113 protein-coding genes, 4 pseudogenes and 2 riboswitches (1 of these 119 only partly in view) are annotated in these 113,970 nt (G+C 56.4%); of the genes and pseudogenes, 35 read left to right on the forward strand and 82 right to left on the reverse strand.

The genetic code is table 11. The features are described from left to right. A protein-coding gene (locus tag F6Y09_RS04660; protein WP_218944091.1) for a C45 family autoproteolytic acyltransferase/hydrolase crosses the window boundary here: on the forward strand, positions 1-162 show its end. 861 nt of this gene lie to the left of the window's left edge; only the last 162 of its 1,023 coding nucleotides appear in the window; its start codon lies off the left edge, out of view; the stop codon is at positions 160-162. Next, a complete protein-coding gene (locus F6Y09_RS04665) occupies positions 159-2,948 on the forward strand; it encodes an aminotransferase class I/II-fold pyridoxal phosphate-dependent enzyme (protein ID WP_152205722.1) in 2,790 nt (929 codons plus the stop codon). The genes F6Y09_RS04660 and F6Y09_RS04665 overlap by 4 nt, the downstream gene beginning before the upstream one ends. Positions 2,949-3,005: 57 nt before the next feature. Here F6Y09_RS04665 and F6Y09_RS04670 read toward each other — a convergent pair whose 3' ends face one another. The 3 genes from F6Y09_RS04670 to F6Y09_RS04680 form a co-directional block, all read right to left on the reverse strand. After that, positions 3,006-3,644: an SDR family oxidoreductase gene (locus F6Y09_RS04670; RefSeq protein ID WP_152205723.1), complete on the reverse strand. Its 639-nt coding sequence runs from the start codon at positions 3,642-3,644 to the stop codon at positions 3,006-3,008. Positions 3,645-3,856: 212 nt separating this feature from the next. Beyond that, complete coding sequence (locus F6Y09_RS04675; protein ID WP_152205724.1) at positions 3,857-4,036, reverse strand: hypothetical protein; 180 nt, start codon at positions 4,034-4,036, stop codon at positions 3,857-3,859. Between the two features lie 27 nt (positions 4,037-4,063). Further along, positions 4,064-4,831: an ADP-ribosylglycohydrolase family protein gene (locus F6Y09_RS04680; RefSeq protein ID WP_152205725.1), complete on the reverse strand. Its 768-nt coding sequence runs from the start codon at positions 4,829-4,831 to the stop codon at positions 4,064-4,066. Positions 4,832-5,559: 728 nt separating this feature from the next. Here F6Y09_RS04680 and F6Y09_RS04685 point away from each other — a divergent pair. Further along, positions 5,560-7,029, forward strand: a complete 1,470-nt coding sequence (locus F6Y09_RS04685; protein WP_152205726.1) for an ice-binding family protein — start codon at positions 5,560-5,562, stop codon at positions 7,027-7,029. 59 nt (positions 7,030-7,088) lie between these two features. On the opposite strand, the gene F6Y09_RS04690 is transcribed toward F6Y09_RS04685, so the two are convergent. After that, the gene (locus F6Y09_RS04690; RefSeq protein WP_152205727.1) at positions 7,089-8,453 is read right to left on the reverse strand and encodes a GGDEF domain-containing protein; all 1,365 of its coding nucleotides are present in this window, start codon (positions 8,451-8,453) and stop codon (positions 7,089-7,091) included. 127 nt (positions 8,454-8,580) lie between these two features. Continuing rightward, positions 8,581-9,546, reverse strand: coding sequence for a zinc-binding metallopeptidase family protein (locus F6Y09_RS04695; RefSeq protein WP_152205728.1), 966 nt, complete (start codon positions 9,544-9,546; stop codon positions 8,581-8,583). 156 nt (positions 9,547-9,702) lie between these two features. On the opposite strand from F6Y09_RS04695, the gene F6Y09_RS04700 reads away from it, so the two are divergent. Continuing rightward, positions 9,703-10,521: a DUF1206 domain-containing protein gene (locus F6Y09_RS04700; protein ID WP_152205729.1), complete on the forward strand. Its 819-nt coding sequence runs from the start codon at positions 9,703-9,705 to the stop codon at positions 10,519-10,521. A gap of 89 nt (positions 10,522-10,610) precedes the next feature. On the opposite strand, the gene F6Y09_RS20285 is transcribed toward F6Y09_RS04700, so the two are convergent. The 6 genes from F6Y09_RS20285 to F6Y09_RS04730 all read right to left on the reverse strand — a co-directional run bounded on the left by F6Y09_RS20285 (position 10,611) and on the right by F6Y09_RS04730 (position 14,267). Then, positions 10,611-10,754 (reverse strand): hypothetical protein, encoded by a 144-nt coding sequence (locus F6Y09_RS20285; RefSeq protein WP_218944092.1) that lies wholly within the window; start codon positions 10,752-10,754, stop codon positions 10,611-10,613. 107 nt (positions 10,755-10,861) lie between these two features. Beyond that, a complete protein-coding gene (locus F6Y09_RS04710) occupies positions 10,862-11,050 on the reverse strand; it encodes a hypothetical protein (protein ID WP_152205730.1) in 189 nt (62 codons plus the stop codon). Between the two features lie 497 nt (positions 11,051-11,547). Next, on the reverse strand, positions 11,548-11,709 hold the full coding sequence (locus F6Y09_RS20080; protein ID WP_179959335.1) for a hypothetical protein: 162 nt from the start codon (positions 11,707-11,709) through the stop codon (positions 11,548-11,550). A 283-nt stretch (positions 11,710-11,992) separates the two neighbouring features. Next, complete coding sequence (locus tag F6Y09_RS04715; RefSeq protein WP_152205731.1) at positions 11,993-12,181, reverse strand: hypothetical protein; 189 nt, start codon at positions 12,179-12,181, stop codon at positions 11,993-11,995. 201 nt (positions 12,182-12,382) lie between these two features. Next, positions 12,383-13,186 (reverse strand): alpha/beta fold hydrolase, encoded by an 804-nt coding sequence (locus F6Y09_RS04725; protein ID WP_152205732.1) that lies wholly within the window; start codon positions 13,184-13,186, stop codon positions 12,383-12,385. Between the two features lie 127 nt (positions 13,187-13,313). Next, positions 13,314-14,267, reverse strand: a complete 954-nt coding sequence (locus tag F6Y09_RS04730) for a homocysteine S-methyltransferase family protein (protein WP_246180300.1) — start codon at positions 14,265-14,267, stop codon at positions 13,314-13,316. A gap of 185 nt (positions 14,268-14,452) precedes the next feature. Here F6Y09_RS04730 and F6Y09_RS04735 point away from each other — a divergent pair, with 185 nt between their 5' ends. Continuing rightward, a complete protein-coding gene (locus F6Y09_RS04735) occupies positions 14,453-16,285 on the forward strand; it encodes a tetratricopeptide repeat protein (RefSeq protein WP_152205733.1) in 1,833 nt (610 codons plus the stop codon). A gap of 11 nt (positions 16,286-16,296) precedes the next feature. On the opposite strand, the gene F6Y09_RS04740 is transcribed toward F6Y09_RS04735, so the two are convergent. The 6 genes from F6Y09_RS04740 to F6Y09_RS04765 all read right to left on the reverse strand — a co-directional run bounded on the left by F6Y09_RS04740 (position 16,297) and on the right by F6Y09_RS04765 (position 19,954). Further along, positions 16,297-16,662, reverse strand: coding sequence for a YgjV family protein (locus tag F6Y09_RS04740; RefSeq protein ID WP_152205734.1), 366 nt, complete (start codon positions 16,660-16,662; stop codon positions 16,297-16,299). Between the two features lie 45 nt (positions 16,663-16,707). After that, complete coding sequence (locus tag F6Y09_RS04745) at positions 16,708-16,917, reverse strand: acetyltransferase (protein ID WP_152205735.1); 210 nt, start codon at positions 16,915-16,917, stop codon at positions 16,708-16,710. Between the two features lie 106 nt (positions 16,918-17,023). Continuing rightward, positions 17,024-17,320: a DUF2254 family protein gene (locus F6Y09_RS04750; RefSeq protein WP_152205736.1), complete on the reverse strand. Its 297-nt coding sequence runs from the start codon at positions 17,318-17,320 to the stop codon at positions 17,024-17,026. Positions 17,321-17,391: 71 nt separating this feature from the next. Next, positions 17,392-18,414, reverse strand: coding sequence for a 1-phosphofructokinase family hexose kinase (locus F6Y09_RS04755; protein WP_152205737.1), 1,023 nt, complete (start codon positions 18,412-18,414; stop codon positions 17,392-17,394). Continuing rightward, positions 18,371-19,387, reverse strand: coding sequence for a hypothetical protein (locus F6Y09_RS04760; RefSeq protein WP_152205738.1), 1,017 nt, complete (start codon positions 19,385-19,387; stop codon positions 18,371-18,373). The genes F6Y09_RS04755 and F6Y09_RS04760 overlap by 44 nt, the downstream gene beginning before the upstream one ends. A 189-nt stretch (positions 19,388-19,576) precedes the next feature. Next, a complete protein-coding gene (locus F6Y09_RS04765; RefSeq protein WP_152205739.1) occupies positions 19,577-19,954 on the reverse strand; it encodes a nuclear transport factor 2 family protein in 378 nt (125 codons plus the stop codon). Between the two features lie 338 nt (positions 19,955-20,292). Between F6Y09_RS04765 and F6Y09_RS04770 the strand changes: the two genes are divergently transcribed. Beyond that, positions 20,293-21,081, forward strand: coding sequence for a pentapeptide repeat-containing protein (locus F6Y09_RS04770; RefSeq protein ID WP_179959337.1), 789 nt, complete (start codon positions 20,293-20,295; stop codon positions 21,079-21,081). 566 nt (positions 21,082-21,647) lie between these two features. On the opposite strand, the gene F6Y09_RS04775 is transcribed toward F6Y09_RS04770, so the two are convergent. The 5 genes and pseudogenes from F6Y09_RS04775 to F6Y09_RS20810 all read right to left on the reverse strand — a co-directional run. Next, entirely contained in the window at positions 21,648-21,956 is a 309-nt protein-coding gene (locus tag F6Y09_RS04775; protein WP_152205741.1) for a YybH family protein, read from the reverse strand. A 218-nt stretch (positions 21,957-22,174) separates the two neighbouring features. Then, complete coding sequence (locus F6Y09_RS04780) at positions 22,175-22,894, reverse strand: glutathione S-transferase family protein (protein ID WP_179959338.1); 720 nt, start codon at positions 22,892-22,894, stop codon at positions 22,175-22,177. A 147-nt stretch (positions 22,895-23,041) separates the two neighbouring features. Further along, positions 23,042-23,827, reverse strand: a complete 786-nt coding sequence (locus F6Y09_RS04785) for a Stf0 family sulfotransferase (protein WP_343031069.1) — start codon at positions 23,825-23,827, stop codon at positions 23,042-23,044. Positions 23,828-23,890: 63 nt separating this feature from the next. Continuing rightward, complete coding sequence (gene brnA / locus F6Y09_RS04790) at positions 23,891-24,160, reverse strand: type II toxin-antitoxin system BrnA family antitoxin (RefSeq protein ID WP_152205743.1); 270 nt, start codon at positions 24,158-24,160, stop codon at positions 23,891-23,893. Further along, positions 24,150-24,317, reverse strand: a pseudogene (locus tag F6Y09_RS20810) (BrnT family toxin); the annotation flags it as partial. The gene brnA and the pseudogene F6Y09_RS20810, both read right to left, overlap by 11 nt. Positions 24,318-24,638: 321 nt before the next feature. On the opposite strand from F6Y09_RS20810, the gene F6Y09_RS04800 reads away from it, so the two are divergent. Next, complete coding sequence (locus F6Y09_RS04800) at positions 24,639-25,139, forward strand: phage integrase N-terminal SAM-like domain-containing protein (RefSeq protein ID WP_152205744.1); 501 nt, start codon at positions 24,639-24,641, stop codon at positions 25,137-25,139. Positions 25,140-25,336: 197 nt separating this feature from the next. On the opposite strand, the gene F6Y09_RS04805 is transcribed toward F6Y09_RS04800, so the two are convergent. The 3 genes from F6Y09_RS04805 to F6Y09_RS04815 form a co-directional block, all read right to left on the reverse strand. Beyond that, positions 25,337-25,699 carry a DUF7352 domain-containing protein gene (locus F6Y09_RS04805; RefSeq protein ID WP_246180304.1) on the reverse strand — a complete coding sequence of 121 codons (363 nt, stop codon included), beginning with the start codon at positions 25,697-25,699 and terminating at the stop codon, positions 25,337-25,339. Positions 25,700-25,775: 76 nt separating this feature from the next. Next, complete coding sequence (locus F6Y09_RS04810) at positions 25,776-26,693, reverse strand: LysR family transcriptional regulator (protein ID WP_152205745.1); 918 nt, start codon at positions 26,691-26,693, stop codon at positions 25,776-25,778. Continuing rightward, a complete protein-coding gene (locus F6Y09_RS04815) occupies positions 26,690-28,591 on the reverse strand; it encodes a monovalent cation:proton antiporter-2 (CPA2) family protein (protein WP_152205746.1) in 1,902 nt (633 codons plus the stop codon). The genes F6Y09_RS04810 and F6Y09_RS04815 overlap by 4 nt, the downstream gene beginning before the upstream one ends. A 330-nt stretch (positions 28,592-28,921) precedes the next feature. Between F6Y09_RS04815 and F6Y09_RS04820 the strand changes: the two genes are divergently transcribed. The 3 genes from F6Y09_RS04820 to F6Y09_RS04830 all read left to right on the forward strand — a co-directional run bounded on the left by F6Y09_RS04820 (position 28,922) and on the right by F6Y09_RS04830 (position 30,914). After that, positions 28,922-29,638, forward strand: coding sequence for a DUF3047 domain-containing protein (locus F6Y09_RS04820; protein ID WP_152205747.1), 717 nt, complete (start codon positions 28,922-28,924; stop codon positions 29,636-29,638). A 65-nt stretch (positions 29,639-29,703) separates the two neighbouring features. Then, entirely contained in the window at positions 29,704-30,612 is a 909-nt protein-coding gene (locus F6Y09_RS04825) for an esterase/lipase family protein (RefSeq protein WP_152205748.1), read from the forward strand. Beyond that, the gene (locus F6Y09_RS04830) at positions 30,609-30,914 is read left to right on the forward strand and encodes a hypothetical protein (RefSeq protein WP_152205749.1); all 306 of its coding nucleotides are present in this window, start codon (positions 30,609-30,611) and stop codon (positions 30,912-30,914) included. Before F6Y09_RS04825 ends, F6Y09_RS04830 begins: the two co-directional genes overlap by 4 nt. Here the strand turns inward: F6Y09_RS04830 and F6Y09_RS04835 are convergent. The 4 genes from F6Y09_RS04835 to F6Y09_RS04850 all read right to left on the reverse strand — a co-directional run bounded on the left by F6Y09_RS04835 (position 30,889) and on the right by F6Y09_RS04850 (position 36,506). Beyond that, positions 30,889-31,740, reverse strand: coding sequence for a universal stress protein (locus F6Y09_RS04835; protein WP_152205750.1), 852 nt, complete (start codon positions 31,738-31,740; stop codon positions 30,889-30,891). The genes F6Y09_RS04830 and F6Y09_RS04835 overlap by 26 nt on opposite strands. 89 nt (positions 31,741-31,829) lie before the next feature. Further along, complete coding sequence (locus F6Y09_RS04840; protein WP_152205751.1) at positions 31,830-33,320, reverse strand: SulP family inorganic anion transporter; 1,491 nt, start codon at positions 33,318-33,320, stop codon at positions 31,830-31,832. A 91-nt stretch (positions 33,321-33,411) separates the two neighbouring features. Further along, positions 33,412-34,917 (reverse strand): sodium/proton antiporter NhaB, encoded by a 1,506-nt coding sequence (nhaB, locus tag F6Y09_RS04845; RefSeq protein WP_152205752.1) that lies wholly within the window; start codon positions 34,915-34,917, stop codon positions 33,412-33,414. Between the two features lie 347 nt (positions 34,918-35,264). Then, positions 35,265-36,506 carry a Glu/Leu/Phe/Val family dehydrogenase gene (locus tag F6Y09_RS04850; protein WP_152205753.1) on the reverse strand — a complete coding sequence of 414 codons (1,242 nt, stop codon included), beginning with the start codon at positions 36,504-36,506 and terminating at the stop codon, positions 35,265-35,267. Between the two features lie 460 nt (positions 36,507-36,966). Here F6Y09_RS04850 and F6Y09_RS04855 point away from each other — a divergent pair, with 460 nt between their 5' ends. Both F6Y09_RS04855 and F6Y09_RS04860 read left to right on the forward strand, forming a co-directional pair. After that, complete coding sequence (locus F6Y09_RS04855) at positions 36,967-37,242, forward strand: hypothetical protein (protein WP_152205754.1); 276 nt, start codon at positions 36,967-36,969, stop codon at positions 37,240-37,242. Positions 37,243-37,453: 211 nt separating this feature from the next. Further along, entirely contained in the window at positions 37,454-38,530 is a 1,077-nt protein-coding gene (locus F6Y09_RS04860) for a TauD/TfdA dioxygenase family protein (protein ID WP_152205755.1), read from the forward strand. A 38-nt stretch (positions 38,531-38,568) separates the two neighbouring features. On the opposite strand, the gene F6Y09_RS04865 is transcribed toward F6Y09_RS04860, so the two are convergent. After that, a complete protein-coding gene (locus F6Y09_RS04865) occupies positions 38,569-39,723 on the reverse strand; it encodes an alcohol dehydrogenase family protein (RefSeq protein ID WP_246180305.1) in 1,155 nt (384 codons plus the stop codon). Positions 39,724-39,913: 190 nt separating this feature from the next. Further along, entirely contained in the window at positions 39,914-40,465 is a 552-nt protein-coding gene (locus F6Y09_RS04870; protein WP_152205756.1) for a hypothetical protein, read from the reverse strand. Between the two features lie 159 nt (positions 40,466-40,624). On the opposite strand from F6Y09_RS04870, the gene F6Y09_RS04875 reads away from it, so the two are divergent. Next, entirely contained in the window at positions 40,625-41,305 is a 681-nt protein-coding gene (locus tag F6Y09_RS04875; protein WP_218944093.1) for an esterase/lipase family protein, read from the forward strand. 399 nt (positions 41,306-41,704) lie between these two features. Here F6Y09_RS04875 and F6Y09_RS04880 read toward each other — a convergent pair whose 3' ends face one another. Next, positions 41,705-42,022 carry a hypothetical protein gene (locus tag F6Y09_RS04880; protein ID WP_152205758.1) on the reverse strand — a complete coding sequence of 106 codons (318 nt, stop codon included), beginning with the start codon at positions 42,020-42,022 and terminating at the stop codon, positions 41,705-41,707. A 254-nt stretch (positions 42,023-42,276) separates the two neighbouring features. On the opposite strand from F6Y09_RS04880, the pseudogene F6Y09_RS04885 reads away from it, so the two are divergent. Further along, positions 42,277-42,615: pseudogene (locus F6Y09_RS04885) on the forward strand (DNA polymerase ligase N-terminal domain-containing protein); the annotation flags it as partial. A gap of 296 nt (positions 42,616-42,911) precedes the next feature. Here the strand turns inward: F6Y09_RS04885 and F6Y09_RS04890 are convergent. After that, entirely contained in the window at positions 42,912-43,463 is a 552-nt protein-coding gene (locus tag F6Y09_RS04890) for a hypothetical protein (RefSeq protein ID WP_152205760.1), read from the reverse strand. 231 nt (positions 43,464-43,694) lie between these two features. Further along, entirely contained in the window at positions 43,695-44,348 is a 654-nt protein-coding gene (locus tag F6Y09_RS04895; RefSeq protein WP_152205761.1) for a DUF998 domain-containing protein, read from the reverse strand. Positions 44,349-44,521: 173 nt separating this feature from the next. On the opposite strand from F6Y09_RS04895, the gene F6Y09_RS20685 reads away from it, so the two are divergent. Beyond that, positions 44,522-44,656: a hypothetical protein gene (locus F6Y09_RS20685; protein ID WP_281347695.1), complete on the forward strand. Its 135-nt coding sequence runs from the start codon at positions 44,522-44,524 to the stop codon at positions 44,654-44,656. On the opposite strand, the gene F6Y09_RS04900 is transcribed toward F6Y09_RS20685, so the two are convergent. Further along, positions 44,653-45,693 carry an AraC family transcriptional regulator gene (locus tag F6Y09_RS04900; RefSeq protein ID WP_179959339.1) on the reverse strand — a complete coding sequence of 347 codons (1,041 nt, stop codon included), beginning with the start codon at positions 45,691-45,693 and terminating at the stop codon, positions 44,653-44,655. The two genes, F6Y09_RS20685 and F6Y09_RS04900, sit on opposite strands and share 4 nt — an antisense overlap. A gap of 70 nt (positions 45,694-45,763) precedes the next feature. Here F6Y09_RS04900 and F6Y09_RS04905 point away from each other — a divergent pair, with 70 nt between their 5' ends. From F6Y09_RS04905 to F6Y09_RS04925, 5 genes and pseudogenes are all read left to right on the forward strand, one after another. Then, positions 45,764-46,573, forward strand: coding sequence for a class I SAM-dependent methyltransferase (locus F6Y09_RS04905; RefSeq protein WP_152205763.1), 810 nt, complete (start codon positions 45,764-45,766; stop codon positions 46,571-46,573). Positions 46,574-46,804: 231 nt separating this feature from the next. Beyond that, a complete protein-coding gene (locus F6Y09_RS04910; RefSeq protein WP_246180307.1) occupies positions 46,805-48,823 on the forward strand; it encodes a PA domain-containing protein in 2,019 nt (672 codons plus the stop codon). Positions 48,824-49,011: 188 nt separating this feature from the next. Beyond that, positions 49,012-49,611, forward strand: coding sequence for an NUDIX hydrolase (locus tag F6Y09_RS04915; protein ID WP_152205765.1), 600 nt, complete (start codon positions 49,012-49,014; stop codon positions 49,609-49,611). A 30-nt stretch (positions 49,612-49,641) separates the two neighbouring features. Beyond that, a complete protein-coding gene (locus tag F6Y09_RS20465; RefSeq protein ID WP_246180309.1) occupies positions 49,642-49,896 on the forward strand; it encodes a DUF938 domain-containing protein in 255 nt (84 codons plus the stop codon). A 104-nt stretch (positions 49,897-50,000) separates the two neighbouring features. Then, a pseudogene (locus F6Y09_RS04925) lies at positions 50,001-50,356 on the forward strand (transposase); the annotation flags it as partial. Between the two features lie 581 nt (positions 50,357-50,937). On the opposite strand, the gene F6Y09_RS04930 reads toward F6Y09_RS04925, so the two are convergent. Both F6Y09_RS04930 and F6Y09_RS04935 read right to left on the reverse strand, forming a co-directional pair. Beyond that, positions 50,938-52,341 (reverse strand): sensor histidine kinase, encoded by a 1,404-nt coding sequence (locus F6Y09_RS04930; RefSeq protein WP_152205766.1) that lies wholly within the window; start codon positions 52,339-52,341, stop codon positions 50,938-50,940. Continuing rightward, positions 52,338-53,063, reverse strand: coding sequence for a response regulator (locus F6Y09_RS04935; RefSeq protein WP_152205767.1), 726 nt, complete (start codon positions 53,061-53,063; stop codon positions 52,338-52,340). Before F6Y09_RS04935 ends, F6Y09_RS04930 begins: the two co-directional genes overlap by 4 nt. Positions 53,064-53,281: 218 nt before the next feature. On the opposite strand from F6Y09_RS04935, the gene F6Y09_RS04940 reads away from it, so the two are divergent. After that, positions 53,282-53,635 (forward strand): hypothetical protein, encoded by a 354-nt coding sequence (locus F6Y09_RS04940; protein WP_152205768.1) that lies wholly within the window; start codon positions 53,282-53,284, stop codon positions 53,633-53,635. Positions 53,636-53,698: 63 nt separating this feature from the next. Then, the gene (locus F6Y09_RS04945; RefSeq protein ID WP_152205769.1) at positions 53,699-54,223 is read left to right on the forward strand and encodes a cytochrome b; all 525 of its coding nucleotides are present in this window, start codon (positions 53,699-53,701) and stop codon (positions 54,221-54,223) included. A gap of 37 nt (positions 54,224-54,260) precedes the next feature. Here F6Y09_RS04945 and F6Y09_RS04950 read toward each other — a convergent pair whose 3' ends face one another. From F6Y09_RS04950 to F6Y09_RS04960, 3 genes are all read right to left on the reverse strand, one after another. Further along, on the reverse strand, positions 54,261-55,109 hold the full coding sequence (locus F6Y09_RS04950; protein WP_152205770.1) for a sulfurtransferase: 849 nt from the start codon (positions 55,107-55,109) through the stop codon (positions 54,261-54,263). Positions 55,110-55,185: 76 nt separating this feature from the next. After that, complete coding sequence (locus F6Y09_RS04955) at positions 55,186-55,536, reverse strand: RidA family protein (RefSeq protein ID WP_152205771.1); 351 nt, start codon at positions 55,534-55,536, stop codon at positions 55,186-55,188. A 131-nt stretch (positions 55,537-55,667) separates the two neighbouring features. After that, a complete protein-coding gene (locus tag F6Y09_RS04960; protein ID WP_152205772.1) occupies positions 55,668-56,090 on the reverse strand; it encodes an MAPEG family protein in 423 nt (140 codons plus the stop codon). Positions 56,091-56,249: 159 nt separating this feature from the next. On the opposite strand from F6Y09_RS04960, the gene F6Y09_RS20470 reads away from it, so the two are divergent. Further along, entirely contained in the window at positions 56,250-56,396 is a 147-nt protein-coding gene (locus F6Y09_RS20470) for a CcdB family protein (protein ID WP_281347754.1), read from the forward strand. Between the two features lie 237 nt (positions 56,397-56,633). Here F6Y09_RS20470 and F6Y09_RS20690 read toward each other — a convergent pair whose 3' ends face one another. Both F6Y09_RS20690 and F6Y09_RS04970 read right to left on the reverse strand, forming a co-directional pair. Further along, entirely contained in the window at positions 56,634-56,834 is a 201-nt protein-coding gene (locus F6Y09_RS20690) for a GDCCVxC domain-containing (seleno)protein (protein WP_343031066.1), read from the reverse strand. Between the two features lie 214 nt (positions 56,835-57,048). Beyond that, the gene (locus F6Y09_RS04970; RefSeq protein WP_152205773.1) at positions 57,049-57,828 is read right to left on the reverse strand and encodes a substrate-binding periplasmic protein; all 780 of its coding nucleotides are present in this window, start codon (positions 57,826-57,828) and stop codon (positions 57,049-57,051) included. A gap of 596 nt (positions 57,829-58,424) precedes the next feature. Between F6Y09_RS04970 and F6Y09_RS04975 the strand changes: the two genes are divergently transcribed. Next, the gene (locus F6Y09_RS04975) at positions 58,425-61,379 is read left to right on the forward strand and encodes a S8 family serine peptidase (protein WP_179959340.1); all 2,955 of its coding nucleotides are present in this window, start codon (positions 58,425-58,427) and stop codon (positions 61,377-61,379) included. Positions 61,380-61,405: 26 nt separating this feature from the next. Here F6Y09_RS04975 and F6Y09_RS04980 read toward each other — a convergent pair whose 3' ends face one another. The 4 genes from F6Y09_RS04980 to F6Y09_RS04995 form a co-directional block, all read right to left on the reverse strand. Next, positions 61,406-61,714: a hypothetical protein gene (locus tag F6Y09_RS04980; protein ID WP_152205775.1), complete on the reverse strand. Its 309-nt coding sequence runs from the start codon at positions 61,712-61,714 to the stop codon at positions 61,406-61,408. A 97-nt stretch (positions 61,715-61,811) separates the two neighbouring features. Beyond that, a complete protein-coding gene (locus F6Y09_RS04985; protein ID WP_152205776.1) occupies positions 61,812-62,195 on the reverse strand; it encodes a 1-pyrroline-5-carboxylate dehydrogenase in 384 nt (127 codons plus the stop codon). Between the two features lie 208 nt (positions 62,196-62,403). Continuing rightward, entirely contained in the window at positions 62,404-63,453 is a 1,050-nt protein-coding gene (locus F6Y09_RS04990) for an NAD(P)H-dependent flavin oxidoreductase (protein ID WP_152205777.1), read from the reverse strand. A gap of 109 nt (positions 63,454-63,562) precedes the next feature. Beyond that, complete coding sequence (locus F6Y09_RS04995) at positions 63,563-64,009, reverse strand: hypothetical protein (protein ID WP_152205778.1); 447 nt, start codon at positions 64,007-64,009, stop codon at positions 63,563-63,565. A 43-nt stretch (positions 64,010-64,052) separates the two neighbouring features. Between F6Y09_RS04995 and F6Y09_RS05000 the strand changes: the two genes are divergently transcribed. After that, complete coding sequence (locus F6Y09_RS05000; protein WP_152205779.1) at positions 64,053-65,078, forward strand: IS110 family RNA-guided transposase; 1,026 nt, start codon at positions 64,053-64,055, stop codon at positions 65,076-65,078. A 335-nt stretch (positions 65,079-65,413) separates the two neighbouring features. Here the strand turns inward: F6Y09_RS05000 and F6Y09_RS05005 are convergent, their stop codons facing one another. Together F6Y09_RS05005 and F6Y09_RS05010 are read right to left on the reverse strand one after the other, a co-directional pair. Continuing rightward, complete coding sequence (locus tag F6Y09_RS05005) at positions 65,414-65,965, reverse strand: hypothetical protein (RefSeq protein ID WP_152205780.1); 552 nt, start codon at positions 65,963-65,965, stop codon at positions 65,414-65,416. 100 nt (positions 65,966-66,065) lie between these two features. Then, on the reverse strand, positions 66,066-66,464 hold the full coding sequence (locus F6Y09_RS05010) for a hypothetical protein (RefSeq protein WP_152205781.1): 399 nt from the start codon (positions 66,462-66,464) through the stop codon (positions 66,066-66,068). 234 nt (positions 66,465-66,698) lie between these two features. Here F6Y09_RS05010 and F6Y09_RS05015 point away from each other — a divergent pair, with 234 nt between their 5' ends. Then, positions 66,699-67,409, forward strand: a complete 711-nt coding sequence (locus F6Y09_RS05015) for a phage integrase N-terminal SAM-like domain-containing protein (RefSeq protein WP_152205782.1) — start codon at positions 66,699-66,701, stop codon at positions 67,407-67,409. 23 nt (positions 67,410-67,432) lie between these two features. Here F6Y09_RS05015 and F6Y09_RS05020 read toward each other — a convergent pair whose 3' ends face one another. After that, positions 67,433-68,491, reverse strand: a complete 1,059-nt coding sequence (locus F6Y09_RS05020) for a ribonucleotide-diphosphate reductase subunit beta (RefSeq protein WP_152205783.1) — start codon at positions 68,489-68,491, stop codon at positions 67,433-67,435. A 30-nt stretch (positions 68,492-68,521) separates the two neighbouring features. After that, positions 68,522-71,335 carry a ribonucleoside-diphosphate reductase subunit alpha gene (locus F6Y09_RS05025; RefSeq protein WP_152205784.1) on the reverse strand — a complete coding sequence of 938 codons (2,814 nt, stop codon included), beginning with the start codon at positions 71,333-71,335 and terminating at the stop codon, positions 68,522-68,524. Positions 71,336-71,516: 181 nt separating this feature from the next. Continuing rightward, positions 71,517-71,810, reverse strand: a riboswitch (cobalamin riboswitch). An 81-nt stretch (positions 71,811-71,891) separates the two neighbouring features. Between F6Y09_RS05025 and F6Y09_RS20085 the strand changes: the two genes are divergently transcribed. Further along, positions 71,892-72,029 carry a hypothetical protein gene (locus tag F6Y09_RS20085; RefSeq protein ID WP_179959341.1) on the forward strand — a complete coding sequence of 46 codons (138 nt, stop codon included), beginning with the start codon at positions 71,892-71,894 and terminating at the stop codon, positions 72,027-72,029. 29 nt (positions 72,030-72,058) lie between these two features. Here F6Y09_RS20085 and F6Y09_RS05030 read toward each other — a convergent pair whose 3' ends face one another. The 6 genes from F6Y09_RS05030 to F6Y09_RS05055 form a co-directional block, all read right to left on the reverse strand. Beyond that, positions 72,059-73,450: an esterase gene (locus F6Y09_RS05030; RefSeq protein WP_152205785.1), complete on the reverse strand. Its 1,392-nt coding sequence runs from the start codon at positions 73,448-73,450 to the stop codon at positions 72,059-72,061. A gap of 250 nt (positions 73,451-73,700) precedes the next feature. Then, positions 73,701-74,393 (reverse strand): glutathione binding-like protein, encoded by a 693-nt coding sequence (locus F6Y09_RS05035; protein WP_152205786.1) that lies wholly within the window; start codon positions 74,391-74,393, stop codon positions 73,701-73,703. Next, positions 74,390-75,595 (reverse strand): CaiB/BaiF CoA transferase family protein, encoded by a 1,206-nt coding sequence (locus F6Y09_RS05040; protein ID WP_152205787.1) that lies wholly within the window; start codon positions 75,593-75,595, stop codon positions 74,390-74,392. The genes F6Y09_RS05035 and F6Y09_RS05040 overlap by 4 nt, the downstream gene beginning before the upstream one ends. A 133-nt stretch (positions 75,596-75,728) precedes the next feature. Continuing rightward, complete coding sequence (locus F6Y09_RS05045; RefSeq protein WP_152205788.1) at positions 75,729-75,971, reverse strand: type II toxin-antitoxin system Phd/YefM family antitoxin; 243 nt, start codon at positions 75,969-75,971, stop codon at positions 75,729-75,731. Between the two features lie 144 nt (positions 75,972-76,115). Beyond that, positions 76,116-76,415 carry a type II toxin-antitoxin system RelE/ParE family toxin gene (locus tag F6Y09_RS05050; protein WP_152205789.1) on the reverse strand — a complete coding sequence of 100 codons (300 nt, stop codon included), beginning with the start codon at positions 76,413-76,415 and terminating at the stop codon, positions 76,116-76,118. Further along, the gene (locus F6Y09_RS05055) at positions 76,416-76,685 is read right to left on the reverse strand and encodes a type II toxin-antitoxin system Phd/YefM family antitoxin (protein WP_152205790.1); all 270 of its coding nucleotides are present in this window, start codon (positions 76,683-76,685) and stop codon (positions 76,416-76,418) included. Positions 76,686-77,055: 370 nt separating this feature from the next. On the opposite strand from F6Y09_RS05055, the gene F6Y09_RS20815 reads away from it, so the two are divergent. The 3 genes from F6Y09_RS20815 (at position 77,056) to F6Y09_RS05070 (ending at position 79,105) form a co-directional block, all read left to right on the forward strand. Next, positions 77,056-77,331, forward strand: coding sequence for a hypothetical protein (locus F6Y09_RS20815; RefSeq protein WP_425481811.1), 276 nt, complete (start codon positions 77,056-77,058; stop codon positions 77,329-77,331). Positions 77,332-77,368: 37 nt separating this feature from the next. Continuing rightward, a complete protein-coding gene (locus tag F6Y09_RS20820) occupies positions 77,369-77,539 on the forward strand; it encodes a hypothetical protein (RefSeq protein WP_179959343.1) in 171 nt (56 codons plus the stop codon). A gap of 78 nt (positions 77,540-77,617) precedes the next feature. Then, positions 77,618-79,105 carry a pyridoxal-phosphate dependent enzyme gene (locus F6Y09_RS05070; RefSeq protein WP_152205792.1) on the forward strand — a complete coding sequence of 496 codons (1,488 nt, stop codon included), beginning with the start codon at positions 77,618-77,620 and terminating at the stop codon, positions 79,103-79,105. 142 nt (positions 79,106-79,247) lie between these two features. Here F6Y09_RS05070 and F6Y09_RS05075 read toward each other — a convergent pair whose 3' ends face one another. Continuing rightward, entirely contained in the window at positions 79,248-80,480 is a 1,233-nt protein-coding gene (locus F6Y09_RS05075) for a D-amino acid dehydrogenase (RefSeq protein WP_152205793.1), read from the reverse strand. 164 nt (positions 80,481-80,644) lie between these two features. Continuing rightward, positions 80,645-80,743, reverse strand: a riboswitch (glycine riboswitch). Between the two features lie 441 nt (positions 80,744-81,184). On the opposite strand from F6Y09_RS05075, the gene F6Y09_RS05080 reads away from it, so the two are divergent. From F6Y09_RS05080 to F6Y09_RS05100, 5 genes and pseudogenes are all read left to right on the forward strand, one after another. After that, on the forward strand, positions 81,185-82,210 hold the full coding sequence (locus F6Y09_RS05080) for a TRAP transporter substrate-binding protein (RefSeq protein ID WP_246180312.1): 1,026 nt from the start codon (positions 81,185-81,187) through the stop codon (positions 82,208-82,210). Positions 82,211-82,317: 107 nt separating this feature from the next. Next, positions 82,318-82,866, forward strand: a complete 549-nt coding sequence (locus F6Y09_RS05085) for a TRAP transporter small permease subunit (protein WP_152205794.1) — start codon at positions 82,318-82,320, stop codon at positions 82,864-82,866. Then, positions 82,856-84,178 carry a TRAP transporter large permease gene (locus F6Y09_RS05090; RefSeq protein WP_152205795.1) on the forward strand — a complete coding sequence of 441 codons (1,323 nt, stop codon included), beginning with the start codon at positions 82,856-82,858 and terminating at the stop codon, positions 84,176-84,178. The genes F6Y09_RS05085 and F6Y09_RS05090 overlap by 11 nt, the downstream gene beginning before the upstream one ends. A gap of 9 nt (positions 84,179-84,187) precedes the next feature. Further along, positions 84,188-84,613, forward strand: a complete 426-nt coding sequence (locus tag F6Y09_RS05095) for a universal stress protein (RefSeq protein WP_152205796.1) — start codon at positions 84,188-84,190, stop codon at positions 84,611-84,613. 42 nt (positions 84,614-84,655) lie between these two features. Beyond that, a pseudogene (locus F6Y09_RS05100) lies at positions 84,656-86,108 on the forward strand (NAD-dependent succinate-semialdehyde dehydrogenase). A 143-nt stretch (positions 86,109-86,251) separates the two neighbouring features. On the opposite strand, the gene glmS reads toward F6Y09_RS05100, so the two are convergent. The 25 genes from glmS to rpmH form a co-directional block, all read right to left on the reverse strand. Further along, on the reverse strand, positions 86,252-88,084 hold the full coding sequence (gene glmS, locus F6Y09_RS05105; RefSeq protein WP_152205797.1) for a glutamine--fructose-6-phosphate transaminase (isomerizing): 1,833 nt from the start codon (positions 88,082-88,084) through the stop codon (positions 86,252-86,254). Between the two features lie 28 nt (positions 88,085-88,112). Continuing rightward, positions 88,113-89,480, reverse strand: coding sequence for a bifunctional UDP-N-acetylglucosamine diphosphorylase/glucosamine-1-phosphate N-acetyltransferase GlmU (gene glmU / locus F6Y09_RS05110; RefSeq protein ID WP_152205798.1), 1,368 nt, complete (start codon positions 89,478-89,480; stop codon positions 88,113-88,115). A 171-nt stretch (positions 89,481-89,651) separates the two neighbouring features. Further along, positions 89,652-90,074 (reverse strand): F0F1 ATP synthase subunit epsilon, encoded by a 423-nt coding sequence (locus F6Y09_RS05115; protein WP_152205799.1) that lies wholly within the window; start codon positions 90,072-90,074, stop codon positions 89,652-89,654. Positions 90,075-90,110: 36 nt separating this feature from the next. Further along, positions 90,111-91,505: a F0F1 ATP synthase subunit beta gene (gene atpD, locus F6Y09_RS05120; RefSeq protein WP_152205800.1), complete on the reverse strand. Its 1,395-nt coding sequence runs from the start codon at positions 91,503-91,505 to the stop codon at positions 90,111-90,113. A 55-nt stretch (positions 91,506-91,560) separates the two neighbouring features. After that, positions 91,561-92,421, reverse strand: a complete 861-nt coding sequence (atpG, locus tag F6Y09_RS05125) for a F0F1 ATP synthase subunit gamma (RefSeq protein ID WP_152205801.1) — start codon at positions 92,419-92,421, stop codon at positions 91,561-91,563. A 70-nt stretch (positions 92,422-92,491) separates the two neighbouring features. Further along, positions 92,492-94,036: a F0F1 ATP synthase subunit alpha gene (gene atpA / locus F6Y09_RS05130; protein ID WP_152205802.1), complete on the reverse strand. Its 1,545-nt coding sequence runs from the start codon at positions 94,034-94,036 to the stop codon at positions 92,492-92,494. Positions 94,037-94,064: 28 nt separating this feature from the next. Beyond that, positions 94,065-94,601, reverse strand: coding sequence for a F0F1 ATP synthase subunit delta (locus F6Y09_RS05135; RefSeq protein ID WP_152205803.1), 537 nt, complete (start codon positions 94,599-94,601; stop codon positions 94,065-94,067). Between the two features lie 12 nt (positions 94,602-94,613). Then, positions 94,614-95,084: a F0F1 ATP synthase subunit B gene (locus F6Y09_RS05140; protein WP_152205804.1), complete on the reverse strand. Its 471-nt coding sequence runs from the start codon at positions 95,082-95,084 to the stop codon at positions 94,614-94,616. Positions 95,085-95,177: 93 nt separating this feature from the next. Beyond that, entirely contained in the window at positions 95,178-95,405 is a 228-nt protein-coding gene (gene atpE, locus F6Y09_RS05145) for a F0F1 ATP synthase subunit C (protein WP_152205805.1), read from the reverse strand. A gap of 61 nt (positions 95,406-95,466) precedes the next feature. Continuing rightward, complete coding sequence (gene atpB, locus F6Y09_RS05150) at positions 95,467-96,321, reverse strand: F0F1 ATP synthase subunit A (protein ID WP_152205806.1); 855 nt, start codon at positions 96,319-96,321, stop codon at positions 95,467-95,469. A gap of 15 nt (positions 96,322-96,336) precedes the next feature. Beyond that, complete coding sequence (locus tag F6Y09_RS05155; protein WP_152205807.1) at positions 96,337-96,729, reverse strand: ATP synthase subunit I; 393 nt, start codon at positions 96,727-96,729, stop codon at positions 96,337-96,339. Between the two features lie 250 nt (positions 96,730-96,979). Beyond that, positions 96,980-97,855 (reverse strand): ParB/RepB/Spo0J family partition protein, encoded by an 876-nt coding sequence (locus tag F6Y09_RS05160; RefSeq protein ID WP_152205808.1) that lies wholly within the window; start codon positions 97,853-97,855, stop codon positions 96,980-96,982. A 53-nt stretch (positions 97,856-97,908) separates the two neighbouring features. Continuing rightward, on the reverse strand, positions 97,909-98,703 hold the full coding sequence (locus F6Y09_RS05165; RefSeq protein ID WP_152205809.1) for a ParA family protein: 795 nt from the start codon (positions 98,701-98,703) through the stop codon (positions 97,909-97,911). A gap of 2 nt (positions 98,704-98,705) precedes the next feature. After that, positions 98,706-99,353: a 16S rRNA (guanine(527)-N(7))-methyltransferase RsmG gene (rsmG, locus tag F6Y09_RS05170; protein WP_152205810.1), complete on the reverse strand. Its 648-nt coding sequence runs from the start codon at positions 99,351-99,353 to the stop codon at positions 98,706-98,708. Positions 99,354-99,362: 9 nt separating this feature from the next. Beyond that, positions 99,363-101,249 carry a tRNA uridine-5-carboxymethylaminomethyl(34) synthesis enzyme MnmG gene (mnmG, locus tag F6Y09_RS05175; protein ID WP_152205811.1) on the reverse strand — a complete coding sequence of 629 codons (1,887 nt, stop codon included), beginning with the start codon at positions 101,247-101,249 and terminating at the stop codon, positions 99,363-99,365. A gap of 333 nt (positions 101,250-101,582) precedes the next feature. Continuing rightward, positions 101,583-103,463, reverse strand: coding sequence for an MFS transporter (locus tag F6Y09_RS05180; RefSeq protein ID WP_152205812.1), 1,881 nt, complete (start codon positions 103,461-103,463; stop codon positions 101,583-101,585). 94 nt (positions 103,464-103,557) lie between these two features. Then, on the reverse strand, positions 103,558-106,701 hold the full coding sequence (locus F6Y09_RS05185) for an efflux RND transporter permease subunit (protein WP_152205813.1): 3,144 nt from the start codon (positions 106,699-106,701) through the stop codon (positions 103,558-103,560). Between the two features lie 3 nt (positions 106,702-106,704). Further along, the gene (locus F6Y09_RS05190; RefSeq protein WP_152205814.1) at positions 106,705-107,802 is read right to left on the reverse strand and encodes an efflux RND transporter periplasmic adaptor subunit; all 1,098 of its coding nucleotides are present in this window, start codon (positions 107,800-107,802) and stop codon (positions 106,705-106,707) included. Positions 107,803-107,884: 82 nt separating this feature from the next. Then, positions 107,885-108,382 carry a DUF3833 domain-containing protein gene (locus tag F6Y09_RS05195; RefSeq protein ID WP_425481812.1) on the reverse strand — a complete coding sequence of 166 codons (498 nt, stop codon included), beginning with the start codon at positions 108,380-108,382 and terminating at the stop codon, positions 107,885-107,887. A 158-nt stretch (positions 108,383-108,540) separates the two neighbouring features. Then, complete coding sequence (locus F6Y09_RS05200) at positions 108,541-109,287, reverse strand: substrate-binding periplasmic protein (protein WP_152205816.1); 747 nt, start codon at positions 109,285-109,287, stop codon at positions 108,541-108,543. 198 nt (positions 109,288-109,485) lie between these two features. Further along, the gene (gene mnmE, locus F6Y09_RS05205) at positions 109,486-110,856 is read right to left on the reverse strand and encodes a tRNA uridine-5-carboxymethylaminomethyl(34) synthesis GTPase MnmE (protein ID WP_152205817.1); all 1,371 of its coding nucleotides are present in this window, start codon (positions 110,854-110,856) and stop codon (positions 109,486-109,488) included. 79 nt (positions 110,857-110,935) lie between these two features. Further along, positions 110,936-112,636, reverse strand: coding sequence for a membrane protein insertase YidC (gene yidC / locus F6Y09_RS05210; RefSeq protein WP_152205818.1), 1,701 nt, complete (start codon positions 112,634-112,636; stop codon positions 110,936-110,938). Positions 112,637-112,640: 4 nt separating this feature from the next. Further along, complete coding sequence (gene yidD, locus F6Y09_RS05215) at positions 112,641-112,934, reverse strand: membrane protein insertion efficiency factor YidD (RefSeq protein WP_152205819.1); 294 nt, start codon at positions 112,932-112,934, stop codon at positions 112,641-112,643. Next, complete coding sequence (gene rnpA / locus F6Y09_RS05220; protein ID WP_152205820.1) at positions 112,934-113,338, reverse strand: ribonuclease P protein component; 405 nt, start codon at positions 113,336-113,338, stop codon at positions 112,934-112,936. The genes yidD and rnpA overlap by 1 nt, the downstream gene beginning before the upstream one ends. A gap of 15 nt (positions 113,339-113,353) precedes the next feature. After that, a complete protein-coding gene (gene rpmH / locus F6Y09_RS05225) occupies positions 113,354-113,488 on the reverse strand; it encodes a 50S ribosomal protein L34 (protein ID WP_152205821.1) in 135 nt (44 codons plus the stop codon). Between the last annotated feature and the right edge of the window lie 482 nt (positions 113,489-113,970).

The following is a 113,970-nucleotide window of genomic DNA, read 5'->3' on the forward strand; positions in this document are numbered from 1 at the left end:
ACTATCTACACGGCGGTCTACCACCCAGCGGAGGGTCGTGCGCAATATTGCTGGCCGGGCCACTCGCTGGAGCTCTCGTTTGATCATTTTGTAGAGGGCAGCGTGGACATCCGTTACACCAGTCATCCGGACGTCTTGGGACAAGGGGTAGATAAAACATGAGTGAAACAACCGAATCGGAAGCCGCCTACAGTGCCCTGGGGTTTTATCACAAGATTTCCCAGTTACGGGCTGACACCTGGAACGCGCTGAAGCGGGACCTGGGGAGCCTGGTGAAAGCCAAGGGCGAAAGTGAGGTCCGGAACCTGGTCAAATCGGTGGACGTAAAGCTGACCCGGCTGGAAATCATCGAGGATTATCATGCCTTCCCCTCAAAAGAGGATTTCCACCATATCTGGTCTCTGTTCGATGCCGGGGAATATGCCGCCCTTGAAAAAGTTGTACGGCGTCTGGTACGTGCCCTGATCAGTGAATCCTACCGCCGCCGTCACGTGGATCTCAGTGGCGGTGATGCCGAGTCTGAGGACCTCGAAGCCCTTGATGCCCTGAACCAGTTACGAAGGGGGCATCCGGCCTCAAACAGCGCGGCACAGCCGTATTTCGAACTCCTGATTGTTGACGCCATGTCACGTCAGGAGGAGGAAGTGGTACGGGAAGCTTTCCACAGTCTGCGCCGGCCGGAAGATAAGTTCATTTATGACGTGGTCACGGTCAGAAGCTTTGAAGACGCTCTCATTGCGATTCTGGTCAACCCCAATATTCAGGCCTGTCTGATACGATATGAGTTCCCGTACAAATCGAAATACAATCTCAGCGTCCTGAGGAACTATCTGGAGGGACTGTCAGAGGTGGAGCTGGGCGCCAAGACCGAGGCAGAACGAAGTCTTCTTCTGGGCTCGATGATCAGCGAGATTCGCCCGGAAATCGACCAGTTCCTGGTGACAAGCGGCGATGTAGAGATGACCGCCAGTCGCGACATCCGACATTTCAACCGGATCTTTTACCGGGAGACTGATTATATCGAGCAGCATCACACGATTCTCCGGGCCGTAGACAACCGTTACCGGACCCCGTTCTTCGATGCCCTCAGAGAATACAGCCGCAAGCCCACCGGCGTTTTTCATGCCATGCCCATTTCCAGAGGCAAGTCGGTGACCCGCTCCCACTGGGCCGGTCAAATGATCGACTTTTACGGCATCAACATATTTCTTGCCGAAACCTCCGCCACATCCGGTGGTCTGGACTCCCTTCTTCAGCCCTACGGCCCGATAAAGAAAGCTCAGGAGTATGCAGCGCGGGCTTTTGGTTCACGCCAGAGCTTTTTCGTGACAAACGGCACCTCGACGGCGAACAAGATCGTGGTCCAGTCGCTGATTAAGCCTGGGGACATCGTGCTGGTTGACCGGGACTGCCACAAGTCCCATCACTATGGCATGGTCCTGTCTGGCGCTCACGTGGTCTATCTCGACTCCTATCCCCTGAATGACTATTCCATGTACGGGGCGGTTCCCCTGAAAGAAATAAAAAAGGCCCTGCTTGAACTCAAGCGCAACGGCCAGCTTCACAGAGTGAAGATGCTGCTGCTCACCAACTGCACTTTCGATGGCATTGTGTACAACGTCCGCCGGGTCATGGAAGAGTGCCTTGCCATCAAACCGGACCTGGTATTCCTCTGGGACGAGGCCTGGTTTGCCTTTGCCACTTTCAATCCGACCTACCGTCCGCGTACTGCAATGCATGCGGCCCGCACGCTGCGGGACCGTTATTACAGCGAGGCCTATCGGGAAGAATATGCACAGTGGAAAGTGAATTTCGATCAGCTTGACCCGGAGGATGACGCCACCTGGCTCGATCATCCGCTGTTGCCGGATCCTGATCAGGTACGGGTGCGGACCTATGCCACGCATTCCACACACAAGACCCTGACCTCCCTGCGCCAGGGGTCCATGATTCATGTCTACGATCAAGAATTCCGGCAGAAGAATGAAGCGGCTTTTCACGAAGCCTATATGACCCACACCTCCACATCACCCAATTACCAGATTCTGGCGTCCCTGGACGTTGGACGGATGCAAGCCGAGATGGAAGGGTTTGAACTGGTCCATGCCCAGGTGGAGGCGGCGCTCTCAGTCCGTGAACATCTCTACACCAATCCCCTGCTGCAGAAATATTTCCAGGTCCTGACTAACCGGGACATGATTCCCGCGGAGTACCGCCAGTCCGGAATAGAAACCTTTTACGATCCGGTCACTGGCTGGAACAAAATGGAGGAAGCCTGGGCCCACGACGAATTCGTGGTCGACCCAAGTCGGATCACCATGGCCATCGGCCGCACCGGGATTGACGGAGACACCTTCAAGAACGAATACCTGATGAACCAGTATGGCATCCAGATCAACAAAACCTCCCGTAACACGGTGCTGTTTATGACCAATATCGGGACCAGCCGGGGCTCGATTGCCTATCTGCTGGATGTTCTGATCAAGCTCGCCAAGAGTTTCAACCGGCGTTGGGATGAAAGCAGTCGCCCCGAGCGCAAGATAATTGAGCACCATGTCCACTCCCTGACGAAAGAGCTGCCGCCACTTCCTGATTTCAGCCGTTTTCATGACGCATTCAGGCCCCGAAAAGATTCCAGGGAAGGGGATATCCGGCGGGCCTTCTTCCTGTGCTACGACGAGGAGAACACCGAATATCTGAGGTTCGATAACAGGTCCCTCCAGAAAATCATGGCGCAAGGCAGGGACGTTGTGTCTGCCAGTTTCGTGATTCCCTATCCTCCGGGCTTTCCGGTGCTGGTGCCCGGGCAGGTCATCAGTGAGGGGATACTCGATTTCCTGATGGCGCTGGATGTTACCGAGATTCACGGCTATCGCCCCGAGCTCGGTTTGGCGGTGTTTACGGAAGCGGCTCTTGAGGAGACGGACCAGTCCGGATCCACCAACTGAACGCAATGAGTGCGCTGGCCTCCCCCCTGCCTGGGCAGCTTGCGGACCTGGTGGAGGTTACAGTTTTGCCAGCGCCTCAGGCACCGGCGTGTCACCGGATACCACATCAAACACGCGGTTAGTGGTGGTATCCGACTCCAGCACTGCCAGCAGCACGCGGGCAACGTCCTGCCGGGGGATCTTGCCGAAGCCCTCCAGCCTCGCGTTCACCGCAACCTTGCCCGAGCCTTCATCATTGGTCAGCTGGCCCGGGCGAACAATGGTGTAATTCAGGCCGCTGTTTTTCAGGTGCTCATCGGCGTTGTGCTTGGCCTGAAGGTAATGTCGGAGTTTTTCCGGCCCCTTTTCAGGCTCCTCGGCATGCATACTGCTCACCATGATAAAACGCTTGATGCCCATGGCCCTGGCGGTATCTATTAATCGGATAGCCCCGTCCTGATCCACATCGATGGTTTTATCCGGCCCGGTATGAGGGCCTGAGCCAGCGGCAAAAATGACCGCATCGCAGCCTTTCATCGCTTCACTACAGTCCTGCTCCAAATCGCCCAGCACGGTTTCCGTAGCGCCCATCTGCTGCAATTCCGGACCCTGATCCAGGTGCCGGATCATGGCTCGTGCCTCATGATCGCTGTCTGCCATCTCCCGCAACAGGTGTTGCCCGATTTGCCCGTTGGCTCCCGCAATGAACACATGCATGATCGATCTCCTGCTTAGTTATTTGGCGTAACCATCTACAAAAACCCCACCCTGTAGGAGCGGTTTCAACCGCGATCCCAACCATCGGCGACCGCCTCATTCGCGACTGAAGTCGCTGCTTGCATAGCTGAGTGCACTGTACGCACCATTCAAGTCACCGGAGACACGCTTTAACCTTTAGCACGTCTTAACTTGGAGCGCGCCCAGCGGCCTCATATAAAGTAATGCCGAAGCAGTTGCAGCACAACAACCAGCGCCATCAGCGGTATGATCCAGCGCGTAATATTGCCGTAGTCCCGGGCTTCTCCTTTGGGGGCATATTTTTCGACCAACGGAATAATGATGATCAAAGCCAGAAAAAGCACAGCGAGAATCGTCAGCAGGGTGCCCATGGTCAAAATCTCCGAATAGTTGGATGCCTAACCGAATCGCTGGCAGAAATCTTCCGTGATTTTCCGGAGATCCGGTGTTAGCCGCTCCATTACCTCGGTCCTGATGGCCTCCGGTACCCCGCCGTAGAAAGCTTCGGCAATCCCGCCGGCAATGCAGGCCTGGGTATCGGCGTCACCGCCCAGGGACACTGCGTTCCGTATCGCATCTTCATAACTGTCGGAATCCAGAAATGCGATCAGCGCTTCGGGAACCGACCCCTGACACGACACATCAAAGGAATAATCCGGACGGATATCCTCTACGCTTCGGGCCAGATCATAGCCAAACATCTGGCTGATCCGTGACCGGATCTGTTCCTTGTCCGCTCCGACCCGAGCCAGGAAGATAGCCAGCGCAGTGGCCTGGGCGCCCTTGATGCCTTCCAGGTGGTTATGTGAAATTTCCGCGCTCTCGCGGGCTTCCCGCAGCACATCAGCTTCCAGGTCAAACGCAAAACCGACCGGGCTCACACGCATCGCAGAACCATTACCCCAACTATTGTAGGGTTGTGGCTCAGCCGAGCGCAGCCAGCTGATGAATGTTCCACCGTAGCCCGCCCCGGGGTAGCGCCGGCCAAATTCCCAAATCGCCTCCCGATAAGGTCGCCCGGTAACAACTGCATCTGCAACCGCCACAGTCAGCACCGAGTCGTCCGTAAAGGTAGAACGCGGACTGAAGAGCGGAAAGTTCTTACTTTTTGTAGGGTTAGCCTCGTAAACCGAACCTATGATGTCGCCCGCAATGGCACCGATCATGACAAGCCTCCTCATTGTCAGCGCCACTACCCGTTTTCCGGGCACTGGGCTGATCTGAAATTGCTGTACTCTAAGGTTACCGATTCAGGGGTGTTATTGGGAATAGGCACTTTCAAAACCACTTTTATACTTATTAATGCGTATTATCGTTTTCAATTCGCAATAAAATAAAACAATAAACAAGTAAAACCATAAGACGCGCCATCAACTGACATGAGCATTTATACTACATGACTACTTACGCTGATTTATCAGACCAAACAGTTCCCATCAGACAGGCTTTTGTAAAATGCTGTCAAATAATAAGCATCAATACATGACTTCACACTGTTCAGGCTTGCTGATTCGAAACTAAAGCAGGATTCTCGGTTTTTCTTTTCTGGATATATATCTTTACGAAGATCTTCCTTCTTAAAACTGAACTTTAACTACATCACAATGAAAACGTTGGAAATTATAATCTCCACCGCCTGATAACCTTAATTTAATATATTTATTTATGTATATTTAATAGATATAAATAGCTAATAAAAAATATTAAGAATATAACTGCTCGTGACTGAACACACCCTCAGCCGCTCCAAATTTAATAAAAGCACACTCAGGAAAAATTCCTTTTTATAAAAGGAATTTGCGCAAGCGCATGAGCGCCCCGGAGGGGGTGTACCTAACCCCTTCCCTATCCAGCTACATAAAATATGGCTGGAACCAAGAAGTAGGAAACAATCATGAATTCGATTCAAAAACATACAAAATCGTTGATAGCGATTTTTATTATGGTGCTAGTAGCATCTATCTCTGCCTGTGGCGGTGGGAATAGCAGCAATAGCAGTGACAACAGCTCAACTACTTCGACTGATAGTGGGTTAAGCGTCACGGCTACCGGCCCAGCTTCTGATGCTGTCGGCGTAGGCACCAACAGTGCCGTCACCGCTACCTTCAGTGAAGCGATGAACGCTGATACGTTCAATACCACCAGCTTTACCGTAGGTGCAGACGGCGAAATGCCGATGCCGGGTACCGTTAAACTGGATGCTGCAACCAACACTGGCATCTTCCAGACCAGCGGCGGCGATTTCACAGCCAGCACCGAATATACAGCTACCATCACCACTGCGGTGAAATCTGTGAATGGCAAGGCATTGGCCAGCAACTATGAATGGAGCTTTACTACCGGCGCTGGTGCCGATATCGATCCACCTACGGTTACCTCCCGCGATCCGGCTCCCACGGACTCCGGCGTTGCGATCAACCGGAATATTTCCGCCAGCTTCAGCGAAGCGATGCATGTGCCGAGCATTAACAGCTCAACCTTTAAGGTGACGGATGCCAATGACAAGCTGGTCACAGGCACGGTAGAAGTTGTTGGCACCACCGCCATATTCGATCCTGCGAATGACCTTACCGTCAACGCCACATATACCGCCACCCTCACTACCGGCGTTACGGATCTTGCCGGAAATGCCCTGGCTGAAAGCAGTTGGAAATTCACAACCGGCACCAGTACAGCCCAAGGCCCGGCTCCGGTTACACTTGGTACCGCAGGTAATTACGTGATTCTGGCGAAAACCGCCATTTCCACCACTGGCGTCACTGACATTACTGGCGACATTGCACTCAGCCCCGCTGCAGAAAGCTTCATCACTGGCTTCTCCCTGGTGCGTGACGCAACCGGTACCTTCGCTAAATCGAGCATTGTGACCGGCGAAATCTTCGCGGCCGACATGACAGCACCGACACCGTCAAAGCTCACCACTGCCATCAGTGATATGGAAACCGCCTACACTGACGCCGCCGGACGCTCAAATCCTGACACCACGGAACTCGGTGCCGGCAACATCAGTGGGCTGACGCTCGAGCCGGGCCTTTACAAATGGAGCAGCGATCTGCTGATTGCAACGGACGTAGTTCTGGAAGGTAGCGCAGATGATGTGTGGATTCTGCAAATCGCCGGTAAGCTTACCGTGAGCAACGACGTTACAGTCAACCTCGTTGGCGGCGCAATGGCGAAGAATGTGTTCTGGCAGGTGGCGGGTAACACCACCTTCGGTACTACTAGCAACGTCAGTGGTGTATTCCTCAGCAAAACCCTGATCGACATCCAGACCGGAGCCACTCTCAACGGCCAGGCTCTCGCTCAGACGGCGGTCACCCTGGACGCGAATGCGGTTACGGAACCGGCCGAACCGGTCCAGTAAAACCATCAGCACGTAAGCCTTTAAAAAAAGAAAGGACCCTTCGGGGTCCTTTATTGGTTTCAGGCGCTGGTCACAGGTTCAGCCAGATCCGGCTTTTGCTGGTCAGGCTGAATCCGGGAAAAGCTGTGAACCTGATTCCGCCCGTTTTTCTTTGCCCGGTACATGGCCTGATCGGCGTGCATCAGTAGCTGATCGGGTGTCTTTCCATCCTGAGGATAACGCGCGATACCGATGCTGCCCGACACTCGGGAAGCGCCACCGCCAAAATCAAAGGGTTTCGCCAGTTCACTGATAATTCCGCGGGCAAGCTGCTCTATCTGCGCGAGGTCGCCTATATCCAGCAGGATGACGGTGAACTCGTCACCACTGAGCCGGGCAACCGTGTCTTCCTCACGCACACTGCCAAGAAGGCGTTTGGAGGCCTGCTTCAAGAGCTGGTCGCCGGCTTCATGGCCCAGTGTGTCATTGACCTCCTTAAAGTTATCGAGGTCAACGAACAGCAGCGCGAAAGGTGCGCCGGTGCGTTCAGAATGCCGGGTTTGCTGGTCCAGCCGGTCCCGGAACAGTCTCCTGTTGGGCAGATCGGTGAGCAGGTCATAGTTGGCATGTCGCCAGATCTCCGCCTCGGCCTTGCGTCGCTCGGTAATATCCCGGGCCGCTCCGGCAATGGCTTCAACCAAGCCGCTGGCATCCATTACGGGTGAATAGATATATTCATACCAGCGTTTTTCTGATCCGGTCCCTGCCGTGACTTCCCCACGAAGAGTTTTCTTCATTTCTATGACGGTTTCGAACTGGCTGGGCAGGTCGTTATCCTGCTCGGGCCACATGTCAGCCACGGCAACGCCCGCGAGTTGATTCACAGGCCTGCCCAGCAGCACGGCGGTGGCGATGTTTGCGAACACAACGCGGCCGCTGAGGTCGACAAGGTAAGCGGGATCGGGAGACCCCGACAGCATGGAAAGGAAACTCCGCTCCTGCTTTTCCTTCTCTTCGGTAAAGCTCTCAATCGATCCAAGAAGCGCCTGATCAATGGCCCGGTCAAACAGCACCAATTCTCCTAAACTCGAAGGTCTTAGATCGAAAGCATCCTGGGTCCACAGTTCAACTACGCTGCTGCGCAAAGCAAAGAATTCGCCCGCAAGTTCGACAATATCGAGGCCTAACTGGCGGCGTTCCTGCCCGTGATAGCGGGAAGATATGCTGGCTTCGTCAAGGTTCGGGGTTTTTGCTCCCCGGTCATCACGTTGGCGCTCTGACTGGTACTGGTCCATTTCATGAACGATTGAGAGCAACATGGCTTTGGCGTGATCGCGGCGCTCAACTTTTGAAGCGGATTTGTCATGTAAGAGGTCTTTGGCATTATCTTCCCAAACCTGAAGAACTGCCTCCATATTGACCGAGATCCATTCTGATAAGCGCATGCATTCATACTCTATTAATTAAGGAACCGACGGATCAGATGAGACCAGCCCACACCGACCAAGAACAATTAAATTTACGTGGTGGCAGAAATCGCAAAATCCGGCGCTCGAAAACGCCTGCGGGTCATTAAAGTCCCTGCGAGCCCCGACGCAGCCAGTCATGGACGAAGGCAAGCTTACGCCGCGCCGTGTCTGACAGGGCGAACGGATAAAGATCCGACAACCCCATAGAGCGGTTGATGTGGTTCACCCCGACTGCGAGAGACGCCGCGATATGAATCAGGCGGTGGGCGTCTGGCTCCGAGTAAGGGTCCCAACCCGGGCCCGGCATATCTGGTGACGACAACCCTGCCGCCACGAAGCTGTCCGTGATATCTGTCAGATGCAGCAGGTGGGCGGCGGTTTCGGCCCAGTCTTCATGGGGGTGCGCAGACGCATAGGTGGTCAGGTAATACTGGCGCCAATCAGCCCCGGGGCCTTGCTTGTAGTGGCGCTGGAGTGCAGCGGCGTAATCCGCACGCTCATCGCCGAACATCGCCCGGAAGGTATCCAGAAAATCCTGGCGCAGACTCAACCGCCACCAGAGCATATGGGAGATTTCGTGTCGCATGTGGCCGATCATGGTGCGGTAAGGCTCATCCAGCGCCTGACGACGGGTTATGCTCAGTACCGGGTCCGCCTCCGCTACGCTGATGGTCACTACGCCCGCGGCGTGCCCCATGAAAACTGGCGTCGGGCCCTCGGCGAGCATATGGAAAACCGGCCGCGCGCCGGGGTCCTCTGGCCGAAACCAGTGCCAGCGCCCAAGATTGTCGATCGCCCAGCGTTTGGCAGCCTCGGTCTTGGCCCAGTTCGGGAAAGCTCCGGGTATGGACGGGTCCGGGGCCAGCGCGGTCATGGCGCAGGATCGGCAGAAGGCACCCTGCTCAGGCGCAATCCAGTTACACCCGATCACCTCACGGTTGGCGCAAAAAGGTGGCATCGGCAGAAAAGCACGGGCCTGGGGGTCATAGGCGACGGGGGTTCCATCGGCGGTAGCGAGGTTATCGAACCAGAGTGAACCTGAACCGACAGGATTGGCAAATACACGCATAGAACAGCCCTCCAGAAGAGCAACGAGCAAAGGGCAGTTAAAGTGCACACGAGATTGTGCTCATGCCTGGACTTTGTCAAGTTTTGTAACTACCGTCCCCAGCCACACAAAGCGTTATTATATTGATAAAGCGCAATGATTAATCAGGAGAAAGCTATGGCTAAGGACACACCAGCGACTGATCAGTACGAAGCGCTCTCACTGTTTGCGCGAGCCGGCTACGCGGCGCGAGGTATTGTGTATCTGTTAATCGGGGGCCTGGCCGCGTTAGCTGCGTTTGGTCAAGGTGGACAGACCGAGGGCAGCCAGGGCGCACTGGAACGGTTGTTGATTGCACCGGGGGGCACTGTGTTGCTGGGTGCCATGGCTTTTGGCCTGCTAGGCTACGCCACCTGGCGCACTATCCAGGCTGTGAAAGATACCGACCACCACGGCTTGGGCGCCAAGGGCATTGCCATCCGGACTGGTTTGCTGGTGAGTGCGGTCATCCATGTTTTACTGGCCGTTTTTGCGGTCAATCTGATTTTCCATTTTGCCGCATCCTCCGGAAGCTCCGGTGGCGGATCGCAAGGCATGGCCACCTGGCTGATGAAGCTGCCCTACGGGCCGTGGATAGTCGGTGCCGTCGGCCTGACCTTCATAGGTGCCGGCATCGCCCACGCCGTCAAAGGCTGGAAGTCACAATTTGATCGTCACTTCAACATGCCCACCAAAACCCAGCAATGGGCCTACCCTATTTGCCGCTTTGGCCTCGCGACCCGTGGCCTGGTCTTTGTGCTTGTCGGTAGCTTCTTTATTATCGCCGCCTACCAGTTCAACCCCGACGAAGCAGGCGGCCTTGCCGAAGTTTTCAGCACCCTTCGCAGCCAGATGTTCGGCAAATGGTTGCTGGCCTTCGTTGCGACAGGTTTGTTCGCATTCGGGCTCTATAGCCTGCTGGAAGCGCTTTATCGCCGGGTTAACCCGGCGTCATGACCGGGTTTTATTAGCACCGAGCCTCATGCAAGTGCCCCTCCACGTACTTGTGGAGAATACCCTGATGTTGATACGGACATCTTTCTTGATCAAGGCTTCCGCACGTTGCTGATGCCGTGCTTTTCGCTGTTCAAAATCCGGTGCTCGCTGGCATTCACCCGCATCGAACGGAGACGTGAAACGGTTTCAATGTCCCGAAGTTTCACCGTCACCATCACTGAGCCTCCATTCATGGAGAAGACCACTTAAACATTAACCGGGAACCCGTTCTTTCAAAAACCGCACTACCCCTTCCCCCAGGGCTTCACCCTGGTCTTCCTGTAAGACATGGGCACCAGTTTTAATAGTGACGTGCTCCAGTTCCCGGGGCACCGGGGGTGAATTTCTGGAAGTACTTGTCCGCACCTCTGGTGACGAGGTGTGAGTCGTTGGAGGCGGTCAGGAAAGGGTTTTGCCATTGGCCCAGGACTTTCCAGGCTTTGCGGTTGGGCTCAGCGGTGACGTCCAGTTCCTGGAGGGCTGGCTTCATCCAGATTACTCCAGCCATTTACTCATTTTCGCCCTGGCCTCAGAGATAGTGACACTATAGTGTTACTTTTCGGGTGAAGTTTAGCCCCGAACACGGCTCCCGTGCGGTGGCACTTTGAAGTCGGCCTGCGCCGTCATTCCAATCCGGTCAATGAAGGAACCCAGTTGGCTACCGTGCTGATGACCACAGCTCCGGTAGCGTTGGCGACGCCGGACTTCAAACTGTTTCGCGGAATGAGGACACCCCTGAAGACGGCTTCTTCGAGTAGCGAGGCGAGGCGCCGCCGCGCTGATCCCTCATCTTTATAAGGCCTGCCATCACCGGTGACAAAATCGCAGCGAAGCGAAGAGTTTGTCACCCGGTGCATGGCCTGACTGGTTAACGATCCTCATGCAGGCAACCTTCGACATCGGCACCGATCCGGATCAGGCCAGGACAGCCCTGGAGGAAGGGTCTGCCACTCGCCCCCTGGGCGCGCGGCTTGGGTACCAAACTCATCAGCTACCTTTCAGGTTAATCTGCTTCGAACCTGCAGAGGTAATTTGCCCACTTTTACCTTTGACTACGTATTCAACAGCCCCGCCAGACTTTAAAAAAGCAGCAGTTTGCTCCTCAATTGTGGCGGTAGTGACTGCATCTTTTTCGGGTTTCTTGCTCATTATATTCTCCCAGTTAAATGTTGGCTTATCGCCAACTTCTGTGATCCATAATATCTGAAATAGGAAAATATTGTTGGAGTGAATAATGAAGTTAGATTTTCACTATCACCATCACGAAAATAATTCTCTGCAAAGACTCCGTCACTAAAGCGCTGCAAGATCAGTGTGTGTAACGTGTGCTGCCTGAGCCAGAGATTTTCTGACAGCATTGTTTCTACTACTCGCCCTTACACTCCCTGTTTTAACGCCCGGCTCATGCGGCGGGTTTTGTCAGGCATGCCGCTCAGATAACGGATTCCGAAAATTGCGTAAACACCTCCTCCCCGGTCATGGTCGGCGTATCATTTACGAACGCATAGCAGTCCGGCTTCTGATCGATAAATATCTGGCTGTTCATTATGAAGCCAGCGTCATTCTCGAATAGCCCGGGTGTAAGAACGTATTCATCGGTGGGGAGCAGGCGATAGAACAAGTGTGTTCCGCAGGTTGAGCAGAACCCAACACTCAGTGAACCATCTGTCTCCAGGACAAAGGGTCCGATTGCCGGAGATGCACAGGAAAACCACCAGCACCACGTAAGTCAGCACACCCACAATCAGCGTGCGAACCAGGCTTGACCACCCGCCGAAAAAGATCTGTTCCACGTTGCTCTCCCTTTGCAGAACAAGGATTATCAGGCTTCGACCTCCGCCAGGAACCTTGCAATCTCCGAATTCACGACCTCCGGATGGGTGATCGGCCCCATATGGCCAAGGCCGGGAAATTCCGCCACGCGAACCAACGGGAGCACGGGGATCAGGATACGGGCGACGGCATGGGCAGACTCCGGCGACTGCTCGCCCAACATGTACAGAATGGGGATGTTGAGCGCTGCAAACGCTTCCACGGGCGTGGCTTCGGTGATCAACGCATGTGCCCAGCGGCGGACGTTGACGGTCGAACCGGCGATGGCGGGTTTTCGCTGAGAGGGGGTGGCCTGCCAGCTTCCTTTTCCCATCCAGTAATCGATGAAATGTTCAGCCGCACTATCGCGGTCGCCTGCGTCAAGAGCAGCGCTGGACGCCGCTACCGCGCCGCGAATGCCGTCTGCGCCATTAGGTGGTGGAGTATGGGCATCAACGACAGCGAAAAGTGTGGGCTCGTAGAGCGCAAGCGCTCGGATCCGATCTGGATCGGCAAGCGCTGCCATCAGGGCAACCGCAGCGCCGTAGGAGTGCCCGATCAGGGTAAGAGGTGAGCCCGCTTGCGCCATCACGGGCTCAATGAATTCAACCTCATTCTGTAAGGTGATTTCCCGGTCCGAGGTCCAGTCCACGCTTCTTCCGGAGCCGTAAGAGTCCGGCGCAAAAACGTGATGGGTGGCCTCCAACACCTCCATGAGGTCACGCCACTGGGAGGAACTGGCGGCGTTGGAATGAATGCAGACCACACCGGGTCCGGATCCGGCTTCACGTACGAAAGGTTGCAGGGTGGGCATATGGCACCTCGAACAACGAAAAAATCGTTAGCACTCTTCAACTAAATCTGCTCAGCGTAAATCTGCATATCAGCGCAACTCAGCGAAGACGGCCGCCGGAGCGGCCGCGCTTCAGGTGCTAGTAACCTCAAGCTTCGATCACACAGTGCTCACAGACCTGTTCAATGTGGCGGTGGTCCGTGCCGCAGCAGCCGCCCAGAACCGTGAGCCACGGCAGCAACGCGCGCAGCTCCGCGTATTCCCGCCCCAGTTCGACCGGATCACCGGCGTCCAGATTTTCAGCGTTATCGAGTTCGGCGTGGCTGCGCCTGGAGGCATTGGCACGTACTGCAAGGATGCGCCGCAGCCAAGGCTCACCACTGGCCAATGCCTTGGTGAAGTGGGTAGGGTGGGCACAATTGATCATATAATAAGCTGGCCCGTTACCGGTAGCCTTATCCACGGCCTCGATGGCTGTGCGCAGGGATACTCCGGTAGGCAGGCGGCCATCAGTCTCCACAGTGAACGAGAGGCATAAGGGTATGCCAGCCGCGTTGGCGGCCCGGGAAATGCCAATGGCTTCGGGCACGTTAGTGATGGTCATGGCCGTGATCATGTCGGCCGCGCTGTTGGCAAAGGTGTTCACCTGCAGGCTGTGGTAAGTCTGGGCTTCTTCTTCGCTCATGATCTCTGCCGGGTTGTAGCCGTCGCCCCGGGGGCCGATGCAACCGCTGATGACAACGGGCATCTCCGCGCTCTGGCAGACGGCACGCACCTCTTCGAGCAACCAGATTGCGTCGGCATTGGCTTTGGTGAGAGCCTCGGTGGAGTAGCCCAGCTTCGCGCCCCAGTCCGGGCTTGCCCGCCAGGTGGGCGCTTCCAGTATAAAGCCGGTCTGGCCGGCACGGGCAATGCTGGCGTAGCGCAGGAAATACCGGCGCAGGTGGTCGCGGCCTGCTTTGTCCGCCAGCAGCGTGAACGCTGCAAAATGGGGGATATCAATGCCATCGTGGAAGATCAGTGTAGTTTCCAGGCCGCCGTCAGTCAGGAAAAGCTGGCCCTGCGTTTGGGGCAGTTTGCTGCGGTACTTGGTCATCATCATGTCCCTTCTTGTTTAAAGTGAGCGAGAAGTTGCCCGGAGCAAACGGGTTGCTCGACCGGTTCCTCACTACTGAAGGCGTGAGAGATGCACTTACATCGTGAGACGAGTAAAATTGATCAACAGGCACACGGTTCTCAGACATGGGACTGAGCCGTTGGGTGCCTCTGGCCAGGTAGGGCACGCACATGGCTGCAAGAAACCCGACGCTTATCCTCATGCCCTGCACCACCAGCGGGTTAGCTGAGGAGCAGATCTTCGCCCAAGGCTTTAACGATGACCTGCAGGTCGAGCTTGCGCGCTTCGGCTCGCTGGATCTGGTGTGTTGGCAGGCGACGGCAAAGCAGGAATCGCCTCCGGTGGAACGCCCTGAGGCTGATCAGAATGGCAGGGCCTTCGTGCTGCGGACCGCATTGCGGCGAACAGACGCCAGCTTGCGCATCACCGCTGGTCTCACCGACGCCCAGAGCGACCGCCACGTTTGGAGCCACCGCTATGAAGCACCCACGGCCAAGCTCTATGCCATTGAGGACAGCATCGTCGCGCAGACTGCCGTGGCCCTCGCCGCCCGTCTCGAGGACGCGGTGCTGCTGGAATCCCGCAGCAAAGCCATTGAAAATCTTGAGGCCTACGAGCTCTGGATACGCGGCAAATCCCTGCTGCTGAAGGGCACCGCCGAGGACGACGCTGAGGCCCGCATCCTGCTTGAACGGGCGGTGGCGCTCGACCCCCACTTCGCCAGAGCCTATGGCGGCCTGTCGCTGTCCTGGTTCAATGAGTGGACCTGTCAGTTCTGGCACGCCTTTGACGCCAATGGCGAGAAAGCCTACAAATTCGCCCACCAAGCCCTTGACCTGGACGACACCGACCCGCTCCTGCACGTGGTGATTGGTCGGATACTGCTCCACCGCCGCGACTTCGACCAGGCTGCCTGGTACGTGGACCGGGCGTTGGCGCTCTCGCCCAACCACCCCGATTGCCTGATTCAGCTGGCGCTTTGCCACGCCTTATTGGGCAACCACGAAAGCAGCATTCAATGCGCAGAAAGAGCATTCCGGTTGCATCCTTTCCATCCCCAATGGTATTCCGCCTACGCCTGCGTGCCGTACCTGCTCGCCCGGCGTATCGATGAAGCTATCGAGTTTGCCAGGAACGGCATCGACGTGCCCGTGGTGGACCTTCCAGCCGGGCTCGCCGCCTGTTACGCCCTGAAAGGACAAATGCAAGAGGCGAGGGTCTGGTACGACAAGTTCGAGGTACTGTTTCGTGCCAAGATCACCGGTGGTCGGGAAGCGCGTCCGGGGGAAGCGATTGACTGGCTGCTGGCGGTTAACCCGTTACGCCAGCCCGAAGACATCACCTTCATTCGTGAGGCATTGGGCCGTGTTGACACCCACCCGGCTTCGACCCTGCCCGCCGCTGATCTGGCAAGCCCGGCAACCCCGCCACCCGCCAAGGAGTCTGCCATCCTTCGCCAGGGGTCAGGATGGCTGCTGCGATTCAATGGCCAGACCGTGCTACTCCCAGACATGAAAGGCCTGCAGGACATCGTGGTATTGATCGGAAACGCGGGTACCAGCATTCACTGTTTCGACCTCTCGGGCCACGTCAGAAATGAGAACCGGGATGACGGGGTACTGGACGACAAAGCCCGGGAGGCCTACAAGGCCCGCATCCGCGAATTGCAGGAAGAACTGGCCGGCGCCGAAGATGATAATGACCTCGGCCGCGTCGAGCAGATACAGACGGAACTCGATACCCTGCTTGAGGCGCTCTCCGACGCATTGGGGCTCGGCGGCCGCAGCCGTCGCCTCGGCAGCATGGCGGAGCGGGCCCGGACCACCGTCACCTGGCGAATCCGCTACGCCATCCGTAAAGTCGAGGCTGTACACGCCCCGCTAGGACGCCACCTGCGAAAGGCCATCCGCACCGGCCTGTACTGCACCTATGAACCCGAGACTCCGGTGAAATGGCGGCTGTTCCGCAAAATTGGCTCATCCGAGACGGCTTTGAGCGAGTGAAAAACACCCGACTATGAGCCGGGCTCCTTCAGATTTTCAAAGGCTTCCGGGTAGCGGCGCTTCATCCGGGTGAGCCGGTAGATAGTGATGAAGCTGGTGACCACCACCAGGTTCACAGCCAGTACCGCCAGCATCACCAGCCAATTGCCAAGGTAGCGACGGGCCAGAATGATACGGCCAATCACCAGCAGGCTCAGGACGGCCGCCGTCCAGCTGCCGAACAGGGCAAACTGCAGCGCAAAGGCCACGTTTGCAGAAATCAGCAGCCCCATCAGGCGGTCATCCCGCTTGCTGGCAAAGCCGACAAGGCAGAACCCCAGTGCAATCAGGCTGACGAGCTGGCCCGCCATGTCGGTATAGCTCATCCCCTCAAGCATGACGAACCATCAGGGACAGCAGAGAATGGTTGCGAAAAGCCCGGATCACCGTCTGCGATAATCCGGATCGGTCCAGCAAAGCGGCAGGGATTCCCCTGACGGGAAGTTCAGACCGGCTTTTTCGAAAGCCTCCGGATCCTGGGCCTCCTCACCGAAGTGCAGGCTGCCTTTGACCGTGGATTTATTGGGATCAAACAGCGCCTTGATGTCCAACACCTCGATCATATGACCGGTCGATTTTTCGGCGAGAAACATATATCCCTCCCGGATTTCCCTGATGGTAAATGAAACGATCCAACTCGCGAACCCAAGCTTCCTCAAGTTGAGTGTATTCACTTGGGACGAAGCTGTAATCCGGCGACTAGCTCAACAATTGCTTCGCTGATTGAAAGCGCTCTTCCACCACTTGGGGTCGGTCTTGAGCCAAGCGGCACAGGGCCGACCCCAAGTGGTCCAGACAGGTCAGTGCCGTGAATGGATCATTGAGCCCTGGGGAGAGGGCTCGTATTGCAATTTCGATCAGCTGGTTGACCGCAAACTCGATGTCCTGGCCGGGCGCACGCTGGTTGCCCAAGGCGAACGCGGCATTGATGCGATCCATCAGCTGCCCGGTTACCCTGTTTGCTGGCCACACCAGCGCCAGCGGGCGCGTGGCCACGACATAGGAAGTCTGCGTCGGGAGGCTCCGTCAGAACCCGAGGTGCTCCCCCTCCACTCGTATATCCTACGTCATGGGCTTCGTCTGACTTGGACGAAAAGCTCATCAATACGAGTCTGGGCGGGAATCCGGCTCCCCGGCGTGCTGATTGCCGCCGCTGCGCCGGCAACACCGTAGGCCAGTGCGTCTGCTTCAGAGCGGCCCTGATTCAGGCTGTGCACCATCAGCGATACGAAACTGTCACCAGCGCCAACATGGCTCACCACCTCAACCGGAGGGGGGATGGCTTGCAATTGCTGTCCGTCAGCCGTCGCCATGAGGGCCCCCTTGTCGCCCTGGGTGACAACCAACAGTTCCGCAGCGCCTTTTCGCACCAGTTCCGACATCAAAGCCAACTGGCTTTCAGGCTGCCAGTCCCCGGAATATCCCAGCTGGGCCAGTTCCTTGCGGTTGAGCTTTGCCAGGTAGACGCCCGCGCAGAGCGTCGGCCCCAGGGCCCGACCGGATGTATCCAGAATAACCCGGATGGATCGCGTCGAAGCTTCACTGGCAAGCCGGGCATGGAAGTCGTCCGGTGCGCCGGAAGGCAGGCTGCCGCTGAGAACCAGGTAGCGCGTCTTGTTACTGACATGGCGGATGGCGGACTGGCAGGCGCGCCATTCCCGTTCGCTGATCTCCTCACCCGGGAACACAAAATGAAACATGCGACCGGTCGAAGTCTCGGTCAGCGCCAGATTCTGGCGTGTTGGATTATTGACGGGAATGCGCTCATAGGAAATCGATTCGCTGCGCAGCATCGATTCGATCATGTCGCCGCAGGAGCCGCCGCCGGGGAAGACGGCATGAACACGATCGCCCAGGACATGCAGATTACGGGCAACATTGATGCCACCCCCGCCGGGCTCTCGGCCGACTTCGCGACAGCGAGTCTTGGCATCTTCGACCAGGTGGTCGGTGGTGCCGTATAGATCCAACGATGGATTCATCGTCAGGGTCGTGATGATGGTATTGATAACGCCACCTGTCTCAGTGCGCCTGTACGTTCCCCTTCTACTCCCGTGACATGCGCTCAGTGAAGTTATAACTCCGGGCATTGTGCGCAATCAGATCCTGAAGCAGGGCCAGAACAAGGGCCGTTCCGGATTCCACAGCGGTGTTGTGCTGCCCGATCTGTTCGCGTAGCGCTTTGGCGGTGTTGTGGCAGATCAGCGGTGGGCGGTGCACCGGCTGGCTCGCCAGGAAGAGACCGTTACGGACGTCGTAGAGCTCCTTGAAACAGTCTGCCGCCTCAGGAATGGCGCCAAGAACCAACTGACCGCGATTGCGCAGTTGTTCCAGACTCCGGGTTTCACGGCAGTCCAGCAGCACCTCGAGCTGGTACATGACCAGAAGCACGGTTCTGGCGCTGTATTCCTGGCGTTGTTCGGCAACTTTCAAAAGCGTGAAGAGTACCCGATTGATATCCTTGATGGCCGTATCAGCCCTGGCGACACCAGTATGCTCGAGCCAGGTCCAGACCGTCTCCAGTCCGGGGCTACCGAGTTTAGGCCATTCGTTTGACGTGGCAGTTTTTAACGCCCCACGAAAGATCTGGGCATCGAACTGCTGTGCCTCAAATCGGTGTGCACCCTCGCCAGTGAAGCGTGCATCAAGAACCTGGAAGGCACCGGGGTGGATGATATTGGTGGCCATCACCAATTGATGAAGAAAAACCGTAGCAACCTGGTAGCTTTCCAATTCCTCCAGAGCATGCTCCTGGCCGGTTACAGTGATGGCAAGCTCGGCGTCGATGCGGTTACCCGGGTTGTCGATATACGCCCGACGCTGTTCACTGAAACTCTGTGACTGGTCTCTGGCGCTCTCCATGGCGTGCAGCAGGGAGCTGCTGTCCAGGGAAATACTGTACGCCCGGGCGACGCCCTTGATTCCACTCTGGGCCTGGAAGGACCGCTCCCTGAAAAAGGTGCCAATTTGCTGCCACAGCGCAATGATCTGCTCTGTACCTCTGGCATTCGCCGGCGGTAGGGCATTGCCGATATGCAACTTGATGGTTCTTGATGAAGCCATGGTTACTCCTTGAAACAGCGCCCGATTGAAGAGACGCGTCTAAACTCGAGTGTAGCCGAAAACAGTTGCGCATGCTGCCGCTATTGGTGTAGCGGAATTGATCGTGGTCAATACATCTTGCTGAAACGTTTTCCAGCAGGTAGGGCTCCCTATTGGGACCGGACGAATACCCGGAATCCCCCCATTGTTTCAGCCAGCTGAAGGTAGATTGCCTCCCAGCATGTTTTCAACCACTGCCGCGTTATAGAAGGCTTCAACCGTCTGTATTTTATCGTTCCGGACACGAAACCAGACGGCAAGCCGCACATCCCCGATCGGTTCAAAGTTGGTCCGGTAATCCAGGATCGCGAACACGTGCTCCCCGTCGGCACTGAGCTGACGGAGGATCAGGTCTTTCTGAATGGCAACCATACCGAATTGGTAGGCCAGCATGTCATCGGGGCTAAGGAAGCGCATATTCGGCCCCACATATTCGAACCCCTCAGCAGCCAGCAAGGCCTTTGCCTCATCAAGACGCTGGGCATGGATATCAGCAATGTACTGGGCCACGATGTCTTTTGGCTGCATGAATAGACTCCACTTCTGGGATTAGGACGATTTGAATGCCAGGATTCGCGAAGATGCCAAAAAATTGCGAGCCCACTTCACCTGTATACCAAAAAGCGGGCGGTGACACATGAGTTTGTGGGTACTATTTCCTGGAGCGCAGCTTTGCTGCGCTGAAGTGCCGCAATTTGTTATGCATTGCGGGAAGACTCGACGCTATGCCGGAGAACGGATACATGCTATCAATAAGGCATCACTGCAACGCTTGAAGCAGGTAACTAAAGATGATCGTCCTCTGCAAACCCACTCTTGCAAGCTTGCCCGGGTTGAGTAAAGCGACTGGCCGCATTTCGCGGGCTATGGTCATACTAAGCTTGGTGTTCTATTGCACACCAGGGCTTTCACAAAGCTACGAAGGCCCGATGTCCATTGAAGACCGCTTGAAACACCCGAGCTCGACCGCGGTAGAGATGAACGACAGTGCCGTACTCTCACTCCTTGAAAAGACTTCCCCCTCAAAGCCACTCGATCTGTCAGGCAAGAAGCTTTATCGGCTGGCACTACCCGGGGTTGACCTTAAGAAATCCAGTTTCCGCTCCGCCCGGCTGAATCACTCCAACTTTAGCGGAGCAGATCTTTCCGGGGCCGATCTGGGCGGGGCTGAAATGCTCGAATCCGATTTATCCGGTGCCAACCTCCAGGGCGCCAACCTTTTCATGACGCAGCTTCTGAATTCGAACCTGGAAAATGCCGACCTGACCGGCGCACGGGCAGCTGCCAACTTTAATGGCGCCAACATGAGAGGGGCTATTCTGATCGACGCGGATGCCAGCGCCGACATGGGCAACCAGTCCATGGGACTCCAGCGCGGCACATTCCAGAAGACGGACCTTGAGGGCGCGGATCTTTCCCGGGCCAAGTTGAGCCGAGTGGACATGCGATACTCAAACCTCAGGAAGGCCAATTTGAAGGGCGCCGACCTGACCCGCGCGGATTTGAGGGGTGCCGACTTTTCCGGCGCAAACCTCACCAATGCCAACCTGACCGAAGCCAATATTGAACACACGGATTTTACCGGCATGACCGGACTGGATACCGTGGTCGGCCTGGATACCGCCAAGGGCCTGAGGTTTGCGGTATTTGACTAGAAACACGCAATTCGGACACCCACTCCCAAGCCACTGATTAGTAGCGGCCTTTCAGATCGGTGTCCGGATTCTCCGTGATAGAAAAATAAATGTCCTCGCCCCTTACCTGAGCCCAGAGTGTTTTCCATGACCGAATAAAATTTTGCTGATCTGGGAGAAGCTGAAAACTTTCTTCGCTTGATCAGCTCAAGAGCGATATCGACTGCGTGCCCGAACTGTCCCAGTCGTTCCTATATTGAATCTGCGTGGTCCATGGTAACCCGCTATCAAGAATCCGTTTCAGGCGTTTTCCTTCAAAAAAGCTCATCTTCACGAAGACTCCCTAAACAATGTAACGCCCGCAATCACGCGCTTGTCGCGTGGATTGCATTGTTATTCCACCCGTGACCTGCCCAGCCGACCGGTGTAGAACAACATGTCACGCTGGCCGGCTGACAGCGCCTTCATTGCGGAGTCCACGCATCGATAGGCAGCTTCCAGTCAGCACCAGCATTTTTTATAACCAGAACAAATCGATTTTTTTGGGTATTTGATTCTGAATCGGTGATTAGAAGCTCGCCGGTAACCTATGCAAGATCAGAGTCACTTCCCGCATTTTGCATACGTATTTCGACATCCTGCGGTTCTGATGCGACAACGCCTTCCCAAAAACCTCGGATAGCATCTTTTCCGCAAATCTTCGGCGATTTCGGCGCGATGATACAACCATCCTCAATGTAACTGTTGACCAGGTGATCAACATCTTTTGAAAGAATCGCTTTCGCGAATGCCTGATTCTTGGCATCCACCTCACCCAATAACCCATCGGCATTAACTGAAATGGGCAGTACCAGGACAAGAAGTATGGAGAAGATTGCGAAGTAGTTTTTGTGCATCACCTTTCCTCCAGATAGAACCACGTTAGCTGCCTAATAGCTGACCACCATCCATGGATGGATACGCTGCTAACAGATAGCTTCACAGCTGGTGCCGCAAACACACTCATTGGCTCATTGTAGACCACACCGGCGGCACCGGTTCCACCAAACTCAGATGGTACCCGACCACTTATTACACTCCACTAGTGTCCGGTCTGGCTCAGTAGGTTAACGAATTAGCCAGACGGGACACTAGGGCCACCTTTCATCTTCAGCGTGTCGTCCACACGCTCCAAGTACGCAAGAATCGACCCATTCTCCGAAGCAGCATGCTTGAGCGGTGTCTCCAGCGGCGCCCGAACGATGTTGAAAAGGAATGCATAAACAGTCGCATCAAATGAGGTCACCTTGTTACCTACCGCATACTTATGCTGGTCTAGCTGCCAAGCAATCGCAGTAAGATCCGCAGTGCCGGTGGCATACACCTCCGCCAATGGATAGCGACCATAACCCTGCCCTGTAAGGCTTTTCCTAATGCCTTTTCGCGCTGCAGCCGCCACCAAGTGGCGAGCTACGGGCGGCACCATGCCGAAAAACGCGTCCCTGGTCTTCGGCCAGTATCTGTCGTCCATCCAACGTGAAAAGAGGATAGCGAAGTAAAGACTCTCCTCACACGTGCGTCGCAACATGTGACCAGAGGCTAATTGAGCTTCGGAGAGCTGTCCGTCTAGCGGGTCACCGTACGTCTTCTTCAGGTACGTAAGGATGTTGCCACTGTCGGGAACACTGTGTGCCTTATCAATAATGAATGGGAGCTTGCCCCTCGGCCCCTTGAAAGGAAGGGTGCTTTTGGTCTGGTAGGGAAGTTCTGCCAGACGACAGTAAATCTCCACCTTGAGGCAGAACGGGCTTACATTCAAACCCCACCCTGGCGCAAATTGATGTATCTCGATCACGGCATCTCTCCGAGGCGGTGCGGGATAACAATACACCCATGTCTATAAATTATCGGTGTTTTAGAAACTAACGTCTCAAATCACCGGCGGTAAAAAACAGAGCGACGAAGGAGCGGCGCTTTTTACCGTCCGAGTGCATTTTCTTTGTTATGCCTGTATCAACCGTTTAACTTTCCCCTTTATTTTCTCGGCAATACCAATTCCTTTATTACTAAGAAGCTCATCAGCTTTATTGAAATCGGAAATGAACTTCATTGCCCATTCTTTATTTATATATTTACTTTGTTTTTTTGTGGCTTGCTCTTTTGGCATTTCGGTTGATTCGATTTCTATACCAATAAAACTTGCTATTTTTTCTATCGATTGAAAAAGATTATTACGTACATGATCAAAATCCATTTCAATGTAGTTACATCCACTAGCAGCTAAAGTGTACCTCCAAGATGAGTTATTGAGAATGGTTTCCCGAAGACATTTATCGATATGTTCGAAATCATATGTTGGGTTTTCGTTTACAGGTTTTTGACCAGATATCCATACTCCTGTTTGGCGAGCTATTGATAGTGATACGGCCTGTTTCAAAACGTCTTTTCTAGAGAGGAGAACATAATGAGCATTTGGAAATAATCTTACTAAATTATCAAACCCACCAAACTGTTTAATGTGAGGGTAATGAATCTTTATTCCAAATACGCCGTTAGGTGATGTCCTCCGTTGCTGTATTTCAGTCATGATCCCTTGAAAGTCATCTATCCCAAAGCGCCTTTTCCATCTCGCAAAATTCGAAGGATTCGTATACTCTAACGGAAATCCAAAACTACCTGTTTTATATAGCGCATGCCCTAGCATATGGCTTCCGCATCTTCCTGTTGAAGCGATTATTAAAATTTTCGATGGTTTTCTACTTTCGGAAAATCGTGGCTTTCTGAAAATTGATCTTCATACAGATGCATTTTATCTCCCCCTTACTTAATTCTAGAACTGCATAATGCAGAGCTAACGTGCGCCGCTTGCGGCGTCACCATTAAGCGCCTTGTTAGCAGCATCAGCTTCCAGGCGCTCAACCAGCCAGACCTTGATAATCGACTGTCTAGTGACACCTATTCGCGCTGCTTCACGATCCAACGCCTCTACAACCCAGGATGGAAAATCAACGTTGATACGCTTCTGTTCCTGATTCACCCGACGCGCTGTCGAAAGGTCCAGATCGTCAACGACATCCTCTTTATCCGCATCAAACTTTTCGTCGAACTCTTCAACGTTCATAAAGCTCCACCTCTCTCTTGCGAGCCCGCCTGACGGAAATCAGGCGGATTCGCTCTTCTTTATAAGTAACGACAGCAGACCAATGCTTTGCTCCTAACCGGCCAATGATGAGAAAGCGCGCTTCGCCTTCTGTTTTAGCCTGAATTTCCAAAAGATCAGGATCTTGCCAGAGCTAATGGGCCGCCTCGAAGTCAATTCCGTGCTTCGCAAGATTGGCCCTGCTCTTGTTGTCGTCGAACTCTTCCATGAGTATAAATTATCCCTTTTTTACTCATCAGACAAAATTTTTGGAGGGGTGGGTACAGCTGCTAACAGCAATTGGATAGAATGCTTTGCGATTGCAGAAATTTGACCGCTTCATGATTACGGTTTTCCAAGCGCTGACGCTTTATCCATAAATTTATAAAACAACAGCTTAGACCGCCACCCACATCGTTGCCATGCAATCATTGGACATCGGTGATCTGCTCCGCCAATAATGCTGTATGAATATACACATACTGGCAAGGAGCCTTTACAGAGGCAAGGAAAGCAGCCCCGTCTGCGTGATCAGATTCGCGCTGCCATTCGTGTAAATCACTACAACATCCGTACAGAGAAAACCTATTGGTACTGGACCAGCTATTTCATTCGTTTTCACCAGATGAAGCACCCCCGTGATATGGGGCCAACGGAAGTAAATCAATTCTTGACCTGGCTCGCGGTGCATCGCAATGTTGCTCCCGCAACGCAAGCTCAGGCGCTGAACTCTCTTGTGTGTTTATACACCAAAGTGATGGATAAGCCGCTCGGCGAGATCGGTGATGTCACTCGGTCGAAGACGCCTCGTAAGCTAGCGGTGGTGCTGTCCCATGACGAAGCATTTCGCATCATCGATCGGCTCGAAGAGCCCATCAAGCTAATTGCATCACTTATATACGGCTCCGGATTGCGGGTTACAGCGACTTGTCGCTTTCGCCCTGGCGCGCAAATATCCTGACGCCGGGCATTCTCTGGGATGGCAAAGGCTTTTGACATCACCAACACTGAGCACCGATAATCTTGGCAATATCTCTCCATCACCGCCATATATCGTCGGTCCAGAGGGAGTGCGCAGTCCGCTGGGGTAGTCGCCCTGGACTGTTGCCGCGGAGTCAAAACAAAGGGCCCCGCAGGGCCCTCAAAGAACAATCGGGTTCAGGCAGTGCCCACTTGTTGCGAGGTTGGTCTGAACAGCATCGGGCTTACCTGCTGCTGCGGTTCAACCGCTTTGTACGCCGGTGCCTCGGCTACCTCAAAGACGTGGTAGGCCTCGGGGCCAAACGGATCGAGAGCGGTGTCCAGATACTGGTAACTGATGGGTACCGGGTCGCCCGAAAACACCACCACAAATTGCCGCTCTACTACCGGAATGACGACGTTCAGTGGCTGTTCTACCCACAGGTAAACGCCTTTCTGGGAAACGAGGTACTCGCAGCGGACCACGCGGTACCCCTCACGGAGCTTCAGGGTGTTGGGTTCTTTGCCACACTCGAGACGGAACTTGTGAATCGTTTTCATGGCCGGTTCTCCTTCTGTGGAACACGACCTCATCATCCACAATCAATGAATCGAAAAGAACATGGTTTTTTCATGTTTATTGTTCGGTTTTTTCGATCTTATCGTCCAGTTCCGGTCGCTCACGCAGGAGCTCGGTCACTGCGGCGTTATAACTACCCCGAGCCCGTGTCACTCCATACAGGTTGTCCCTCACCTCCCGGATGCTGGCCACATGAACTACCTGGTACTGGCGACAAACTTCATCCCGGATAGCCGTAGGTGCGGCGAAATAACCCAGGCCCTCTCGGCCGAACACTTTGATCAGAGCACTGTCATCAACCTCGGCCACCACGTTCACCCGGACATTCTGGCTGGAAAACCAGTTCATCAGCGCAGTGATGTAAGGTGCATCAAGAGACGTCGCCAAAAACGGTTGGCGATCAAGACTGGCGGGAAAGTCAGCGGATAATTTAGCCGCCAGTTCCGGGGCTGCAAACAGCGACATCGAGGAGCTTGCCAGGCGGTGGGCGCGAAACTGGCTGGCTTCAGCCGAGGCGGGCTCGCGGTCAGTAAGGACAATGTCCAGCTCCCGCTGGCCAAGGCGTTTTAACAGTGCAGAGGTGTCGCCGGTACGGCAGCTCAGCCGTACCTCACGGGGAAGGGACAGGGCAGGCTCCGTCAAATGGAAGGCAATCAACTTGTGAATCGAGGCTGCAATGCCGACTGACAGGTTCAGAGGTCTGTTTGCGGGTGGCTCTCGAAGCACATCCGTCAACGCCTGGGCGGTCTGGAACATCTCGTCCGCGTAACCAAAAACGGTTTGCCCGAAATCGGTCAGTTGCAGGGCCCGGTTGGCGCGTCGGAACAGGGCGTTGCCCAGGGCGGATTCGAAGGTTGCCAACTGACCACTGAGGGTTTGCGGTGTCAGCTCAAGACTCTCTGCCGCTCGAACGATGGAGCCGTCACGGGCAATTACCCAGAAATAATAGAGGTGGCGCAAGTTCAGGTTAATCATCCCGGGGATCGCTCACCGGCTTTCGGAGGTGACCACAGTGGCACGTCCTCGCGGCTTGGAGGCTGCCAATCCTGCTGCATGACGTGCCCCAGGGTATCCTCCAGTTTCATGAACAATTCGCTGTAGCGGGGGCTGAAGCGGATGCCCTCCTCGATGTCTTTCCAGGCGTCGAACAGCTCGTCATCGTGGGCCTTCTCATTGTTGACGAAGGCCCAGGTCATCTGCCGCGATCGCAATGGATGCACCCCAAACGCGGTCAGGGCATGGCCGCCCAGTTCGAGAGCGGAATGGTAGGTTTCGCTGACCACATCATCGGCACCGGCCTGGCGCAGCTCGTAGCCATGGCCACGGTCGAAGGCCCGTGCCAGTACCCAGACACCCGGATAGTGTTGCTTGACGTGATGCACCAGGGCTACGGCCCGGTCCCGGTCGTCAATGGCCACGACCAGCAGGCGCGCGTTGGCGATGCCCGCTGTTTCCAGCAACTCCATTCGGCTGGCATCGCCAAAGTAGCTCTTGATATTGATCCGGCGCAGGTTTTCGATCTGGTCCAGGGCCAGGTCCATGGCCACAATGGGAACCTTGCTGGCCCGCAACAACCGGCACACGATCTGCCCGAAACGCCCCACACCGGCCACGATGACCGGGGCCTGTTCCTCAATCACATCCGCCTCCCGCTGCTCGTTACGGGCATCACGGTATCGTGGCAGAACCAGCCGGTCGTAGGCGATGAACAATAACGGCGTAAGGAACATCGACAGCGCCACCACCAGGGCCAGTACCTGGGCGATATCGGTCGGGATAACCCGGTTCTGCATACTGTAGGTCAGCAGCACAAAGCCGAACTCTCCGGCCTGGGCCAGGCCCAGAGTAAACAGCCAGCCATCCCGACCACGGATCCCGAACAGTTGCGCCAGCAGGAGCAATACTGCCGCTTTGACCACAATCACCGCCAGCCCCAGGGCCAGTACCGTACCCCACTGCGCCGCCAGCACCTCGAAATTTATACCCGCCCCTACGGTAATAAAAAACAGCCCCATCAGCAGACCTTTGAAAGGCTCGATATTGGCCTCCAGTTCATGGCGGAACTCGCTGTTGGCCAGCACCACCCCCGCCAGGAAAGCTCCCAGGGCGGGGGACAGGCTGACCACACTCATCAATGCGGCAATTCCAATCACCAGCATCAGGGCGGTGGCCGTAAACACCTCGCGCATGCCGGACTGCACCACGTATCGGAACAGCGGTCGACTCAGATAATGACCACCAACGATCACCGCCGCTACTGCGCCGACCACCACCAGTGCATGAGCCCAGCCCGGCAGGTTCGCCACCAGGCTGAAACTGCTGTAATTGTCGGCCTCGGCCGCGCTGGTCGCCGCCAGACCGGTTATCATTAACAGGGGGATGACGGCGAGCATGGGAATAACGGCGATATCCTGAAAGAGCAGTACCGAAAAGGCGCCTCGACCGCCCTCTGTCTTGCGGAGTCCTTTTTCATTGAGGGTCTGCAGGACAATGGCGGTGGATGACAGGGAAAAAATCAAACCCACCGCGACTGTGGTTTGCCAGGGCAACCCCAACCACCAGGCGATGGCCATACCGGCGCCAGCGGTCAGCACCACCTGCAGACCACCCAACCCTAGCAAACGGACACGCATGGCCCAGAGGGCTTTCGGGTCCAGTTCCATGCCCACCAGGAACAACATCATGACCACGCCAAATTCGGCGAAATGCTGGATAACCTCGGTTTCCTGGCCCACCAGCCCGGTCACCGGCCCAATCACCACCCCGGCCACCAGATACCCCAGCACCGAGCCAAGTCCATAACGTTTGGCCAACGGTACCGCCACTACCGCTGCGATCAGGTAGATGAACGCCTGGATGAAGTATTCCGTCATTGGTGCGGTTCCGTATCGGTTGGTTCGGTGGGGTGGCCCCATAAGCTTCGCTGTTCCGTCAGATTAGCGAAGGATCAGACTTTCGGAAACCGTTCTCTCCGGAATTCCTGATGGCTACCACTCCAATTGGGCACCGGTCTGGGACTCAATCACTCGGGTTTCGAAAAAGTTCTTCTCCAAGCCCGTGGTTATCGCTGCTTGAAGATTAAACACTGCATCTGGTATCTAACCAAGGATTCGACCACTGTATAGATCTAACAATCGGGCAATAAGGAACTTTTGAGACGGTCCTTGCTCGAATTGGAGATCGCATTCTTCCGGAGACTTTCCATGCAACCAAGTACGGCGGTTCTGGCGCTCGCCCTGTTGGTATCTGCCTCCGCTTCGGCAAACCCAAACCAGTCAATAGCCGCATTCTCGGCTATCGAGTCTCTTGAGGAAGGCTGGGAGCCACTGGAATTCCCCAACATTGATCGCCACAGCCGCTACGAGCTGGTTCAGGATCAAGGCATTCAGGTGGTTGAGGCCCACACCTCCAACAGCGCCTCTGGCCTGATTGCCCGGGTACGGCTGGACCCGCAACAGCGGCCCATTCTGGAGTGGCGCTGGAAGGTCAGCGGGATCTATCAGAAGGGCGATGCCCGCAACAAAGCCGGCGATGACTACCCGGCAAGAATTTATGTGGCGTTTGAGTTTGAGCCCGACAAGGCGGGCTTTTTTGAGCGGGCCAAACGCAAGGCAGTTGAAGCCCTGGCGGGGGAGAAATTACCCGGCAATGCGCTGAATTACATCTGGGCCAACAAACTGCCGGTGGACGCGTTGGTGCCCAACCCGTACACCGAGGCCACTCAGATGATCGCGGTGAATTCCGGCGCGGCTCAGGCCGGCGAGTGGGTGACTGTCTCAAGGGATATTGTGGCAGATTACGAGAAAGCCTTTGGCGAGGCACCACCGACCATTGTCGGCATCGGCATCATGTCGGATTCGGATAACACCGGCGAATCGGCCACCGCCTGGTATGGGGATGTATCGCTGTCCGGTCGCTAATCCAGAGGCAACCCCCGGGCTGGTTGAGGTACACTGAAGAGGTTATCCCACCGACCTGGACCACAATGACTCAACACACCCGTTCCGCCAACTGGCAAGACCACGCCTCCGCTATTCTGAGTGGCTTTCTGGGCGACTGGCTTGAACACCGGGCCAGTCCCCTGGCGGTGGACCTGCAATTTTTTCATCGTGGCCTGCCGCTATGCCTCAACCAACCGGAAGCCGACCAGCCAGAACGGACGCTGGTGTTGATGATTCATGGGCTCACAGAGCTGGAATCCATCTGGGATTACCCCGATCAGCCCGGAGTAAATTACGGTACTCTGCTGGCCCAGTTGCTGGGGGCTACACCCCTGTGTTTACGATACAACTCGGGCCGGGCCATCTATCGTAACGGTGAGGCGTTATCCGAGGCCTTGGATACGCTGACCCGCCACTGGCCTGTGCCGGTGGAACGGCTGATTCTGGTTGGGCACAGTATGGGCGGATTGATCATTCGCAGTGCCTGTCACGCTGCTACGCAGGCCGGCCATAGCTGGACCGCACTGGTCGACAGCTGCGTTTATCTGGGCTCCCCTCATGAGGGCTCCTGGCTTGCCCAGGCTGCCCACTCGGCGGCTGGGGTAATGAACCGTCAGTCCCGGGATTATCTGAAAGCAGTCGGGGATGTGCTGGACCTTCGCAGCGAGGGCATCCGCAATCTGAGCCGGGGCGAGGTGCTGGCAGAGCAACGAGGCATGCCGCCATTGCTCCCCGGCGCCCGGCATTTTGCCATTTCCGGTCTGTTAGTCAATAATCCCGAACATCCTGTGAACACGCTGTTCGGAGATGCTTTGGTACTGGATGCCAGTGCCAGGGGCACTCATCAGCCGGGCTGGCAGCTTACGGCCACGGCGTGTATTCCGGGCATTAACCATATTCGCCTGACCCACCACGACAAGGTGTATCAGCAACTGAAGGAGTGGCTACGATGAACCGCACAAGTGAGCAATCGATCCAATGGTGGCTGGGCGTTGTCGACATTTCGGCGACAGCCGTGGCCGCGGGCTCGTTACGGCTGGAGCAGGTGCATCACGCCATTGCCGACGAGAGCTTTAACGTATTGGCCAGAATACCGGTCATCCGCCCGGTCAGTGAGTCGGTACGGGTGGTTCATCACGCTATCTCAGGCCTGAGTTACCGCACCGTGGCAGGCATCGCGGACACGGTGCATAAGCTCAGCGGCCTGCAGAGCAAAACGCTGGCACGGATCAGCGCAGAATCACCAAAGGCTTGAGGGCGGTTTTCAGCATATTGGTGGTGGTGCTGCCCACCAGGAACTGGCGTATGCGGGAGTGCCCGTAGGCGCCCATTACCAGCAGATCAATGTCGTGCTCTTCCTGATAGGCGTGCAGCGTCTGCTCCACGTCGCCGGCACGGATCGCCAGGTGAACTTCACAACCACTGGCCGTCAGCGTTTTCTCCGCCTGCTTGAGCTGGTCCCACTTATCGGCAGTGTCCGGGCCGATCATCACCAGATGCAGTGGAAAATTCCGGAACACCGGGCTGTTGGCCAGCAACTGCACACCTTTAAAGGCGGTGCTGCTGCCGTCAAAAGCCAGCATGGCACTGCGGGGCTCGGAATACTGGTCAGGCACCAACATAATCGCACGGCGTAGACTACGGATGACGGTTTCCAGCTGGCTGCCAATGTGCGCGTCCCGGTCAGAGCTGCTCTCGCCGTGAAGCCCCATCACCAGCAGCTGGATATCCGCTTCAATGGCCATCAGCGATTCCGCCAGGTCACCATGGCGCTGGCGTTGGCGTACATCGGTAACACCGCGCTCACGCACCCGGGTCTCGGCGTTCTGGAGTAGGTGATGGCCGTGCTCGAGAGCCAGTTTGCTGCGCTTCTCGTCCAGCTCGGCCAGCTCTTCCATCAAATGCTCGCGACTGCCCAGACCAATGTTACCGGTCAGGTCCTGCTCGCTCGGGAACCGGCTGTCATCCAGTACGTGGAAGAGCACCAACGGCGCTTCCATTCGCTGACTGGCCCAGGCCGCATAATCACAAACCGCAGGTGACGAAAGCGAACCGTCAATACATGCTACAACGTGTGACATTCTCACCTCTTCCGCTGCGTTGTTTTGTTTATTGTCTTCGCTGCCAGGTGGCTGTGGCTGACTTTGCTCAGAGTTATGCACTGTCATGATCAGTGGCCCCCCAACAGATCATCAACGGCACCGGGCTTATCGTGCACGGCAAAGCGGTCAACAATGGTGGCGCTGGCCTCGTTGAGGCCGATAACCTCAACCTCCGCGCCTTCCCGCCGGAACTTGATCACAACCTTGTCCAGGGCGCCAACGGCGGAAATATCCCAGAAATGAGCCCGGCTGAGATCGATAACCACTTTGTCCACGGCCTCCTTGAAGTCAAAGGACGCGGTGAATTTTTCACAGGAACTGAAAAACACCTGCCCGACCACGGTGTAGGTCCGGGTATCGGTGGCTTCGTCCAGCTCAGACCGCACCAGCATAAAGTGCCCGATTTTGTTGGCAAAGAACAGCGACGCCAGCAATACACCGGCAAATACCCCGTATGCCAGGTTGTGGGTTGCCACTACAACCACCACGGTTACCACCATCACGATGTTGGTAGAGAGCGGGTGCTTCTTGAGGTTGGTGATGGAACTCCAACTGAAGGTACCGATAGAAACCATGATCATGACCGCCACCAGCGCGGCCATGGGAATCTGTACCAGCCACTGATCAAGCACCAGTACCATCAACAGCAGAAAAACACCGGCGGTCATGGTCGACAACCGGGTACGGCCGCCGGATTTGATGTTGATGATGGACTGGCCGATCATCGCGCAACCTGCCATGCCGCCCAGCAGGCCTGAACCGATGTTGGCAATACCCTGGCCGCGGCATTCCTTGTTACGGTCGCTGGTGGTGTCGGTGAGGTCGTCCACAATCGTGGCGGTCATCATGGATTCAAGCAAACCCACAATGGTTAGCCCTGCAGCATAAGGCAGAATGATCATCAGGGTCTCGAGATTCAGCGGTACATCCGGCCACAGGAAAATGGGCAGGGTGTCCGGCAACTGACCCATATCACCGACTGTGCGGATGCCCATATCCGTGAACATGGCGACCAGCGTCAGCGCGACGATACAGATGAGCGGCGAGGGCAGCAGGCGGCCGATCACCGGTAACAGCGGGAACAGGTAAATGATGCCAAGGCCAGCAGCGGTCATGGCGTATACATGCCAGGTCACGCCGGTGAGCTCCGGTAACTGTGCCATGAATATCAGAATCGCCAGAGCATTGACGAAGCCGGTGACTACAGACCGGGACACAAACCGCATCAGGCTGCCCAGTTTGAGATAGCCCGCAATGATCTGCAGAAAACCGGTCAGCAGCGTTGCCGCCAGCAGGTATTCAAGCCCGTGTTCTCTGACCAGGGTGACCATCAGCAGTGCCATAGCGCCGGTCGCAGCGGAGATCATGCCCGGGCGTCCGCCGACAATAGAGATGACCACAGCAATACAGAATGAGGCATACAGGCCGACCTTCGGATCGACTCCGGCGATGATCGAAAACGCGATAGCCTCGGGAATAAGTGCCAGGGCAACAACGATACCGGCCAGGAGGTCTCCCCGGATATTGGATAGCCAGTTTTTCTTCAACGAATTAATCATTCAGGGGTCCAGTCTATGGTTACAGATGAAAACAAGGTGACAGCTCACCCGCCGTTGAGACCGCAAACTCCACGCCGGGCAATTCAAAATGTCAGATCAGATTGATGACGGCGGTAAGGCCCACAGCGCCCATAACCACCGTGTATGGAAACGCCATGACGACCATGCGTCCGTACGACAGCCGAACCAGCGGCGCAATCGCCGAGGTCAGCAGAAACAGGAACGCGGCTTGCCCGTTCGGGGTGGCAACGCTGGGCAGATTGGTCCCGGTGTTGATGGCTACCGCCAGGCGCTCGAAATGCTCAGGCGAGATTGCACCGGCGTCCAATGCCTGCTTGATCTCACTGATATAGACGGTGGCGACAAACACGTTGTCACTGATCATCGACAGCACGCCGTTGGCTAGGAAAAACATCCCGGGCTGACGGCTTTCCGGCTGGCGCAGGACATAATCGATGATCGGGGTAAACAGGTGTTGTTCATGGATTACGGCCACAATCGCAAAGAACACCACCAGCAAAGAGGTGAACGGCAGCGCTTCCTGGAAGGCTTTGCCGATCTGGTGCTCATCGGTCACCCCGGTGAAAGCGGTGATCAGGATGATGACCAGCAGGCCGATCAACCCGACCTCCGCAATATGAAACGCCAACCCGATAACCAATATCACCGCGGCAAATCCCTGCACCCACAACGCTGCCGTGTCAGATTTGGTGCGCCGGTCACGCTCATTGCGGGCGAACTCTTCCAGTACCTGGCGCACCGGCTTGGGCAGGCGGGTGCCGTAACCGAACCAACGCAGCTTCTCCAGCAACCAGCAGGTGGTCAGCCCCGCCACCAGCACCGGCAGACTGACCGGTGCCATGGTGGTGAAGAATTCCGCGAAATCCCAGCCCACGACCTTGGCAATCAGCAGGTTCTGGGGCTCGCCCACCATGGTTGCCACGCCACCCAGTGCCGTCCCGATGGCTCCGTGCATCAGCAAACTGCGCAGAAACGACTGAAAGGCCACCAGGTCTTCCCGGTGCAGCTCAATGACATCGTCATCACTGCCCGCGTTGTGATCTTTGTGGTGATAGCCCTTACCGGACGCGACCTTGTGATACACCGAATAAAACCCCACCGCGACGCTGATAATCACTGCGGTTACGGTCAAGGCATCGAGGAAGGCCGATAACACCGCAGCGGTCAGGCAGAACAGCAGCGACAGGGCAGATTTCGAGCGGACGCCTACCAATATCTGGGTGAAAGTCACCAGCAGCAACTCTTTCATGAAGTAGATGCCCGCCACCATGAACATCAATAGCATGATCACCGGAAAGTTGTTGAGTACCTCAAGATAGACCGCATCCGCTGTGGTCATGCCAATGAGCAGGGCCTCCACCGCCAGCAGCCCACCGGGCAACAGGGGATAGCATTTGAAGGCCATCGCCAGCGTGAAGATGAACTCCGCAATCAACAACCAGCCAGCAGCGCCTGGCCCTAGCGTGTAGAGCACAATAGGGTTAATGGCCAAAAACAGAACAATAATCTGTTTGTACCAGACAGGAGCATTACCAAGAAAGTTATGGGTGAATCCGGACATTACCGTGTTGGGCATTACGACATCTTCTGCGTGAACGGGTGTGGCTCGAAATGTGGCGAGGTGGCCGCTTCATCCCTGAGCTCTGACGGTGGAAAATGGCATCCGGCTGGTGGGCAATCCAAACTGATCGCTTACCGGTGCCTGAATAACCGAACGCTAGGGTGGTGTGATCTGAAAAACGCTTTCCCGGAAGGCCATAGTATAAAGCGTCTTCTGGGCGACCGTGATTTTAAGGGCGGGGAGCCTACCAGAATTCCCTATTAATAGTAAGCGTATCAATTCCTTTGATCGGGGCTATGGCTATATCCTGGCGGGTCCAGCCTGCCCATATTCATGCAATCACCTCAGTCTTGCCCTGGCGTCTAACACCAGCCGCGCAGCTGCATCGCCTCTTCAATCCGTTTGAGTGCATTGATCCACGCACCCAGCCGCACTGATTTTAACCGGTATTCAGCTGCAGTATTCACCGCTTCCCGATAGCCGCGTGCCAGCCGCTCCTGTCGCAGGCGATTAATCGTTTCGATATCCCAGTAATTATCCGAGAGCCCCTGACTGCGTTCCATTTGGCATACATGCACACTACCGGCATTAGCCAGCACATCCGGCACGATGGTCACCCCTCTTGCCAGCAGCATCGCATCGGCTGCCACCGTGACCGGAGCATTGGCAGCCTCCACCACCATCCGGGCGGTAATCCTGTCCGCATTCTCCGCGCCAATCACGCCCTGAACAGACGCGGGCACCAGCACGTCGCAGTCACACTCCAGCATCTCTTCACCGGTCAATGGCTTGCTGCCGGCAAAGTCCGCAACTTTTCCCGTGGCCCGTTTGTGCGCCAACAGGCCAGGAATATCGAGGCCATCGTTTGCATAGACGCCACCACGGCTATCACTCACCGCCACAACATCACAACCGGCTTCGTAAAACATGCTCGCCGCCACCGACCCGACCTGGCCAAAACCCTGGATAGCGACACGGGCAGTGTCAATTTCAAAGCCGGCCTGCTCCGAGGCCTCCCTGAACACGTCAAAAACCCCACTCCCGGTCGCTTCATAGCCGCCCAGCGACCCTCCAAGGATTGCCGGTTTGTCATTGACCGCGGCCGGCTCATGGTAACCCGTGACCGACTCATATTCGTCCAGCATCCAGCTCATGGTCTGCAGGTCCGTGCCGATATCCGCACCAGGCACATCGTATGCCTGGCCGCGGGGGCGCAGGTAGCGAATATAGGCACGACAAAGCGACTCGAACTCCCGGCGGCTCAGTTCACGCGGGTTGGCCGCGATGCCCCCCTTGCCGCCACCTGCGGGAATTCGGCCTGCCGCGTGTTTGATGGTCATGATCAGTGCCAGTGATGTAACCTCACCAAGGTCAAGATCGGCTGAAATGCGCGTCCCATCACGGCTCGGCCCGAGGGCATCGTTATAACGGACACGGTGGGCGTCGAACACACGAAAACTGCCATCATCCATTTTCAATGGAATACGAAAGGTCACCACGCGCCCGGGCGCAGCAAGAAATTCCATCACATTGGGGTCAATCTTACCGAGACGGCCGGCCTCACGAAGAATCTGTCCACTTTCATCCAGAAAGTCGTATTCCATGGCGCTTCCTCCACATGTTGTGTGCGACGTTACGCCCTGGTCGAACAGGTACGCCAGAGCTCTTTATGTGCGTCACAGCAACGGGTACTGGCACTGTCAGGCGGCCCCGGAGCAGACACTGCCCTCTCACTACAAACATAGCAGATAGTCCTTTCCCGAACGGTAAATCACGGTGCGTCTTCATCCCCCTGCAAAAGTCTGCCCGTGTTGCCTTACGACTGCTCCAGCCAGGATCTGGCCAACTCTCTGGGCCGGCCCCCAATGTCATTAGTGAGGCGGGATTGGCGGATCATAGCTGGTCCGGTAATCCAGGATCACGAGATGATGCGCCCATTCGTCGTTTCGTAGTGGCAGGCGTAGCGGCGAATTTCCAGCCCCTGCAGCCCTGATTCGGTCGGAGATGCTCGCAAAACCCCTCTCGCAATCACGAAAGAACGGTGTGAAGGAGAGCGAAGGGGTAATGAGCACTCCGACCCTCACGACAGCGCCGGAGGTTCGCTGGCAGCGGCTGATGCCGCTTTCATTGCCTCGAAAAAGCTCAACGCGTGTATTGGTCCGGGCAGCGGAAAACGGGTCGGCTGAGCGCTTGTTAGCGGGCCGTTGCACCATTACCATCGCCCATCGCCCATCAATCGAGGCGAGAAGGCAGCATACGCTGTCGCCAGTCATTGGCGATTGCGCTGAGACCAGCCCGCAGTTCTTCAGCAGTCGGCATAGTCTCGGACGCTCACACTAACAGTACGCATGTCCTTTCTCGTCATTAATAGGTACCCGATTACCCGAACCTTTATTTACATTTTTTTATTATTATCGCTCATAATAAACCCCTTCGAATTATAAAACGTCGTGAACTACGCTATCGCTGATCGCCGAAGTATGACGGGCTTGTTACTGCGACTCACTGCGTTAAGCTGTCCAGAAACTGGCCAGCAAGGTACCTCTCCACTATGGGACAAACACCGGAAACATCCAGCCGCAGACTGCCGACAATACCGCCCCTCGACCCTTACCGCGTTTCGCTGATCGAGCAGGAAGGGTTGAGTGTCAGACAACTGGACCCACTGGGCGTTGAGATATACGGTGCGGACGTCCGCACCAGGCTTCCCGAGCCTCTGATCGAGGCGCTAGAAGCGGAAATGGCGAATCGAGGATTCATTGTCTTTAAACATCAAACGGATCTCTCCGCGGATGAACTGGTCACTGCCAGCAAATGGTGGGGCGCTCGCGAAATCCACTCGACCCATGGCATCCACCCTGCGACGCCTGGCAGGAACAGGCACATCTTTCGCTGTTCCAATGACCAGCGTCACGGAATCCTGGGCGTGGGCCCCCAGTGGCATAATGATGGCAGTTTCGAAGCCGCAACGTTTTCCCATTCCGCCTATTATATGGCCCGGGCACCTGAGCAAGGGGGCGGCACCCATTTCGCTCATCAGGGCGCCGCCTTTGATGCATTGCCAAAGCAAAAGCAGGCCTTCTGGCAACGCCTTGTGTCGGTCAATTCTGCTTCCAGTGTGACTCATCCCGTCGTCCACACGCATCCTGTTTCCGGACGAAAAAGCGTATGGCTGCATTTGGGCATGACCGGTGCCGTGCTCGAGAGGCTGCCGGAGGATGGTCTCTCTATCGATGAACTGCAAAAGGCACCGGCCACCGCCGACCAGTTTCGCTTGCTGAACGAAGACGACATGAAGGCGCTGTTCAACGACTACAACGATCTCATGAACGATTCCTTCAGTCAGGGCTACGGGATACGTTATCACTATGACACCGGCGATCTGCTCTTCATTGATAACTGGGCACTCGCTCACAGGGCATCGCCGGAAGCTCATCTGCCGGCCGAACAGCAGGGATTGAGAATTATGGATCGTGTCACGATCAAGGCAAGACAGGATTTGGCGCCCCACTTTGGCTTGCCGCAATACATCAATATAGCCGGGCCTCATCCATTCAACAGCGATGGCGTTTGGCAGGCCGGTGGTGTGGGATTTCGATGGAAAGATGACATCCCCATGCAAAATTGATGAACGCAGAGCACAGCGGCGGGATCTTGCACCACTTGTTAAAGGTCATGATCACCGTCAAGGGATCGCGGCGGCACCAACACAAAGTTCCCAACATGCGTCTTCTTGAGAAATTCCTGTTGCGCAGTTGCAATGTCTTTCAGCTTGAACGCTTCTGCTACCAGAGGACGTATCTCACCCTTTTCAATGTAATTGATGAGGTTTGAAAAGATCGGCTCATCCCAGGCGGTGCAACCGATCAGCGTTAAATCCTTGAGGTAAAAGTCACGCATATCGATGGTCGTTATCGGCCCCGCAATGGCGCCAGAGGATGCATATCTCCCACCACGCGTCATCAGTTTCAACAACTGCCCGAACTGTTCACCGGCGACATTGTCGATCACAACATCCACCGGTGAGTCCTGAAGCGCCGCGCTCAAGTCCGAGTCTCGGGGGACCACCTGGTCAGCCCCAAGGCTTCGGACCAGATCAAGTTTACTGGCGCCAGCGATCGCAATCACATGCGCACCCCGGCGCTTGGCCAGTTGCACGACCGCTGATCCGACGCCCCCGGACGCTCCGGTAACCAGCACCCGGTCAGTCGCTTTCACGTCCGCCCGATGCAGCATGTTCTCTGCGGTCCCATAAGCACAGGGCATGGTGGCCAGCTCCACGTCGCTCCAATCACAACGGACTTCAAATACCTCGCTTGCCGGCACCTTGACGTACTGGGCGAACGCTCCGTCAAAATCCGATGCCATCCATAGATTATCCAGAGAATCAAACCCGTTGAGACGCATACAGGGCCTGACAAGAACGCGTGTCCCGATATCCGGCTGAATCGTATCTTTGCCCCGGGCAATGACCTCGCCACAACAATCCGTACCCTGAATAAGCGGAAAAGGAGTGGTTTCGTTCCAGCCACCGTCCTCAATCTCTGACTCGCTGTCGGAATCAGATAGCTGCTCGGTGCCACCCTCAACCGATGAGGAGTACCAGCCAAGACGCGTGTTGATTTCCGTGTTGTTGACCCCCGCAGCCAAAATCCTGAGCAACACCTCACCGGGCCCCGGAACGGGAACCGGGACATTGCAGTAGTCGAGTTTTTCATAACCACCGTTGCCCATTGTCACCACGGCTTTCATCGTCGCCTGGTCACCCTGAGTTTTGAAGCGGTCGGGATCGTTTGTGCTCAGGTAACTCAAATCAGACATATCTATTCCAGAATAGGTGAGGCGCTTGAGGAAACCATGGTTTTTGCGTCAGCAACAAGTAAGGTCCGCGCAAACGTCGTTGCCGCGCCTGGTCAGGCGGATGTTTTAACGGGGGATTTCAGGGGATCCGCGTATCGCATATTGCGGCGGTAGGTCTCCGGCCCAATGCCTGCCTGAGACCCATCGTCCTTCACGCCTCCTTGTCGAGGCCCAGTCTGTCGTTTTCACGCCGGAAAATGTCACGAATCTTGTCGCCATCCGACGGCTCTTCTTCAAGTGTCTCTGGATTCCATTGACTCCGGCGGGTATCAAAGAAGTCACCGCCATAGATGTGAATACCACCGGTAAAACGCTGCAACGGATTGGTAACCGAATGCACGACGTCTTCACGTAGCATTACGGTGTCTTTTACAAACAACGCATCTGCACCGAATGCCTTGATCCCCTCAGGCGTCCTCTTCCAAAAAATGTTGTCCTCGCGGCCGGTATAGATTCCGATGTTCGCCCACATCCGATGATCATGGGGCATAAGGTTCATCTGTGGAGTCCACGTGGCAGCCAATATCGTCAGCGTCGGGGACCTTAGGAGTACGTTGAGTCCTGCCTTGTCAGGATCGCCTAACGCGGCCAACACAGCCGCAGGAGCAGAGACCGCCCGGGCAAGTACGTCGTTGACGGCGGCTTGAGCATCGGTCTCTTCGTTGGCAGCGATGCAGTCCGCAATAAAACGATCAATTTCCATGCTCTTACTCCCCGTTGATGCAGGTGGTTTGGTATCCGCAAAGACGAATCGTGGCGGATTTACCGCAATGCCTCCCCCAAATGGGTGATCCACAGATCAGAATAAATTATGAACAATGATTCAGTATATTACCCTCAACAACAAGAAAGGCGAATCACAGTGTTCAAAACGACTATCACCTCCCTAATCCTTGCGACCAGTTTACTGGCCGTGGCTCTGCCATCCCATGGGGCAAAACCCGGCAGTGAAGAAACCGACACTCGCGATCCCATTTTGTTCGTACACGGCTACGCCTCTGGCCAGAGCGTCTGGGACACCATGCGCAGCCGATTCGAAGCGGATGGGTGGCCGGCCGACCACCTTGCGGCCTGGAGCTACAACTACAACCAATCCAATGCCGAGACGGCGGAAGAAGTCCGCGATCAGGTTCAGAGCCTTCTGGCCCGCACCGGAGCTGACCGGGTGGACATCATCACCCATTCCATGGGTGGCCTGTCCTCTCGCCACTATCTGAAGTTCCTTGGCGGCGATGCCCAGGTGGATGCCTGGGTTTCCCTGGCCGGCCCCAATCATGGCACCGGGTGGGCCTATGGCTGCCTTTCCTCGTCCTGTTTCGAGATGCGACCGGGCTCCAATTTCCTGGACACCCTCAACCAGGGTGACGAGACCCCCGGGTCTGCCCGTTACGGGACCTGGTGGTCATCCTGCGACGAGATCATCAACCCCGACGACAGCGTGCAGTTGAAGGGCGCGGAAAATAATCAAACCTGGTGCATCTCCCACAACTGGTTCCTGTTTGATGATCCAGTATACCGTGATGTCAGAAACTGGATTCTGTAAACCATGCAAAACCGGGACTGATTTATTTCTGATCGGATTTATTTCTGATCGATGGGTTTCTCCGTCGAGTTCAGCGACGCATTCACCGGCTCGCAAGTCTCCTGCCAAGGCGAGAATGCGTTACTCGACTCGAGAAAATCCTGCCCGGCCTTTATATTGGTCCCCGGCGTCGCGATGTAATCGTAGAGCTGGCGCAAAGGAACGTCGGGCTTGGCCTCTGCCAGCCCTGTTGCGCCCCGGACAGATGGAGGACCATCCCGCGGGCCTGGGGCCGGGCAATGTCAGCACGACCTCAGCATCCCCGACAACAAATTAGTCTTTTCCATTTCGGGGTTTTTCTACAGCCTCAGCACTTGGATAACCTGTGCCGCCAGGCGTCAGATTGACGCCTTTATTGTGTTAAAGCCCCTCCAGTATCTCTACAACTTCCCGGGTGTTTTCCATAATTCGAATTAGTTTACCCTCAACACTGATTGTAACGACTGCTTTATCACTGTCCGTTTTGATAACGTGTCCTAGCTTATAAACCTCGTCATCTAAGACTTCACCGACTGCAAGTTTTTTCTGCCACCCGGGAGGTAAGCTTTCACCTGACTGGACCTTTTTTTGTAGTCCAGATGGAAGCTGTTTCTCTGTATCCTGTTTAGCGTAGGCAGAGCCACCAAAACACAGACAAAAAGTCGCTATCGTTATTATTGCCTTGATAATAGTCAACATTGTTCTCCAATTTATACGGAAATATAACGTTTGGCTTTGCATCATACCGCAGCGCAGCGCAGATGCGTCGGGCAACCGGTATCAACGTCAGAAAGAAACCTCGAGGTGGCCTCCATCCGAACGTTGCCTGGTATTCCTCAAGAGTCCGGGAAGGGTGGAGCCTGCCATTGAATCGGGGCCGGCGGCACCCACGGTATCCATGGTGATCTTGAGTGTGCGGGCAACAGCGGGGAAAGCGTGAAAAGGAGTTCAAGATGAGCGGAGACGGCCTGTCTAGCTACCGGAAGAAGCGGAATTTCAAACGTACCTCGGAGCCGCCCGGAAGCTCGGATTCGTCACAGGGAGGGTTGCGTTTCGTTATTCAGAAACACGATGCATCGAGTCTGCATTACGATTTCCGGCTAGAGGTGAATGGCGTGCTGGTTTCCTGGGCCGTTCCCAAGGGGCCCTCGACTGATCCCGCCGACAAGCGTCTCGCCATCCAGACAGAAGATCATCCTCTGGATTATGCAGAGTGCGAGGGCTGTATCCCGTCAGAGGAGTATGGCGCAGGCACCGTGATGGTGTGGGATACCGGGACCTATCGCAATCTCCGCGCTGAAAAAATGCCGCAGCTCCAAGAGCATGAAGGCGTCCCTGGAGGATTGCCTGGTGGAGGTCTGGATTGAAGGCGAAAAGCTCAACGGTGGCTACGCATTAAAGCGGATCCGAGGTGGTGGCGTTCAACGATGAGCGCAGCAGCTTTTCCCGACTCCAGGGTCGTCTTCGACTCAAGGATCCAGACGAGGACCGACGGGTCGCATTAGTGTCCGATTATCAGACCGAGAGTTAAAAACAAAAAAGCCGGACACCCCATCATACTGAGGAAACTCATGCCTGTTGGCCGCGTTTATTCGCGCGGTCCAAGCGGAACCATGATATGCGCGTACGGGGTGTTCTTCCACATGACGTAGGGGCCACCCACATTGGGATCATTGGATATCCCCTGCAGCGCCTCCTCGGGATTTGGCGCGATAATCATCATGTGCGGCCCTTCTGTCACCCACGGCTCGCCCGGATCCTGGGTTGTATCAAAGGGGTCCTCATTATTCGTAGGAGCATCTCCGGCCAGCATATAGGAGATCCCCACTTTGGTCGTCTCGAACGCGGCCTTGTTGCCAACCGCCTCCAAAACCGCCATCCAGGTGGCGTCACCACACATGGGCACATCGAGTTCCGGTGAAATGGAGGGCATGCATGTCCACCCATTTGATCCCTCTTGAAGGATCGTACCGTCCATGTCCATGATCGTTGCGTTTTCGCTGACCTGTGCCGGCGCCGCCGCCATCGCCAACTCTATTTTTGCTTCTTTGGTATCCGCGCCGACGGCTGTTCCAACTGTTACCGCGACAAGGGACACCACGCAGGAAAAACCGATACCCAAACGCCTTATCTTAACCATTGGTCAATCTCCTTTTGCCAATTAGCGACCCACAATATAAATCTGCGCCTGTGCCATTTCCTTGTCAAGCGTTCACTGGCCATTCGATTCACCTTGCGCCGCCCGCCTTGTTCAAACGGGCTCCCGATCTGCCCCCAGGCTTGATTCCTCAGAGAAGGTTAACGTGTGACCGTCAGCGCTGTCGGTTTAGAGCGTGCTGGCATGTTGTTCATACCCAAACATCTGCGCAGTTCAGGCCAGCGCCCTTCTTTTCCCCATAAGGGCGAGTGCGAACACGGCAAACCATACCTGATAGGCGTACCAAAATATCCGTTCTTTGACACCCAGCCACGGCGTGTCTAGACCCGCCTCAACCTTTGGTGCGTCGATGCCGCTCCATACGCCAAATGCCAGGACGAGGAAGATAGTGGCAAACGTATAAACGCGAAATGAGACTCTAAAGGCCATCGCTGCAGACAGCATTGCCGACAAGACCAACGCCATGGCGATTGCCCCCTCAACCAGGTGTAGCGCTCCGCTCACCCCTTGGACGGTTCCCCTCGGCCTCATAGGCACAAACTGGCCCACCGTAAGTGCCAGAAGCCCAAATCCGAGCAAGAATGCACCTGCAACCTTAAGACTCCGCCTTTCGATGCCGGCTCTCCATACGCCGACGCCGAATGCCAAAAAGATCAGGTATACCAAGATCAACATCGATGAAAAGAGATGCCGTGTCGGAGCACCTATTGCGCCAAGCTCACTGATTGTGTGATCTCGAAAGCTGTATTCAGCCCAAGACATCCCCGCAATAGCATCGGCCGCGGCATACATCACGGGCGACAAGACACCGCAAAGCAATAAAAATGTCTCCACTTTCGATGAATTGGCCGCTGATTTCGCCTCCATACCTTTGCACCTCCGATATCACCAGCAGTTCTCTCATGCACGCTCTAACGATCGGGTTCCTTACACACCGCATTTCGCGTGCGCCGATCAAGCCCTGGCCCTGATGCTCGAGCGGGGCATTCTCTAAGCGCCTCCGGGGCCCCAGGGAGCGCTATGGTGAAGCCTCGTTACCGGTGGCCGAGTTCGTCTCCCGGCTGTATGTAATTCACTATGACACGCTCGAAAAGGGTGAGCCTGACGCTATCCCCGCCGAGGAGGTCAACCGGGCCATGGAACTGGCCCAGGGCAGTTGGGCCGCGGGGCGCTAGCCAACCTGGACGGACCGTCGGAAGACGCTTGGGCTTATGCCCATAAAGCGCTTGAAGGCGCGACTGAATGACATCTCCGACTCGTAGCCAACACTTAAGGCGATCGACAGAATTTTATCCGGCCGGTCCCTCAGCAATCGCGCCGCCACCTGCAATCGCCATTGGCTCAGATATTTCATCGGCGGCACCCCAATCACCCTACTGAATCGTTCCGCCAGAATGGACCGGGAACAATTCAGTTCGCCGGCCAATTTTTCAAGGGTCCAGGTCTCCGCGATGCGGCCGTGGAGCAACGAAAGGCATTTTGCGATAAGCGGGTCGGCAAGCCCCCGCATCCAGGGGTTGTTCGTCAGGCCCTGGTGTTGCAGATACTGTCTGATGACTTCAATGAACAGCAATTCCCCCAGCCGCCGCATCACGGAACGGCTGCCGGCCCAGGGATGGCCGCATTCCCGGAGCACAATATCAATCAGATCGTTGACAGGGCCCTCCAGCGCCGAGCGGGAAAGCAGGATGTAACGGGGCAACCCTTCAAGCAGCGGGTTCCATGGAGAACGATCACACCCCAGAAAACCGCACACCAGTCGGTTCTGTCCAGGGCCACCACCGCCATTTTCAATGATCAGGGGCAGTTCACCGGCCGCCATCAACGCAAAAAATTGCCGGGCGGGCTCGATATCCTTGTCAGACGGCCCCCGAGGTTGATTCGAAATGGCGTAAGCATCGCCGTGCGGGAAAAGAATAATGTCGCCACCTTCCAGCCTGACAGGCGGTTCGCCTTCCACGGTCGCCCAGCAGGGGCCCTCTATCACCACGTGATAGGAGATCACCTGATCAGACGCCGGCAAAATCAGATCCCGAAAATGACGTTCATTCGGCACGCCGGTGGCGTAAGGCCAACTGGGCCGCCAGGCAAAAAACACCGCTCCGTGCAGACGGATGTTCTCAAGCACATCGGAGATAAGTGCATCCACGACCCCTGCCGTCCCGGACGTTTGGGCAAGTGAATCGGACGACAGGTTATGGCTCCTTTTCATGGTAGCCCCTAGCATAGGATATAAGGGAATCGGATCACCATTGAGACCCGGCGAACAATAGGAGGCTGCCATGTCCTCGCTCAGCAAAGTGGAAACCAAACCCCCAAGCCCTGCTTTAATCTATCACCAACAATTTGTACCCGCATTATTTGGTCAGTGGGGCCCGCGACTTGCGGTGCAAGCCAACCTGCGCAGTGGCACAACCATACTCGATGTGGGCTGCGGTACCGGCGTGTTGGCCTCGGCTGCCGCCGATATGGTCGGTGATGAAGGCGTCACCGGTGTGGATATCAACCCGGACATGCTGGATGTGGCCCGGCAACTGCGACCAAACATCAAATGGCTCCAGGCACCGGCCGAAAACCTTCCGTTCGCTGACGCCAGTTTTGACACGGTTCTGAGCCAGTTTGCCCTGATGTTTTTTGACTCCCGTGTAAAAGGGCTGGCGGAAATGTGGCGCGTGCTCAGACCGGGCGGAACCCTCCTGGTTGCCGTCTGCGATGGCATCCACCGTTCGCCGGGTTACGCGGTGCTTGCTGAAGTGCTGAACAGCCTGTTTGGCCCTGATGTCGCAGAGTCTTTCAGGGCGCCGTTCAGTGCCGGTGACGCGGACCACCTGCGCGAACTTGTGCAGGCAGCGGGTATCCCTGACGTGAGCATCAAACAACAGCTGGGCACCGTGAAATTCGACACCATCGGCAACATGATCTCAACCGAACGCGCCTGTGTGTTCACCCTAGGCGGGATACTGGATGATGCGCAGTTTACGCAACTGATGCGCGAAGCTGACGTGGCGTTCCGGGACTTTCTGACCGATAACGGGACCGTTGAATTCACCATGCCAGCCTTAACCATTCAGGCGCAGAAAAAAGCTGAGTGAGGGTGCGTGTTACCGTTTTTTCGATAACAAAAATGGATATAACCCTGAATTATTTGCTTCCAAACTGACTAAGGCCCGGCGGCAATCACTGCTATTGTTTTTTGGGGTATCAACGTTGGAAGTGATACCTGATGCTGATTTAAAAATCATAAAAACGGTAATGCTATTGCCCTGACTTTGAAAAAATAAAGCTGAATCAGGGATAGCATGTTTAAACACAGGGATTGCATCATGGCCATAACTTACGCCTGGCGCTCACTGACGGTGATCGCCTTATCTGCAACACTATCGACCTATGCCCTGGCAGACGAACTCCTCGTCTCCGACGGCGACAAAGCCGACAACAAGCACCTGCTGCACGATACACCCCTGCCGGATGGGCATGTCCCGGCCAATGTTAACTATGGGTTCAATGTCGTCGGCCGGGATACTCTCGGCGGCATTTCAACCGGGCTCTACACAGATGTCTGGGCTCACGACGGCTACGCCTACATCGGCACCTTCCAGGAACCCGACTGCACCCGCGCAGGCGTCTATATTTCCGACATCCGGGACCCGGCTAACCCGGTCACCGTCAGCATGATCAAATCGCCCCCGCAGACCCGGATCAATGACGTCAAGGTGACCCGCATCGGTGACCGGGATGTGCTGATCCACTCACTGGAACCCTGCGGCCCATTGGTCGGTGGCGGACAGGCACTTGGCGGTGGCAATGGCGGCCACCAGCAGGGGCAATTGGGCATCTCGCTCTGGGATGTCAGTGACCCGGCCAAGCCCCACCCGTTGAAACAGAACTTTCTCGACTTCCCGGTCCACAATACCTTCCCGTGGACCACATCGGCGGGAAAAACCTACCTGCTGATTGTTGATGATGTCGCCCTCGACGACCTGAAAATCGCCGACATCACCAAACCCCAGGCACCCAAGCTGATCACCACCACCGGCATTGAAACCTGGCGCGACACCAATCCGGAGGTCACCGCCGACGGACAGGAGTTTATGGGCAGCTTTGCCGCTCCCTTACTCCACGACATCTGGGTCAACGACCTGAACCCGGGGCCCGGTGAAAACTGGCAGGCGGTGTTGTCCTACTGGGACGCGGGTTTTATCACTCTCGACGTCAATGACCCCTATAATCCGATCTTTCTTGGCGATTCCACCTACCCGGACCCAGACCCGGTGCATGGCATTTCCCCGCCGGAAGGCAACGCCCACGCGGCCGTCTTTGCCGGCCCCAACTTTGACAAGATCTTTGGTGGCGACGAGGACTTCGACTCGCTCTTCACCGCCGTGACTGCGGGAGGCGAAGCCTACCAGGCGAATCAGGGCAGTGACGTGCCACAAATTGGCCCCGGCGCCGACATTGAGGAGTTGATGGAGCAGACCGCGTTTGTGGGCCAGGCCTGCGGCGGCACCTTGGCGCCGGCTGCCGATGTGGGCGCTGGCATTGCGCTGATCGAACGGGGCGGCTGTACCTTTACCCTGAAAGCCCAGACCGTCGAAGCCGCAGGCTACAGCGCCGGTGTGGTTTTCAACTCGGCAGCAACGGGTAACTGCGAAGCGACGGTATCGATGCTCGTTGAGGCGGGTATACCCATGCTGTTTGTCCCCCGCTCGACGGGCTTTGCGGTACTGGGTATCGATGGCTACGACCCCAGCCTGTGCCCAGATGGCGAAGGGGCCAACCCGGCCCTGCCTGCACCGGCCTCGCTGGGGCTGGTGGCCACGCTGGGCGCGGTCTTTGATGGCTGGGGTTATCTCCACACCCTGAACAACACCTCAAGTGACATCACGGTACCCCTCGGTATGGACGGCGAAACCGCGACCGTGGGTTACCTGGGTGAGATGGGCTATTACGCCCCGGCCGAAATCACCGATCCGGCACTGGCCACAGGCGCTGGCGACCTGACCATGCACAACCTGGAGATTGATCCGGCGAACCCGGACCGAACCTTTATCAGCTGGTATTCATTGGGCATGCGCGCGGTCGAATGGCGCCCGGGCCACTTGCATGACAACAGCAAGGGCGAAGGCGTAGTGTCCTGGAACATGCACGAAGTGGGACGCTTCATTGCCGGCGATGAATACGGCGACGCGGCCGGCTCGAATTTCTGGGGCGTCCATGTCACGGAAGTGGAGGGTGAACAGTACATTCTGGGCACTGACCGCAACACTGGGTTGTGGATCTTCCAGTGGAACTGTGAAGACGCCACCGATGTGCTCTACTGCAACGGACCGGCCACACCTTAAACCTCAGTTGTTACCCGGGCGGTGCAACGCCGCCCGGGTGCTGCCAGTCAAGAATCGACTCGTCTTCCCGGGCGTCATAATCACCCGCAAACGTTTGCTTCTGTGGCTCAGCGTTCTTTGAATCTATCCCGGTTTTCACTCAAGTCTGAAATACTGTGCCGGAGTCAAACGGAACAGGATCCACACACTTGCCAACTCCCCGCTGGGTGCAACGCCTGCGCCCCAAAGAACTACCCTTCCGACGCCGGCTGACCCGCGCTGCCGTCGCCTTGATCTATCGAAAGAGTGACGACGGTGGCATTGAACTCCTGTTTATCCAGCGCGCACGGCGAGACGGCGACCCCTGGTCCGGGGATATGGCCTTCCCTGGCGGGCGAATCCACCACAGCGATGCGACACCCAGGGCCGCCGCCGAGCGGGAAACCCGGGAGGAAACCGGCATCGACCTCAGCCGCCATGGCGTCTTCCAGGCCCGGTTGTCGGACCTCCTCACTCGCCACCACAGCCGCTGGCGACCGATGGTGGTCACGCCCTACGTTTACGAGTGGACAGGCACAGAGCCGGAAACACTGAATCACGAAGTGGAGCAAACGGTCTGGATTCCCCGCGACTACCTGGCTGCCGATGAAAACCAGAGCACACTGCCCTTTCGCACACCGCTGGGCACCCTCAACCTGCCCTGTTGCCGGTATCAGGGCTACTGTATCTGGGGGTTGAGCTACAGCATTTTGCAGGAGTTGCTGGCTCTGGATTCAGATCTGCAGCGCCGAACCAGCACCGGTTTGTGATAACGTTCAGGGAAAGGAGGGTATGACTCGATGACTACCAACCTGCCCTTTTCTCAAGCTTGTGAGAACAACAAAGCCCCGATCCTCGAGAAACTGCGTGAGCTCTTTAAGGCACCGGGCAAGGTATTGGAGGTGGGGACAATCCTGCCCATGATGGAACTGGACGCAGGGACTGCCCACTGGCCTGTTGGCCTGTTGACTCGTTCAGCCCATTTTTTCACGTTCGCTGCTTTCCAGACTTCGCACAACCATACCAGCACATATCGCAAACCGAATCGCCTCTGAAGAGGGTATTCAGGCGAGTGTAATGTCCATGCTGACCGTCGTTGCCGATAACATCCGCGGCCGGACATTCCTAAAAAAAGGCACACTGTGCCAAAGGGTTGTTCATGTCCAGACGCAGAAAATATAGCCCAGAATTCAAACGCGAAGCCATCGCTTTAGCCCGGCAGCCCGGTGTGAGTTGTCGCCAGATCGCCCTGGAGGTTGGAATTAATCCCAACCTATTGTCTCGTTGGCGCAGAGAAGCGGATGAGGAGACAGACAAGGCCTTCAAAGATTCTGGTTCCCCCAGAGACGAGGAGGTTGCCCGTCTCAAGCGAGAGTTGGCCCGCGTGAAAAAGGAGCGTGATTTTTTGCGCGAAGCGGCAGTGTTCTTCGCAAAGGAGTCGTCCTGAGGTATCAGGCGAATCAGCGTTTGCTGTCACGCATCAGAGAGATTCATGGCGATAGCGGTGGCACAGTAAAAAAGCGGGACAGACCTATTTCTTGGCTGTTTCCGTGAACGAAAAATAGATCTGAAGATCATGTAGCCAGCCTCCCATAGTCTGTCTTCGGGAGTAGGCTGGTAGTTGGCAAAACAAACCTGCCATGCAGTGTGTATTTCTTCCTGGAAGATAATGTCAGTAAATCCCTGGAATCAACCGATAGTGCACACGTCGCGCATAGTCGCGATAGCCCGGCGACAATAACCAGCGGGAAACTCACGCTCAGGGCCATCAACGGCGCAAGTACTTTGTCCCAGGCTTTTGCGCTTTGGGCCTTCTCCATATTTTGGCGTTCGGCCATCAACCCCGGATGCCGCCTTTCCGCCCAAATGTGGCCATCGAGGCCGACCACAAATATCAGTAGAGAATAGCCCCACCCCTGCCACCAACCAAATTCCCCTCCGCATACCAGGAGGACAAGTGGTATTGAAAGATACAACACCACCAGCCTGACCCACTGATGAGGGGACGCTGCCTGAGCTACCTTTGAATCATCTGCATCCGACGACATAGCATGACCCCAAAATCACGTAATTTTTGTTAAAGGCGCAGGCTTTAATCACATAGGCAGAGTGACTGACACCCGGAGGCCTTGCCCATTCGGACCCGCCCCTAGACGGATGTCACCGCCCATACCCCGAATCAGGGTGCGGGCGATGGCCAGGCCCAGGCCTGCGCCGCCGGTTTCCCGACTGCGTGAGTGTTCCAGCCGGTAGAATGGTTCGAAAACCCGTTCTAGCTCGGCTTCAGGAATACCCGGCCCCTGGTCGACGATGGTGACAACCGCCTCCGAGTCCGTCGTTTCCAGTGTAACCTCCGCCTGCTCGCCATAATTTACCGCGTTCTCAATCAGATTACGCAGGGCACGTTTGACGGCTTCGGGCTGCCCCTGGACCACACATCTCGGACTGTCTTCGCAGTGGACCGCCAGGCCCATTTCCTGAAGATCGCTGCAAAGACTGTCCAGAAGGGTGGCCAGATCATAACGGCGGTGCTGTTCGGTGGTGCTGCCCCGGATGAAATCGAGGGTGGCTTCGGCAAGATGCTGCATCTCTCTGAGGGAATCAAGAAGTCGGTCCCTGTCCTCGCCTTCCGGCAGCATTTCCACCCGCAGCCGCATGGAGGTGATGGGGGTTCTGAGGTCATGGGCCAGGGCCGCTAGCAGTCTTGCCCGGTCCTCCTGGGCCCGGCCAACCTGATCCTGCATCTGGTTAAAGGCCCGGGTTACCTCACGGACGTCCTCCGGTCCCTTTTCAGGAATCCGGACTTTTTCACCCCGCCCGAATGCATGCGCCGCCCTGCTCAACTCATTCATTGGCCGAAGGATTCGACGGACCGCCAGCAACAAGGTCAGCGTGAGCAGCACAGCGGTAATGCCAACGCTGGTGAGCGTGGCCTTCAGCCACAACCAGGAGGGCGCTGGTGGCCGGGCACGGGCGTTGAACCATTGGCCGGAAGACAAGGCCAGGGAAACCCCCAGTACCGGTTGGCATTCGTGACGTTCATCGCGATGGTCGTCATCGTCACGGTGTTCCTCATACTCGTGATGCTCATCATCGTGTCGTTCACGGTCCCTATGGTCATCGCGATCGGGCAGGCAGTCGTCTTCGTCAGCCTCCATGGCCGTTCGCACCTGGTCCACTGGCAGACCCAGTTCGTCGGCCAGCCGGCGCGTCATGCCGGAGGCCCGATCCTCGGGCAGATATGGCGCAGGATCGATGGACAGCCGCAGAGTTGGGCTTGAGAGTGCCCGCAGGATACGCTCCTGCCGATCCGGGTCTGTGGTATCGGCCAGGGTGTAGCCATCGGCCACCCGCTGGAGGACGTGCTCCAGGCTGGCACTGCGCAGGGCACCCTGGCGCTCGCCAGCAAGGATAACGATGGTGATAATCTGGGCCACCAGCAGCACCAGAATCAGCAACAGCGCCAGCTGCCCGCCGGCGCGCCGGGGCCACAGTCTCATTGTTCAGCCCCTTCGACCGCAGCAATCCACTGGTAGCCCCCACCCCAGATGGTCTTGATCAGCCGGGGGCTACGGGCATCCGGATCGATCTTGCGACGCAGGCGGCTGACATGGTTATCAATGCTCCGGTCGAAGGCATCGGCCTCTCTGCCGAGGGTCAGGTCCATCAGCTGATCCCGGGATAACACGCGACCGGCGTGCTCCAGGAAGGCGAGCAAAAGTTTGTATTCAGCGGTACTCAGTGAAACTTCGACACCTTCCGGATCAACCAGTTGATGGCGGTCGACGTCCAGCTTCCAGCCTTCGAACGTCAGGCACTGCCCCGCCATAGGGCTGCGCTGGGGTGGCAGCGCCGTGGTCCGGCGCAGAACCGCCTTGATGCGAGCCAGCAGTTCCCGGGGGTTAAACGGCTTGGTGAGGTAATCGTCGGCCCCCATTTCCAGACCGACAATGCGATCGGTTTCCTCGCTCATGGCGGTCAGCAGAATCACCGGCAACTCGGTGTGCTCACGAAGGTAACGGCAAAGTGTGAGGCCATCATCGCCAGGCATCATGATGTCCAGTACAACCAGGTCGACGGAATGCTGTTTCAGTTGGCGCTTCATGGCATCGCCCCCATCCGCCAGCAGCACGCGCAGGCCATGCTCCTGAAGATAGCGACCGACCAGATCGCGAATGTCTCGATGGTCATCAACCACCAGGATTGCGGGAGAGTCGCTCACTCGTTACTCCGTTGAATTACCGTCTGCCCTGATTATAGGGGAGTCGACTTCCCGCTTGGGCGCGATCTTGTCAAAAACCGTCGCAATTCTAGGCCTTGCGACAAGTTGCGACAAAGTCGGCGTATCACAGAGACAATTCTGCGACGTTTCCTTGGTGCAATAACTCCCGACCAACGATGACATTCCGTCATGGGTTTTACCAACCAGGGAGTTCGACCATGAAGAAAACCACCACCATTGCTGCCCTCTCCGTCGCCGCGCTGCTCAGCGCCACGCCACTGCTGGTGTCTGCCGATGACGACTACAGGAGAGGCGACTGTGATGATCGTTACGAGAATCGCCACCACGGTAAATCCATGGGGTCAGATCTCAAGCAGTACAGCGCCGACGAAATGCGCATCATGGCCCATGGTCAGGCGCTTAAACGCTTCGGCCCGGGCGTGGATGTGTCCGTTGAGGAAACGTCCGATGGCACCTACCGGGTACAGCTTCGGGATGCCGAGCAGAATCTGATCCGGGAGCAGGAGTTCAACCAGTACGGTGCCTCGGTTCGCGGCGGACGCCGGGACTGATTGCCACCAGCCAGCGCGGGGCACTTCAGGGCCCCCGCCACCCTTTGATCAAGGAGAATCCCGATGACATTGATGGACGCTGACAACCGTTATGGTGCCGTTTCCCGGGCCGTGCACTGGATAATGGCGGTTCTGCTGCTAGTAATGCTCGCCAGTGAAGTCTGGTTTGAGGCTTTGGAACACACCCTCTCCGAAGCCTCTCTTATGGCCTGGCACCAGAGTCTGGGCCTGACTATCTTCGGGCTGGTGATCTTTCGTGGCCTGTGGCGATGGCTGAACCGCTCGCGTCTGTCACCACCCGCGCACTGGGCCACCATGGCGAAACTGGGGCACCTCGCGCTTTATGCCCTGATGATCCTGATGCCGCTTTCAGGCCTCGCCACGTCTCTTGGCGAAGGCGATCCCGTCACCTTTTTCGGCTGGACAGTCTTTGGCTACGGCCCGGAAGTGGAGTGGCTGGAAGACAGCGGAGAAGATGTACATGAGGTACTGGCGAACGTGCTTTGGCTCATGATCGGCATACACGTGGCGGCTGCCCTGGCGCACCAGTACATGCTGGGAGACCGAATCATGAAACGCATGGCCTGATAGACCATATTCGCTGGATAAAAGCCCGCCCTCGCGCCTAGGCCACCGGCAGCGATTCGTCGCTGCCCCAGTCCGCCCAGGAACCGTCGTACAACGACAACTGGTCATACCCCGCCACCTTGGCCGCCAGCAGAATGATGCAGGCGGTGACTCCGGAACCACAGGAAAAGACCAGTTGGTGTCCGTTGCCGGGATGAAGGTTCGGAGCAAGGTTTTTAAACGTTTCCGCCAGTTCACTGGCCGGTTTAAAACGGTAACCTTCCAGCACCTCGGTAAACGGAAGGTTGAGGGAGTTGGGGATATGGCCACCACGCACACCCGGGCGGGGCTCCGGCGCCTGTGCCAGGAACCGCGCCCGGGATCGCGCATCGATAACGGCTACTTGCTCGTCTTCCAGATGCTGTAAAACGTAGGCGGAATCCCGAACCCGGCTGGGACCAAGGTTGCCCACCACGCTGCCGGAGGAAACCGCTTCTCTAACCGGCGCCGACACGGTATCGCGGCCTTCCGCTAACCACTGTGGCAGGCCACCATCCAGCACGAAAACCTGCTGAAGACCCATCGACCGCAGAATCCACCAGGCCCGGGGAGCCGAATAGATTCCCTGGTTGTCGTAGAGCACCACCAGGCTGTTGGGCATAATGCCCAGTCTGCGAACTTCCTGCGTGAACTGTTCCTCCGTAGGGAAGGCATGGAGCTGGGAAGATCCCGTATCGCAAAGGGTTCCCTCAAGATCAATCTGGTAGCTACCCGGTATCCACACCGGGTGATCGTATACGATCGGCTCCTTACCAATAACGGTGGCCATACTCGCGTCGATCAGAGCCAACCGCTCGTTATCGAGGTTTTCCTGCAGCCAGTCAGTGGTTACGAGCGGGGACGCCATGGTGTGCTCCTGTCAAAAATGAAAATTGGAGTCTGGTTTTGAAGCGCGCCGGAACGCCAGATCTGCCCGATTATCCTCAGGAGGTCGCGGCAATCACCGTAATTTCCACCAGCAACTCCGGAGACGCCATCTGAGCCTGCACGCAGGCCCTGGCCGGCGCCGTACCTTCAGGCACCCAGTTATCCCAGACCTCGTTCAGGGCCTGAAAATCCGCCATGTCAGCCAGGTAGATCGTTGCCGACAGGATTTTGTCTCGGCCGGAACCGGCAACTTCCAGCAACTCGTCCACCTTTTCCAGCATCCCGGTTACCTGGGTACGAATGTCGCCGTTCCTGTCCTTGGCAACCTGGCCGCACAGGTAAGCGGTGCCATTGTGCTTTACGATCTTGCTCATTCGGCTGTTCGTGGAAATACGCTCAATGGTCATGGTGACGGCCTGATTGGGGAAAGTAGTGACTATATAACCAGTAACTGGGGCGTGGATAAAGCCTCTTATTACGCCAGTGGTAATGGGCGCCAACGGAGCGCAGTGACGTAGGCGTCCCGTTGACCACCTTGTTAGGGAAGTGCATAGAGAATCTGGAAACTCATGATAAACATGCACACCACACCAACTGCATATGCCACCGTACGCCACGGCTGGATCCCGCCAAGATAAAACAATGTATGCAGATAACGTGCTGCCGTGAAAACCATGAACAGCCAAGGGGCCATCCCCGAAGTAGCCTCAACCCAGATGTAAGCAACTCCCAGCGCGAGAAAAATAGGAATATTTTCAAGATCGTTTAGCCAGGCTCGGGCAGCTCTTTGAACTTGAGGTAACTCCTCTTTGGCGGGCTCACGCCCGACGAAAGCTGCATCCTCAGGGATTTTGAATGTGAGCTTCCCGATTCGATGGAATCCCTGATATGCGGAGATCGCGAACATCTTGAAAAACAGAAGCACTGAAGCTAACGCGTACCAATATTCTGCCTGATCCATGGTGTTTCCTTATTCCCTAACGCTGAAATAAACGGCGGCTAAAAGCCGTCCGGTGGACGGCCGCCAAGCCGGGAATAGAAAAAAAGCGGGACAGACCTATTTCTTGGCTGTTTCCGTGAACGAAAAATAGATCCGTCCCGGTTTTCCCGTACGCCAGAAATCAGCTTTGGCGACCAAGAGCTTTTACTGCTAACCCCGCAAATTTCCTCCGTGCCAGAAAAGCATCTCAAAAACCCGGTGGGTTCCCTATCGCATTTCAGAGACCAGATTGTCGGAGCTCTGGGCCTTGCTGTCACCGGCATTTAACGCCCGGGCTCAGCTGCCGGTTTGGAGCTGCGAAGCGGCAAAAAGCGGGTCGCTGTGCAGCCAATTATTAAAGCCTGCCCAGCCAGTACTGCGGACGTCGCCTGTCATGGGCAACAGCCAGAACTTGAAAACCATCAGGCTTTTCTCTGTAAACAATAGATAGCGGAAATCTGTGAAGGGGTGCTCTACGAATATCTGGCGGCAACTCGACTTGCCAGGCTTTTGGTGACTCGCCAACTAAATTGGCCAGGGCCTCAAATTCCTCTTAAAGGGCGTCCGGCGGCCATCGGCCGTGTACTGCTGGGGCTTTAGCACAACATGGCAAGACTCGCACTCATAGAAATACAGGCATGAGTCGGTAGGCATGGTTTCCGCTTTCTGGTAACCACAGTTTGGACATTTAAGAGTTGATTCCAAGACTACATCGACCATATCCATGCCCTCCCGCAAGGTATGAATTCAGCTCCGTCCACACTGAACCTGGCTCAGCAGAGAAGCTGAGCAGGCCTTTAACGAATGATGTGGACTCCCCCTGAATGCCATCAATGTGGACTTGCGAGTCGTTGGCCCGCTGGGTTATCGACGAACTGGATGACCACAACATAAGGCCAAATCATAGGTCAGAAGTGACGACTGCAACGGGGTAGAACCGCTATAACAGGCCATAACGACGAAGAATGCCATCCAGTCTCCCGGATTTCTTCAATTCAGTAAGCTTATCGGACAGTATTTCAGCATGCCGGTCAGCAGCCGGATTGAGGGGGCTGAATCCGGTATAGTCTTCAAACGCCTCAGTTGTATAGCCTGCTATTGTGATCCTTTCCCTGATTCCCATCTTTTCAAGCTGATACAACGCAGAGTATTCGCCTTCGAGAAACGTGTTAACGCGATAAGCCTGGAGCATCAGCAACCCTCGTCTGGTCGTGCTCTCTCCATGGATGACATGCACCCGCTTTTCATTTCTCTGCTCTTTTGCAAGATAAGCGATCAGATCGGGATCCACATAATGGAAGCCTTTGACAATGGCGACGGTGACCCGGGATAAAGACTCGACTCCCGTATATCTCCACGTTGTTCCTGAGTTCACCAGAAACGCCACGCGTTGAACGACTGTTGGCTCGTCCGGATAAACCAGATCGGGCGCATAGTCTCTGCCAACCACAATAATTCCGTCATGTTTGCCGGCCTGCACCGAATTCACGGCCCGCGCGTAGGGGAGAATATCGATCACAAGCGTATAGCCGGCCTCTTCAAACGCCTCTCTGACGACGTCCGTCATAAACCCTTCCTTGCCCATCTCTTTTGAGGGATCGCAGGTGAAAGGGCAATAATCAATCGTCGCAAAGCGAATGGTCTCAGCCCAGGTAATGGTCGGGCAAAGACAGGCGCTCACCCCAACAACGAACAGAACAGACCATCTCATTGTACTCATCTTTTCTTCATCTTTTTTCGAACATTTGACTTCCTTGACTGGGCCAGCGCCTGGAAGCTCAGCGTCCAGTTAGCCGCTCTGTCGGGTCCTTTTGATCAGGATAGCAGCTTATTTCCACCCACGTAGGCACAAGGCCCTGCCCCTTGCTGAAGTGGTGTACAGGCTATTGTTCCGCATGAACAAAAGGCACAGAAGTTGACCATTCAAATAACGAATGATTTGGACTCCCTCTGCTCCCATAGCGCCTAACGCCCGGCTCACGCGCCGGTTTAAAGCCGCGAAGCGTCGAAAAAACGGTCGCAGTGCCGCCGATTGTTAAGCATCTTCTGGGTCCATTGTCCGAAATCCAGCGCGGCTTTAGCTGCGTCCGACTGCATTCTTTTATTATGTGGCCAGTGGACCGGGGCAAATGCGATTTCAGTAAACCCAGCGGCCGTTGAACGGTCGATTCCGGCAGAGAAAGTGTGTCGGAGTCGACATTTTTAGTTTGTGTTGTTTGACTTTATAACTAATATTCATTAGCGATTCGCCCGCTGACGATGCGAACGGGTCGGATTTACAATCGCGGTAACCTTATTTCACCCGAGGAAGGTACCATGCTCATGTCCAACCGAAGTTTCGTTTCGCAGGTCGCGATAGCCGTTATTGTGGTGCTGGCGTCTATCAACGTTAGTATGGCATCAAGCCAGGGGGCTCAGGGCAAGGCTCTTGGCAAGAGCAGGTTCACCAACTCGGCCTACATTGTCCAGATGGCTGACATGCCGGTCAGCGCCTACACGGGCGGCATTAGCGGTTACGAGGCAACCAAGCCCCGGAATGGGCAAAAGATCGATATAAACAGCCGACAGGTCGCCAATTACAAGAGCTATCTCGAGTCACGGCACGATGATGTGCTGGCGCAAGTAGGTGGAGCGAAGAAGCTCTACAGCTATGGCTACGTCTTCAGCGGCTTCGCCGCCGAGATGACGCCGGCTCAAGCCACCAAGCTGGCGCAGATCCCTGGTGTGATCGCGGTGTCGAAAGACGAGTTCCGCGAACTCGTCACGGCTACAACGCCTGCGTTCCTCGGCCTGAGCGGCGCCGACGGTTTCTGGAACATGACGGCCAAGGGCGAGGACGTCATTATCGGCATCGTCGACAGCGGCATATGGCCCGAGCACCCAAGCTTCTACGACCGCACCGGCAACGACGGCAATGCCAGCAAGAACGGCATGCTGTCGTACCTGCAGATTCCGGGCTGGAACGGCAAGTGCGTCCCGGGCGAGGACTTCAACGCCTCGCTGTGCAACCAGAAGTTGATCAGTGCGCGCTTTTTTAACGAAGGCTTCGGCGGCAACGCCGGCATCGATGCCAACCTGCCCTTCGAGTTCAACTCGCCGCGCGACCACAATGGCCACGGTACGCACACCGCCACCACGGCGGGCGGCAACGCCGACGTGGTCGTGACTGGACCGGGCGCGGGGGTCGGCCGCATCAGTGGCATTGCGCCGCGCGCGCGCATCGCGTCCTACAAGGCCTGCTGGTCGGTGCCCGGCACCGCCGGCAGCTGCGCGAGCGTCGACCTGCTGGCGGCGATCGACCAGGCGGTAGCCGATGGCGTCGACGTCATCAACTACTCGATCAGCGGCTCGCGCACCAACTTCCGCGACCCGGTCCAGATCGCGTTCCTGTTTGCTGCCGATGCCGGCGTGTTCGTCGCCGCCTCGGCAGGCAACAGCGGTCCGTTTTCCTCAACCGTCGCCCACCCCAGCCCGTGGATCACCACGGTCGCTGCCGGCACCCACGACCGCGAGGCGACAGGGTCCGCGACGCTGGGCAATGGCATCAGCTACAGCGGCGCCTCGGTCGCCGCGGCCGTTGGCCCGAAAACCCTCGTGGATGCGGCGAATGCGGGCCTGGCAGGTGCGAACCCGGCCGAAGCAGAACTGTGCTATCCCGGCACGCTCGACCCGTCGCAGGTCGCGGACACAATTGTCCTGTGCAGACGCGGCAATATCGCGCTAACCTCAAAGAGCCTGGCAGTCCAGCAGGCGGGCGGCGCCGGCATGGTGCTGTACAACCCAGTGGGTTCCTCCCTGACTGCCGATTTGCACTTGGTGCCTTCTGTGCATGTCGATAACGTCAGCGGCCCGGCGATCAAGGCCTATGCGGCCACGGCGGGTGCGACGGCGACGATCAACCAGGCGTTGATCACCAACACGGCGCCGGCTCCGTTCACCGCGAACTTTTCGTCTCGAGGCCCTCTGCAAGCCAGCGGCGACCTGCTGAAACCGGACGTCATCGCGCCAGGGGTCGACATCCTGGCCGGTGTCGCACCGCCGAACAACGGCGGCAAGTTGTTCGACCTGTACAGCGGCACCTCGATGTCCAGCCCGCACGTGGCCGGCCTTGCGGCGCTGTTCAAGGAACTGCAACCGGACTGGTCGCCGATGGCCATCAAGTCGGCGCTGATGACCAGCGCCGGTGACGTTCTCGACGGCCTAAACACCAATCCACAGGTGATCTTCCGCCAGGGCGCGGGCCATGTGCGGCCGAACCACGCCATCGACCCGGGCCTGGTCTTCGACTCCAACTTCGCCGACTGGCTGAGTTTCATCTGCGGCGTGCAGCCGGGGGGCGGCTGCACTGGCGTGATGCCGATCGATCCGAGCGACTTCAACGTTGCGTCGATTGCAATCGGGAGCATGGCGGGATCCCAGACCGTCACGCGCCGGGTGACGAACGTCAGCGGCAAACCCGCGACATTCACTGCCAGCGCGAGCGGGCTGACGGACATGACTGTTTCGGTCAGTCCATCCACCCTGGACATTGGCGCCGGGGAGACGAAGGCGTTCAGCGTCACGCTCACCAACGCGGGCGCCACGTTCAATGCCCACCTTGGTGGTCAGCTGGCGTGGTCCGATGGCACGACGGCGGTGCGCGTCCCGATCGTCGTGCGGCCGGTGGCGCTGGGTGTTCCAACAGAGGTGAGCGGCAGCTTCAGCGTGTCGTTCGGCTACACGGGCATGTTTAGCGCTACGCCGCGCGGTCTCGTGCCCGCCGCCGTGATGGAAGACACGGTCATGCAGGATCCGGATCAGACCTTCAATGCGGGCGACTCTGCCGGTACCATCGCGGTGGAAGTAGAGGTTCCGGGTGGAACGACCTATGCCCGCTTCCGACTGTTCGACGCCGACGTCGAGCCCGGCAGTGACCTGGACCTGTATCTCTATGGCCCTAACGGCAACTTCGTCGGGGGAAGTGCCAACGGCAACTCCGATGAGATCATCAACGCCAGCAACCCGATACCGGGCACCTACACGGTTTATGTCCATGGCTGGGGTGTGCCGAGCGGTTCGTCACCGCTCAAGCTGTACACATGGGTGCTTGGCAGTGACGGCGAGGGCAACATGACCGTGACAGCTCCGGCGTCGGCGACCGTCGGCGAGACGGCCACAATCGACCTGGCCTTCAGTAACCTGGCTCCGGAAACCAGGTACCTCGGCAGCATCGGTTATAGCGGCATACCGGGCCTGCCTGCGCCTACCATCGTCCGGGTCGATGGGCCGTAATCGAGGACGACCGATTCGTCGAACAACTAGCGCCCCGGGGACCAATTCCCGGGGCGCTGGCCTTCTTTCTGGACAAGCGACTCAATTTCCTCGACTTTCTCGACCTCCCCGTTCCCCAGGTATTTGAAGAACTGACCTTCATCATCTCTAAAAACTTCTCCAGCATTGATGACAGCCTGCTTCGGAGAAATTACTTTCAGTTCCCCAGTACTCTGGTTGAGTAAATAGACAACACCTGCCGAGGTTTCAAAGAGCGAAAAGTTGGAAGAGGCTGAAAACGTAGTGTTGTCACACCCTGTGAGAACAAGAGCTGCCAGAAGAATCCACAATCTCATGCGAGAGTCCCCAAAGGATTAACGCCAGCCATATGCGGCGCCCTGATAAGGGCGTCCGGTGGAGCGCCAAAGGCCCGGAAAAGACTTCATGGCCTTATTATGCATTTTCCAGTTTTTTGACCGCTTCTTGGGGTGTTAGCTCTTCCCCAAGCCAGATCTCTACTTTATGGGCACCAGTACCAAGGGCTATTTCCCGTAGGATCTTTTCTTCTACCTCAGACAAGCCGCCCTCGATCATCTCAAGGGGATGCATCAATATTTCTGGGCTCTTCTTCAGAAATTGCTTTGGCAGAACTTTCTTTATGCCGTTGGACAAATGGCGCTCAGCTAATCGGAACTCCCCTATCAGAAGTCGAGATGTGCTGAAGGGTTCTGGTGGTGAAACGACCTCAACAGCAAGATCACCTGAGACCTTAATGATCTCAAAACGGTTTCTCGAGATCTTCACGTAGAGCTTCTCTGTGAACAGCTTTTTGATCAAACTCATATCCTATGCATAACGCGAAAACGAAGCGGCGCGCCTCACACGTCCGCCTTACGCGGTTTGTTATCACTGTTTTGGCCACCGCTATATGCTTAGACAACCCATTTGAAATTTTGTGAACGAGAGCTGTACTGCCTATGTGAACATAGCACTTCTCAACGGCAAATTTTCCATTCAGGGTGTTGGGGCTGTCTAGAGTAACTGGTTAGTGTGCCCCGTTAGCTCCCTTAGCCAACTCCAAGGTTAGATCCGCTGCCGGAATTTCCTTGCAGCCACTTACATTTTGTCCTGCCCATAACGGCGAAAAATCTCCCGACCCCAAGCGCTCTGCTTCCGCACGCAGTGGTGCCAGAGCAGCAGATGCCAGTGGAAAAGCCGGAGCCACGGGGCTCATAGGCCCGAGTTCCTTCATCAGACGGTTCGCAATGCCCCGAGCCGGTCGCCCAGAGAACAAATTAGTAAGGGCAGTAAATATCGCCGAGTCGCTCTTAATGGCAGCTCGGTGAACTGCACTCGTAGTGGCTTCTGGGCACAGCAAATAAGCCGTGCCTATTTGCACTCCAGCAGCACCTAACGACAGAGCAGCAGAAACGCCGTTTGCGTCGGCGATGCCACCTGCGGCGATAACCGGAATATTAACTGCCCGAACGATTTGCGGGAGCAAAGCGAACGTTCCAATCTGGGTGTTCAGATCATCCAATAGGAAAACCCCGCGATGGCCCCCAGCTTCTAAACCTTGTGCGATTATGGCGTCGACTCCGTGCGCCTCCAACCAACGGGCTTCTTCCACAGTTGTCGCGGTAGAGAGTATTTTAGCCCCCCACTTCCGCACTTGGTCCAACAAACCTTGCTCGGGCAAGCCGTAATGGAAACTTACAACGGCAGGCCTAAACTCAGCCAGAACGTCGGCGGCTTCTGGACTAAAAGGCAAACGCCCGGCTCCGCCAGCGATAGTGCTTAGGTCGATCCCATACTCTTCGTAATAAGGTGACAGTGTCGCCCTCCAAGCTGCTTCGTGCTCACTATTTGGCTCTGGCTTCGTATGGCAAAAGAAATTAACGTTGAAGGGGCGTTTGGTCTGCGCCTTTATAGCCGCCATCTCCTTGCGAATAGCTTCAACACTTAACATTCCGCAAGGGAGCGAACCCAACCCACCAGCATTGGATACTGCGATTGCGAGCGCACTGCTCTGCACTCCCGCCATAGGCGCTTGAATGATTGGAATCTCTATACCTAGAAGATCCTGAATACTCATTGGCCGTCCTTTTCAGTTAGACATTAGACATGGGGGGATAACGCCAGTAGTAATGGGCGCCAACGGAGCGCAGTGTAGTTGGCGTCCCGTAGACCACCTTATTATGAAGCTAGATTATCGACTTGATCTCTTCTTTCAACGCTTCAATTTCCTCCTGGCTCAGAGTGCCAAGAAGAGAGTAAAGCCTTGTTCTTGTTTGATCATAAAGTTTGAAAGTTCTCTCAGCACGCCCAGTCAGTTCTTCGCCAAGCAAATTTCGTATATGCGGCTTGTCATAGTCTTCTCTCGCAATTTTTACCAAAAGCCCTGTCTGCTCAACCCTCTTCACGGCTTGCGCACACACAGAAATCATCTCCACTGAGCCTGATTTTATCCTCTCCTCACAGAGATCGACCGGCTTAACATCACCCTGAGCCGTTAATTCAAGGTTCCGTCGCCCCTCGGAAAAAGCAAGACAAGGCACTAAAAGTAAAATTATTAAGGCAACATTTCTCATAATGACTTCATAACGAATGATATGGACTCCCCCTGCTCCCACGGCATCGATGTGCCACATTGAAGGTGCCTGACATCTTCAATCAAAAGCAGGAGGAGTCACCATGAATGTTACAACCATCGGCATCGATCTGGCGAAAACTGTGTTCAGTATTCATGGCATCAATCAACACGGCAAGGTCGTGGTTCGCAAACGGCTCAATCGCCCGAAACTTCTGGCGTTCTTCGCGCAACTGCCACCGTGCCTGATTGGTATGGAGGCCTGTTCCGGTGCCCACTACTGGGCTCGGGAGTTGTCCAAACTCGGCCACGATGCCCGGATAATTGCACCCCGCTTTGTCGCGCCGTATCGCAAAAGCAGCAAAAACGATGACAACGATGCCGAGGCCATCTGCGAAGCGGTCAGCCGGCCCAACATGCGCTTCGTTCCCATCAAGACTGAAGACCAGCAAGCCGCTCTGTGTCTTCACCGCATCCGCCGTGGGCTGACCAAAGAACGCACAGCCCAGATCAATCAGATTCGCGGGCTGCTGGCCGAGTTCGGACTGATCATTCCCCAAGGGCGTTACCACGCTCGTCATCGGATTCCGGAAATCCTGGAGGATGCCGAAAACGGCTTGCCCATGTTGGCACGGCGCTTACTCAACAACATCAACCAGCGCATTCTTCAGCTCGATGAAGAAATTCTGGCTTACGACCGAGAAATCGAAGCCATGGCTCGGCGCGACGAGCGGGCCCAACGGCTGATGGCCATTCCAGGTATTGGGCCGCAAACAGCCACCGCGATACTAGCCAGTGCACCTGACCCCAAACAGTTCAGAAGCGGGCGACACTTCGCTGCCTGGCTGGGTCTGGTTCCAAGACAATACTCGACGGGGGGCAAGCCCCGACTGGGCAGGATTACCAAGCGCGGGGACAAGTACCTGCGAACGTTATTTATCCATGGCACCCGAGCGGTGATCGCCAAACTGGGCGATAAAAATGATCGGCTCAGTGGCTGGGCCAAAGAGCTGGTGGAGCGCAGAGGTTACAAGAGAGCCGCCGTAGCGTTGGCCGCCAAGAACGCTCGGATTATCTGGGCGCTATTGATGAACCAAACCGAGTTTAAAACGCAGCCTGGGGCAGGCTGATAAACGAGCAACAACGACAGGCAGAACACGCCTGCCAGCCGAGTCTTGCAACGGCAAGCGATGACGGAACGGTCAGACCGAGAGTGATAGAACCTGTTTAGCTCAGCGGCTATAAAAAGCCGACTAACGAATGAGGTCATCACTCACATGCATCATCATCCTGGCCCGGGTGAAACCACCCACAAAGAGGCCGAATGTAGAGCTGCAGTCTCAAACCGCTTCAGAATTAAATGACGTTGCTTGACCGCAGGGGGAGTCCATGTAGCTGAGCTTTGCGGCAATTTTGGAGCCGCGAAGCGGTGGAAAAATTGTTCGGCAACAGCGGCTAGTTATATTTAGAGATCGCCATTGTATGAGATCGGGTCCTTGTCGATACCGACATCAATACGAACCTCGTTAATGAAAGCAATAGCCAACCGCCGGATTTCTTCCCAATCGTAAGTTGCGCTTCCGCTAGAGATCTTTAGAAGGTGATCTATAAGCTTATCCTGAGAATCCATCACTGGCTGAGGAGCAAGCATTCCCAGATAACCATATACCTGCAAGCGTTGCTGATTAAATGAGTCGAACGCCTCAGCGGCCTGGACTGGCTGGAGTCTACCGGACTGATGAGCATCAAATGCAGCAAGCAATTTTGCCACGCTATCGATAACTGCACGGTAGATCACTAACTTGTCGTTATGAGTTCGTAGATAGGTATCTTTAAAAATATCAAGCTCACGCTTTTTGGCTTCTAATTCCCGGTCGAGCTCGTTCTTCTCCCGATCAAGTATCCGTCGAGCCCAAACTTTTCCTAGCCAACTGGATAGGGCGAAGATCAGTCCTCCTGCAACGCCAATTGATGCGACAGAAGCCGTGATAATTTTAAATACATCAGCCCAATCCAATTATTCAACTCCCTTTAAAATATAAAGCCAATATTAAGCGGCGCCCAACTAGGGCGTCCGGTGGACGGCCGCCAGGCCGGGAACGAACTTGAATGACTGGTTATGTGCTAGAGATCCCACCGGCTTTATAGATTTGTTCAAATTCACCTCTCGCACGCATTTTATGATTAATGCATTCAACCATGTGGCGATCGGATTTATAAATTTCGCAGCCTTCGGGAGCGACATAATAGTCATTCCACGCTCTTTGCTTTTCCGCATACTCTCGTGATTTTTTTCTAGCCACCTCGATGGCTCTTTGCTGCTGAAGTCTTTTTAATCTCGCTTGCTCTTCTCTCTCGGCTTGTATTCTAGCCGTCCGCTCCTGCTGCTCAGCGACAGCTTCCCTCAGCGCTTCCGTTGCGACATGAGCTGCGTAACTCAGATAAGCTGCTCTAGCTGCAAAGGAAATTATGCCTGCCAGAAGGACACCTGCTGCAATCTTTAAAACTAGCTTCATTGGGCTAACGGTTCCCTGCTAATACACATAACAGCAACTAGACCGAATTCCACGATATTGCAAAAAAGTGCGTTCTCGATAATGCCACTTTCATGTCATCCGTTACGGCCTTAAGTCTCAAATTTAACAATAGCTTAGCTAATTTACTCGCGGGTCACCACGTATTCGCTTGACTTCCTGATTTCGCACAAACAATATAACTGTATATTTATACAGTTATATGAGATAGCCAAATTGGACGGCGCTCAACCTCAACTACGCCTTCGCGATCAGGTTCGCGCGGTTATTTGCGTTAATCGTTACAGTGTTCGTATCGAAAAATCCTATTGGTACTGGATCCGTTTTTTCATCCGTTTCCATCAAATGAAGCATCCCAAAGATATGGGCCCGAGGCAGGTAAACGAATTTCTTACCTGGCTTGCAGTTCGTCGCAATGTCGCAGCAGCTACCCAGGCCCAGGCATTGAATGCATTGGTGTTTCTCTACTCAAAAGTTCTGGACCAACCCTTGGGGGAGATTGGTTCAGTCATCCGTTCAAAAAAACCGAAACGTCTGCCCGTGGTGCTGTCTCATGATGAAGCCATGAGCATCATCGGAAAACTGGGCTCGCCCTATCGCCTTTTGGCGTCGCTGATGTACGGTTCCGGCCTGCGGGTTACTGAGGCATGCCTATTGCGGGTGAAGGACATTGGCAAAATGGTCCGGCATCATATTCACACCAGCTCAGTCCAGAAGGCCGTACGAACGGCTGTCGCTGAATCCGGCATTGGCAAATCCGCAGGCTGCCACACCTTCCGCCACACTTTCGCAACGGAACTACTGAAACGTGGCAACGATATCCGCACCGTGCAGGACCTTCTGGGTCATGTCGACTTACGAACTACCCAGATTTACACCCACGTATTGGGCCAGGGCTTTGCGGGCGTTCGAAGTCCTCTGGGTTAAGATCCCCGCAAGCCTGGCAAACCTCACCACTCCAACTGCGCCCCGGTCTGATACTCGATCACCCGGGTCTCGAAGAAGTTCTTTTCCTTCCTCAGGGTGGCCTGTTCGTCCAGCCAGGGTGAGACATTTCTCGCGCCCGGGAATGGCTCATCCAGGCCCACGGTCCGGGCCCGCCGGTTGGCCACGAAGCGGAACTGTTCGCTGTGGTACTCGGCGGAATAGCCCAGGATCGGGTCGCGCAGGATGTAGTTGGCGTAGTCGGTTTCGGCGGCTTCGGATTCGTCCCACATGGCGCGCACGGCTTTCGGGTCAAAGCGGATGTTTTCTTCCTCCACGATCTGGTTCACCACCTTCAAGCCGAAGGAGAAGTGCATGGCTTCGTCCCGCAGGATGTACTGCAACTGTTCGCCGGTGCCGCGCATGAGGCCGCGGCGCTGCAGGGCGAAGATGGGGCTGAAGCCGTTGTAGAACCAGGTGCCTTCGAACACCGCGGCAAAGAACAGGTAGGACATGATGAATTCCTGCAGGTCGTCCTTGTTGCGCAGGTTCATGTCCGAGCGCATGGCCGCATTCAGCCGGCGGTTGGCGATCTGGATCTTGCCGTTGATGGCGGGCACCACCCGGTAGCGGTTGTAGATCTCGCTCTGGTCCAGGTTCAGGGTTTCGATGCAGTGCTGGTAGGCCCAGGTGTGCATGGCCTCTTCATACACCTGCCGGGCCTGGTAGATCTGCAGTTCCGGCGCGCTCATCTTCTCCATCACCGCCAGGCCGATGTTGCGCATGGCCAGGATGTCGGAGGTGGTGAGGTAGGCCAGCACGTTCTCGTACACGTGCTTTTCCGGCGCGGTCAGCCGGTGGTGATAGTCGTGAACGTCCTGGGCCATGTTCACGTCCAGCGGGGTCCAGTGGTTCTTGTTGGCGTTCATGAAATATTCCCAGGCCCAGGGGTATTTGAACGGGGCGAGCTGGTTGATGTCGGTGTTGCCGTTGACCACCCGCTTGTCGTCTACGTTCACGGGGGCCGGGCCGCTGCTTGCGGCCGGTTTGCTTGCAGTTTTCGGTTCGTCGTCCCAATCCAGCATGGTTATGACTCCTGAAGATATAGTAAGTGGTTACTGACAGGCTTCGCAGTCCGGGTCGTCGATGCTGCAGACCTGGGGCTGGGGTTCCATAGAAGGTGCTGTGGAAGGCGCCATAGATGGTGCTGCAGAAGGTGCGGCGACGGGCGCGGTTTTCTCGGCCCCGGTGGCGCCCAGCGAGCGCAGGTAGTAGGTGGTTTTCAAACCCCGTTCCCAGGCCAGCTGGTACAGGGCATCCAGCTTCTTGCCACTGGGCTCGGCCATGTAGAGGTTGAGGCTCTGGGCCTGGTCCAACCATTTCTGGCGTCGGGCGGCGGCTTCCACCAGCCAGCGGGCGTCGATCTCGAACGCTGTGGCGTAGCGGGCCTTGAGTTCCGCCGGGATGCGGTCGATCTGCTGCACGGAGCCGTCGAAGTATTTCAGGTCGTTCACCATCACGTTGTCCCACAGGCCTTCGGCCTTGAGATCGCGAACCAGTGAGGGGTTCACCACGGTGAACTCACCGGAGAGGTTCGATTTCACGAACAGGTTCTGGTACGTCGGCTCGATGGACTGGGACACACCCACGATGTTGGAGATGGTGGCGGTGGGCGCGATGGCCATCACGTTGCTGTTGCGCATGCCGTTGCGGGCCACCAGCTCTCGCACCGGGGTCCAGTCCAGGCGGGCGCTGGTGTTGATGGAGAGGTCGCCTTCCCTGCGGGCTTTCTTGAGCAGGCTGATGGAATCGATGGGCAGGATGCCCTGGTGCCACAGGGAGCCTTCGTAGCTCTCGTAGGCACCACGTTCACCGGCCAGGGTGGCGGAGGCGCGAAGGGCGAAGTAGCTGAGCTGTTCCATGGCCACGTCGGCGAATTCCACCGCTTCCGGGCTGGTGTACGACAGGCCCAGTTGGTAGAGCGCGTCCTGGAAACCCATCAGGCCCAGGCCCACCGGGCGATGCTTGAGGTTGGAGTTCTTCGCTTGGGGCACCGCGTAGTAATTGATGTCGATGACGTTATCGAGCATGCGCACGGCGGTGGTTACGGTGCGCTCCAGCCGCTGCACATCCAGTTCGCCATTGGCGATATGGGCGGCCAGGTTCACCGAGCCCAGGTTGCACACGGCGATCTCGTCCGCACTGGTGTTCAGGGTGATTTCCGTACATAGGTTCGAGCTGTGCACCACGCCCTTATGCTGCTGGGGCGAGCGCAGGTTGCAGGGGTCCTTGAAGGTGATCCAGGGGTGGCCGGTTTCGAACAGCACGGTCAGCATCTTGCGCCACAGTTGCTTGGCGGGGAGTTTCTTGAACAGCTTGATCTTGCCCTGCTCCGCCAGCGCCTCGTAGTGCTCGTAGCGTTCACGGAAGGCATTGCCGTAGAGGTCGTGCAGATCCGGCACGTCGCTCGGGGAAAACAGGGTCCAGTCCCGGTCTTCGCGCATGCGTTCGATCAGCAGGTCCGGCACCCAGTTGGCGGTGTTCATGTCGTGGGTGCGGCGGCGTTCGTCGCCGGTGTTCTTGCGCAGCTCCAGGAATTCCTCGATGTCCAGGTGCCAGCTTTCCAGGTAGGCGCACACCGCGCCTTTGCGCTTGCCGCCCTGGTTCACCGCCACGGCGGTGTCGTTCACCACTTTCAGGAACGGCACCACGCCCTGGCTCTGGCCGTTGGTGCCCTTGATGTAGGCGCCGAGGGCGCGCACCGGGGTCCAGTCATTGCCCAGGCCACCGGCCCATTTCGAGAGCATGGCGTTGTCGCGGATGGCCCCGTAGATAGCTTCCAGATCATCCCCCACGGTGGTCAGGTAGCAGGACGACAGCTGGGAATGCCGGGTGCCGCTGTTGAACAGCGTCGGCGTGCTGGCCATGTAATCGAACGAGGACAAAAGATTGTAGAACTCGATGGCGCGGGCGTTCGGGTCATCCTCTCGCAGCGCCAGGCCCATGGCCACGCGCATGAAGAACACCTGGGGCAGTTCCAGGCGGGCGCCGTCCCAGTGGATAAAATAACGGTCGTACAGGGTTTGCAGGCCGAGGAAGCCGAACTGCCGGTCCCGCTGCGGTTTCAGGGCGTCGCCCAGGCGTCCCAGATCAAACGCCGCGAGCGCTTCGTCCAGTAGCTCGTACCGAATGCCGGCGGCAATGAAGGCGCTCAGGGCCTTTGGGTAAATGTCCGCCAGCGGCTGCTCTGTGGATAAATTCAGGGCCAAGGCGTTCTCCAGCCGAAGCTGTTCCAGCAACAGCCGGGCGGTGACGGCGCTGTAGTCCGGCTCCTGTTCGATGCGCCCGCGGGCGGTCATCACCAGCGCCGACAGCACGTCTTCCTCGGCAATGCCGTCGTACAGGTTGGTCAGGGCGTCTTCCACCAAGGAGTCGCCGTCGATGCCGTCCAGCCCGGTGGCGGCCTGCTCCACCTGCAGTTTCATCCGGCCCAAGTCCAGCGGGGCGATCTCGCCATCGATTTTTTTCACGGTCAGGTGCGGGTGGGCTTCCACCGGATGGTCGTGCGCACGCTGCCGGGCGTGGTCTTCGCGGTAGAGCACATAGGCGCGGGCAACTTTCTGTTCCTCCGCGCGCATCAGCGCCAGCTCCACCTGGTCCTGAATGTCTTCGATGTGTACCTTGCCGCCGGCTTTCAGGCGCCGGCTGATGGCCTGGATAACCTGGTCGGTGACCCGGTGCACGGCGTCGTTGATGCGGGCCGAGCCGGCGGCCTTGTCGCCTTCCACGGCGAGAAACGCCTTGGTCACGGCAACGCTGATCTTGGACGGATTGAAACCAACGAGGGTGCCGTTGCGTTTGATGACCTGCAGGGATTCGGTGTCGGCGGAGGCCGACGGCTGGGGTTTCGCCAGGGCAGAGGTGGACATGCTTTGTTCTCCTGAATACGCGTTGAATTCCATAACCTTCGCGTACGCAGGACGAACCGGAAACACGGCGCCAATCAATGGCAGGGGCGTGTTGCCGTATCCGTTTGCTGCTCACCTTAATCGGGCCTGATGCAGACGCCTGAGTCGCGAAGGTGCAGTCGCGCTGTTCTCCGGTGTGGCGGAAAACAGCACCTCCCTGGCAGGTCTTCGGACTCAGGAGCATGAATCGTTCGATTCGGCCTTGCGTGGCGACTTCCCGGTTTGGAGCCCCTGGTTACCTCCTGAATCGCCTCTGCGTGCGCTGAAAGCTGCAGAGGCGATTCAGGAGGTAACCAGGGGCTCCTTGCCAGTGTCTTGATGCCACGCTCGTTCTCCAATACCGCTGCGCGTCAGTTCCGGATTCTCACCGGATTCCCGATACCGAGATGCTTAAAAAATCAACATCTGGTATGTGACCAAGGATGAAAACACTATATACACGATATTCAGGAGGAACAAGGCGGGGCCCCAAAAAAAGCCCCCGAAGGGGCCAAACACGTGACAGACTCAATGCGGGGTGATCTGCTGGCTGTTTGTGCTGGCCCATGAAAGCCGGGCGGTGGCCGAGGAAGAATTCGGACGGCAAATCCACCTGTTGATGGAAGAAATCGTTGCGCACAAATGGACGGATATGGCAGACCTGAAATTACGGTAGCAAACGCCCTCCGCCGCGCGCAACCACGGTCAGGGCTTAACCATCCTGGTCCGGGAATCCACCCGACTCTCCGTATCCTGGCTCTGGGAAGAAATCAGAATCAGCTGGCGAATAAAGCTCGCAATTCTTGGATCATAGATATCGTTGTGATCCCGAATCAGTTCACCATCCACCCGGACATTCAGATAGGGATTGCGCCCGGCCGAGGATTCCGTGCGTTCGAGCACCGCGCCTTCAAATGGGATGCGACTCCCGCTCTTGTCCGCCTCCCAGCCCCTGCTGGTTTCAATGAAAGTCTGAACTTCCGCGGACGGATCGACACCGTCCTGTTCGCGGTCCGCGAAGGTATCCCTCGCACGGAGGTAATGGGTCAGATAGGGATCGAAGTGGCCCAGTGCGGTCACATTCGCTGAGCCCTGATCTATTGTTTCGTTCTCCCCGAGAACGGGATTGAATCGCTCGGCGTCCCGCTCGGTTTCAAACAGCGTGGAAAACCAGCGTCCCAAGGGGAATGCCATGCCGGTGGCATCGTCGTCCTCGGAGGTGAGTACCACGAACACCGGCAATTGGCTCTGAAAATAGCGCCGTCGCTCATTGGCCATGTCACTGAGCGTCGAATAGCGTGCAGCCTCGAAAGCCGGGTTGATCAGGACCACCAGATCCGCGAACCCCACCGTATCGCTGACCACGGCGTCCGGCCCATGAGTTTGTACAAATCCGTTCTCCAGAATCTCGCTCATCGCGGAAAACACCAGGGCTCCTCCAAAGCTGTGCCCCACCACGACAAAACGGGTACGGTTGGGTTTGCCATCGGCAAGCGCCTGGGCACGTTTGGTTTTCTGCACCAGCTCCAGGCGGCTGAGTAATTCCGTGGTACCGCCGCGCCCTACTTTATGGGCGGTATTTTTGCGCTCCCAGAATGTCAGCTCTTTCAATCCAGGCAGACTCACAGAGCCGCCGCGCCAGCCCAGGTAAATGCCGACCACCGCCCTTGACGGCGTACCGGTCCTGGCGCTTATGGCTGACTCAAGTGCACTCAGTCGACGCAGTGATTCCCGAAAACTGGTTATATTACTGTCCCCGGCTTGCGCACTGTGTTTCCAGCCATGGGCAAACACCACCATCAACAGATCCTGATCGGCGGCCAGGGTATTGACCTGGCCGATCACCTCCCTCAATTGTCGACGGTCCCAGAGCTGCCCCTGGTCGTCGAATTCGACAAAGCCCAGGTGGTAATTTTCGTCACCCGCTGCGGGAGACTGAAATACCTGAAGCGTATGCTGTGAACATTCTTCGAGAGGGTTGGCAGAAATACACACACCGGATTCGGTACGATAACGCTGATGGGAAATACAAGCCGACAGTGACACAACCATTGCGATAACAAGGGCGAAACGGGCGCCTCTAAAGAAACCTTTCATGGCAAATTCCTTTTCGGTTTGTTCGGACAGAACCTCCTGTTACAGCCACTACTCTGCACCGTTTGGAATGGTACTCCCGCAAGCCACCTCGCAACCGCCTGCAGATAAACCAAGCATACCCCAACAGGCTGCGAAAGCCAGGCTCCGCAGCGGGTATCTAATGTGCTGGATTGGCCGCTTCGCAAGCAACGAAGCTGCCGCAGAAAATAAACCTGTCCCGGTTCTCTTCCTAAGGGCTGGGGCTCATAGCTCAGGGTTTTGAGCGACTCTTCTGGTTGAACAGAAGCTGTCGCTCCTGTTCGTCCGGGCCAGCGCTGCGGCGATACTCCTTGCCCAGATTCACACCCGCCTGAACGGCGGGTCTCACCTTGATCGCATGTCGCCAACGCTGAACGTTTGGGAATTCCGTAAGGTCCTGACCCAGCGGTTTGGCAATCAGCACCCAAGGCCACGACACGATGTCGGCGATGGTGTAGTCGTCTCCCAGAATGTACTCCCGGTTAGACAACCGGTGTTCCAGCACGCCCAGGCAGCGGTTGTACTCATTGGCGTAACGGTTTTTTGAATAGGGATGTTTGCCGGGCGCGTAATTGACGAAATGGCTCAGTTGCCCTGCCATGGGGCCAAGATTGCCCACCTGCCAGAACAGCCATTCCAGCAGCTCCTTTTTGGCTCTGGCATCTTTGGGCATAAACCGACCGGTTTTCTCCGCCAGATGCATCAGAATGGCCCCGGATTCGAAAACCGGCAGCGGCTCTCCATCAACGTCGTGGTCCACAATCGCCGGTATCCGGTTGTTGGGGCTGACCGCCAGAAACCCGGCTGAGAACTGATCACCCCGGCCGATGTTAATCGGGACCATGCGATAGTCGAGACCACACTCCTCCAGCATGATGGACACCTTCCATCCATTGGGAGTGGGCCAGTAATAGAAATCAATCATGACTGCTGTTCCTCTGGCACGCCGGCCACACCGGATTGGACCAGCGTCTGTAAGTCGTCACTGGAATAACCGCAGCCTGCCAGCAGCGCCATAGTGTCCTGCCCGAGGGCCGGTGCGCCTAGCCAGGGTTGGGTCGGTGCGGCTGAGAATCGCGCCGGGCCCCGAGTCTGGCGGATAGTGCCAGCCTGGGGGTGGTCATAGTTTACCAGAAGGTCATTGGCCTGAACCTGTGGATGCTCCAACACCTGAGTACGGGTCAGTACCGGGGCGCAGGGCACTGACTCGTCTGCCAATCGCTCCAGCCAGCGTTCTGCAGAGTCTGTCCTGATCACGGACTGAATCAGTTCAAGCCGGGCGTCGATATTTTTCTGCCTCAGTTCAGCGGTCAGGAATCGCGGATCCTCAGCCCATTCCGGTCGATTCACCGCACGGATCAGCGCCTGCCACTCGCGGTCATTCTGCACCGCGATGGTGATATGGCCATTAGTGGTTTCGTAAATCAGATCCTGAAAGCTGGCGGCCTCCTGTTGCGGCAACTCACCCTTCACAAAGGTCTGGCTGCCCATGTCCGAACTCCACAGAAACGCGATGATGGCGTCCAGCATGGACAGCCGCACATGCTGGCTTACGCCCGTGCGCTCGCGGGCAAACAGCGCCGCGGTAATAGCCTGGGCTGCGGTTATACCGGTGAGCTTGTCAGGCAGGATGGTTCTGACCAGCTGCGGGCGTCGTTCGTCATCACCGGCCTGCACCGTTGCCAGGCCAGACAGGCCCTGAACCAGCGGATCGTAGACCGGCCGCTGGGCATAGGGGCCGGTGTCACCGAACCCACTGATGGACACCATAATCAGGTCCGGTGCCACCTTGCGCAATTCGTCCTCACCCAGTCCCATCCTGTCGATCACACCGGGGCGGAAATTCTGAACAAACACATCGGCGGTGGCGACCAGCTTTAACAGCGCCTCACGACCCGCCGGCTCTTTCAGATTGAGTGCTACCGATTTCTTGTTGCGATTATTGTTAAGAAAGGACGCCGAGACATTGCCCTGACGGTTGGCGGCGGAACGGGTGAAATCGCCACCGGCCGGATTTTCGATCTTGATGACCTCGGCACCCTGATCCGCCAGGATCATCGTGGCCAGAGGGCCAGACACCATGGCCGTCAGATCAATAATCCGGATGCCTTCAAGTGCACCAGTCATGTGGGTACTCCTGTCATCAGCCCAGTCAAATGTGCGAAGTGATGGTCAGCGTGTATGCATTATTCGTAGTGGGTCCAGAGCCGGACAACTTTAACCACCCGTTCGTCTTCAAGCACCTGATACACCGATCATGTCACCAGTCCAGTTCCTCGTCGCATTCATCCGCGGGGGCATCCATCCCCTCACGAATAGACTCCCTCATACCTGGTACGGAGAGCAGGTAACGTGTTTCCTGAATGGCCGACCAGTCTTCTTCGGATACCAGGACGGCTTTGTTCCGCTTACCCATGATGACGATCGGTTGATGGAACCCGGCAGTTTCGTCGATCAACCGATAAAGGTTACTGCGCGCCTCGGTAGCTGTGATTCCGGCCATGACGCGCCTCTTCCGTGTTTAACTTTTAACCAAGTGTACGCTCTTAGGTACGTACGTAAAGACGAACGCTTTGCATAACGCCCACCACCACCGGTGACAAAACCACAGCGAAGCGGAGGGGTTGGCATCCGGTGCATGGCTTGGTTATGTTTCGTTATCTGGCAATTCGAGTTGCCTCTCACTCCGCCAGACTCGGATGAGCACAACCTCTGTGGCCTGCCTGAGGTAGACAACCCGAAATGGCGCGTGAATCAATTCGCGAATATGATCCAGGTTGAATTCAGGAACAACTCGGCCAGCATCAGGGTGGATTTGAAGCATTCCACAATGCTCCAGGTTAGCAGCCACGAAATCATCCCCGATATGTGGCACTTTCTGCTCTCTGTAATACTCCTGAATAGCCTGTAAGTCCTCAAGAGCGGACTGTGCGATGCGTAAATCCATTTACTTGATGCCCAACGTTTTCTTTGCGTCCTCCAACGATACGGTGTTGCCTTCGCGAACATCCATAAGCCCCTGCGCCACCGCCTTTACAAACCGCAATTCCTCTGCGGTTCTCTCATAATCCTCGAGCCCCTGAACAACAGCTACGCCGCGGCCACGACTGGTAAGCAGGATTGGGCGATGCGTATCCCGAGCTCGACCAACCACCTTTCCGGGATTGATCTTCAGGTCTGATAGAGGAACGACATCCTCGGAAAATTTCACTTGCATAGCGATCACCTAATCAATGATTCGGTGCCATTATTAGCACCAGTTAACAGGTGCGGTCAAGAAACATAACGCTGAGCGCACCGGAGACCTTTGCGGAGCGAAGCGGAGAAAAGGGCATCCGTGTGACGCGTATGGTTAAATTTCTTACTCAAGTCCGGCCTGACGCAGACTGACGGATAGCTCATATTGGAACAGCTGCACTCCCTGCACCCCGGAGCAAGCTAGTAGCAAATCCTCCGAGATATGCCGAGCGACAATTATGCTTCGAACCGACTGCCCGGGTTCTGTCTGATTTTTTCTTATCGCATTCAATTTCCTGGAAGGGCTGTCGCTCGACTGGATGGCCCGCATGTTCGGATTGCCGGACGGCATGAAAGGCCTCTACAGCAGTGGTGGTTCGGTAGCCAATCTGGTGGCTCTGGGCGCAGCCCGGCAGGCGGCCTTTGAAGCTGTGGGCAGTGATCCGGCCAGGGATGGCTTCAGCCGGCCCTGCCGTCTGTATGCCTCCGCCGAATGCCATCACTCGGTTCAGCGCACCGCCGGCGTGTCGGGCCAGGCGCGCCCGGACGGACCCGAACCTGCAGCTTGTCTCTGCACCCACCCTCTCGATCTGCGGAATTCGCTACCTCAGCGACCGCTGGGATGACCTGAACGAACTCAACCGCCGCATCCACCGGCGTATGGTGCAGCGCGGGCGTGCCATCCCCAGCACCACGCTGGTCAATGGCACGCTGGCCATCCGGCCGTGCTTTGTGGGGGCGAGAACAACATTGACACAGGCCGACGAACTCGTTGACGAGGTTCTGGCCGTGGGCCGGGAGGTGGTCCTGATGAACAAGGAAGCCGCTGGCTGAGCTATAATTAAAAGACTCTTGGCGTACTCCGAAAGGGGTTAGGGCGTCCTTTTCTGACCAATAGAAAGGAGAAACATCATGGGTACGCTTTACAACAGCATTCTGGATACCATCGGCCAGACTCCGACGGTGCGTATCAACAATCTCGGGCCCCAAGGGGTCAATCTCTACGTCAAAATCGAGGCCTTCAACCCCATGGGGTCAGTCAAAGACCGCCTGGCCCTGGGCGTGATCGAAGACGCCGAACGCCGGGGCGAGCTGAAGCCCGGGCAAACGGTTGTCGAAGCCACCAGCGGCAACACCGGTATCGGGCTGGCCATGGTGTGTGCCCAGAAAGGCTACCCCCTGGTGGTTACCATGGCGGAAAACTTCAGCGTGGAACGGCGCAAGCTGATGCGCTTTCTGGGCGCCAAAGTTGTGCTCACACCGGCCTCGCTAAAAGGCTCCGGCATGGTGGCCAAGGCGGAAGAGCTGGCCCGCAAGCATGGCTGGTGGCAACCCCTCCAGTTTGAGAACCCCGCCAATGCCGCAGTGCATGAGCGCACCACCGCGGTGGAAATTCTCGATGATTTCGCCGAGGTCGGGCTCGACTACTGGGTGACCGGTTTCGGCACCGGTGGCACCCTGAACGGGGTCTCCCGGGTCTTGAAGCGCAGGAGCCCGGGTACCCGCATCGTGGTCTGTGAACCGGACAACTCCGCCATCCTGGCCAGTGGCATTGCTCAGCCCCGGGATGCCAATGGTAACCACTCCGAAAGCCACCCGATGTTCCGGCCCCACCTGATGCAGGGCTGGTCCCCCGATTTTGTGCCCAAACTGGCCGAAGAAGTGATGCAGGCCCACCACATCGACGATTTCCTGCCGATCAACGGTAACGATGCCCTCCAGTGCGCCCGGGACCTGGCTCGCCGGGAAGGCATCTTTGTCGGCATCTCCTCCGGGGCCACTTTCGCCGGCGCCCTCAGGGTGGCCGAACAGGCTCCGGCAGGGGCCAACATCCTGTGCATGCTGCCAGACACCGGCGAGCGCTACCTCACCACCCCGCTGTTTGAGGATGTCCCGGTGGAAATGACCGACGAGGAAATGGCGCTGTCGCGTTCCACCCCCAACTACCGCTTTGACATCACCGTGCCCCAGGCTCCGCCAGCGCCAAGCGAGCCGGTGGCACTGGACCCCGAAGCGCTGGAAGAAGTTGAAACCCTGATCCACGATCCGGACAACCCGGTCATCATGTTCGCACTGGAATGGTGTGAGTTCTGCTGGTCCGTGCGCAAAGTGTTCCAGAAGTACGGCATCGACTACAAAGCCGTCGATCTGGACTCGGTGACCTACCAGCAGGGCAACCGGGGCGGGCAGATTCGCGCCGTCCTGAAGGAGAAAACCGGCTCAACCACCCTGCCGCAGATTTTCATCAACGGCGAGTTTGTTGGCGGCTGCACCGATGTCTTTGATCAGATCAGGGACGGCTCCCTGCTGCCGCGGCTGCAGAACCAGCATATTGGCTTCAACCCGGAGGTACACTTGGACCCATACAGCCTGCTGCCGGGCTGGCTGCACCCGCGTTAATCCCGATCCCCCACCCTCAAAAGGGGGCTTACAGCCCCCTTTTGCCTTGCCAGGGAGTTGATCACCACGTACATCAAGTAATCGCCCGGCAAGGCCGGCCTTTTCGAGCGGGCCAAACGCACCGACCCTGTCGAAGCTCTCTTCAATCCTTGGCGGAATCCGAGGCTGTCGCAACGGCATTGGCCACCATCTCGGCAGTAATCGCCGATAGGGTCCAGCCCAGATGTCCGTGCCCGGTATTATAGAACACCGTCGGCAGGCGGCCCGGCCCGACCCGCGGCATCATGTTGGGGAGCATGGGACGCAGCCCCGCCCAAGGCACAACGCGCCGGGTACTGACCCCCGGGAAACATTGCTCTACCCAGCGGGTAAGTGGCCGAATCCGGTCATCCCGGATATTGCGATTATAGCCGTTGAATTCCGCGGTGCCGGCGATACGGAAACGGTTATCGCCGAGTCGGCTTGTCACCAGCTTGGTGGCATCGTCCAACAGGCTGACAATCGGCGCTGCTTTGCGGGAGGCTTCGTCGTCCAGTTCAACGGTAATGGAATAGCCTTTGACCGGATAGATGTTGACGCGGTCGCCCAGCTTCGCCGCCAGTGCCCGGCTACCCACGCCGGCACAGATCACCACGCCGTCAAAGGTATCGCGAATTTGCTGTTCGCCGTCAAGGGACGTGACCCAGGCATGGGTTGGATCCGCGCTAAGTTCGGTCACCGTGTGGCCATAATAGGTCTTGACCCCAAGACGCAGGATCGCCTCCGCCAGGCCGTTGGTGAATTTGTGGATATCGCCGGTGGAATCGCTCTCGGTGAAGAAGCCACCGTAATAGGTCCCGGCCAGGGTAGGTTCGATGCTGCGCATTTCATCGGGAGTGACCGCCCGGCGCTCTAGGCCGCCGGCGGCCAGCAGTTTCGAGACGTTCGCCGCGTGGTCGAAGCCGACCTTGTCACGATAGATGTGCAGTATGCCCTGCTTCTTCAGGTCAAAGTCGATGTTTTCTTCCTGCGCCCATTGAAACAGGTAGTCACGGGCGGCAATGGCCAGGCGGGCGGTTTCGGTGGTGTTTTTCTCGTACTGGGGTATGGCGGCAACAAACTCGGCAAACCAGCTCAGTTTGTGCCAGGAAGGCTTGGGGTTGACCAACAGCGGGGCATCGCTGTGGAACATCCACTTCATGCCCTTGGCCACGGTCTGCCAGTTGTTCCAGACCTCGGCATTGGAGGCCGATAGCTGACCCCCGTTGGCGAAGGAGGTTTCCATTGCCGCATAGCGGTGCTTTTCGTAAAGGGTGATATCGAGGCCGCGCTTGGCCAGGGTGTAAGCGGTGGTGATACCGGTGATACCACCGCCGATAACTGCAATTCGCTTCATAGCAATCTCCAGGGAGCGTCCAGGGTTCCCTCTCTACACCAAGCGGTAGAAAGCACCCCTTCCGTCACTGGACCTGAGAGATTCACGCGCCGTTGTAGCGAAAACGGCCGCTTGCTCCTTCGGTGTGCCAACAGACGCAGTCGTCGGCAACTCTTCGGAAAGTCTTCATGCTAGCGGTCCGTTTGCCTGAGAGTTTCCGGGGCAGTTGCTCCTTCGGCGCCGATCGCATGTCGGTGCGATACAGTCTCTCCCGCTAACACCAATGGCCTGCATTTAATGCCATTGTGCTTCGCAGCGTAACAAATAACTTTGTTGCGCAAAACCTCTACCTTAATTAACGCTTGACGATTATTGCTGCTCGCCATCACCGGAGCCTCACCATGCATCCTTGTCATCCGCAGTTGTCTGATCTAGTGGTCGCTGACTGGCCCGGAGAAACTGCTTTTGCACCCATTATTGTCACCTACCTGCAGGTTGCGATGATGCCAATATGCTCTCGGCGGTCAGGTTACCGAAACCTCCGCTCCATCGATTGCCTGTTACGTAAATAAATATAAACGTGTACTTAGATTGCGATTGCGTCGAACTTAACTATGCTGACGCTATCTGCAATCTAAAAGTGAGGAATCCAGCTTCAAGCCTGTGCGGCGTGGTGTTATCAAGGCCGTTTGAGGATAAAAACAATAGAACACTATGAGGAAAACATGATGTTGAATACTGTCAGGAAACTCATGAAAACGCTGTCCACCCCAGCGCTCGCTCTGGGACTGGGGCTTAGCGTCGTAGCCGCTGATATCTCTGCCGCCGAATACAACTGGCGTTTCAGCAACCTGTACAGCCGGGGCACCGCTTTTGGCGAGCTTTACGAAAATCTGGGCAAGAACATCGAGCAGCTCTCTGACGGCCGAATCAAGGTACAGGTCCTCTACTCGGGCGAAGGGGTCGGCACCACCGGCCTGCTGGGCGCGGTAAAGTCCGGGCTGATCACCATGGGCGCCCCGTTCCAGTCGATGCACGCTGGAGAGCTGCCGGCTGGGGTCGTCGAGATCGGCCTGCCCGGCGGAACCGCCGATACCGACGAACTTTATAGCCTGTTCCACGAGAAGGGCTGGGGCGAGGTCCTGGAAGAGGCCTACGGCTCACAGGGAATGGTTTGGCTCGAACCCTATATCCAGCCGCCGGTGTACATCCTGACCAAGGAACCGATCAAATCGGTGGAAGATTTCGAGGGTCTGAAGATCCGCGCCCCCGGTGCCTACGGCAAGTTTCTGCGTAACCTGGGGGCTGCCCCGGTTTCCATGGCCTGGAGCGAGATTTACACCAGCCTGGCCACCGGCGTCATCGACGGTTCCATCGGCAGCAACATGATCGATCACCGCGACGGAAACCATGTTGAAGTCGCCAAGTACATGTACCCCTTGCCCCTGGCCGGCGCTCAGGTACTGCCGATCGTTGTTAATCGCAGTGACTGGAACAAGCTGCCCGATGACCTCAAGGAAGCCGTTCGCAAGGCCACCGAGATCCATGCCGAGGAGCAACTGACCAAGTCCAAGCAGTGGGAAAAAGAGGCTCTGGAAGATATGAAAGCCAAGGGACTGGAGTGGAGCCCGGAGCCAAGCGAAGCGGACAAGGAGGCATGGGCTGAAGCCAGCGCCACTCTGCGGGAAGAGTACGCCGCACAGGACAAGTACAGCAAGCAACTGATCGATATCCTGAATGCCAACGATTAAGCCGGTGCTACATGCAGGCTTAATCGGCCTCAGAAGCTGAAGAGGCCAGGAGGAGGCGGAAAGTACACGGTGCTTTCCGCCTTTTACATGATTTCAGGAGATCCCTTATGTTCCATACTTTTCTGAGGGGGCTCTGCCACAGTATCGATATCATTGTCATGCTGACAGGCAAAGCAGCGGCCTACCTGATGCCTTTATTGGCCGGCATCGTCGCCTTTGAAGTATTCGCTCGCTACGTCCTTGACAGCCCTACCATCTGGGCCTACGACCTGTCGCTGTTTCTGTTCGGCTATGTCACAGCCCTGGGCGGCGCTTACGCCCAGCAGAAGCGGGCACACATCAACGTAGACATCCTCTACCTGAGGGTCTCACCCAAGACCAAGAGCGTCTTTAATGTTATCGGCTTCGCCATGGGCATCTTCTTCCTGATCATTATCGTGAAGCTCAGCACGGGCAAGCTGCTGGAAGCCCTGGAGTACGATTACCGTCGCCAAAGCGAATGGGCGCCGCCCATGTATCACTTCTGGGTGATGATGATCATCGCCTGCGCGCTCTTTATTGCCCAACTGGCGCGGGACACATTGAACGATATCTATTATCTGGCGACGGGCACGCCGCTACTGAAACAAAAAGAGGGAACCCATCATGGGCATTGAACTGCTGACCGGGGTGCTGCTGCTGTGCATCCTGATCTTCTTCGCCCTGGGCGCCCCCGTGGGTCTCGCTCTTGGTGGAATCGCCATGGCGATCGGCTACATGACCTGGGGCGACGGCATCTTTAACGTCATTCCCACGACCCTGGAATCGACCTTTTTCAGTTTTATCCTGCTGGCTATTCCCCTGTATATCTACATGGGGCAAATGCTGACCAAGTCCGGGATCGGCGACGCCATGTTCAACGCCAGCCAGTTGCTGATCGGCCGGGTACGTGGTTCCCTGGCCATCAGCGTTATCGGGGTTTGCTCGATGATCGGCGCCATGGTCGGCATCATCGGCGCCGGCATCATGACCTCCGGCAGCATTGCCCTGCGTCCGATGCTGGATCGAGGCTATAACAGGCGCCTGGCGCTGGGCGTCATCATGGCGGGCGGGGGCCTGGGCATCCTGATTCCCCCCAGCATCCCCATGATAATGTTTGCCGCCGCGACCCAGAACTCGGTCGGGCGCATGTTTCTGGGCGCCATGGTACCGGCCTTGATGACAATCGTGCTCCTGATCACCTACGTGGTCATCAGCTGCTGGCTCAACCCGGACCGGGCCCCCCTGGACAAAGACAATACCGACGTGGAACCCCGCACGCCCAAGCAGAAGTTCGTCATCCTGCGCGACGGCCTCTCGGCCCTGCTGCTGATTTTTGTGGTGCTGGGCAGCATTATCAGTGGCATTGCCACCCCGACAGAGTCGGGCGCCATCGGAGTCGTGGGTGCCATCCTGCTGGCGATCCTGTTCAAGCGCTTCAAGCCGGCCATGTTCCAGGCCGCCGGTTTTCAGACCGCCACCCTGGTCAGTGTGGCCATGTGGATCATCTTCGGTGCTTCGGTATTCAGTAACTTCCATCTGCTGATGGGGGTGCAGAATATGGTCGCGGAGATCACCACCGGCCTGGACCTGCCACCCATCATGATCATCATCATGTTTCAGCTGATCATGCTGCTGATGGGCTTCATTATTGACGAGTTCATCATCGTGCTGATGTGCGCGCCGCTGTTTACTCCGATCGCGGTTTCCCTGGGCTACGACCCCATCTGGTTCGGGGTGCTGATGATTCTTAACATCCTGATCGCTGTGCAGACGCCACCCTATGGTTTCGCACTCTTCTACCTGAAGGGCATTGCTCCGCCTGACGTCGGAATGGGGGAGATTTACCGGTCGGTCACACCTTTTATCACACTGAATCTGGTTGTGCTGATTATATGTATGGTTTTTCCGGAGATCGTGCTCTGGCTGCCCAACAAAGTGATGGGCTGAGGAGGCTCTATGTTCAATCAAATCTTGATCCCAATCAACCTCGCCCACCAGGAGCAGCTCACCCGACTGATGGAAGCGGCCCGCCTGTTGATCGATGGCGCGGGCAGTATCACCCTGCTCTACGTGGACCCGATTCTGGTCCATAAGTCTGGTTCCCCCCAGTTAGAGGGCAGCTACTACGACGACCACGAGCGGGAGGCGCACGCCCAACTGCAGCGCCTTTCCACGTCGCTGCAGTTGGAAGGCGTCGCCCTGAACGTCACTACCCGCGAGGGTGTCGTCCACGATCAGATCCTCGAGTATGCTTCGGAGATCAGCGCCGACGCCATTCTGATGATGGCCCGACGGCCGGGATTTTCGAGCTATTTTATCGGCTCGACAGCTGAACGGGTGGCTCGTCACGCCGATTGCTCGGTGTTTGTTATCCGCCCGTAGCGGGGACGGCCCGCCGGTCAACCACAACCAAGAGCACCAGCCATGACACTAACACTTAAAGATGCAGCGCTGCTGCCGCAGCAGGCTTACATCAACGGCGAGTGGTGCGGTGCGGCTGATGGCCGAAGCTACCCCGTCACCCAACCCCAGCACCGGTGACCGAGTAGGCGATGTGCCCGACCTGGGCGCGGCAGAGACCACCCGCGCCATCGACGCCGCCGAAAGGGCCCGGCCCGCATGGAGCGCCCTGACCGCCAAGGCGCGCGCCAACGTGATGCGCAAGTGGTTCGACCTCATCATGGCCCACCAGGAAGATCTGGCCCGACTGATGACCAGCGAGCAGGGCAAACCCCTGGCTGAATCCCGGGGCGAAGTGGCCTATGGTGCCGCCTTTATCGAGTGGTTCGCCGAGGAGGCCAAGCGGGTCTACGGCGACGTTATCCCAGCCCACGGCACCGACAAGCGCATTATCACCCTCAAACAGCCCATCGGCGTTGTTGCGGCGATCACCCCCTGGAACTTCCCCATCGCCATGATCACCTGCAAGGTGGCTCCGGCGCTGGCGGCCGGGTGTACGGTGGTGGTCAAGCCCGGGGAGGACACCCCCTTTTCCGCCCTGGCCCTGGCCGAACTGGCCGCCCGCGCTGGCCTGCCCGCCGGTACCTTCAATGTAATCACCAGCCAGGACGCTGCCACCGTCGGTCAGACCCTCTGTAACGACAGCCGGGTGCGCAAGCTCTCTTTCACCGGCTCCACCCCGGTGGGCAAGCTGCTGATGCGTCAATGTGCCGATACGGTCAAGAAGGTCTCTCTGGAGCTGGGGGGCAACGCCCCCTTTATCATCTTCGAGGACGCCGATCTGGATGCGGCCGTCGCCGGGGTGATGGCCTCCAAGTTCCACAATGCCGGCCAGACCTGCGTCTGCACCAACCGCATTCTGGTGCAGGATGCCGTCTACGACACCTTCGTCGAAAAGCTCGCCGGCGCCGTATCCCAATTGAAGGTCGGTGACGGCTTCACCGAAGGAGTTACCACCGGACCCCTGATCAACGCCGAGGCAGTGGCCAAGGTAAAGGGGCTGGTGGCCGAGGGTGCCACCCTGCAACAGGCCGACAAGGCCGAGGGACTGGGAGAGAACTTCTACGCCCCAGCGATCCTCACCGAGGTTACGCCCGCCATGAACATCGCCAACGCCGAAATCTTCGGCCCGGTGGCGACGGTATTCCGCTTCGCCGATGAGGCCGAAGCCGTGCAAACCGCCAACGATACCCCCTTCGGTCTGGCCGCCTACTTTTACGCCCGGGACATCGGCCGTATCTGGCGGGTCGCCGAGGCACTGGAATACGGCATGGTGGGCATCAACGAAGGATTGATCTCCACCGAGGTGGCCCCCTTTGGCGGCGTCAAGGAATCCGGCATCGGCCGCGAGGGCTCCAAATACGGCATCGACGACTATATCGAGATCAAATACCTGTGCATGGGCGGCCTCAACTGACCGTGCTCGAGGTAAGCAAGGAAGAACACCTGTGCGACTGGGCCAAATAACCACAGAAGATCGGCCATGCTTTAGCGCCGTTTACATCGATTAACATCAAACCACTTTGTTGTTCCAGATCTCATTGCTCCAGAAAACACCCATTATTCCACCGTGACACTCTTGGCAAGATTCCGGGGCTGATCAACGTCGGTGCCCTTGAGCACCGCCACATGGTAGGCCAGCAACTGCAGCGGCACGGTGTAGACAATCGGGGCGGTGATAGGGTGCACTGCGGGAATCTGCATCACATGAATGCCCTCTTCGGAGGTCATCCGGGATTCGCCGTCGGCAAAGATGAACAGCTCACCACCCCGGGCGCGTACTTCCTGAAGGTTCGACTTCAGTTTTTCCAGCATGTCGTTGTTGGGCGCAACCGTAACTACCGGCATGTCACTGTCCACCAGCGCCAATGGGCCGTGCTTGAGCTCACCGGCGGGGTAAGCTTCGGCATGAATGTAGGAAATTTCCTTCAGTTTCAAGGCGCCTTCCAGGGCCACCGGGAACAGGCTGCCCCGGCCCAGGAACAGGCTGTGGTGCTTGTCGACAAAGGCCGCGCTAAGCTCTTCGATGGCATCGTCCAGGTCCAGCGCAGCGGCGACTTGCGACGGCAGGGCATGCAGCGCTTCGACCAGCTCCGCTTCTTTCGCGTCACTCAGGCCGTTGTGTTTTGCCAGCGCAATGGTGAACAGCAGCAACGCGGTGAGCTGTGTGGTAAACGCCTTGGTGGAGGCGACCCCGATCTCCGGCCCGGCCTGGGTCATGATGACCAGGTCAGACTCCCGCACCAGCGAGCTGCTCGGAACGTTGCAGATGGCCATGGCTGCCCGGAAACCGGCTTTCTTGGCCTGCCGCAGAGCGGCCAGCGTGTCAGCGGTTTCACCGGACTGGGAAATACACAGGAACAGGGTATCGGCCTGGATCACGTGCTTGCGGTAGCGGAATTCAGACGCCACCTCCACCGAGCAGGGCACCCCGGCCAGCTCTTCGATCCAGTAACGCGCAACCATCCCGGCGTGATAGCTGGTGCCGCAGGCGATGATCTGGACGTGGCGCACGTTCTCCAGCAGCTTGCCGGCATCGGTGCCAAGGGCCTGTTCCAATACTCGGGTTTTGGTTATCCGGCCTTCGGTGGTGGCTTTGATAACACGTGCCTGCTCGTAAATCTCCTTCAGCATGAAATGGCGGTACTCGCCTTTGTCCGCGGAATCCATGCTGTGTTCAAAACGGCTGATCGGCCTTTCCACCGGTGCATTGTCCCGGTCCCGGATCTTGACGGAGTCCCTGCGGACATCGGCCATATCGCCTTCTTCCAGGAACATGAAACGGTCCGTCACCGGCAGCAGGGCAAGCTGATCGGAGGCGATAAAGTTTTCGCCAATACCCACGCCAATCACCAGCGGGCTGCCTTCACGACATACCACCACGTGGTCCGGCTCATCCGCGTGCAATACCGCCAGGGCGTAGGCACCACGAAGTTTGCTGGTGGCAGCCTGGACGGCTTTATAGAGGTCTGCAGTGAGGCGAAATTGCTGCTCGATCAGATGGGCAACAACTTCGGTATCGGTCTGGGAAGTAAATTCAAAGCCATCGGCCCGAAGGCTGTCTCGCAGCTCGATGTAGTTCTCGATAATACCGTTGTGCACAACGGCCAGGCGCTGGCCCGACATGTGGGGGTGGGCGTTGGCCTGGGAAGGTTCGCCATGGGTCGCCCAGCGGGTGTGGGCTATGCCGACAATGCCGCGACTGGGCGTGGTGGCCACCGCATCCGCCAGGGCCGCCACCTTGCCCACTTCCCGCACCCGGTTAACCTGACCGTCACTGCCCATGACCGCCATACCAGCGGAATCGTAGCCCCGGTATTCCAGGCGATGAAGACCTTCCAGCAAAATCCCCTGGACATCCCGTTCCGATACTGCGCCTACGATCCCACACATGAGCCTTTCATCCTGTTAAGCAGTGAATTCACGATTTCTTTTCGGGCCGTGCCCAATCCGCCAGATTGCGCTGGCGTCCGCGGGCGACAGCCAGTTCCCGGGCATTGATATCCCGGGTGATGGTTGAGCCTGCGCCGATGGTCGCACCCTCGGCAACCGTCACCGGAGCCACCAGGGCGGTATTGGAACCGACGAATACGCCGTCTCCGATAACGGTCTGAAATTTATTCACCCCATCATAATTGCAGGTGATGGTTCCTGCACCCACATTCACATTACGTCCCAGTGAGGCATCGCCCACATAACTGAGATGGCTGATCTTGCTACCTTCACCCACAATGGCTTTTTTGGTCTCGACGAAGTTACCCACCTTGGTATCAGCAGCCAATCGGGTGCCGGGCCGTAACCGGGCAAAAGGGCCGACCTGGGCGGCAACCCCGACCTCGGCGCCGTCCACTATTGAGTGGGCGTGGATAACGGCTCCTGCGGCGATACGGCTGTCCCGGATAACGCAGCCCGGGCCAATAGAGACACCATCAGCCAGCTCCACCTCACCCTCAAACACGACGTTGATATCGATCAGAATATCGTTGCCGATGGTGAGCTTGCCACGCACATCAACCCGCCCCGGATCCGCCAGGGTGGCGCCCTCGGTCATCAGGCGGTCAGCTTCCTGGCGCTGGAACCAGCGCTCGAGTTCCGCCAACTGCAGGCGGTTATTGACCCCCTGCACTTCATAGGGATTTTCCGGCTGGTTGACCCGTACGGCCATACTTTCGCCCACCGCCATGGCAATAATATCGGTCAGGTAGTACTCACCCTGGGCGTTTCGATTGGATAATTGCGGCAGCCAGCTTTTCAGCCGCGCGGCAGACACGGCGAGAATGCCGGTGTTGACCTCACAAATCAGCTTCTGCTCGGCAGTCGCATCTTTCTGCTCGACGATTGCAGTAACCTCACCGGCGCCATCCCGGAGTATCCGCCCGTAGCCGTCGGGATTGTCCAGGGTGACGGTCAGCAGACCAAGGGTCTGATCATCTATACCGGCAACCAGCTGCTGCAAGGTGTCGGTCCGGATCAGGGGCACATCGCCATACAACACCAGCACCCGGGCGTTGTCGGGCAGATTCGGTAATGTCTGGGCCACCGCATGGCCGGTGCCCAGCTGCTGCTCCTGCAAGACCCATTGCAAATCGTCGCCTTGAGTCTCTGCCCGGACCAAGTCGGCACCGTGGCCGATCACTCCATGAATATTTTCTGCGCCGAGCCTGCGAGCGGTGCCGATGACGTGATGGAGCATCGGCAAACCGGCAATTTTATGCAGTACTTTCGGCAGCGCCGATTTCATTCGGGAGCCCTGGCCTGCGGCTAGAATTACAACATGAAGAGGGCGCATATCGGTGTAGTGCTCCTGCTCGGTAAATAAAAAAAAGCCGCATCCTCACCTTCAGCGTTTCCAGTCAATATCAGAATGTCGAACATATGGTAGATGTTAAACATTCTGACCTGGAGGCGCTATCCGGTTTCGGATGCGGCTTTCTATCAGGCAAAAGAGCGGCGCTCGTTATTAGCGAACGTTTCTCCGCAGCTTCTGAAGCGTACGCAACTGAGCTGCTGCTTCCGCAAGCTCCGCTGCCGCACGAGAGTATTCAAACTCGCCGGTTTTGTTGGCCAGTGCCTTCTCGGCTTCTCTCTGGGCTTCCTGTGCTGCGGCTTCGTCCACGTCTTTCGCCCGGATAGCGGTATCCGCCATCAGGGTCACCAGGTTGGGCTGAACTTCAAGGTATCCCCCTGAAACATAGAGGATCTCCTCGGTGCCGCCCTGTTTGACAATACGTACAGCGCCTGGCTTGAGTTCGGTCAGCAAGGGCGCATGCCCAAGCTGGATACCCAGCTCACCCTCGGTACCGGTGGCCACCAGTATCTCCACCAGTCCGGAATAGATCTTTTCCTCGGCACTTACGACGTCACAATGTATGGTCATAGCCATGTCTTACGCCTCTTGGGTCAGAAAGGGAAGGAGCAATTACTTGCCTTCCTTCGCTTTCATTGCCTTCGCTTTCTCGACTGCTTCTTCCATGGTACCGACCATGTAGAATGCCTGCTCCGGCATCGAGTCATAGTCGCCATTGAGAATGCCCTCAAAGCTGCTGATGGTCTCTTTCAGAGAGACGTATTTACCCGGCGAGCCGGTGAATACTTCGGCAACGTGGAACGGCTGAGACAGGAACCGTTCAATTTTACGTGCCCGGTATACGGTCAGCTTGTCGTCTTCTGACAGCTCGTCCATACCGAGAATCGCAATAATATCCTTTAGCTCCTTATAACGCTGGAGCACATTCTGTACGCCCCGAGCTACGTCATAATGCTGCTGGCCGATAGTCAGCGGATCCAGCTGGCGTGAGGTCGAGTCCAGTGGATCGATTGCCGGGTAAATACCTTTTGAGGCAATATCCCGACTCAGTACCACAGTCGCATCAAGGTGCGAGAAGGTAGTCGCAGGGGAGGGGTCAGTCAGGTCATCCGCCGGTACATAGACCGCCTGGATCGACGTGATCGAACCATCCTTGGTGGAGGTAATACGCTCCTGGAGTTCACCCATTTCCTGGGCCAGCGTCGGCTGATAACCTACCGCGGAAGGCATACGGCCCAACAGTGCAGACACTTCGGTACCCGCCAGGGTGTAACGATAGATGTTATCGATGAACAACAGTACGTCACGGCCTTCGTCCCGGAACTTCTCGGCCATGGTCAGGCCGGTCAGGGCAACCCGCAGACGGTTTCCCGGAGGCTCGTTCATCTGCCCGTAAACCATCGCTACCTTGTCCAGGACGTTGGAGTCCTTCATCTCGTAGTAGAAGTCGTTACCCTCACGAGTACGCTCACCTACACCGGCGAAAACAGACAGACCGGAGTGCTCTTTTGCGATGTTGTTGATCAATTCCATCATGTTGACGGTCTTACCAACACCGGCACCACCGAACAGACCAACTTTGCCGCCTTTGGCGAACGGGCAAATCAGGTCAATAACCTTGATGCCGGTTTCCAGAAGGTCGGCCGATGCTGCCTGATCCGCGTAACCGGGCGCCTTGCGGTGGATAGACCAACGCTCGTCTTCACCGATTTCGCCCTGCTCGTCAATGGGACGGCCAAGAACATCCATGATACGACCCAGTGTTTTCATACCCACCGGCACCGAAATTGGCTTGCCGGTGTTTTCTGCCTTCAGGCCACGCTTGAGGCCCTCGGTGCTGCCCATTGCGATGGTACGTACAACGCCGTCGCCCAGCTGTTGCTGGACTTCCAGAGTTGTCTCACCACCTTCAAGCAGCAGTGCGTCGTAAATGCCTGGCACGGAATCACGTGGAAATTCCACGTCGATAACCGCGCCTATGATCTGAACGATGTGTCCGCTACTCATGCTCGGTTCCTCGTTATCTTGATAGTCAATAAAACCAGTAGGATTGTGAGCCGGATCAGACCGAAGCCGCGCCGCTGACAATCTCCGAAATTTCTTGCGTGATGGCTGCCTGACGGGCCTTGTTGTAGACCAACTGAAGCTCGTCAATGATGCTGCCTGCGTTATCTGTCGCGCTCTTCATGGCAATCATCCGCGCAGCCTGCTCGCAGGCCAGATTTTCTACCACTCCCTGATAAACCTGGGATTCGATGTAACGTGGCAGAAGCCCATTCAGAATGGGTCGTGCATCGGGCTCGTAGATGTAATCCCACTGGTGACCGATCTCATCATCTTCACTTTCAGGCAGTGGCAGAAGCTGCTCAACCTTTGGCGCCTGAGTCATGGTATTCACGAACTCGTTGCTGACCAGGTAAAGGCGGTCAATCTTGCCGTCTTCAAAGGAATCCAGCATGACCTTGACGTTGCCAATCAACTTCTCGGCACTCGGGTTATCCCCAAGGTGAGTCAGCGCGGCAACCACATTTCCGCCATAACTGCGGAAAAACGAGGCTCCCTTCTGCCCCACAGCGCAGAGATCCACCTCAACCCCTTTGCCTTTCCATTCACGCATTTCGCGAACAAGGGCCTTGAACAGATTGTTGTTAAGGCCGCCACAAAGTCCGCGATCCGAAGACACCACAATGAAGCCTACCCGTTTGACCTCACGTTCCTGCATGAACGGATGACGGTAATCCTGGTTAGCTTTGGCAATATGCCCGATCACCTGGCGCATCTTGGTGGCGTAAGGGCGGGTAGCCCGCATGCGCTCCTGAGCCTTACGCATCTTACTCGCCGCTACCATTTCCATGGCACTGGTGATTTTCTGCGTGCTCTTGATGCTTCCGATCTGGTTACGTATTTCTTTTCCGTTGGCCATATGTCACTGCCTTCTCAAGTTAGACACTCAAACGGACCATGGCCCACCCCTCCCGGGACAGGCCACGGACTTACCAGGTCTGAGTGGTCTTGAATTTCTCCAGAGCAGCTTTCAGGCCGGCGGCTATGTCGTCATCGAACTTGCCGTCTGCCCCGATCTTGTCGAGCAGGTCTTTCTGCTCGGCGCGCATCCAGTCAACCAGCTGCGCCTCGAACTTGACCACTGCACTTACATCGACGTCGTCCAGGAAGCCTTCGTTGGCTGCGAACAATACGGTGCCCATTTCGGCCACAGACATCGGGCTGTACTGATTCTGCTTCATCAGTTCGGTAACCCGTTGACCATGCTCGAGCTGCTTCCGGGTGGCATCGTCCAGGTCCGACGCAAACTGGGCAAATGCCGCGAGCTCACGGTACTGGGCCAACGCCAGACGGATGTTACCGCCAAGCTTCTTCATGATCTTGGTCTGAGCTGCACCACCTACCCGTGATACCGAGATACCGGCGTTCATGGCCGGACGGATACCAGAGTTGAACAGGTTGGTTTCCAGGAAGATCTGACCATCAGTGATGGAGATAACGTTGGTCGGTACGAAAGCAGACACGTCACCAGCCTGGGTTTCGATGATTGGCAACGCCGTCAGAGAACCGGTCTTGCCTTTCACTTCGCCGTTGGTCATCTCCTCAACGTAGTCCGCATTGACGCGGGATGCGCGCTCCAGAAGACGGGAGTGCAGATAGAAAACATCACCCGGGTAGGCTTCACGTCCTGGCGGACGACGCAGCAGCAGGGAGATCTGGCGATACGCAACAGCCTGCTTGGACAGATCATCATAGATGATCAGGGCGTCTTCACCACGGTCACGGAAATACTCACCCATGGAGGTGCCGGAGTAGGGTGCCAGGAACTGCATCGCAGCAGGATCCGCCGCGCCAGCCGCGACAATTATGGTGTGGGCCAACGCGTCATGCTCTTCGAGCTTGCGAACAACCGCAGCAATGGAAGACTGCTTCTGACCAATCGCCACGTAGATACACTTGATGCCCGTGTTCTTCTGGTTGATGATCGCGTCGATCGCAACAGCGGTCTTACCGATCTGACGGTCACCGATGATCAGCTCACGCTGGCCACGGCCGATCGGAACCATGGTGTCGATGGCTTTCAAGCCAGTCTGAACCGGCTGATCAACAGATTTACGGGCGATAACACCCGGCGCCACTTTTTCTACCGGAGCAGTCAAGGTGGTACCAAGATCGCCTTTTCCGTCGATCGCGTTACCGAGCCCGTCAACCACACGGCCCATCAGTTCCGGACCCACCGGTACTTCCAGAATACGTCCGGTACACTTGACCTTCTGGCCTTCCGCCAGGTCTTCGTATTCACCCAGTACCACCGCACCAACAGAGTCACGCTCAAGGTTGAGCGCCATGCCGAAGGTACCGTTGGAAAATTCAATCATCTCGCCGTACATAACGTCGGCAAGACCATGAATCAGTACGATACCGTCAGAAACGGACAGGATCGTACCTTCGTTTTTTGCTTCAGATGAGATATCGAGCTGTTCGATTCTCTTCTTGATGATGTCACTGATCTCGGATGGATTCAGTTGCTGCATGCCTTTATCCTCAAACCTTATGCTGAAATCAGGAGCCCAGAGCCTTGGCCATTTTAGCCAACTTGCCACGAACAGAAGCGTCAATAACGAGGTCGCCAGTGCGGATTATCACACCGCCGATCAGTGTCTGATCGACCGAGGCTTCCAGTTCAACTTTACGCTCCAGCTTTCTGGACAATGCGTCGACCAGCTTCTGTTGTTGCTCGGCTGTCATTTCAAATGCTGTGTTTACCTGCAAGTTCACCGTGCGCTCAAGATCGGCGCGGTAAAGCCTGAATAACGCCGACACTTCCGGCAACAGGATCAAGCGCTTGCTTTCAGCGAGAATCAACAGGAAATTTCTGAGCGCCTCAGGCAACTGCTCTTCGAAACAGTCGGCGAAGAGTTCAGCTTTGCGCTGCTCAGACAGGCCCGGGCTGGCCAGGATTTGCTTTACCTTTTGATCGGCCGCGACCTGAGCGGCAAAGGCCAGAGCCTGATCCCAATGATCAACGGCATCCTGGTCCTTCGCAGCATCAAAAACGGCTTTCGCGTAGGGTCGGGCTAACGTCGTTAGTTCTGCCATGATGACCCTCTTCTAAAGTTCGGCAGCCAGCTTGTCCAGCATCTCGCTGTGAGCTTTGGCGTCGACAGAGGTTTCCAGAATTTTCTCGGCACCGGCAATGGCAATCGCTGCCACTTCTGCTCTCAGTGCGTCACGGGCCTGGACACGCTCCTGTTGAATTTCAGCTCTGGCCTGCTCAATAAGCTTGTCGCCTTCCTTGCGTGCATCAGCCTTGGAGGCTTCGACGATCTGGGCGGCGCGCTTGTTAGCCTGGTCAATCAGGGCTGCAGCTTCTTCTTTTGCCTTGTGCATTTCCTTGGTGGCTTTTTCCTGCGCCAGTTCCAGATCGAGAGACGCACGATCTGCGGCGGAAAGGCCATCTGCTATTTTCTTTTGGCGTGCGCTCATGGCACCGGTGATCGGTGGCCATACATACTTGACGCAGAACCAGACGAAAATAGCAAAGGCAATGGTCTGCCCTATTAACGTAAGGTTGATATTCACGGCAATATACCTCTTGCTGGTCGTTGCATCCTGGTAACCGGAAATCCGGGCGCCTCTCCAGGTTAGGAGAGCGACGCCCGCGCTAACGGCAGATTAACCAGCAACAACAAAGATCAGGTACATCGCGATACCAACACCGATCATCGGAACGGCGTCCAGCAGACCGGCCATGATGAAGGTTTTGGTTTGAAGCTGGTTAGCCATTTCAGGCTGACGAGCTGTGGATTCCAGCAGTTTGCCGCCCAGCAGTCCGAAGCCAATGCCGGTTGCCAGGGCGCCCAGACCGATGATGATCGATGCTGCTATAAATACCATTTCCATTGAAAGCTCCTCAGTTTTCTCAGATAGTTAAGGGTTTATTAAGGTAATCGTTAATCGGTAATCAGTGGTCTTCGTGCGCCGCGCTGAGGTATACCACAGCCAGCGTTGTAAAGATAAATGCCTGCAACAGTATCACCAGAATGTGGAAGATGGCCCAAGGCACGTTAAGCGTCCATTGCACCCAGAAAGGCAACAGCGCAATCAGGATAAAGACAACTTCACCGGCGTACATGTTGCCAAACAGACGCAATGCAAGGCTGATCGGTTTAACAAAGAGCACCAGCAATTCAAGTACCAGGTTGAACGGAATCAGGGCCCAGTGGTTGAAAGGGGTAAACGACAGTTCTTTCAGGAAGCCGCCTGGGCCTTTTACCTTAAAGCTGTAGAACAGGATCAGCAGGAACACGCCAATGGAGATGCCAAAGGTGCCGTTGGGGTCCGTGGTCGGAACAATCTTGAAGTATTCCAGGCCCATGGCGTGAGCGATGGTCGGGATATAGTCCACCGGGATGAGCTTGAGACTGTTCATCAGCAGTATCCAGACGAACATTGTCAGTGCCAGCGGCGCGATAAGCTGGTTACGACCGTGGAAACCGTCTCTCACCATACCCTGGATAAACTCGACAGAGATTTCCACGGCATTCTGCAAGCCACCCGGTACCCCGGAGGTTGCACGGGAAGCAACGAACCGGAATATGCCCAGGAACAGGATGCCCATCACGATCGACCACCCCAGGGTGTCCACATGAAAAGCCATGAATCCCATGTCGGAGGCTTCAGCAGCCGTGCGCGCGAAGGTCCACGAGGCTTCTTCCACGACTGTGCCGTCAGCACGCTCATAACCTTCCGGCAATTTGCCATAGGTCAGGTTCTGTAGGTGGTGCTTTATATACTCTACTGGGGTATCAGCTGCCATACTGCTCTCGTCCAGTCATCGCTGTGTTTGGGGCTGTATGAACCAGCGCAAGGCCGAACTCAAGACAACCATCACAGCAAAAGTGAATAACAAAGCCGGCGCATGCACCGGCTCCATTAAGATAAAAACGGCCGCGAAAAAAACCGCGGTAAGGGCAAGCTTTACGCTTTCTGCCCTGAACAAATCACCGACCATCAAGCGCGCGTTACGGGCGCCCTGAAAACGAAACATCCGGTGAGCAAAATACGCGTTTGGAATGACATAAATAAGACCGCCCAACAATGCGGAATAACCAGCCAAACGACTTTCAAAGCTCCACAACACGCTCAGTATGATTAATATCGTGCCCTCGGCTATCAACCATCGGGCAAATGGCAAGTGGATGAATCGTGTTCCGGTTTTCGTCATGGGAGCGAACCTTGTTCAGTACCTGCTTCCTGGCGATGAAACCTTCACCTGCTGTCCTACCAAGCGCGCGAATTATATGTGTTAACCGATAGGTGTTCAACTGACACTGACAGAAAGCTGGCGAAAAAGTAGGCATTTTTCGTGAGCCCGAAATCACAACCTAATACAAGTTGTGGTTTCTAACCCATTTCATCACAACATATGGTGGTTTTGACGCAACCCAGTACCTTAGGCCAATACACCAAGGTTGTTACTTGATGTGACCCAGAATACCATCCAGTTCATCCAGTGAACTGTATTCGATCACCAGTTTGCCTTTGCCACGCTGGCCATGATCGATGGCGACACGGGCACCGAGACGTTCAGCAAGGTCATCCTGAAGTGCGCGAATATTAGGGTCGAGTTCTGTTTTTGTCTTTGCTTTATGGCCCGGCGTTTGCTGCTGTAAATTACGTACCAGAGCTTCGGTCTGCCGCACCGACAACGATTTTGCGACCACTTGCCGTGCCACCTGCATCTGCTGCTCGGGCGGCAGGGTCAGCATCGCACGGCCATGACCCATTTCAAGATCTCCATGCTCCAGCATGACCCGGACGTCTTCGGTCAGGCTCATCAGCCTCAGCAAGTTGGTAATCGTTGTGCGGGATTTGCCCACTGCCTCGGCCACCTGGGCCTGAGTGAGGCCGAACTCTTCCTGCAGGCGCTGCAGTGCGAACGCTTCTTCGATAGGATTGAGATTTTCGCGCTGGATATTCTCGATCAGCGCCATCGCAATGGCTGCTTCGTCGGGCACATCACGGATAATGGCCGGGATGCGGTCAAGCTCGGCCATCTGAGTCGCCCGCCAGCGGCGTTCACCGGCGATCAGCTCATACCGTCCTTCCGTCAGCGGCCGCAATACCACAGGCTGCATGACACCCTGTTGCCGGATCGAGTCTGCCAGTTCCTGCAGTGCTGTCGGATCCATGTCCCGCCGGGGCTGGAAACGACCTCGCTGAATCAGATCGATAGGCACTTCCCGGAGTTCACCGTCATGCTCGCTGACGTCCCGGCCCAGGTTTACCTTGGAGCCTGCCAGCAACGCACCCAGTCCGCGCTCACCCAATCCTCGTTTTTTCGCCGCCATGGTGTTGGTCATTCGTCCAGATGAATATCAGTCGTTGAGAATTTGCCGGTATCTTACACGGCAACGGCGGGTGATGTCTTTGGTGTGCCGTGCCGTCGGACCATCTCGCCTGCCAGCGCAAGATAAGCGATGGCACCTTTGGATATGCGATCGTACTTCAGCGCTGGCAGACCGTAGCTTGGTGCCTCGGCGAGCCTCACATTGCGCGGAATCACGGCCTTGTAGACCTTATCACCGAAATATTCGGTCAACTGGGAAGACACATCGAGTGTAAGGCTGTTGCGGGGGTCATACATCGTGCGCAGTATGCCTTCTATCTGCAACGCCGGGTTGACCGTTTCCTGAATCTGCTCAACCGTATTCATCAGGGCCGCCAGACCTTCCAGGGCATAGTACTCGCATTGCATCGGAATCAGCACCGTGTCGGCAGCGGAAAGCGCATTAACCGTCAGCAGGCTGAGGGATGGTGGGCAATCGATCAGAATGTAATCGTAGTTGTCGCGCACAGTGTTCAGTGCAAGCCGCAACCGGTGCTCCCGGCCAATCTCATTCATCAGCACCACTTCCGCGGCGGTCAGATCCCCGTTGGATGGCAGAATGTCGAAGCCTGAAGCCTCGGCCGGGATTATAACCTCGGCGGCCGTTGCCTGTTTGGTCAGCAGGTCGTAGCCGGACAACGCCAGCCCGCTTTTGTCGATGCCGCTGCCCATGGTGGCATTACCCTGAGGGTCCATATCCACCAGCAGCACCCGTCGCTTGATCGCTGCCAGAGAGGCACATAAATTGACGCAGGTCGTGGTCTTGCCGACGCCGCCTTTCTGGTTGGTGACCGCAATGACGCGTGCCATGGCTAAGCTCCTGTCCTGGGGATACGATCAATAATGAGCAAGTGGCGCTCGCCCGCGCAGCCCGGCACCAACAAAGAGTGGTGGGATCTGAGCTGCCAGCCGTGTGGTAAACACGCTACCTCATCATCCGGAAACTGGCCTTTCATGGCAAGGAACTCCCCGCCGTCTGCCAGCAAATGCCCACACCAGTGCACCATGTTTTCAACAGCGGTAAAGGCGCGGCTGCTGATCTGAGTGTAGCGGATACCGTCATCACAAGCCTCGGCACGACCATGGATGACCCGGACGTTCGCAAGTTTGAGTTCCAGCACACACTGGGTCAGAAACCGGGTCTTCTTGCTGTTGCTGTCCAGCAGAGTGAACTGTACATCCGGGTTGATGATGGCCAGCGGTATACCGGGCAGCCCGCCCCCCGCGCCCACGTCCAGCAAATGTGCGGTCGTCAGAAACGGCTGAATACTCAGGCTATCGAGCAGCTGCCGCGACACCATCTCGCCGGGCTCACGCACCGCGGTCAGGTTATAGGCCTGGTTCCATTTGGTCAGCAACGCCAGAAATCCCAGCAACTGTCGTTGCTGGTCAGCATCCAGAGCCCGTCCAAGCTCCATCGAACCCTCTGCAAGCTGGCGCTGCCACAGTGACTCACTCATGGCAGCCAATCAGGCGGATTGCTTGCGCAACAGATCGCGCTTTTTCAGGTGAACCAACAGTTGCGACACTGCCGCCGGGGTCACCCCCTGGATGCGGGAGGCCTGGGCGATGGTCTCTGGCCGCACTGTTTTGAGTTTCTGGCGGATTTCGTTCGAGAGACCACCGATCGCATCAAAATCCATATCGATGGGCAAGGCGGTATTTTCGTTGCGGCGCAGGCGCTCGATTTCATCGGTCTGACGGGAGATGTAACCCTCGTACTTGACCTCGATTTCAACCTGCTCGGCCACGATCGGGTCCGGGGCCTGCTCGCCACTGATTTCAGCCACATGACGATAGACAATCTCGGGCCGGCGCAGCAGGTCGGCTAACGAATGCTCCCGGCTCAGCGGACGCTGCAAATACTGATCGGCAATCACGCCCTGGTCACTGCCGGGATGCACAAACGTGGTGTCGAGGCGGGTTCTCTCGTTACCGATGGCTTCACGCTTCTCACTGAAACGGGCCCAACGATGCTCGTTGACCAGGCCCAGGCGATAGCCGGTTTCGGTCAGCCGCAGGTCGGCGTTGTCTTCCCGCAGGATCAGCCGGTATTCCGCCCGGCTGGTGAACATCCGGTACGGCTCCGAAGTACCCATGGTGATCAGGTCATCGACCAGTACACCCAGGTAAGCTTCATCACGACGCGGATACCAGGCGTCTTTTTCCTGGGCCTTCAGGGCCGCGTTAATGCCTGCCAGCAGGCCCTGGGCACCGGCCTCTTCGTAACCGGTGGTACCGTTGATCTGCCCGGCGAAATACAAACCCTGGATGAATTTGGTTTCCAGGGTGTGGCGAAGATCTTGCGGGTTCAGAAAATCATATTCGATGGCGTACCCCGGCCGGGTAATATGGGCCTGCTCAAAACCGGGAATGGAGCGCACGGCGGCCAGCTGGATATCAAACGGCAGGCTAGTGGAAATACCGTTGGGGTAGAGCTCATTGGTAGTCAGCCCTTCGGGCTCGACAAAAATCTGGTGGGAATTCTTGTCCGCGAAACGATTCACCTTATCTTCAATAGACGGACAGTAGCGGGGACCGATGCCTTCGATATTGCCGGCAAACATCGGCGAACGGTCGAAACCGCTACGGATAATATCGTGGGTTTCCTCAGTCGTGCGGGTAACGTAGCAGCACACCTGCTCCGGGTGCTCACTGCGGGAACCCAGGAAGGACATGACCGGCGTGGGGTCATCGCCCCATTGCTGCTGCATCACCGAAAAATCCACACTGCGGGCGTCGATGCGGGGCGGGGTACCGGTTTTCAGACGACCGACATTAAACGGTAATTCCCGTAGTCGCTTGGCCAGCGCGTTGGCCGGTGCATCGCCAGCACGTCCGCCGGCGTGGTTCTGCATGCCAATGTGGATAACGCCGCCCAGGAAGGTGCCGGTGGTCAGAACCACCGTGCTGGCATTAAAACGGATACCGGTTTGGGTGACGACACCGGTGACGGTTTCACCCTCGACGATCAGATCATCCGCCGCCTGTTGAAACAGCGTCAGGTTCGGCTCGTTTTCCAGCACGCTGCGAATGGCCGCCTTGTAAAGCACCCGGTCAGCCTGGGCACGGGTGGCGCGGACCGCCGGGCCCTTGCGGGAATTCAGGGTGCGGAACTGGATACCGGCGAGATCGGTAGCGTGCGCCATGGCGCCGCCCAAGGCATCAATTTCCTTGACCAGATGACTCTTGCCAATACCGCCAATAGCCGGGTTACAGGACATCTGCCCCAGGGTTTCAATGTTGTGGGTCAGCAACAGCGTCCGGGACCCCATACGGGCGGCCGCCAGGGCAGCCTCGGTACCGGCATGACCACCACCAATGACTATCACATCGAAACGACTCGGAAAATCCACACATCACCTCATAAAAAGACCGAAAAATCAAGCGGGGGAGTATAACGCCTCAACGCTTCAATTGCAGCGAGAATGTGCAATTTTTAACCACATCAGGAGAATAGGGGCTTACGGCTACCGAGTTGACGAACCCTGCACAACATTAAAAGCAAACATCGTCTATTAATCAGGCGCTTGGGGTGATGACTTGATAAAACGTTTCAATAAAGTTATCCACATTTTACAAGTCTCTTGAGTCACTTAATTTTTCATTTAACCTATTGTTTATTATAGGTATTGTAAAATTCATCCTCAGCTTATCCTGAGGTTGTTCAGTACTTTATCCACAGATTTTCAGGCCCGGGTTTGCCGTTGCATCACCCTGACTCGGGCTTCCAGATCCGCCGCCCGAACATCACCAGCGGCGAAAGGCTCCCGGACCAGCAAATGGATCCGGGACCAGAATCGTGTCGGCCAGTGCTTCATGGCAGCGCCCCCGGCATTGCTGAAAAAGCTGCCCCACAGTCCCTGCAACGCCATCGGCACAACCGGTACCTGATAACGCTCCACAATCCGCTCAACCCCCGGGCGGAATTCGCCCACCTCCCCGTCCCGGGTCAGCCGCCCTTCCGGAAAAAGACACACCACGTTGCCTGCCTGAAGTTCTTCCTCAATACGATCAAAAGCGGCCTGGTATATGTCGGGTGCTTCGCTGCGAGGGGCAATCGGAATGGTCTTGGCCAGCCGGAAGAACGCCCCCAGAACCGGTGTCCGGAAGATCCGGTGGTCCATCACAAAGCGAACTGGCCGACGTACAGCGCCGCCGATTACCAGTGCATCCATGTAGGAGACATGGTTGCAGACCAGCAGCACCGGCCCGTCTTCGGGAATGTGGTCAAGGCCGTGGCTGCTTACCCGGTAAAGGGTGCGGGACAGCAGCCAGATCACAAACCGCAGGGCGAACTCCGGCATCTGCTGGTAGACAAATCCGGCCACGACCAGGTTCATGATCGACAACACCAGGAAAAACTCGGGAATGCTCAAACCCAGAACACCCAGCATTACGATACCCATAAGTGCGCTCACCACCATGAACAGGGCATTCATGACGTTAAGCGCTGCGATAATGCGGGCGCGTTTTTCTTTCGGAGTCTCGTGCTGGATAAACGCGTATAACGGCACGATGAACAGGCCGCCCGAAATACCGAGCCCCAGCAAATCAATCATGATGCGGCGAAAACCGGCGTCGGTCAGCATCAGCCACCAGTCCGAAGGTACCGGTTGTGCCGGCATGTTGAAGTACAGATCCATGCCAAACAGACTCAGGCCGAGAGAGCCGATAGGCACAATACCCAGCTCAATACGGTGGCCTGACAGCCGTTCACACAACATCGAACCCACTGCAATACCGATGGTAAATACCGCCAGCAGCAGGGTGACGACGGTTTCGTCACCCATCAGATCGGTTTTGGCGAAGTTGGGAAACTGGGTCAGGTAGGCGGCCCCGAGAAACCAGAACCAGGAGATCGCCATGATACTCAGCAGCACCACATGGCGTTCACGAGCCAGTTCTATTAACCGCCAGGTTTCCCGCAGGGGTTGCAGGCGAATGTTCAAGGTCGCCGATCCCGCCTCCGTCACCGGCACCTGACGCGCCACCAGATAACCAACAACTGCCATCACAAGAACACCGACTGCCGCGATTTTCGCTGCCGGCTCAAACCCCATGATCAGACCCGCCGCAATGGTGCCGAGCAGAATCGCGACAAAGGTTCCCATGCCCACCAGCGCATTACCGCCGACCAGTTCGTCGTCTTCAAGGACCTGGGGCAATATGGCGTATTTTACCGGGCCGAAGAACGTGGATTGCGCGCCCATCAGGAACAACAGCAACAACAGTAATTCATACCAGCCAAACCAGAGTCCGGTCGCCGCCACCAGCATGATGCCTATTTCGAGCAGTTTGACTCGACGAATCACCAGGGATTTTTCGTACTTGTCGGCAACCTGGCCTGCGATACCGGAAAACAGGAAAAACGGCAGGATGAACAGGAAGGCGGCAAAGTTGACCACGATATCAATGGGCAATCCCATCAACTCGCCAGCACGGTAGGTAACCAGCAGCAGTAAGGCGTTTTTGAACAGGTTATCGTTGAATGCGCCCGAAAACTGGGTCAGGAAAAACGGCAGGAAACGTCGTTCCGAAAAAAGCCGAAACTGGCTGTGGTCGGCCATAACAGTTTGTATCCCTTAAAGCAGCTCCATGGTTCAGCGCAACGATGCGATAAAGTGGTCATGGGGGCAACCGGTTTCTGCCTGCGTGGAGCGCCTATTGCTCCCGTTTTGACTGCACCGAACCAGCCAGCCCCCCGCGGCTGCCTTCCGCACGGGTCTGTTGGTCCAACTCTACGGCAACAGAGTTTGCCGACTTCGCAAACCGTGCCAACAGGTTGTACAACACCGGAATAATAAACAACGTCAGGGTGGTGGCGAAAATCAACCCGCCGAGCACCACCACGCCAATCGCGGCACGGCTCTCAGCCCCGGCCCCGGTAGCTATAACCAATGGCACTGCACCAAAGATGGTGGAAATGGTGGTCATCAGAACCGGCCGGAAACGCAGGATGGCGCCTTCCAGAATGGCGTCATGCACACTACGGCCTTGGTCCCGCAACTGGTTGGCAAACTCCACAATCAAAATGCCGTTTTTTGCCATTAATCCCAGCAGCATGATGATGCCTATCTGACTGTAGATGTTCAGACTGATGCCCGATATCCAGAGCGCGGCCAATGCTCCTGTGACCGCCAGCGGCACTGACAGCATGATAATAAACGGATGTATCCAGCTTTCAAACTGGGCAGCCAGCACCAGGAATACAATCAGGAAGGCGAGGCCAAAGGTCAGGTAGATCGCCGCCGATGACTCCTGAAACTCCCGGCTCAGGCCTTTGTAACTGACCCTTGCCTCCGGGGGCAGGAAGTCCACGGCCAGGCCATTGAGGTAGTCCAGCGCGGAGCCCAGGGCATAGCCGGGGGCCAGGGACCCGCTGATCACCACTGCCGGTAAGCGGTCAATCCGTCTCAGGTCCGGGTTGGCACCAATCTCAGCAATGTCCACCAGGGCTTGCAGCGGCACCAGTTCTCCGCCAGCGCGAGGCCTCAGGAAAATCTGGCCGAGGTCTTTCGGTGAGGCCCGGTCGGCATCACCGGCCTGAAGAATCACATCGTATTCGCGACCGCGGTCCAGAAAGGTTGTCACCTGTCTTGATGCCAGCATGGTTTGCAGCGTCAGACCCACATCCTCGATGGTCACATCCAGGTCAGCCGCGCGCTGGCGGTCAATGGTAACCCTTAATTCGGGCCGGGTAAGCTCGAAATCGGTTTCCAGGTTTTGAAGGTTAGGATTTTCCTTGGCCCGCTCGAGGATCTCCTGGCTCCAGGCCTGGACGGTCTCGTAGTCCGGCCCGCCAATCACGAATTCGACCGGCTGGTTGAAGCCCCGTTGACCAAGGCCAGGCGGATTAATTGCCACGGAACGCACGCCGGGCACCTCGGCCAGCTTGGGAAACAGCTCGGCAGCAATCTCTTGCTGTTTTATCTCCCGCTCACCCCAGGGCACCAGACCCATGATAAGGAAGCCGCGATCGGCCTCCTCCCGGAAGCCAACAATCGACAACAGACGGTTGGAGACGCCCTGCTCAAGGTAGGGCAGCAGACGCTCCTCGATTTTCCGAACATGGTGATCGGTGTATTCCACCGTCGAGCCCCTGGGCGCGCTGGTGGGCATGATGATGATGCCGCGATCTTCCGTGGGTGCAAGTTCCTGGGGCAGCTTCGGGAAAATCACAGCCGCCACCAGCATGCCGGCGACACCCAGGCCAATCAGCAATCCTGACTGCCGTAACGAGAACCGCAGTAACCGCTCATACCCTCGATTCAGACTGGTCAATACCCGCTCGCTGGCAGCCCAGAGCCTGTGACCTTCTTCGGTTTCGGGGCTGTGCTTCAACCACTTAGAGCACAGCATCGGGGCGAGGGTCAGGGCGACAAAGCTTGAAACCACCACCGCCGTGGCAAGGGTAAATCCGAACTCGCCAAATAACCGGCCGACATTGCCACCCATCATTGAAATCGGTACGAACACCGCAATCAGCGTCAGAGTGGTTGCGATGACCGCGAACGCCACCTGCTTGGCACCCCGGTAGGCGGCAAGCAGGGGTGGTTCACCGAGGTCAATCCGGCGCTGGATGTTCTCCAGCATGACGATGGCGTCATCCACCACCAGGCCGATGGCAAGGATAATGGCCAGCAGCGTCAGTACGTTGATTGAAAAACCAAGGGCACTAAGTCCGACGAAAGCGCCAATGATGGAAACCGGGATGGTCACCGCCGGAATCAGGGTCGCTCGCCAGGACCGCAGGAACACGAATATGACCAGAATAACCAGGGCAATCGAGATGGCCAGCGTAAACAACACTTCCTGAATGGAAGCGCGGATAAAAATGGACTCATCGTAGCTCTCGGCGATGGTCACTTCCGGCGGTAAGGTTGCACGTATGTTCTCGAGTTCTTTGCGAACAGCATCAGATACAGCGACGGTATTGGACTTGGACTGCCGGATAACACCCATTCCGATGGCGGTGCGACCGTTGGCCCGAAGCCGACTGGTATCGGATTCCACACCCATCTGTACGTTGGCCACCTCGCCAAGCCGTAACAGGTCATTGCCATCCCGGCGCACCACCAGATTCCGGAATTCCTCCACTGTGGACAACCGACCCTCCGCCCGCACCGTGAAATCCCGTGAGGTGGATTCGATCGACCCTGCCGGCAATTCTACGTTGTTGGACCGCAGCGCCTGTTCAACCTCAGCGACCGTAATGTTGCGGGAAGCCAGCCGCTCCTGATCAAGCCAGACACGAATAGCGTACCGCCGTTCACCGCCAATCCGCACATCGGCGACGCCATCCAGCACGGATAACCGATCGGCCAGAACCCGTTCTGCAAAATCACTCAGCTCAGCGCTGTCCCAGACATCGCTGCGCAGGGTGACCCACATCATCGGTCGGGCGTCTGAATCCGCTTTGGCTACGACCGGCGGATCGGCCTCTTCCGGTAACTGATTCAAGACCCGGGAAACCGCGTCCCGGATATCATTGGCAGCGATATCCACATCACGGGAAGTGCTGAATTCAATCGAGGTGCGGGACTCCCCCTGCTCAGTGCTGGATTCGATGGAACGGATGCCTTCCACACCGCTGATCGCGCCTTCAATAACCTGGGTGATCTGGGTGTCTACAACCTCAGCCGCAGCCCCGATGTAATCCGTGGATACGGAGACCACCGGCGGGTCGATGTCCGGGTATTCACGCACCGGCAACCCCATAAGGGCCGCCACCCCGAATACCACAATGAGCAGGCTGATGACGGTGGCAAAAACCGGGCGCTTGATGGAGACATCGGAGAGAATCATGAGTTACTGCCAAACCCGGGACGTGGAGGAGTCACTGGAAATCAGCGCGTTGTCATCCTCCACTATCGCAACCCTGTCGCCGCTGCTGAGGCGATCCTGACCCGTAATGATGACCGAATCCGTCGCCGACACGCCGTCGGTTATTTCCACCAGACCCGGCTCCCGCGAACCCAGATTGACCTCCACCCGGCGCGCTTCGCCATCGTTGGCGACAAACACAAAGGCCTTGCTGCCCTGAACCAGTACCGCCTGCTCAGGAATAACCAGGGCCTCGCGTTCCTGTAGCGTCAGGCTGACCGACATGAACTGACCCGGGCGCAAGCGACCTTCCGAGTTATCAATCATCGCCTTGACCGGCAGCGAACGGCTCAGTTCGTTGATACGGGTACCCAGTTCTGCCAGGGTGCCATCGAATGCCCGATCCGGGAACGCAGCGGTTTTGGCCGTCAGGACCTGACCCTGGGTGACCTGACCCAGATAACGCTCTGGTACCGCAAAGGTCAGCTCCATCTTGTCGGTCGCATCCAGGGTGGCGATGGAATCCCCGATATCGAGGTAGGCGCCGACACTGATATCCACCAAGCCGACGACACCAGCAAAAGGCGCCTCAATGCGGTGATCGTTCAGACGCGTGCGGGCCGCTTCCAGTTGCGCCGCAGCGACATCGAGGGTAGTGCGCAAGGCATCGACCTGGGCCTGGGAGATGCTGTTATTCGAACGCAGGCTTTGTGCACGGTCATACTGCCGCCTGGCATCCACATACTGGGCGTTCGCAACCCGTAAATCCGCCTGGGCCTGGCGGTCGTCCAGCCGAACCAGCAACTGGCCGTCGGCAACAGGATCACCCGGGGCAAAATTCAGTTCGACAATGCGCCCGCTGACCTCACTGGTGAGTTCGATTTCCTGGCGGGAACGCAAGGTACCCACCGCCACCACCACGTCACGGACCCGATCCGTCCTGGGCTGAACCACGTTGACGTTGCTCGCCCGCTTTTCACGGGTCTGTTCGGTGTCCTTGCCGTCGTCGAAGTAAAACACGGCGCCAGCTCCGACTGCTGCAAGAACGATGATTGTGATTGCGATCAGCCATTGCTTTGCCATATCAGTTCTCGTGGTAAACCATCCCAATTATCCGTCGAGACACCGTTTGATGCCAACGCGGTTGATTACTGCGGTTAGCTTGTCAGTCACCGTTCCGCTTCTGGATCACCAGGACCAGCTCGCCAACATCAATGCCCCACTTGCTCATGGTGGTCTGGTTGATCAGCGTATCGGGGGTGATCAGGTACATCCAGTCATCCATACGGACATCCAGCGTGCCGTCACCGTAAGCCACTCTGAGCACATAATTCATATTGATGGCGTTACCCTGCCAGCGCATCTGCCCGGCTTCGACCACATCCCCGGCGGTTGCCCTGTAACCGTCTTCATGGGGGGTGAGGGTCCAGACCCGGGTCTGCTCTTCGCCGTCGTCGAACCGGAACACTTCGTCCAGGGTTCCAACGCCCTGATCATCCCAGCTTGCAACAATGTCGGCATCGAAAGTGCGGATCACCTCGCCGGTGTAATCCTTGACTACACCGCGAGCTGAAAGTTCACCCTCGAAAAACTGTGCCGGCACCAGGGCCGGCGACCGATGGGTATAATCGTCCAGCCCGGGGCTCGCACACCCTGCCAGCATGACGGCCATTAACATTACCCAGATGATACGTCCCGGACGTGGCGATAAGGTGGATATGTACTGTCTTTGCATGATTTTTACACTCGCTGTACAGAACTCGTAATAGATTCCTTGTACGCCTCCAGACCGGTAACAGACCAGCATCGACCGGAACCCCGTCACAGCCCGTACTTATCCTCAATGGCTTCGTACATGCCGTTGGCGATGATTTCCTCGAAGCCCTCATTCAACTGATCCATCACACTTTGGGGTGTTGCCGGGTTCATCGCCAGGAACAGTTCGGTATCATTGAAGGAATACACCGGTTGCAGGTCTTCCACATCCTGTTGGGATGCGAAATAAGGACCGGCAAGGCGATCAGCAATCCACAGATCAATTTGCCCCAGCTCCAGACGCTTCGGATTCAGGTCATCACTGTCGATCTGGGAGACGCTGTAGCCTCGTTCCAGCAAATACTCGGTCATTACGTCGCCACGGTAGCCACCAATGGTCTTGCCGCGTGCATCTTCCAGATCCGTCATTTCAATATCCGAGCCTGCCGGGGCAAACACTGTCCACAGGTTCCTGGTCAGGGGGCCTACCCATTTGAACAACGAGGCACGGGACTCGGTGTGGGTGGTACAGAAAATACCGTGGTTCGGCTTGTCCAGTACCTTATTGTAGCCATAGTCCCAGTTACGGAGCTTGATTACGTAATCAAGCTCCGTATGGGAAAGCATGGCTTTAACCATTTCCGTACACAAACCGTCGATGGTTTTGTCGTTATGCTCATAGGCACGACCCGTGGCACTCATGTTGTAGGGCGGAAAATTCTCGGTGTAAAAGTACAACTTGTCAGCGGTGGCCGCAGTTGAAACAGGCAGTAACGTTAATGCAGACAGCAGTAGGGCAAAATGGCGTCCCATGACGGACCTCCTTGGTCAGTGTTTCGGGCATGATCAATTGATCACAGGGTTAACGGGGAGCGCCGAGTCTAACCCACAGTCTGACTGTGCCCTGCATTCTTCCCTGTTCGTTTTTGTAAATGAATTGGTTTATAACAGACTGAATAAAAAGGAATTTATAGCACTAAACTGGTGCGACCGAGATATTTTGGGGCAGCCTTATTTACCGATGCAGAAACTGCTGAAAATCTTGCCAAGTAAATCATCAGGGGTGATGGCGCCGGTGATTTCCCCGAGGGCATCCTGGGCATAGCGCAAGTCTTCCGCCAGCAGTTCGCCGGCTCCATAGCCCTGTAGTTGTTGCTGACCTTGCTGCAAGGCCGAGCGGGCTTTCTCAAGGGCGTCGAGATGACGACGACGGGCCAGAAAGCCACCCTCGGTGGTAGTAGCAAATCCCATACACTGTTTCAGGTGATCACGAAGAACCTCGAGGCCGTCTGCTGATTTTGCCGTCAGCCGGATGACCGGGGCCAGGTCATTCCCGGTATCCGTGAACCCGATGGGCTCACCGCTCAGATCCACTTTATTGCGGATTACCGTGACAGGAGCGGAGTCTGGTAACTGGCCAATAAAGTCCGGCCAGATTTCATGGGGGGTGGTTTTATCCGTGGTCGTGGCATCCACCATCAACAGGATGCGGTCTGCCTGGCGGATTTCATCCCAGGCACGGGCGATACCGATTTGCTCCACCTCATCGAGGCTGTCACGCAGCCCGGCAGTATCAATAATGTGCAGGGGCATACCGTCGATGTGGATATGTTCCCGCAACACATCCCGGGTGGTACCTTCGATGGCGGTTACGATGGCGGCTTCCCGACCTGCGAGGGCATTCAGGAGACTGGATTTGCCCGCGTTGGGGCGACCTGCGATCACCACACTCATGCCATCCCGTAAAATCGTTCCTTGCTGGGCTTCCGAAAGGATCTGATCCAGATCGGCCAGCAGAGCATCAAGGTCCTGTGCAACCTTGCCATCGGCCAGAAAATCAATTTCCTCTTCGGGGAAATCAATTGCTGCCTCCACGTAAATTCGCAGGTGGGTGATCGCTTGTACCAAGGCGTCTATACGATGTGAAAACGCGCCCTGTAAAGATCGCACCGCACATCGGGCAGCTTGTTCCGAGCTGCTCTCAATCAGGTCAGCGATCGCCTCCGCCTGGGTGAGATCGAGCTTGTCATTCAGGAACGCCCGTTCAGAAAACTCACCGGGGCGGGCGAGGCGCGCACCAAGGCCACAGACCATACGCAACAGCATATCGAGAATAACCGTGCCGCCATGACCCTGGAGCTCGAAGACATCTTCCCCGGTAAAGGAGTGGGGAGTGGGGAAGAACAAACCGATCCCTTCGTCGATAACCGCGCCGTTCTGTTCGTGGAACGGGCCGTAATGGGCATAGCGGGGTTTTGGCTCGAAGCCCAATAACTGCTTTGCCATCTCCCGGGCCTTCGGACCCGATACACGAATGATCCCCACACCCGCTTGACCAGGGGCAGTTGCAATGGCGGCAATGGTATCGGTCGGGTGATTCATAAGATGGCGTCTATCCGGTCATTCTCAACAAAAAAAGGCCCCTTCAGAAGGAGCCTTTTCACTGGGACTGATCTAATACTCAGTGTTTTCTGCTGGCAACTTCTGCTTCGATCTTGCGCGTAATGTACCACTGCTGGGCGATCGACAGAATGTTGTTGGTCAGCCAGTAAAGCACCAGACCGGCCGGGAACCAGAGGAAGAAAACAGTAAAGACAATCGGCATCATCTTCATGATCTTGGCCTGCATCGGGTCCGGCGGTGTCGGATTCAGACTCATCTGGATGAACATACTCGCGCCCATCAGGATTGGCAGAATGAAGTACGGGTCCATTACCGACAGGTCGTTGATCCATAAAACGAAAGGCGCATGACGCAACTGCACACTTTCAAACAGCGCCCAGTACAGGGAAATGAATACCGGCATTTGCACCAGAATGGGCAAACAACCGCCGAGCGGATTGATCTTCTCGCGTTTATAAAGCCCCATCATTTCCTGGGACATACGCTGCCGGTCATCACCGTAAAGTTCTTTCAGGCGTGTCAGTTGGGGTGCAACAGCACGCATCCGGGCCATGGAACGGTAACTGGTAGCTGACAGGTGGAAGAACACGCCTTTGACCAGCACGGTTAACAGGATGATTGCGACACCCCAATTCCCTACGATCCCGTGGAACCAGTCCAGTATCATGAAGAGCGGTAACGCGATGAAAAACAGGAAGCCGAAATCGACGGTTCGGTCAAGATTGGGTGCTACGGTTTCAAGGCGGTCAATGATCTTGGGACCAATGTAGGCTTTAGCGCCAACTTCGCCCCTTTGTCCCGGTTCGACCACCGTTGCCGGGCTGACAAAACCCATTACATACAGATTGTTGCGCTGGTTGGTCTGAAACTGGTGTGTTTGTCCCGGTTCAGGTATCCATGCTGTTAGGAAGTAGTGCTGAAGAAAGGCCAACCATCCGTCGGAAACCGACTTCTTTATAGGCGTTTCATTCAGATCACTGAAATCGTACTTTTCATAAGGGTCTTCGGGTGTGCTGACAACCAGACCGAGGAACGCCTGAATACCCATACTGTTCTGGGCAGTGGGATCGGCACTTTGATCCCGGATAATTTTACCCGTGAAATTGCCCTGCCATGCATCGCTGGACTGGTTATCAATGAGATATCGAACGTTGATTTCGTAGCTATCCCGGGAAAATTGATACTGTTTGGTGACTGTAACACCACTGTCATTGGTTACTGTCAGATCAACGGACAGAACATCCTGATTTTCGCCGAGGCTATAGGAGGATGCGGCTGTGGAATATTCCGGGGTGCCGTCATTTCGGCTACTGTCGAAGCCATCGCGCCCGATCATGCCACTCTCGAGCATGTAGATACGGTTGGCAGAATTCTCGAGCAATTTCAACGGAGCTTTGCTGTTGAGTTCCTGGTCATATTGCAGCATCGCTGCTTCGACTATATTGCCGCCAACAGGGTCAATTTTCAGCTGCAGCACGTCAGTGGTGACCGTGATCAATTGCTCACTGACGCGAGTAGGGCTGTCAGCACTTCCGGTATTGCCGTAAGCCCCTTGTTCCGGGGTCGAGAACTCCTCATCGGCGGCACGTTGCGATGTAGGAGATGCGCTACTCGTATCGTTGGTTTGACCGGTTTCTGAAGTTCTTTGTTCTGTGACCTGGGTAGTTTGAGGTTGGTGATAATCCTCGTTCCAGGCCAGAACCATCATGTAGCTGACTACGGCCAGGCCGGCAAATAATACGATTCGTTGAATATCCATAAACTCAGTGCGTCGTCTGGTTAGCGTGGGAAGAGCTGTGAGCCTGCCGGCAACAACCGCGAGTAGTATTGATTTGCTTGGATTTTACGCCTGGAACCGGATCATAACCGCCCTCTGCCCAAGGATGACACCGCAATAATCGTTTTGCCGCCAGTACGAACCCACGAAGAACACCATGCGTCTCGATTGCTTCGATGGCGTAAGCAGAGCAGGTGGGGTAGTGGCGGCAATGACTGGCCATGAGAGGGCTGATAGCGTACTGGTAAACCCTGATAGGGAAGATCAGAAATTTACGCATCAGCTGGCACCCTCAGGATTTTGGGCAGTCGGTTCTGCAGGCAAACTGATTTGACGGGCTTTGCGAATCAGGCGTTGCCAGAGATCAGCCAGCATGAGGTTGAGTTCCGGATTATCAATGTTTGCCAACCCTTGTCTGCTCAACACTATTATATCCAGCGGGGGCATGTCTGGCTGGTGCCGGAACGTTTCACGTACCAGGCGTTTGACCCGGTTACGTTGTACCGCGTGTTTTAAATTCTTTTTTGAAAACACAAGCCCGACTCTGGCATGACCCAACGCATTGGGCTTGGCCAGAATCAGAAAATGCTTGTGTGGCACTCGAAGCTGTACGTCACTGAAGACTTCGCTGTAGTCCCGAGGTGTCAGCAGTCGTGATGATCTCGGAAAGGCGAAAATCCCCATAAGGCTTGCGATGCCTTACGCAGTCAGGCGTGCACGGCCTTTGGCACGACGACGGGAGACAACTTTACGTCCGTTGGCGGTGGCCATACGGGCACGGAAACCGTGAACACGCTTACGCTTCAGGTTACTGGGTTGAAACGTTCTTTTCATGGTGAAGCTCTCACATAACGAAGTTTAAAATCAGATGTTGTCTGTAAAATGAACAGTCAAAACAGGTGCGGCATTCTAGTCAATATGCCAACCGAATTCAACGACAAATACTGGCGGGTGAAAAAGTCGTCTCAGAAGGTCAAGCGGGCGGTGATTATTAATTCATTAAGTTTTTTAATTCTTTTAATTCTTTTAACTACTACTGTTATTAGGGAGGCGTTTTTCTGTGGATAAGCTGTTTATTAACTATAAAATCAATAATATGCGGTAATGACAAAGCGGTTTATGAGTGCGGTTGAGCACTGTGGGTAAGTGTCTTACGGAATGTGGGTAAGTTTGGGTCTGGGTGTTTGTCCGAGTTATTCATGGTTTGGTACATGGATATGAACAGGGTTCAGAGAGGCTTCTCAACAGGGTGCTGTGGGTAACTTTCTTTAGGTTTTTATCTGTACACAACCCTGTGCAGAAGTTTGTAACACTAT

Source organism: Marinobacter changyiensis (assembly GCF_009193265.1).
In the GTDB taxonomy this organism is placed as follows: domain Bacteria; phylum Pseudomonadota; class Gammaproteobacteria; order Pseudomonadales; family Oleiphilaceae; genus Marinobacter; species Marinobacter changyiensis.

Coding starts and splice junctions, on each gene's coding strand:
- F6Y09_RS04955 (WP_152205771.1), bottom strand. CDS start 55,536: ATGACCATTGAGCGTATTTCCACGAACAGCCGAATGAGCAAGATCGTA.
- F6Y09_RS04930 (WP_152205766.1), bottom strand. CDS start 52,341: ATGAGACTGTGGCCCCGGCGCGCCGGCGGGCAGCTGGCGCTGTTGCTG.
- F6Y09_RS05080 (WP_246180312.1), top strand. CDS start 81,185: ATGATGTTGAATACTGTCAGGAAACTCATGAAAACGCTGTCCACCCCA.
- atpE (WP_152205805.1), bottom strand. CDS start 95,405: ATGGAAATGGTATTTATAGCAGCATCGATCATCATCGGTCTGGGCGCC.
- yidD (WP_152205819.1), bottom strand. CDS start 112,934: ATGCGTAAATTTCTGATCTTCCCTATCAGGGTTTACCAGTACGCTATC.
- atpB (WP_152205806.1), bottom strand. CDS start 96,321: ATGGCAGCTGATACCCCAGTAGAGTATATAAAGCACCACCTACAGAAC.
- F6Y09_RS04835 (WP_152205750.1), bottom strand. CDS start 31,740: ATGTCACACGTTGTAGCATGTATTGACGGTTCGCTTTCGTCACCTGCG.
- glmS (WP_152205797.1), bottom strand. CDS start 88,084: ATGTGTGGGATCGTAGGCGCAGTATCGGAACGGGATGTCCAGGGGATT.
- F6Y09_RS05185 (WP_152205813.1), bottom strand. CDS start 106,701: ATGATTCTCTCCGATGTCTCCATCAAGCGCCCGGTTTTTGCCACCGTC.
- F6Y09_RS04905 (WP_152205763.1), top strand. CDS start 45,764: ATGTCCTCGCTCAGCAAAGTGGAAACCAAACCCCCAAGCCCTGCTTTA.
- F6Y09_RS04960 (WP_152205772.1), bottom strand. CDS start 56,090: ATGGATCAGGCAGAATATTGGTACGCGTTAGCTTCAGTGCTTCTGTTT.
- rsmG (WP_152205810.1), bottom strand. CDS start 99,353: ATGAGTGAGTCACTGTGGCAGCGCCAGCTTGCAGAGGGTTCGATGGAG.
- F6Y09_RS04900 (WP_179959339.1), bottom strand. CDS start 45,693: ATGAAAAGGAGCCATAACCTGTCGTCCGATTCACTTGCCCAAACGTCC.
- F6Y09_RS05180 (WP_152205812.1), bottom strand. CDS start 103,463: ATGGCCGACCACAGCCAGTTTCGGCTTTTTTCGGAACGACGTTTCCTG.
- atpG (WP_152205801.1), bottom strand. CDS start 92,421: ATGGCCAACGGAAAAGAAATACGTAACCAGATCGGAAGCATCAAGAGC.
- F6Y09_RS04730 (WP_246180300.1), bottom strand. CDS start 14,267: ATGATGATGACCAAGTACCGCAGCAAACTGCCCCAAACGCAGGGCCAG.
- F6Y09_RS04680 (WP_152205725.1), bottom strand. CDS start 4,831: ATGATCGGTGCCATTGCGGGCGACATCATAGGTTCGGTTTACGAGGCT.
- F6Y09_RS05035 (WP_152205786.1), bottom strand. CDS start 74,393: ATGATTGATTTCTATTACTGGCCCACTCCCAATGGATGGAAGGTGTCC.
- F6Y09_RS04825 (WP_152205748.1), top strand. CDS start 29,704: ATGACTCAACACACCCGTTCCGCCAACTGGCAAGACCACGCCTCCGCT.
- glmU (WP_152205798.1), bottom strand. CDS start 89,480: ATGCGCCCTCTTCATGTTGTAATTCTAGCCGCAGGCCAGGGCTCCCGA.
- F6Y09_RS20080 (WP_179959335.1), bottom strand. CDS start 11,709: ATGAGCAAGAAACCCGAAAAAGATGCAGTCACTACCGCCACAATTGAG.
- atpA (WP_152205802.1), bottom strand. CDS start 94,036: ATGCAGCAACTGAATCCATCCGAGATCAGTGACATCATCAAGAAGAGA.
- F6Y09_RS04815 (WP_152205746.1), bottom strand. CDS start 28,591: ATGACGGAATACTTCATCCAGGCGTTCATCTACCTGATCGCAGCGGTA.
- F6Y09_RS04995 (WP_152205778.1), bottom strand. CDS start 64,009: ATGTGGCACATCGATGCCGTGGGAGCAGGGGGAGTCCATATCATTCGT.
- F6Y09_RS04910 (WP_246180307.1), top strand. CDS start 46,805: ATGGCCATAACTTACGCCTGGCGCTCACTGACGGTGATCGCCTTATCT.
- F6Y09_RS05085 (WP_152205794.1), top strand. CDS start 82,318: ATGTTCCATACTTTTCTGAGGGGGCTCTGCCACAGTATCGATATCATT.
- F6Y09_RS04675 (WP_152205724.1), bottom strand. CDS start 4,036: ATGGGCACCCTGCTGACGATTCTCGCTGTGCTTTTTCTGGCTTTGATC.
- F6Y09_RS20285 (WP_218944092.1), bottom strand. CDS start 10,754: ATGAATGGAGGCTCAGTGATGGTGACGGTGAAACTTCGGGACATTGAA.
- F6Y09_RS04840 (WP_152205751.1), bottom strand. CDS start 33,320: ATGATTAATTCGTTGAAGAAAAACTGGCTATCCAATATCCGGGGAGAC.
- F6Y09_RS04695 (WP_152205728.1), bottom strand. CDS start 9,546: ATGCGTGTATTTGCCAATCCTGTCGGTTCAGGTTCACTCTGGTTCGAT.
- F6Y09_RS04980 (WP_152205775.1), bottom strand. CDS start 61,714: ATGAGATTGTGGATTCTTCTGGCAGCTCTTGTTCTCACAGGGTGTGAC.
- atpD (WP_152205800.1), bottom strand. CDS start 91,505: ATGAGTAGCGGACACATCGTTCAGATCATAGGCGCGGTTATCGACGTG.
- F6Y09_RS04700 (WP_152205729.1), top strand. CDS start 9,703: ATGGCTAAGGACACACCAGCGACTGATCAGTACGAAGCGCTCTCACTG.
- F6Y09_RS05115 (WP_152205799.1), bottom strand. CDS start 90,074: ATGGCTATGACCATACATTGTGACGTCGTAAGTGCCGAGGAAAAGATC.
- F6Y09_RS04740 (WP_152205734.1), bottom strand. CDS start 16,662: ATGCTTGAGGGGATGAGCTATACCGACATGGCGGGCCAGCTCGTCAGC.
- F6Y09_RS04805 (WP_246180304.1), bottom strand. CDS start 25,699: ATGAAAACGATTCACAAGTTCCGTCTCGAGTGTGGCAAAGAACCCAAC.
- F6Y09_RS20690 (WP_343031066.1), bottom strand. CDS start 56,834: ATGGATATGGTCGATGTAGTCTTGGAATCAACTCTTAAATGTCCAAAC.
- F6Y09_RS04950 (WP_152205770.1), bottom strand. CDS start 55,109: ATGGCGTCCCCGCTCGTAACCACTGACTGGCTGCAGGAAAACCTCGAT.
- F6Y09_RS04820 (WP_152205747.1), top strand. CDS start 28,922: ATGCAACCAAGTACGGCGGTTCTGGCGCTCGCCCTGTTGGTATCTGCC.
- F6Y09_RS04990 (WP_152205777.1), bottom strand. CDS start 63,453: ATGAGTATTCAGGATCTTCTAGGTATAGAGATTCCAATCATTCAAGCG.
- F6Y09_RS05160 (WP_152205808.1), bottom strand. CDS start 97,855: ATGGCGGCGAAAAAACGAGGATTGGGTGAGCGCGGACTGGGTGCGTTG.
- F6Y09_RS04710 (WP_152205730.1), bottom strand. CDS start 11,050: ATGAAGCCAGCCCTCCAGGAACTGGACGTCACCGCTGAGCCCAACCGC.
- F6Y09_RS04850 (WP_152205753.1), bottom strand. CDS start 36,506: ATGGAATACGACTTTCTGGATGAAAGTGGACAGATTCTTCGTGAGGCC.
- F6Y09_RS05095 (WP_152205796.1), top strand. CDS start 84,188: ATGTTCAATCAAATCTTGATCCCAATCAACCTCGCCCACCAGGAGCAG.
- F6Y09_RS04860 (WP_152205755.1), top strand. CDS start 37,454: ATGGGACAAACACCGGAAACATCCAGCCGCAGACTGCCGACAATACCG.
- F6Y09_RS04945 (WP_152205769.1), top strand. CDS start 53,699: ATGACATTGATGGACGCTGACAACCGTTATGGTGCCGTTTCCCGGGCC.
- F6Y09_RS05000 (WP_152205779.1), top strand. CDS start 64,053: ATGAATGTTACAACCATCGGCATCGATCTGGCGAAAACTGTGTTCAGT.
- F6Y09_RS04765 (WP_152205739.1), bottom strand. CDS start 19,954: ATGCAGCCAAAAGACATCGTGGCCCAGTACATTGCTGATATCCATGCC.
- mnmE (WP_152205817.1), bottom strand. CDS start 110,856: ATGAATCACCCGACCGATACCATTGCCGCCATTGCAACTGCCCCTGGT.
- F6Y09_RS04940 (WP_152205768.1), top strand. CDS start 53,282: ATGAAGAAAACCACCACCATTGCTGCCCTCTCCGTCGCCGCGCTGCTC.
- F6Y09_RS04725 (WP_152205732.1), bottom strand. CDS start 13,186: ATGCCCACCCTGCAACCTTTCGTACGTGAAGCCGGATCCGGACCCGGT.
- F6Y09_RS05055 (WP_152205790.1), bottom strand. CDS start 76,685: ATGCAAGTGAAATTTTCCGAGGATGTCGTTCCTCTATCAGACCTGAAG.
- F6Y09_RS05020 (WP_152205783.1), bottom strand. CDS start 68,491: ATGCTGGATTGGGACGACGAACCGAAAACTGCAAGCAAACCGGCCGCA.
- F6Y09_RS04895 (WP_152205761.1), bottom strand. CDS start 44,348: ATGGAGGCGAAATCAGCGGCCAATTCATCGAAAGTGGAGACATTTTTA.
- F6Y09_RS04855 (WP_152205754.1), top strand. CDS start 36,967: ATGAGCACTCCGACCCTCACGACAGCGCCGGAGGTTCGCTGGCAGCGG.
- F6Y09_RS04670 (WP_152205723.1), bottom strand. CDS start 3,644: ATGCATGTGTTCATTGCGGGAGCCAACGGGCAAATCGGGCAACACCTG.
- F6Y09_RS04975 (WP_179959340.1), top strand. CDS start 58,425: ATGCTCATGTCCAACCGAAGTTTCGTTTCGCAGGTCGCGATAGCCGTT.
- F6Y09_RS04800 (WP_152205744.1), top strand. CDS start 24,639: ATGCTGTATGAATATACACATACTGGCAAGGAGCCTTTACAGAGGCAA.
- F6Y09_RS05090 (WP_152205795.1), top strand. CDS start 82,856: ATGGGCATTGAACTGCTGACCGGGGTGCTGCTGCTGTGCATCCTGATC.
- F6Y09_RS04735 (WP_152205733.1), top strand. CDS start 14,453: ATGGCTGCAAGAAACCCGACGCTTATCCTCATGCCCTGCACCACCAGC.
- F6Y09_RS05075 (WP_152205793.1), bottom strand. CDS start 80,480: ATGAAGCGAATTGCAGTTATCGGCGGTGGTATCACCGGTATCACCACC.
- brnA (WP_152205743.1), bottom strand. CDS start 24,160: ATGAACGTTGAAGAGTTCGACGAAAAGTTTGATGCGGATAAAGAGGAT.
- F6Y09_RS04880 (WP_152205758.1), bottom strand. CDS start 42,022: ATGTTGACTATTATCAAGGCAATAATAACGATAGCGACTTTTTGTCTG.
- F6Y09_RS04760 (WP_152205738.1), bottom strand. CDS start 19,387: ATGGCTTCATCAAGAACCATCAAGTTGCATATCGGCAATGCCCTACCG.
- F6Y09_RS05135 (WP_152205803.1), bottom strand. CDS start 94,601: ATGGCAGAACTAACGACGTTAGCCCGACCCTACGCGAAAGCCGTTTTT.
- F6Y09_RS04810 (WP_152205745.1), bottom strand. CDS start 26,693: ATGATTAACCTGAACTTGCGCCACCTCTATTATTTCTGGGTAATTGCC.
- yidC (WP_152205818.1), bottom strand. CDS start 112,636: ATGGATATTCAACGAATCGTATTATTTGCCGGCCTGGCCGTAGTCAGC.
- F6Y09_RS04755 (WP_152205737.1), bottom strand. CDS start 18,414: ATGCCCGGAGTTATAACTTCACTGAGCGCATGTCACGGGAGTAGAAGG.
- F6Y09_RS04775 (WP_152205741.1), bottom strand. CDS start 21,956: ATGCACAAAAACTACTTCGCAATCTTCTCCATACTTCTTGTCCTGGTA.
- F6Y09_RS04890 (WP_152205760.1), bottom strand. CDS start 43,463: ATGGTTAAGATAAGGCGTTTGGGTATCGGTTTTTCCTGCGTGGTGTCC.
- F6Y09_RS04870 (WP_152205756.1), bottom strand. CDS start 40,465: ATGGAAATTGATCGTTTTATTGCGGACTGCATCGCTGCCAACGAAGAG.
- F6Y09_RS05070 (WP_152205792.1), top strand. CDS start 77,618: ATGGGTACGCTTTACAACAGCATTCTGGATACCATCGGCCAGACTCCG.
- F6Y09_RS04865 (WP_246180305.1), bottom strand. CDS start 39,723: ATGTCTGATTTGAGTTACCTGAGCACAAACGATCCCGACCGCTTCAAA.
- F6Y09_RS20815 (WP_425481811.1), top strand. CDS start 77,056: ATGAAAGGCCTCTACAGCAGTGGTGGTTCGGTAGCCAATCTGGTGGCT.
- F6Y09_RS05010 (WP_152205781.1), bottom strand. CDS start 66,464: ATGAAGCTAGTTTTAAAGATTGCAGCAGGTGTCCTTCTGGCAGGCATA.
- F6Y09_RS04690 (WP_152205727.1), bottom strand. CDS start 8,453: ATGCGCTTATCAGAATGGATCTCGGTCAATATGGAGGCAGTTCTTCAG.
- F6Y09_RS04665 (WP_152205722.1), top strand. CDS start 159: ATGAGTGAAACAACCGAATCGGAAGCCGCCTACAGTGCCCTGGGGTTT.
- F6Y09_RS05040 (WP_152205787.1), bottom strand. CDS start 75,595: ATGACTGGTGCACTTGAAGGCATCCGGATTATTGATCTGACGGCCATG.
- F6Y09_RS04745 (WP_152205735.1), bottom strand. CDS start 16,917: ATGTTTCTCGCCGAAAAATCGACCGGTCATATGATCGAGGTGTTGGAC.
- F6Y09_RS05025 (WP_152205784.1), bottom strand. CDS start 71,335: ATGTCCACCTCTGCCCTGGCGAAACCCCAGCCGTCGGCCTCCGCCGAC.
- rnpA (WP_152205820.1), bottom strand. CDS start 113,338: ATGGGGATTTTCGCCTTTCCGAGATCATCACGACTGCTGACACCTCGG.
- F6Y09_RS05190 (WP_152205814.1), bottom strand. CDS start 107,802: ATGGCAAAGCAATGGCTGATCGCAATCACAATCATCGTTCTTGCAGCA.
- F6Y09_RS05165 (WP_152205809.1), bottom strand. CDS start 98,703: ATGGCACGCGTCATTGCGGTCACCAACCAGAAAGGCGGCGTCGGCAAG.
- F6Y09_RS05045 (WP_152205788.1), bottom strand. CDS start 75,971: ATGGCCGGAATCACAGCTACCGAGGCGCGCAGTAACCTTTATCGGTTG.
- F6Y09_RS04970 (WP_152205773.1), bottom strand. CDS start 57,828: ATGAGTACAATGAGATGGTCTGTTCTGTTCGTTGTTGGGGTGAGCGCC.
- F6Y09_RS04685 (WP_152205726.1), top strand. CDS start 5,560: ATGAATTCGATTCAAAAACATACAAAATCGTTGATAGCGATTTTTATT.
- rpmH (WP_152205821.1), bottom strand. CDS start 113,488: ATGAAAAGAACGTTTCAACCCAGTAACCTGAAGCGTAAGCGTGTTCAC.
- F6Y09_RS05155 (WP_152205807.1), bottom strand. CDS start 96,729: ATGACGAAAACCGGAACACGATTCATCCACTTGCCATTTGCCCGATGG.
- F6Y09_RS20465 (WP_246180309.1), top strand. CDS start 49,642: ATGACTACCAACCTGCCCTTTTCTCAAGCTTGTGAGAACAACAAAGCC.
- F6Y09_RS05030 (WP_152205785.1), bottom strand. CDS start 73,450: ATGAAAGGTTTCTTTAGAGGCGCCCGTTTCGCCCTTGTTATCGCAATG.
- F6Y09_RS04770 (WP_179959337.1), top strand. CDS start 20,293: ATGGTCATACTAAGCTTGGTGTTCTATTGCACACCAGGGCTTTCACAA.
- nhaB (WP_152205752.1), bottom strand. CDS start 34,917: ATGCCCAACACGGTAATGTCCGGATTCACCCATAACTTTCTTGGTAAT.
- F6Y09_RS05050 (WP_152205789.1), bottom strand. CDS start 76,415: ATGGATTTACGCATCGCACAGTCCGCTCTTGAGGACTTACAGGCTATT.
- F6Y09_RS04830 (WP_152205749.1), top strand. CDS start 30,609: ATGAACCGCACAAGTGAGCAATCGATCCAATGGTGGCTGGGCGTTGTC.
- F6Y09_RS05200 (WP_152205816.1), bottom strand. CDS start 109,287: ATGGGACGCCATTTTGCCCTACTGCTGTCTGCATTAACGTTACTGCCT.
- F6Y09_RS05195 (WP_425481812.1), bottom strand. CDS start 108,382: ATGCTGGCAGGGTGTGCGAGCCCCGGGCTGGACGATTATACCCATCGG.